This window comes from Bradyrhizobium sp. USDA 4449 (assembly GCF_054056275.1).
In genome coordinates, this window is the sequence record NZ_JBSRYD010000001.1 from 4,044,700 (window position 1) to 4,155,303 (window position 110,604).

107 protein-coding genes and 1 tRNA gene (1 of these 108 only partly in view) are annotated in these 110,604 nt (G+C 63.6%); 55 read left to right on the forward strand and 53 right to left on the reverse strand.

Annotation, left to right across the window (positions count from 1 at the left end; translation table 11 throughout):
* The 4 genes from ACVIIW_RS18790 to ACVIIW_RS18805 form a co-directional block, all read right to left on the reverse strand.
* Positions 1-115 carry the 5' end (the start) of a small ribosomal subunit Rsm22 family protein gene (locus ACVIIW_RS18790; protein WP_456702076.1) on the reverse strand. Its footprint begins 863 nt before the window's first position, so 115 of the gene's 978 nt are visible here — the first part of the coding sequence; it begins with the start codon at positions 113-115; the stop codon falls past the left edge of the window.
* 58 nt (positions 116-173) lie between these two features.
* Positions 174-3,638: a chromosome segregation protein SMC gene (gene smc / locus ACVIIW_RS18795; RefSeq protein WP_456702077.1), complete on the reverse strand. Its 3,465-nt coding sequence runs from the start codon at positions 3,636-3,638 to the stop codon at positions 174-176.
* Positions 3,639-3,854: 216 nt separating this feature from the next.
* Entirely contained in the window at positions 3,855-4,511 is a 657-nt protein-coding gene (locus ACVIIW_RS18800) for a DsbA family protein (RefSeq protein ID WP_456702078.1), read from the reverse strand.
* 126 nt (positions 4,512-4,637) lie between these two features.
* Positions 4,638-5,147 carry a DUF721 domain-containing protein gene (locus tag ACVIIW_RS18805; RefSeq protein ID WP_456702079.1) on the reverse strand — a complete coding sequence of 170 codons (510 nt, stop codon included), beginning with the start codon at positions 5,145-5,147 and terminating at the stop codon, positions 4,638-4,640.
* Between the two features lie 201 nt (positions 5,148-5,348).
* On the opposite strand from ACVIIW_RS18805, the gene mutY reads away from it, so the two are divergent.
* Together mutY and ACVIIW_RS18815 are read left to right on the forward strand one after the other, a co-directional pair.
* Positions 5,349-6,461 carry an A/G-specific adenine glycosylase gene (mutY, locus tag ACVIIW_RS18810; RefSeq protein WP_456705194.1) on the forward strand — a complete coding sequence of 371 codons (1,113 nt, stop codon included), beginning with the start codon at positions 5,349-5,351 and terminating at the stop codon, positions 6,459-6,461.
* A 52-nt stretch (positions 6,462-6,513) separates the two neighbouring features.
* The gene (locus ACVIIW_RS18815) at positions 6,514-6,933 is read left to right on the forward strand and encodes a PaaI family thioesterase (RefSeq protein ID WP_456702080.1); all 420 of its coding nucleotides are present in this window, start codon (positions 6,514-6,516) and stop codon (positions 6,931-6,933) included.
* A 209-nt stretch (positions 6,934-7,142) separates the two neighbouring features.
* Here ACVIIW_RS18815 and ACVIIW_RS18820 read toward each other — a convergent pair whose 3' ends face one another.
* Positions 7,143-8,420 (reverse strand): flavin-dependent oxidoreductase, encoded by a 1,278-nt coding sequence (locus ACVIIW_RS18820; RefSeq protein WP_456702081.1) that lies wholly within the window; start codon positions 8,418-8,420, stop codon positions 7,143-7,145.
* Between the two features lie 126 nt (positions 8,421-8,546).
* Between ACVIIW_RS18820 and ACVIIW_RS18825 the strand changes: the two genes are divergently transcribed.
* Positions 8,547-9,167: a glutathione S-transferase family protein gene (locus ACVIIW_RS18825; RefSeq protein ID WP_456702082.1), complete on the forward strand. Its 621-nt coding sequence runs from the start codon at positions 8,547-8,549 to the stop codon at positions 9,165-9,167.
* 30 nt (positions 9,168-9,197) lie between these two features.
* Here the strand turns inward: ACVIIW_RS18825 and ACVIIW_RS18830 are convergent, their stop codons facing one another.
* The gene (locus tag ACVIIW_RS18830) at positions 9,198-10,112 is read right to left on the reverse strand and encodes a LysR family transcriptional regulator (RefSeq protein WP_456702083.1); all 915 of its coding nucleotides are present in this window, start codon (positions 10,110-10,112) and stop codon (positions 9,198-9,200) included.
* Between the two features lie 90 nt (positions 10,113-10,202).
* On the opposite strand from ACVIIW_RS18830, the gene ACVIIW_RS18835 reads away from it, so the two are divergent.
* Both ACVIIW_RS18835 and ACVIIW_RS18840 read left to right on the forward strand, forming a co-directional pair.
* On the forward strand, positions 10,203-10,652 hold the full coding sequence (locus ACVIIW_RS18835) for a nuclear transport factor 2 family protein (protein ID WP_456702084.1): 450 nt from the start codon (positions 10,203-10,205) through the stop codon (positions 10,650-10,652).
* Between the two features lie 80 nt (positions 10,653-10,732).
* Positions 10,733-12,742, forward strand: a complete 2,010-nt coding sequence (locus ACVIIW_RS18840) for a HAMP domain-containing methyl-accepting chemotaxis protein (protein WP_456702085.1) — start codon at positions 10,733-10,735, stop codon at positions 12,740-12,742.
* 62 nt (positions 12,743-12,804) lie between these two features.
* Here the strand turns inward: ACVIIW_RS18840 and ACVIIW_RS18845 are convergent, their stop codons facing one another.
* Together ACVIIW_RS18845 and ACVIIW_RS18850 are read right to left on the reverse strand one after the other, a co-directional pair.
* The gene (locus tag ACVIIW_RS18845) at positions 12,805-13,485 is read right to left on the reverse strand and encodes a glutathione S-transferase family protein (RefSeq protein WP_456702086.1); all 681 of its coding nucleotides are present in this window, start codon (positions 13,483-13,485) and stop codon (positions 12,805-12,807) included.
* 147 nt (positions 13,486-13,632) lie between these two features.
* Entirely contained in the window at positions 13,633-14,763 is a 1,131-nt protein-coding gene (locus tag ACVIIW_RS18850) for a DNA methyltransferase (protein ID WP_456702087.1), read from the reverse strand.
* A 415-nt stretch (positions 14,764-15,178) separates the two neighbouring features.
* On the opposite strand from ACVIIW_RS18850, the gene ypfJ reads away from it, so the two are divergent.
* Both ypfJ and moaB read left to right on the forward strand, forming a co-directional pair.
* Positions 15,179-16,120 carry a KPN_02809 family neutral zinc metallopeptidase gene (gene ypfJ / locus ACVIIW_RS18855; protein WP_456702088.1) on the forward strand — a complete coding sequence of 314 codons (942 nt, stop codon included), beginning with the start codon at positions 15,179-15,181 and terminating at the stop codon, positions 16,118-16,120.
* Positions 16,121-16,219: 99 nt separating this feature from the next.
* Positions 16,220-16,783, forward strand: a complete 564-nt coding sequence (moaB, locus tag ACVIIW_RS18860) for a molybdenum cofactor biosynthesis protein B (protein ID WP_456702089.1) — start codon at positions 16,220-16,222, stop codon at positions 16,781-16,783.
* 207 nt (positions 16,784-16,990) lie between these two features.
* Here the strand turns inward: moaB and ACVIIW_RS18865 are convergent, their stop codons facing one another.
* Complete coding sequence (locus ACVIIW_RS18865) at positions 16,991-17,920, reverse strand: bifunctional helix-turn-helix transcriptional regulator/GNAT family N-acetyltransferase (RefSeq protein WP_456702090.1); 930 nt, start codon at positions 17,918-17,920, stop codon at positions 16,991-16,993.
* Between the two features lie 61 nt (positions 17,921-17,981).
* On the reverse strand, positions 17,982-18,557 hold the full coding sequence (locus tag ACVIIW_RS18870; protein ID WP_456702091.1) for a glycosyl transferase: 576 nt from the start codon (positions 18,555-18,557) through the stop codon (positions 17,982-17,984).
* Between the two features lie 270 nt (positions 18,558-18,827).
* Here ACVIIW_RS18870 and ACVIIW_RS18875 point away from each other — a divergent pair, with 270 nt between their 5' ends.
* Entirely contained in the window at positions 18,828-19,667 is an 840-nt protein-coding gene (locus ACVIIW_RS18875) for an RMD1 family protein (protein WP_456702092.1), read from the forward strand.
* Positions 19,668-19,861: 194 nt separating this feature from the next.
* On the opposite strand, the gene ACVIIW_RS18880 is transcribed toward ACVIIW_RS18875, so the two are convergent.
* Both ACVIIW_RS18880 and ACVIIW_RS18885 read right to left on the reverse strand, forming a co-directional pair.
* Entirely contained in the window at positions 19,862-21,067 is a 1,206-nt protein-coding gene (locus ACVIIW_RS18880; RefSeq protein WP_456702093.1) for an acetate/propionate family kinase, read from the reverse strand.
* 5 nt (positions 21,068-21,072) lie between these two features.
* On the reverse strand, positions 21,073-23,487 hold the full coding sequence (locus ACVIIW_RS18885; protein ID WP_456702094.1) for a phosphoketolase family protein: 2,415 nt from the start codon (positions 23,485-23,487) through the stop codon (positions 21,073-21,075).
* Between the two features lie 210 nt (positions 23,488-23,697).
* Here ACVIIW_RS18885 and ACVIIW_RS18890 point away from each other — a divergent pair, with 210 nt between their 5' ends.
* From ACVIIW_RS18890 to ACVIIW_RS18905, 4 genes are all read left to right on the forward strand, one after another.
* Complete coding sequence (locus ACVIIW_RS18890) at positions 23,698-24,861, forward strand: PA0069 family radical SAM protein (RefSeq protein ID WP_456702095.1); 1,164 nt, start codon at positions 23,698-23,700, stop codon at positions 24,859-24,861.
* A 21-nt stretch (positions 24,862-24,882) separates the two neighbouring features.
* Entirely contained in the window at positions 24,883-25,338 is a 456-nt protein-coding gene (locus tag ACVIIW_RS18895) for a VOC family protein (RefSeq protein ID WP_456702096.1), read from the forward strand.
* A 77-nt stretch (positions 25,339-25,415) separates the two neighbouring features.
* Complete coding sequence (locus ACVIIW_RS18900) at positions 25,416-26,210, forward strand: ribonuclease HII (protein WP_456702097.1); 795 nt, start codon at positions 25,416-25,418, stop codon at positions 26,208-26,210.
* 99 nt (positions 26,211-26,309) lie between these two features.
* Positions 26,310-27,818, forward strand: a complete 1,509-nt coding sequence (locus ACVIIW_RS18905) for a glycosyltransferase family 39 protein (protein ID WP_456702098.1) — start codon at positions 26,310-26,312, stop codon at positions 27,816-27,818.
* A 13-nt stretch (positions 27,819-27,831) separates the two neighbouring features.
* Here ACVIIW_RS18905 and ACVIIW_RS18910 read toward each other — a convergent pair whose 3' ends face one another.
* On the reverse strand, positions 27,832-28,635 hold the full coding sequence (locus ACVIIW_RS18910) for a uracil-DNA glycosylase (RefSeq protein ID WP_456702099.1): 804 nt from the start codon (positions 28,633-28,635) through the stop codon (positions 27,832-27,834).
* Between the two features lie 136 nt (positions 28,636-28,771).
* On the opposite strand from ACVIIW_RS18910, the gene ACVIIW_RS18915 reads away from it, so the two are divergent.
* The 3 genes from ACVIIW_RS18915 (at position 28,772) to ACVIIW_RS18925 (ending at position 33,480) form a co-directional block, all read left to right on the forward strand.
* Positions 28,772-30,433: an electron transfer flavoprotein-ubiquinone oxidoreductase gene (locus tag ACVIIW_RS18915; protein WP_456702100.1), complete on the forward strand. Its 1,662-nt coding sequence runs from the start codon at positions 28,772-28,774 to the stop codon at positions 30,431-30,433.
* Positions 30,434-30,760: 327 nt separating this feature from the next.
* Positions 30,761-32,557, forward strand: a complete 1,797-nt coding sequence (locus ACVIIW_RS18920; protein ID WP_456702101.1) for a tetratricopeptide repeat protein — start codon at positions 30,761-30,763, stop codon at positions 32,555-32,557.
* A gap of 38 nt (positions 32,558-32,595) precedes the next feature.
* The gene (locus ACVIIW_RS18925; RefSeq protein WP_456702102.1) at positions 32,596-33,480 is read left to right on the forward strand and encodes a 4-(cytidine 5'-diphospho)-2-C-methyl-D-erythritol kinase; all 885 of its coding nucleotides are present in this window, start codon (positions 32,596-32,598) and stop codon (positions 33,478-33,480) included.
* Here ACVIIW_RS18925 and ACVIIW_RS18930 read toward each other — a convergent pair.
* The 5 genes from ACVIIW_RS18930 to ACVIIW_RS18950 all read right to left on the reverse strand — a co-directional run bounded on the left by ACVIIW_RS18930 (position 33,477) and on the right by ACVIIW_RS18950 (position 38,170).
* A complete protein-coding gene (locus ACVIIW_RS18930) occupies positions 33,477-34,349 on the reverse strand; it encodes an alpha/beta fold hydrolase (RefSeq protein WP_456702103.1) in 873 nt (290 codons plus the stop codon). The two genes, ACVIIW_RS18925 and ACVIIW_RS18930, sit on opposite strands and share 4 nt — an antisense overlap.
* Positions 34,342-34,974, reverse strand: coding sequence for a LysE family translocator (locus ACVIIW_RS18935; protein WP_456702104.1), 633 nt, complete (start codon positions 34,972-34,974; stop codon positions 34,342-34,344). Before ACVIIW_RS18935 ends, ACVIIW_RS18930 begins: the two co-directional genes overlap by 8 nt.
* Positions 34,975-35,017: 43 nt before the next feature.
* Positions 35,018-36,280 carry a beta-ketoacyl-ACP synthase II gene (gene fabF, locus ACVIIW_RS18940; RefSeq protein WP_456702105.1) on the reverse strand — a complete coding sequence of 421 codons (1,263 nt, stop codon included), beginning with the start codon at positions 36,278-36,280 and terminating at the stop codon, positions 35,018-35,020.
* A 1-nt stretch (position 36,281) separates the two neighbouring features.
* The gene (locus tag ACVIIW_RS18945) at positions 36,282-36,797 is read right to left on the reverse strand and encodes a winged helix-turn-helix transcriptional regulator (protein WP_456702106.1); all 516 of its coding nucleotides are present in this window, start codon (positions 36,795-36,797) and stop codon (positions 36,282-36,284) included.
* 365 nt (positions 36,798-37,162) lie between these two features.
* The gene (locus ACVIIW_RS18950; protein WP_456702107.1) at positions 37,163-38,170 is read right to left on the reverse strand and encodes a polyprenyl synthetase family protein; all 1,008 of its coding nucleotides are present in this window, start codon (positions 38,168-38,170) and stop codon (positions 37,163-37,165) included.
* 131 nt (positions 38,171-38,301) lie between these two features.
* Between ACVIIW_RS18950 and ACVIIW_RS18955 the strand changes: the two genes are divergently transcribed.
* From ACVIIW_RS18955 to glyS, 6 genes are all read left to right on the forward strand, one after another.
* Entirely contained in the window at positions 38,302-38,529 is a 228-nt protein-coding gene (locus ACVIIW_RS18955; RefSeq protein ID WP_092227450.1) for a putative signal transducing protein, read from the forward strand.
* Positions 38,522-39,289, forward strand: coding sequence for a tRNA1(Val) (adenine(37)-N6)-methyltransferase (locus ACVIIW_RS18960; RefSeq protein WP_456702108.1), 768 nt, complete (start codon positions 38,522-38,524; stop codon positions 39,287-39,289). Before ACVIIW_RS18955 ends, ACVIIW_RS18960 begins: the two co-directional genes overlap by 8 nt.
* A gap of 216 nt (positions 39,290-39,505) precedes the next feature.
* Positions 39,506-40,414 carry a S49 family peptidase gene (locus ACVIIW_RS18965; RefSeq protein WP_456702109.1) on the forward strand — a complete coding sequence of 303 codons (909 nt, stop codon included), beginning with the start codon at positions 39,506-39,508 and terminating at the stop codon, positions 40,412-40,414.
* 105 nt (positions 40,415-40,519) lie between these two features.
* Entirely contained in the window at positions 40,520-40,711 is a 192-nt protein-coding gene (locus tag ACVIIW_RS18970; RefSeq protein WP_456702110.1) for a hypothetical protein, read from the forward strand.
* A 222-nt stretch (positions 40,712-40,933) separates the two neighbouring features.
* Positions 40,934-41,869, forward strand: coding sequence for a glycine--tRNA ligase subunit alpha (locus ACVIIW_RS18975; RefSeq protein ID WP_456702111.1), 936 nt, complete (start codon positions 40,934-40,936; stop codon positions 41,867-41,869).
* The gene (gene glyS, locus ACVIIW_RS18980) at positions 41,869-43,977 is read left to right on the forward strand and encodes a glycine--tRNA ligase subunit beta (RefSeq protein WP_456702112.1); all 2,109 of its coding nucleotides are present in this window, start codon (positions 41,869-41,871) and stop codon (positions 43,975-43,977) included. The genes ACVIIW_RS18975 and glyS overlap by 1 nt, the downstream gene beginning before the upstream one ends.
* Before the next feature lie 121 nt (positions 43,978-44,098).
* On the opposite strand, the gene ACVIIW_RS18985 is transcribed toward glyS, so the two are convergent.
* Positions 44,099-44,452: a DUF1236 domain-containing protein gene (locus tag ACVIIW_RS18985; protein ID WP_092227456.1), complete on the reverse strand. Its 354-nt coding sequence runs from the start codon at positions 44,450-44,452 to the stop codon at positions 44,099-44,101.
* A 235-nt stretch (positions 44,453-44,687) separates the two neighbouring features.
* Here ACVIIW_RS18985 and ACVIIW_RS18990 point away from each other — a divergent pair, with 235 nt between their 5' ends.
* The 3 genes from ACVIIW_RS18990 to ACVIIW_RS19000 all read left to right on the forward strand — a co-directional run bounded on the left by ACVIIW_RS18990 (position 44,688) and on the right by ACVIIW_RS19000 (position 49,777).
* Positions 44,688-44,843: a DUF3096 domain-containing protein gene (locus ACVIIW_RS18990; protein WP_456702113.1), complete on the forward strand. Its 156-nt coding sequence runs from the start codon at positions 44,688-44,690 to the stop codon at positions 44,841-44,843.
* Positions 44,844-44,939: 96 nt separating this feature from the next.
* The gene (gene ppdK / locus ACVIIW_RS18995) at positions 44,940-47,864 is read left to right on the forward strand and encodes a pyruvate, phosphate dikinase (protein WP_456702114.1); all 2,925 of its coding nucleotides are present in this window, start codon (positions 44,940-44,942) and stop codon (positions 47,862-47,864) included.
* Between the two features lie 455 nt (positions 47,865-48,319).
* A complete protein-coding gene (locus ACVIIW_RS19000) occupies positions 48,320-49,777 on the forward strand; it encodes a cell wall hydrolase (protein WP_456702115.1) in 1,458 nt (485 codons plus the stop codon).
* A 7-nt stretch (positions 49,778-49,784) separates the two neighbouring features.
* Here the strand turns inward: ACVIIW_RS19000 and nadC are convergent, their stop codons facing one another.
* Genes nadC through nadA form a run of 3 tightly spaced genes read right to left on the reverse strand, consistent with a single transcriptional unit; the run spans position 49,785 to position 53,394 of the window.
* Complete coding sequence (gene nadC / locus ACVIIW_RS19005) at positions 49,785-50,663, reverse strand: carboxylating nicotinate-nucleotide diphosphorylase (protein ID WP_456702116.1); 879 nt, start codon at positions 50,661-50,663, stop codon at positions 49,785-49,787.
* 11 nt (positions 50,664-50,674) lie between these two features.
* A complete protein-coding gene (locus ACVIIW_RS19010) occupies positions 50,675-52,282 on the reverse strand; it encodes an L-aspartate oxidase (protein WP_456702117.1) in 1,608 nt (535 codons plus the stop codon).
* 8 nt (positions 52,283-52,290) lie between these two features.
* Positions 52,291-53,394, reverse strand: coding sequence for a quinolinate synthase NadA (nadA, locus tag ACVIIW_RS19015; protein ID WP_456702118.1), 1,104 nt, complete (start codon positions 53,392-53,394; stop codon positions 52,291-52,293).
* Between the two features lie 334 nt (positions 53,395-53,728).
* Here nadA and ACVIIW_RS19020 point away from each other — a divergent pair, with 334 nt between their 5' ends.
* The 6 genes from ACVIIW_RS19020 (at position 53,729) to ACVIIW_RS19045 (ending at position 61,062) form a co-directional block, all read left to right on the forward strand.
* Positions 53,729-54,979, forward strand: coding sequence for an MFS transporter (locus ACVIIW_RS19020; RefSeq protein ID WP_456702119.1), 1,251 nt, complete (start codon positions 53,729-53,731; stop codon positions 54,977-54,979).
* Positions 54,980-55,020: 41 nt separating this feature from the next.
* The gene (acuI, locus tag ACVIIW_RS19025; RefSeq protein WP_456702120.1) at positions 55,021-56,007 is read left to right on the forward strand and encodes an acrylyl-CoA reductase (NADPH); all 987 of its coding nucleotides are present in this window, start codon (positions 55,021-55,023) and stop codon (positions 56,005-56,007) included.
* A 112-nt stretch (positions 56,008-56,119) separates the two neighbouring features.
* The gene (locus ACVIIW_RS19030; protein ID WP_456702121.1) at positions 56,120-56,734 is read left to right on the forward strand and encodes a hypothetical protein; all 615 of its coding nucleotides are present in this window, start codon (positions 56,120-56,122) and stop codon (positions 56,732-56,734) included.
* 166 nt (positions 56,735-56,900) lie between these two features.
* Positions 56,901-57,155, forward strand: coding sequence for a DUF6894 family protein (locus ACVIIW_RS19035; protein ID WP_456705195.1), 255 nt, complete (start codon positions 56,901-56,903; stop codon positions 57,153-57,155).
* Between the two features lie 206 nt (positions 57,156-57,361).
* On the forward strand, positions 57,362-59,095 hold the full coding sequence (locus ACVIIW_RS19040) for a methyl-accepting chemotaxis protein (RefSeq protein WP_456702122.1): 1,734 nt from the start codon (positions 57,362-57,364) through the stop codon (positions 59,093-59,095).
* Between the two features lie 278 nt (positions 59,096-59,373).
* Complete coding sequence (locus tag ACVIIW_RS19045; protein ID WP_456702123.1) at positions 59,374-61,062, forward strand: methyl-accepting chemotaxis protein; 1,689 nt, start codon at positions 59,374-59,376, stop codon at positions 61,060-61,062.
* On the opposite strand, the gene ACVIIW_RS19050 is transcribed toward ACVIIW_RS19045, so the two are convergent.
* The 6 genes from ACVIIW_RS19050 to ygfZ form a co-directional block, all read right to left on the reverse strand.
* Positions 61,063-63,753 carry a DUF2339 domain-containing protein gene (locus tag ACVIIW_RS19050; protein WP_456702124.1) on the reverse strand — a complete coding sequence of 897 codons (2,691 nt, stop codon included), beginning with the start codon at positions 63,751-63,753 and terminating at the stop codon, positions 61,063-61,065. It lies immediately after the preceding gene.
* A gap of 46 nt (positions 63,754-63,799) precedes the next feature.
* On the reverse strand, positions 63,800-64,762 hold the full coding sequence (locus tag ACVIIW_RS19055) for an NUDIX hydrolase (RefSeq protein WP_456702125.1): 963 nt from the start codon (positions 64,760-64,762) through the stop codon (positions 63,800-63,802).
* 19 nt (positions 64,763-64,781) lie between these two features.
* Positions 64,782-65,288 carry a tyrosine phosphatase family protein gene (locus tag ACVIIW_RS19060; protein ID WP_456702126.1) on the reverse strand — a complete coding sequence of 169 codons (507 nt, stop codon included), beginning with the start codon at positions 65,286-65,288 and terminating at the stop codon, positions 64,782-64,784.
* Between the two features lie 80 nt (positions 65,289-65,368).
* Positions 65,369-65,983, reverse strand: coding sequence for a YfbR-like 5'-deoxynucleotidase (locus ACVIIW_RS19065; protein WP_456702127.1), 615 nt, complete (start codon positions 65,981-65,983; stop codon positions 65,369-65,371).
* Positions 65,980-66,606: a DNA-3-methyladenine glycosylase I gene (locus ACVIIW_RS19070; protein WP_456702128.1), complete on the reverse strand. Its 627-nt coding sequence runs from the start codon at positions 66,604-66,606 to the stop codon at positions 65,980-65,982. Before ACVIIW_RS19070 ends, ACVIIW_RS19065 begins: the two co-directional genes overlap by 4 nt.
* Complete coding sequence (ygfZ, locus tag ACVIIW_RS19075; protein WP_456702129.1) at positions 66,603-67,484, reverse strand: CAF17-like 4Fe-4S cluster assembly/insertion protein YgfZ; 882 nt, start codon at positions 67,482-67,484, stop codon at positions 66,603-66,605. Before ygfZ ends, ACVIIW_RS19070 begins: the two co-directional genes overlap by 4 nt.
* A gap of 101 nt (positions 67,485-67,585) precedes the next feature.
* Here ygfZ and ACVIIW_RS19080 point away from each other — a divergent pair, with 101 nt between their 5' ends.
* The 5 genes from ACVIIW_RS19080 to ACVIIW_RS19100 all read left to right on the forward strand — a co-directional run bounded on the left by ACVIIW_RS19080 (position 67,586) and on the right by ACVIIW_RS19100 (position 71,666).
* On the forward strand, positions 67,586-68,920 hold the full coding sequence (locus tag ACVIIW_RS19080; protein ID WP_456702130.1) for a dihydroorotase: 1,335 nt from the start codon (positions 67,586-67,588) through the stop codon (positions 68,918-68,920).
* A gap of 153 nt (positions 68,921-69,073) precedes the next feature.
* Complete coding sequence (locus ACVIIW_RS19085) at positions 69,074-69,949, forward strand: sulfurtransferase (RefSeq protein ID WP_456702131.1); 876 nt, start codon at positions 69,074-69,076, stop codon at positions 69,947-69,949.
* 73 nt (positions 69,950-70,022) lie between these two features.
* Entirely contained in the window at positions 70,023-70,712 is a 690-nt protein-coding gene (locus tag ACVIIW_RS19090) for an RNA polymerase sigma factor (RefSeq protein ID WP_456702132.1), read from the forward strand.
* 89 nt (positions 70,713-70,801) lie between these two features.
* A complete protein-coding gene (locus ACVIIW_RS19095) occupies positions 70,802-71,335 on the forward strand; it encodes a DUF4142 domain-containing protein (protein WP_456702133.1) in 534 nt (177 codons plus the stop codon).
* 10 nt (positions 71,336-71,345) lie between these two features.
* Positions 71,346-71,666 carry a cupredoxin domain-containing protein gene (locus tag ACVIIW_RS19100; protein ID WP_456702134.1) on the forward strand — a complete coding sequence of 107 codons (321 nt, stop codon included), beginning with the start codon at positions 71,346-71,348 and terminating at the stop codon, positions 71,664-71,666.
* 41 nt (positions 71,667-71,707) lie between these two features.
* Here the strand turns inward: ACVIIW_RS19100 and ACVIIW_RS19105 are convergent, their stop codons facing one another.
* The 4 genes from ACVIIW_RS19105 to ACVIIW_RS19120 all read right to left on the reverse strand — a co-directional run bounded on the left by ACVIIW_RS19105 (position 71,708) and on the right by ACVIIW_RS19120 (position 73,546).
* Positions 71,708-71,974, reverse strand: coding sequence for a hypothetical protein (locus tag ACVIIW_RS19105; RefSeq protein ID WP_092227477.1), 267 nt, complete (start codon positions 71,972-71,974; stop codon positions 71,708-71,710).
* Positions 71,975-72,112: 138 nt separating this feature from the next.
* Positions 72,113-72,490, reverse strand: a complete 378-nt coding sequence (locus tag ACVIIW_RS19110; RefSeq protein WP_456702135.1) for a TIGR02301 family protein — start codon at positions 72,488-72,490, stop codon at positions 72,113-72,115.
* A 103-nt stretch (positions 72,491-72,593) separates the two neighbouring features.
* Entirely contained in the window at positions 72,594-73,028 is a 435-nt protein-coding gene (locus ACVIIW_RS19115) for an NUDIX hydrolase (protein WP_456702136.1), read from the reverse strand.
* Between the two features lie 17 nt (positions 73,029-73,045).
* On the reverse strand, positions 73,046-73,546 hold the full coding sequence (locus tag ACVIIW_RS19120; RefSeq protein WP_456702137.1) for a hypothetical protein: 501 nt from the start codon (positions 73,544-73,546) through the stop codon (positions 73,046-73,048).
* Positions 73,547-73,609: 63 nt separating this feature from the next.
* Between ACVIIW_RS19120 and ACVIIW_RS19125 the strand changes: the two genes are divergently transcribed.
* A complete protein-coding gene (locus ACVIIW_RS19125; RefSeq protein ID WP_456702138.1) occupies positions 73,610-74,368 on the forward strand; it encodes an SOS response-associated peptidase in 759 nt (252 codons plus the stop codon).
* Between the two features lie 60 nt (positions 74,369-74,428).
* Here the strand turns inward: ACVIIW_RS19125 and ACVIIW_RS19130 are convergent, their stop codons facing one another.
* Entirely contained in the window at positions 74,429-74,734 is a 306-nt protein-coding gene (locus ACVIIW_RS19130) for a tautomerase family protein (protein ID WP_456702139.1), read from the reverse strand.
* A 55-nt stretch (positions 74,735-74,789) separates the two neighbouring features.
* Here ACVIIW_RS19130 and ACVIIW_RS19135 point away from each other — a divergent pair, with 55 nt between their 5' ends.
* Complete coding sequence (locus ACVIIW_RS19135) at positions 74,790-75,167, forward strand: hypothetical protein (protein ID WP_456702140.1); 378 nt, start codon at positions 74,790-74,792, stop codon at positions 75,165-75,167.
* 3 nt (positions 75,168-75,170) lie between these two features.
* On the opposite strand, the gene ACVIIW_RS19140 is transcribed toward ACVIIW_RS19135, so the two are convergent.
* From ACVIIW_RS19140 to ACVIIW_RS19165, 6 genes are all read right to left on the reverse strand, one after another.
* Positions 75,171-76,364 (reverse strand): CaiB/BaiF CoA transferase family protein, encoded by a 1,194-nt coding sequence (locus ACVIIW_RS19140; RefSeq protein ID WP_456702141.1) that lies wholly within the window; start codon positions 76,362-76,364, stop codon positions 75,171-75,173.
* Positions 76,365-76,399: 35 nt separating this feature from the next.
* Positions 76,400-77,329, reverse strand: coding sequence for a glycine reductase (locus ACVIIW_RS19145; protein ID WP_456702142.1), 930 nt, complete (start codon positions 77,327-77,329; stop codon positions 76,400-76,402).
* A 102-nt stretch (positions 77,330-77,431) separates the two neighbouring features.
* On the reverse strand, positions 77,432-78,013 hold the full coding sequence (locus ACVIIW_RS19150) for an NUDIX domain-containing protein (protein ID WP_456702143.1): 582 nt from the start codon (positions 78,011-78,013) through the stop codon (positions 77,432-77,434).
* Between the two features lie 9 nt (positions 78,014-78,022).
* Entirely contained in the window at positions 78,023-78,460 is a 438-nt protein-coding gene (locus tag ACVIIW_RS19155) for a GNAT family acetyltransferase (protein WP_456702144.1), read from the reverse strand.
* Positions 78,461-78,462: 2 nt separating this feature from the next.
* A complete protein-coding gene (locus ACVIIW_RS19160; RefSeq protein ID WP_456702145.1) occupies positions 78,463-79,890 on the reverse strand; it encodes an FAD-binding oxidoreductase in 1,428 nt (475 codons plus the stop codon).
* A 17-nt stretch (positions 79,891-79,907) separates the two neighbouring features.
* Positions 79,908-80,897 carry an L-threonylcarbamoyladenylate synthase gene (locus ACVIIW_RS19165; protein WP_456702146.1) on the reverse strand — a complete coding sequence of 330 codons (990 nt, stop codon included), beginning with the start codon at positions 80,895-80,897 and terminating at the stop codon, positions 79,908-79,910.
* A 68-nt stretch (positions 80,898-80,965) separates the two neighbouring features.
* On the opposite strand from ACVIIW_RS19165, the gene ACVIIW_RS19170 reads away from it, so the two are divergent.
* Positions 80,966-81,042 (forward strand) — tRNA-Pro (locus ACVIIW_RS19170).
* 63 nt (positions 81,043-81,105) lie between these two features.
* Here the strand turns inward: ACVIIW_RS19170 and ACVIIW_RS19175 are convergent.
* Both ACVIIW_RS19175 and ACVIIW_RS19180 read right to left on the reverse strand, forming a co-directional pair.
* Positions 81,106-82,314, reverse strand: coding sequence for a site-specific integrase (locus tag ACVIIW_RS19175; protein ID WP_456702147.1), 1,209 nt, complete (start codon positions 82,312-82,314; stop codon positions 81,106-81,108).
* Positions 82,315-82,603: 289 nt separating this feature from the next.
* Complete coding sequence (locus ACVIIW_RS19180; RefSeq protein WP_456702148.1) at positions 82,604-83,053, reverse strand: hypothetical protein; 450 nt, start codon at positions 83,051-83,053, stop codon at positions 82,604-82,606.
* Between the two features lie 265 nt (positions 83,054-83,318).
* Between ACVIIW_RS19180 and ACVIIW_RS19185 the strand changes: the two genes are divergently transcribed.
* From ACVIIW_RS19185 to ACVIIW_RS19210, 6 genes are all read left to right on the forward strand, one after another.
* Positions 83,319-83,942 (forward strand): helix-turn-helix domain-containing protein, encoded by a 624-nt coding sequence (locus tag ACVIIW_RS19185; RefSeq protein ID WP_456702149.1) that lies wholly within the window; start codon positions 83,319-83,321, stop codon positions 83,940-83,942.
* 116 nt (positions 83,943-84,058) lie between these two features.
* Positions 84,059-85,024: a hypothetical protein gene (locus ACVIIW_RS19190; RefSeq protein ID WP_456702150.1), complete on the forward strand. Its 966-nt coding sequence runs from the start codon at positions 84,059-84,061 to the stop codon at positions 85,022-85,024.
* Between the two features lie 123 nt (positions 85,025-85,147).
* The gene (locus ACVIIW_RS19195; RefSeq protein ID WP_456702151.1) at positions 85,148-85,816 is read left to right on the forward strand and encodes a hypothetical protein; all 669 of its coding nucleotides are present in this window, start codon (positions 85,148-85,150) and stop codon (positions 85,814-85,816) included.
* Between the two features lie 594 nt (positions 85,817-86,410).
* A complete protein-coding gene (locus ACVIIW_RS19200) occupies positions 86,411-86,779 on the forward strand; it encodes a hypothetical protein (protein ID WP_456702152.1) in 369 nt (122 codons plus the stop codon).
* A gap of 1 nt (position 86,780) precedes the next feature.
* Positions 86,781-87,053, forward strand: a complete 273-nt coding sequence (locus ACVIIW_RS19205; RefSeq protein ID WP_456702153.1) for a hypothetical protein — start codon at positions 86,781-86,783, stop codon at positions 87,051-87,053.
* A gap of 84 nt (positions 87,054-87,137) precedes the next feature.
* On the forward strand, positions 87,138-87,389 hold the full coding sequence (locus tag ACVIIW_RS19210) for a hypothetical protein (protein ID WP_456702154.1): 252 nt from the start codon (positions 87,138-87,140) through the stop codon (positions 87,387-87,389).
* A 23-nt stretch (positions 87,390-87,412) separates the two neighbouring features.
* On the opposite strand, the gene ACVIIW_RS19215 is transcribed toward ACVIIW_RS19210, so the two are convergent.
* The gene (locus tag ACVIIW_RS19215) at positions 87,413-88,105 is read right to left on the reverse strand and encodes a recombinase family protein (protein WP_456702155.1); all 693 of its coding nucleotides are present in this window, start codon (positions 88,103-88,105) and stop codon (positions 87,413-87,415) included.
* A gap of 648 nt (positions 88,106-88,753) precedes the next feature.
* Between ACVIIW_RS19215 and ACVIIW_RS19220 the strand changes: the two genes are divergently transcribed.
* Entirely contained in the window at positions 88,754-92,152 is a 3,399-nt protein-coding gene (locus ACVIIW_RS19220) for a phage tail tape measure protein (protein ID WP_456702156.1), read from the forward strand.
* A 351-nt stretch (positions 92,153-92,503) separates the two neighbouring features.
* Entirely contained in the window at positions 92,504-92,905 is a 402-nt protein-coding gene (locus ACVIIW_RS19225; RefSeq protein ID WP_456702157.1) for a hypothetical protein, read from the forward strand.
* 85 nt (positions 92,906-92,990) lie between these two features.
* Here ACVIIW_RS19225 and ACVIIW_RS19230 read toward each other — a convergent pair whose 3' ends face one another.
* Together ACVIIW_RS19230 and ACVIIW_RS19235 are read right to left on the reverse strand one after the other, a co-directional pair.
* The gene (locus ACVIIW_RS19230) at positions 92,991-93,371 is read right to left on the reverse strand and encodes a response regulator (protein WP_456702158.1); all 381 of its coding nucleotides are present in this window, start codon (positions 93,369-93,371) and stop codon (positions 92,991-92,993) included.
* Positions 93,372-93,376: 5 nt separating this feature from the next.
* Positions 93,377-93,766, reverse strand: a complete 390-nt coding sequence (locus tag ACVIIW_RS19235) for a response regulator (RefSeq protein WP_456702159.1) — start codon at positions 93,764-93,766, stop codon at positions 93,377-93,379.
* Positions 93,767-94,626: 860 nt separating this feature from the next.
* Here ACVIIW_RS19235 and ACVIIW_RS19240 point away from each other — a divergent pair.
* The 3 genes from ACVIIW_RS19240 (at position 94,627) to ACVIIW_RS19250 (ending at position 95,663) form a co-directional block, all read left to right on the forward strand.
* Complete coding sequence (locus ACVIIW_RS19240; RefSeq protein WP_456702160.1) at positions 94,627-94,803, forward strand: hypothetical protein; 177 nt, start codon at positions 94,627-94,629, stop codon at positions 94,801-94,803.
* 231 nt (positions 94,804-95,034) lie between these two features.
* Positions 95,035-95,238, forward strand: coding sequence for a hypothetical protein (locus ACVIIW_RS19245; protein WP_456702161.1), 204 nt, complete (start codon positions 95,035-95,037; stop codon positions 95,236-95,238).
* Positions 95,239-95,258: 20 nt separating this feature from the next.
* The gene (locus ACVIIW_RS19250; RefSeq protein ID WP_456702162.1) at positions 95,259-95,663 is read left to right on the forward strand and encodes a hypothetical protein; all 405 of its coding nucleotides are present in this window, start codon (positions 95,259-95,261) and stop codon (positions 95,661-95,663) included.
* Between the two features lie 422 nt (positions 95,664-96,085).
* Here the strand turns inward: ACVIIW_RS19250 and ACVIIW_RS19255 are convergent, their stop codons facing one another.
* From ACVIIW_RS19255 to ACVIIW_RS19270, 4 genes are all read right to left on the reverse strand, one after another.
* Entirely contained in the window at positions 96,086-96,748 is a 663-nt protein-coding gene (locus tag ACVIIW_RS19255; RefSeq protein WP_456702163.1) for a protein-L-isoaspartate(D-aspartate) O-methyltransferase, read from the reverse strand.
* A gap of 284 nt (positions 96,749-97,032) precedes the next feature.
* A complete protein-coding gene (locus ACVIIW_RS19260; RefSeq protein WP_456702164.1) occupies positions 97,033-97,776 on the reverse strand; it encodes an outer membrane protein in 744 nt (247 codons plus the stop codon).
* Between the two features lie 769 nt (positions 97,777-98,545).
* A complete protein-coding gene (locus ACVIIW_RS19265; protein WP_456702165.1) occupies positions 98,546-98,755 on the reverse strand; it encodes a hypothetical protein in 210 nt (69 codons plus the stop codon).
* A gap of 1,094 nt (positions 98,756-99,849) precedes the next feature.
* A complete protein-coding gene (locus ACVIIW_RS19270) occupies positions 99,850-100,077 on the reverse strand; it encodes a hypothetical protein (RefSeq protein WP_200293485.1) in 228 nt (75 codons plus the stop codon).
* A gap of 746 nt (positions 100,078-100,823) precedes the next feature.
* On the opposite strand from ACVIIW_RS19270, the gene ACVIIW_RS19275 reads away from it, so the two are divergent.
* From ACVIIW_RS19275 to ACVIIW_RS19290, 4 genes are all read left to right on the forward strand, one after another.
* Complete coding sequence (locus tag ACVIIW_RS19275; RefSeq protein ID WP_456702166.1) at positions 100,824-101,804, forward strand: DUF1236 domain-containing protein; 981 nt, start codon at positions 100,824-100,826, stop codon at positions 101,802-101,804.
* The gene (locus ACVIIW_RS19280; protein ID WP_456702167.1) at positions 101,707-101,934 is read left to right on the forward strand and encodes a DUF1236 domain-containing protein; all 228 of its coding nucleotides are present in this window, start codon (positions 101,707-101,709) and stop codon (positions 101,932-101,934) included. Before ACVIIW_RS19275 ends, ACVIIW_RS19280 begins: the two co-directional genes overlap by 98 nt.
* A 21-nt stretch (positions 101,935-101,955) precedes the next feature.
* Positions 101,956-102,273, forward strand: a complete 318-nt coding sequence (locus ACVIIW_RS19285) for a hypothetical protein (protein WP_456702168.1) — start codon at positions 101,956-101,958, stop codon at positions 102,271-102,273.
* Between the two features lie 64 nt (positions 102,274-102,337).
* Positions 102,338-102,508 (forward strand): hypothetical protein, encoded by a 171-nt coding sequence (locus tag ACVIIW_RS19290; protein WP_456702169.1) that lies wholly within the window; start codon positions 102,338-102,340, stop codon positions 102,506-102,508.
* A 408-nt stretch (positions 102,509-102,916) separates the two neighbouring features.
* Here the strand turns inward: ACVIIW_RS19290 and ACVIIW_RS19295 are convergent, their stop codons facing one another.
* The 4 genes from ACVIIW_RS19295 to ACVIIW_RS19310 all read right to left on the reverse strand — a co-directional run bounded on the left by ACVIIW_RS19295 (position 102,917) and on the right by ACVIIW_RS19310 (position 108,165).
* Positions 102,917-103,339 (reverse strand): lipocalin-like domain-containing protein, encoded by a 423-nt coding sequence (locus ACVIIW_RS19295; RefSeq protein WP_456702170.1) that lies wholly within the window; start codon positions 103,337-103,339, stop codon positions 102,917-102,919.
* Positions 103,340-103,650: 311 nt separating this feature from the next.
* Positions 103,651-106,215 (reverse strand): ATP-binding protein, encoded by a 2,565-nt coding sequence (locus ACVIIW_RS19300; RefSeq protein WP_456702171.1) that lies wholly within the window; start codon positions 106,213-106,215, stop codon positions 103,651-103,653.
* Positions 106,212-107,687 carry an ATPase domain-containing protein gene (locus tag ACVIIW_RS19305; RefSeq protein WP_456702172.1) on the reverse strand — a complete coding sequence of 492 codons (1,476 nt, stop codon included), beginning with the start codon at positions 107,685-107,687 and terminating at the stop codon, positions 106,212-106,214. Before ACVIIW_RS19305 ends, ACVIIW_RS19300 begins: the two co-directional genes overlap by 4 nt.
* Positions 107,688-107,985: 298 nt before the next feature.
* A complete protein-coding gene (locus tag ACVIIW_RS19310) occupies positions 107,986-108,165 on the reverse strand; it encodes a hypothetical protein (RefSeq protein WP_456702173.1) in 180 nt (59 codons plus the stop codon).
* A 297-nt stretch (positions 108,166-108,462) separates the two neighbouring features.
* Here ACVIIW_RS19310 and ACVIIW_RS19315 point away from each other — a divergent pair, with 297 nt between their 5' ends.
* Together ACVIIW_RS19315 and ACVIIW_RS19320 are read left to right on the forward strand one after the other, a co-directional pair.
* Positions 108,463-108,825 (forward strand): hypothetical protein, encoded by a 363-nt coding sequence (locus ACVIIW_RS19315; RefSeq protein ID WP_456702174.1) that lies wholly within the window; start codon positions 108,463-108,465, stop codon positions 108,823-108,825.
* A gap of 597 nt (positions 108,826-109,422) precedes the next feature.
* On the forward strand, positions 109,423-110,154 hold the full coding sequence (locus ACVIIW_RS19320) for a Crp/Fnr family transcriptional regulator (RefSeq protein ID WP_456702175.1): 732 nt from the start codon (positions 109,423-109,425) through the stop codon (positions 110,152-110,154).
* 11 nt (positions 110,155-110,165) lie between these two features.
* Here ACVIIW_RS19320 and ACVIIW_RS19325 read toward each other — a convergent pair whose 3' ends face one another.
* Positions 110,166-110,399, reverse strand: a complete 234-nt coding sequence (locus ACVIIW_RS19325; RefSeq protein WP_456702176.1) for a DUF6894 family protein — start codon at positions 110,397-110,399, stop codon at positions 110,166-110,168.
* Between the last annotated feature and the right edge of the window lie 205 nt (positions 110,400-110,604).

Here is a 110,604-nt window from a genome sequence, read left to right on the forward strand (position 1 = left end):
CGCGATAGGTGGTCGAGATTTTCTGCGAGCGCTGCGCAGCGTCGTTGCGCGAAAAACCCTGCAGCCTGGCCTCGAGCGCGGCCTTGAGTTCGGTGGGGAGGGTGGGTGCGATCATGTTGGCCTACCGTCATCCGGGTGCTCGCGTCGCGAGGATCGGAATGACGGCAGAGATATCACGCCACGTTCTGGTCGAGAATGTCCACGGCCTCGGACAGGCTCACCGAGACGAGCTGGGAGACGCCGCGCTCGGCCATGGTGACACCGAACAGCCGGTTCATCCGCGCCATCGTGATCGGGTTGTGCGTGATGATGACGAAGCGCGTGTCGGTCGAGCTGGTCATCTCGTGCAGCAGGTTGCAGTACCGTTCGACGTTATGATCGTCGAGCGGCGCGTCGACTTCGTCCAGCACGCAGATCGGCGAGGGGTTGGTCAAGAACACCGCGAAGATCAGCGCCATCGCCGTCAGGGCCTGCTCACCGCCCGAAAGCAGCGACAGCGTCTGCGGCTTCTTGCCCGGCGGCTTGGCGATGATTTCGAGACCGGCTTCGAGCGGATCGTCGCTCTCGATCAGATGCAGCGCGGCCTCGCCGCCGCCGAACAGCTCGACGAACAGGCGCTTGAAGTGGTTGTTGACGACCTCGAACGAGGTCAGCAGCCGCTCGCGCGCCTCCTTGTTGAGGCTCTGGATGCCCTGGCGCAGCCGCTTGATGGCCTCGACGAGGTCATCACGCTCGGTGACCAGGCCGGTGTGCTGGGTCTCGACCTCCCGCAGCTCTTCCTCGGCGCGCAAATTGACGGCGCCCAGGCGCTCGCGGTCGCGGCGCATCTTTTCGAGGTCCTCCTCGATGTCATGCAGCGGCGGCAGCTCGGCGCCGGGCTCGATCTCGGCAAGGCCGGCGACGGCCTGCGGCTCGACTTCGAGCATGTCGCGGATCTCGCGCTCGATGTCCTCGAGCCGGCGCCGCGCGCTTTCCATGCGCTCCTCGGCCCGCGCCGTGGCCTCGCGGGAGCTGGAGAGCGCTTCGAGCGTCAGCTTGGCGACGCGATCGGTCTCGGCCATCGCGGTCTCCGCAGTGGCGAGCGCGTCGGCGGCCATGCGGCGGTCGTTCTCGGCGTATTCGATCTCGGTGATCAGCGCGCTGCGCTTTTCAGCAAAGACAGCGGGCGCGTTTTCGAGTTCGCTGCGCTCGATCGTGAGCTCGGCGATACGCGCCTGGATGGTGTCGATGTGGGAGGCCGCGCTTTCCTTGCGGTTCTGCCACTCGGTGCGCTCCGCGAGGATCGCCTGGACACGGCGGTCGGCCAGCTCGGCCTCGCGCGCCAGGGCCTGCGCTTCGGCGCGGACCTGGGCTGCGATGCGGCGCTGGCCTTCGATGTCGCTGCGGACGGCGGCGAGACGGGTTTCGGTGTCCTCGCTCGAGGGCAGCTCGCTGATGCCGGCCTCGGCGTATTCATAGGCGGCCTCGGCTTCGGCCCGGTCGGCGGCGAGCCGGCTGTGCGCTTCCGACAGCGTCGCCTTGCGCGCGGCATGACGGCTGATCTCGCGCTCCGCGTTGGCATGGCGCTCGCGCGCGACGTTCAGCTCGCGCTGCGCGGCGCGCCAGGCTTCGCGGGAAGCGCCTTCGGTGCTGGCGGCCATCTGCAATTCGGACTCGGCATTTTCAAGCGCCTGACGCTTGATCTGCGCGTCGATGCGGGCCTGCTCCAGCTCGTTCTCGATGTCGACGAGGCGGGCGCGTTCGGCAAGGCGCCGTGCGGCCCCGGTCGGGGCGTGGGCGGCGGCGACAAAGCCGTCCCAGCGCCAGACGTCGCCCTCGGGCGAGACCAGCCGCTGGCCGGTCTTGAGCTGCGAAACCAGCTCGGCACCACGCTCGCGCGGCACGACGCCGATCTGCGCCAGGCGGCGTGTCAGCTCGGCGGGCGCCTGTACGTGGTTTGCGAGCGGGGTGACGCCTTCGGGCAGCTCCGGATCGCCCTCGGTGACGCCGGCGTTGGTCCAGCGCATCGGCGCCGAGGGATCGACCGGCGCGTCGAGATCATCGCCGAGGGCTGCGCCGATCGCCTTTTCAAAACCCTTGTCGACGGTGATGCCGTCGATGATCGGCGGCCACAGATTCTTGGTCTCGCCGTTGACGATCTTGGAGATCGTGCGCGCTTCGGTATCGAGCCGCTGCACGCGCTTGTCGGCTTCGACCAGCGGCGAGCGCGAGGATTCCAGCGCCTGCCGCGCGGCGACATGTGCGGCCTCGCTCGCCTGGGCCGCGGCTTCGGATGCCGCAAGGGTCTGCTCGGCGGTCTCGACCATGGCGGTCAGCTCGTCGAGGTCACCAAAGCCGCCGGTGTCGGCGGCCAGCTTCTGCTCTTCCGCTGCGACATTCGCGATCTCCTGGTCGAGACGGGAGAGCTTGTCGCGGTGGGTGCGGACGTTGGCCTCTAACTGGTTGCGCTTGGCGGTGAGGTCGGCGAGCGCGGTGGTGAGCTCGGCGAATTGCTGTTCGGTTTCGCTCAGCACCGCCTCGGCTTCGCCGACGCGCTCGTCGACGCCGGAGCGCTTCTCGACGCGCGACTTGATCTCTTCCTTCAGCTCGGCGTCTTCGGTGTCGAGCCGCTGCAGCGCGACGTCGGCGTCCATGGTTTGTTGCTGAGCACGGGAGATGTCGCCTTCGAACTGGGCGAGGCGGCGCTCGAGCTCGGCGACGCGCTCCTTGGCGCGCTCTTCCTCGCGGTCGAGCAGCTCGCGGGCATTGGTCAGGCGCTGAAGGCCTGCGGCGGCGCGCGCTTCGGCATCGCGCAGCGCCGGCATTTCGGCGGCGCGGATCGCCTGGATGCGGGCGGCTTCGGCCTGGTGCTGGGTGCGCTCAGCCATCTCGCGCACGGCGAGATCATGGGTGCGGCCTGACTCGTTGACGTCGGCATGCGCGCCGATCCAGCGCAGATGGAACAGCGTGGCCTCGGCCTTGCGGACCTTGGCCGCGACCTCGCGATAGCGCACGGCCTGGCGGGCCTGCTTCTTCAGGCCTTCCATTTGCCCCGAGAGCTGGCCGATCACGTCCTCGACGCGGGTGAGGTTGGTCTCGGCCGCCTTCAGCCGCAGCTCGGCCTCGTGGCGGCGGGCGTGCAGGCCGGCGACGCCGGCAGCGTCTTCCAGCACGCGGCGGCGCTGCTCGGGCTTGGCCTGGATGATCTCGCCGATCTTGCCCTGGTGGACCAGGGCCGGTGAACGTGCGCCGGTCGCGGCATCCGCGAACAGGATCTGCACGTCGCGGGCGCGCACGTCGCGGCCGTTGATGCGGTACACCGAACCGGCTTCGCGCTCGATGCGGCGGGAGATTTCGAGAATCTGGCTGTCGTTCATCGCCGCCGGCGCGCTGCGATCGGCATTGTCGATCGTCATCGTCACTTCGGCGTGGTTGCGCGCCGGACGGTTGCCGGAGCCGGCGAAGATCACCGCGTCCATGTCGGCGGCGCGCAAGCTCTTGTACGAGGTTTCACCCATCGCCCAGCGCAGCGCTTCGACCAGATTCGACTTGCCGCAACCGTTGGGGCCGACCACGCCGGTGAGGCCCGGCTCGATGACGAAGTCCGTGGGCTCAACGAAAGACTTGAAGCCGTGAAGGCGCAGGCGGGTGATTTTCATAAGCACGCATCTCTGTTGGCAGGCGCGAATCCCCCTGCCTGGACAATACCATGAAAGGCAATGTCGCTGTCTGGGCGAGTCGCGCGGGGCGCCTCATGCGGCGGACAATGGCCGCGGTGTGCCGCGAGGGCAACCGGCGAAAGCCGCTTTTCCCAAGGGATTTATGCCGGGGAAGATACGGCTTTCGAGATGCGAATCAGGATCTTGACGAGCGAATCAGCTCTTCAGCAGCGGGTTGATCTTCTTCGCGAACTCCTCGAACGAGGCCTCGCCTTTGATCTTCTCGCCGTTGATGAAGAAGGTCGGCGTCGAATCGACCTTCAACACGTCGCTGGCATATTTCTGGTCGGCGGCGATCTTGTCGAGCAGCGACTGGTCCTTCAGGCAGGCTTCGACCTGCTGCTGGGTGAGGCCGGCCTGCTTGCCGATCCGCGTCAACGTCTCCGTGGTGTTCTTCACCACCCAGTCGCTCTGCTGGCGGAACAGCATGTCGGTCACCGCAAAGTACTTGGCCGCGTCGTCCTTGGCGATGCAGCGCGACAGCATCGAGCCGGCGGCGGCTTTGATGTCGAGCGGGAACTCGCGGAAGACGTAACGGATCTTGCCGGTGTCGATGTACTCCGACTTGATCTTGGGGAACACCTGCTCATTGAAGGCCGCGCAGTGCGGGCAGGTCATCGAGGCGTATTCGGTGACGGTGACGGCGGCGTCCTTCGGACCCAGCGCCATGTCGGGGAGCGACACCGGCTTGGCAACGTCGGCCGCGGACTGCGCCATTGCTTCCGAGATGAACCGCAGCGGCGACAGCCCGGCGAGCGCGGCAAGACCGGTCAGCGACAGCATCGTGGTGAAGGCGCGGCGGGTGAGGATCAAGGTCGGCTCCCGAATTGGCTGGTCTTGCCCGAAGTTCCCATCCGGGCGGCCTGTCGCTAGCTCGAAACGTGGTTTGAGGCAATGGCGAGCGGCAAGGACGGGTCCAGATTAGCCAGGGAATGAGGCTCAATTTCGCTTGATGGCGGCTCCGAGCCGCGCCAGCGCCGTCTTCAGTTCTTCATCTTCGATGTCTCCCAGGCTTTCCGCCACCTTGGCGACGGCCTTGGGGTCCGGCGGCCCGGGCCGCACCGGGCGCGGCGGACGCGACAGCGGGGCCTGGCGGAAGGCGAGCTTGCCGACGGCGCTCCAGCCGAAGAAACGGTTGACCCGCTCCAGGATCACGTCGGCGGAATGCTGGATCTCCAGCGCCATCGGGCCCTCGACCCGCAGCACCAGCGTCGCCGGCTCCTGCGGCTGGCCCTCGACCGGCCGGGGCCATTGCATCTTCAGCGGCTCGGCATGGGCGGCGATCTCCGGTCCAGCAATCTGCTCCCACCGCGTCACCAGCTCGCGCGCGGCAAACCCCTGCTTGGCGTAGGCCTCGGCAAAGACGTCATTGAGCAGGATGCCGAGCGGCTTGGCGCTGACGGGGCCGGGTTTGAAGATGGGGCCGAATTTGGAGCCGAATTTGGACATGGGCCTTTATAGCACTTTAGCGGTTTGGCCGCATGCGCTTCGCTGTCATGGCCGGGCTTTGTGCCGCCTGCGCGGCCGAAGCCGCTTCGGCGAGGCGGAGGCCCGGCCATCCACGTTCTTCCTGCGAAGAAAGACGTGGATGCCCGCGACAAGCGCGCGCGTGACGTGGAGAGATCGGTATCAGGTCACTACAGTAACAGCATGAGCCCGAAATCCGCCCTCAAGGCAAAGTCGGAACCAGTTCTGTCGGGAGTTTCGGCCCGCCCCGCACTGCTGCTCGCCTGGTACGACCGTCATCGCCGCAAGCTCCCCTGGCGCGCGGCGCCCGGGGAAACGTCCGATCCCTATCGCGTCTGGCTCTCCGAAATCATGCTCCAGCAGACCACGGTGAAGGCGGTCGGCCCTTACTTCGAAAAATTCGTCGCGCGCTGGCCTGAGGTGACGGCGTTGGGAAACGCCTCGCTGGACGAGGTGCTGCGGATGTGGGCCGGGCTCGGCTATTATTCGCGCGCGCGCAATCTTTATGCCTGTGCGGTGGCGGTGACGCGCGAGCACGGCGGTGTCTTTCCCGATACGGAGGAGGGGCTGCGTGCGCTACCGGGCATCGGTCCTTACACCGCGGCAGCGATTGCGGCGATCGCGTTCGATCGCCACACCATGCCTGTCGACGGTAATATCGAGCGGGTGGTGTCGCGCCTGTTTGCGGTCGAGGAAGAGCTGCCGCAGGCGAAGCCACTGATCCGGCAACTGGCGGCAACGCTGCTGGCGAACTCCCGCGCCGGCGACAGTGCGCAGGCGCTGATGGATCTGGGCGCCTCGATCTGCACGCCGAGGAAGCCGGCCTGCGCGTTGTGTCCGTTCACTGCTGATTGTACGGCGCGCGCGCTGGGAACGCAGGAGACGTTTCCACGCAAGGCGCCGAAGAAGGGCGGGACGTTGCGGCGTGGCGCTGCCTTCGTGGTCACACGCGGCGACGAACTGCTGGTCCGCTCGAGGCCTGAAAAGGGCTTGCTCGGTGGCATGACGGAAGTGCCCGGCTCGGAATGGCGCGTCGAACAAGATGACGTGGCGGCAAAACAGCAGGCGCCTCAACTGAAGGGATTGTCGCGCTGGCAGCGCAAGGTCGGCGTGGTTGCCCACGTCTTCACGCATTTCCCGCTCGAGCTCGTGGTCTACACCGCGAAGGCCGAAGCGCGTACCCGCGCGCCCGAGGGCATGCGCTGGGTGCCGATCGCGACGTTGGCAGACGAGGCGCTGCCCAACGTCATGCGCAAGGTGATTGCGCACGCGCTGTCGTCGGGTCGATCGTCCTGACAACACGCTGGCAGCAGCGCTGCGCTATCAGCGCGCGAAACGGAAGCTGCCAATGGTCAAGACTGCGCTCGACAATTTCAAGAGGCCGCCTTGCGCCGAGCTGCTCGGATGGCGCCTGCTCGATGCCCGTCCCGAGGACGGCTGGATCAGGCTCGGCTTCGAGGGCAAGCCTGAGTTCTGCAACCCCGCCGGCTTCATCCAGGGCGGCATGCTTTCCGCCATGCTCGATGACACGATGGGCCCGGCCGTGCTGGTGATGAGCGAGGGCCGGCTCTACACCACGACCATCAGCATGACCGTGAACTTTCTCGGCCCTGCAAGGCCCGGACCGATCATCGGTGAGGCCAAGGTGACGCAGCTGGGCAAGACGATTGCGTTCGTCGAGGCCAGGCTGATGGCGGAGGACGGCACGGTGCTGGCGACGGCGAGCGCGAGCGAGCGGTTGCTGGAGGCGGCGCGGGTGGTGAAGTGACTGAGAGCTAGTCACGCGCTCCACTTCCTTCTCCCCTCCTGGGAGAAGGCGGTGCGAAGCGCCGGATGAGGGTTGCTTCAGCAAGCTCAAATGCAAGCGCGTCATTGGAGGCAACCGCTCACCCAAGTGAGCCTGCGTCCACCAGCGTCGCTGCCCTCTCCCACAAGGGCGAGGGCGCATCAACTCGCATCTCGCTCCGTGCAGAAAACTCACACCCCCACGCGCGCGTCCTTGCTCACGATCGGCGGTTTCGCATTCAGCGCTTCGACCTGGAAGCCCGCGACGCGCTTGTAGTTGGCGGCGATGTCTTCCAGCTCCTTTTGCGACAGCACGTCGGTGACGTTTTCAAAGCCGTCGGGCGCGCGTTCCTCGACGAGCTGCATCACCTGCTCCGGGCCGTTCCTGCGGTTGAGCAGCACGAGATCAGTGGTTGCCGGCCGTCGCTCGGCCTCATAGGCTTGCAGCGCCGCCTGTGTCGGGCCGTGCGCCAGGATCTCGCGGGTGATGGTGCGGGCATCGAGGATCGCCTGCGAGGCGCCGTTCGAGCCGATCGGGTACATTGGATGCGCGGCATCGCCCATCAGCGTGACCTTGCCGAAGGTCCATTGCGACACCGGATCGCGATCAACCAGCGGATATTCATAGGCGTGCGGGCAGTTCCTGATCAGGCCGGGCACGTCGAGCCAGTCGAACTGCCAGCTCTCGAACCAGGGCAGGAACTCGTCCAGCCGCGCGGTGCGGTTATAGTCCTCGCGCCGCCACTGGTAGGTCGGCGGCATGTGGCGCTCGGCGACCCAGTTGATCAGATGATTGCCTGATGCGTCCGTTTCCTTGGAAATCGGGTAGCAGACGAATTTCAGGATCTCATGGCCGGCCATGATCATGGTGCGGCCGGTGAGGAAGGCCTTTGACGGCGTCACGCCGCGCCAGAGGATGCGGCCGTTCCAGATCGGCGGTCCCTCGTCGGGATAGAGTTTTTCTCGCGCGGCGGAATGGATGCCGTCGGCGGCGACCATGATCGCGCCGTCGCAGGTGCCGGCAGGTTTGCCGGTTGCCCGGTCGACGAAGTCGGCGCGCACGCCATTGGCCGTCTCGGTCCAGCCGGCCAGATGATGGCTGGTGAGGATATTGTCGCGGCCGAGCCGCTCGACCGCGGTATCGAGCAGCAGCTGTTGCAGCGTGCCGCGATGGATCGAGAATTGCGGCCATTTGTAGCCGGCTTCCAGCCCGCGCGGCTCGCTCCAGATCGGCTTGCCGTGCTTGGAGAAATAAGCGAGCTCGCGGGTGCGCACGCCGCTGGCATCGAGCTTGTCCATCAGGCCGAGCTCGATCAGCTCGCGCACCGCATGCGGCAGCACGTTGATGCCGACGCCGAGCGGCTTCAGCGCGGCCACGCTCTCGAACACTTTCACGGGAACGCCGATTCCATGCAGGCTGAGCGCAAGCGTCAGCCCGCCGATGCCGCCGCCGGCGATGAGTACCGTCATGACAAACCCCTCCGATAGCAGGCGTCTTGGCACAGGCGGGCGGCGGTGGGCAACTGCGAAGAGCAGCCGTGCTATGGACCTGATGGTCCACAGCCGTTAACTTCCGGCTTTCCCATGAGGTTCGACATGCTCAAGCTCTACTACGCCACCGGCACCTGTGCGCTCGCCACCTACATCACCCTGGAAGAAGTCGGCGCGGACTACACGGCTGAACGGCTGAGCTTCAAGGACAACCAGCAGAACAGCCCTGAATATCTCGCCATCAATCCGAAGGGCCGCGTGCCGGCCCTTGTGACGGACCGCGGCGTCCTCACCGAGACGCCGGCGATGCTGGCCTACATCGCGCAAATCTTCCCCAAGGCGAAACTCGCGCCGCTCGACGATCCCTTTGAGTTTGCGCAGGCGCAGTCGTTCAACTCCTACCTCTGCTCGACCGTTCATATCAACCATGCCCACAAGTTACGCGGCGCGCGCTGGGCGACGCAGGAAAGCTCGTTCGCCGATATGAAGGCGATGGTGCCGAAGACCATGGGCGCCTGCTTCTCCCTGATCGAGCAGAGGATGTTCAGGGGGCCCTGGGTGATGGGCGATCAGTTCACCGTCTGCGACCCCTATCTCTACACGCTCTCGACCTGGCTCGAGGGCGACGGCGTCGACATCAACGCCACGCCGAAGATCGCGGATCACTTCAAGCGCATGTCGGACCGGCGCGCCGTGCGCAAGGTGATGGACGCGCAGAAGGCGTGAGAGCGCAGGTCTCGTAGGGTGGAATCCACCCTACGCGCCCTTCTTGTCCAGCTCCCGTCCCGTCTCGAGCATCAGCCGCCGCAACCAGATCGAGCCGGGATCCATCTGCGCCCGCGTCGGGTGGAACATGAACTGCTCGTCGATGCCGGGATCGAGCGGCGGCGTCACGGTGACCAGCCCGAGCTGCTTCGCCAGCGCCGTGATCAGCCGGCGCGGCACGAAGGCGACGAGGTCGGTGCGCGCGGCGACGTGCAGCGCTTCGAGATAGCTCGGCACCACCAGCGAGACATGCCGCTCGATGCCTTTGCTGCGCAGCCAGGTATCGATCAGATCCTCAGCATTGCCGCGGATGACCACGCCGACATGGCGCGCAGCGAGGAACGTCTCGCGGCGCTTCAGCTTTGGCGCAAGCCGATGGCCGCGCCGCACCGCCAATGCGTCGCTGTCGGTGTAGAGCAGCTGGCGGTGAAAGCCCTTGAAGGCGTTGCCGATCGAGATCACGAGGTCGATAGTGCGGGCGAACTCGGCGTGGAAGATCGCCGGTCCCCGCCACGGCACGACGTCGATGCGGACGTTGGGCGCAAGGCGCGTGACCTTCTCCATCAACGGCGGCATCAATAGTTCCACCGCGAGGTCAGGCATCATCAGACGGAAGGGCCGTTCGCTGCGCGCGGCGTCGAACTCGTCAGGCACGAACAGCCCGCGCACCTGGTCGAGCGCCTGCGCCAGCGGCGCGCGCAGCGCTTGCGCCCGCGGCGTCAGCTCCATCCGCGCGCCGGTACGCACCAGCAGCGGATCGCCGAAGATGTCGCGCAGGCGCTGCAGCGCATGGCTCGTTGCCGGCTGCGACAGCGAGATGCGCATGGCGGCACGGCTGACATTGGCCTCGCGCAGCAGCGCGTCGAGCGCGGTCAACAGATTGAGGTCGAGCGAATTCAAATTCATGAGGTGAATAGATATCATATCTACTATCGATTTGCAGAATTCTCGTCGCGCAGTGATGTTCTCCGGGTTGCCACTTCAGGAGATGCCGCCATGAGCGCGAACGCCAACAAGAAACTGATGCAGGATATTTTCGCCGCCGCCGCCGACCCCGATCCGTCGGCGCGCGATCGCGCGCTGTTCACCGCAAGCCTCGCCGACGACGCCAAATGGATCGTCACCGGTCAGTATTCCTGGTCGCGAACCTTCGCGGGCAAGGACGCGATCCTCAACGATCTGCACGGCTATGTCCGCTCCCGCCTGCGCGACCGCACGCGCACGATCGCCGAGCGCTTCATCGCCGATGGCGACATCGTCGTGGTCGAGGCCAAGGGCGACAACGTCACGCCCGAGGGCGTCCGCTACGACAACGACTATTGCCTCGTGTTCCGCCTTGTGGACGGCAAGATCAAGGAGATCCGCGAATACTGCGACTCGGTCCTGACCGAGACGGCGCTGGGCCGGTTCCCGCAAGCCCGGCCCGATCAGGAAGGATACCATTAACAAGTGTACTTCATGGTGCTGCCGCGGAGCGCGAGTCGCCGTGGGGGCGTTCGGCTGCTCGACTTCTTGGGGGCGGCATCATGCCGGGCATTCGTTTGAGGATCAGGGGACGTCTTTACGCCGGGTTTACGGCTCTTGCCGCGGTGGGGCTGGTCATGGCCCTGGTTGCGGTCTGGAACCTTCGGGCCGTCCAGGACCAGGTCGCGAGAATGTCGGCTTTCTCGGACCATGCAGCGCGCGTTCGGGAGATATCGATCCATCTCCAGGCGCTGCAGCGGGCCAATCTGCGCTATATCTACGATGCCAACGAGCCCGCCTTCAAGGAGGCCGCAGAACACGAGGCGGAGACGGTCGCGTTGCTGAAAGCGCAATCGGCGGAGTCGTTCTCGGAGGAGCGGCGCAAGATCTACGATGGTTTGATCGGCGATATCACCAAGCTGCAGTCGCTGCGCGAGCGCATGGGCGCCGCGGTCAAGGAGACGACGAAAGGCAAGGCCGCCCTGCTGCCAGGTGGCGAGGAACTCAACGCCAACGCCGGCAAGCTGGTCATCGCGGCCCATGGAACCCACGATACTGAGATCACGGGGCCCGTTGGCGACCTCGAATCCAAGATATTGCAAGCTCGTCTCGCGAGCTGGCGCTTCCTCGCCATGCGCGATTCCAAGGCAACCTCGACCTTCAGAGCCAATACCGAGAGGGCGCAGCAACGGATCACGGCGCTCCAGGAGGCCGGTCTGCCCGAGCAGGTCAAGTCCGCGCTCGCCCCGGTGAAGACCTCGCTGACCGCCTACCAGGCGGCGTTCGAGGCGACGTCCGCCGCGATCCTTGTGGCCGACGAGACTTTCCGCAACAACATCGCGCCCCTGATCGCTGCAAGTATCGACAAGCTCAAGGTGGCGGATTCCGAACTCACGGCCGAGTCCCAGAACACGCGGACGATCGCCGCCGGCGTGATCGCCCGCACGACATGGATTCAGGAGGCGGCAGGCGGTCTCGCCGTTCTGTTCGGCGCGATCGTCGCCTTCCTGATCGCCCGCAGCATCGTCGGGCCCCTGACCGCGATGACGCGCGCGATGGGGCGTCTCGCCGGCGGCGATCTCGCGGTCGAGATTCCCGGGCGCGGCAACAGGGACGAGATCGGCGACATGGCCAAGGCGATCGACGTGTTCAAGACCAACATGAGCGACACCGAGCGGCTGCGGCATGAGCAGACCGAGGCCGAGGCGCGGCAGGCCGAGGATCGCAAGAAAGACATGGTCCGGCTCGCCGACCAGTTCGAGCAGGCGGTCGGAGAGATCGTCGACACCGTGTCGTCGGCCTCGAGCGAGCTCGAAGTCTCCGCCGGGACGCTGACCGCGACCGCGACCCGCGCCCAGGATCTCTCGACGGACGTCGCCTCCGCCTCGCAGGAAGCCACCGCCAACGTCCACGCCGTTGCCTCCGCCACCGAAGAGCTGTCCTCCTCCGTGAGCGAGATCGCGCGTCAGGTCCAGGAATCGGCGCGCATCGCCAGCGAGGCCGTGGGGCAGGCGACCAAGACCAATGCCCGCGTCGGCGAGCTCTCCAAGGCGGCCGCCCGCATCGGCGACGTTGTGGAGCTGATCAGCACCATCGCCGGCCAGACCAATCTCTTGGCGCTCAACGCCACCATCGAGGCGGCGCGCGCCGGCGAAGCCGGCCGCGGCTTTGCCGTGGTCGCTTCCGAAGTGAAGGCGCTGGCCGAGCAGACCGCAAAGGCCACCGGCGAGATCGCCCAGCAGGTCTCCGGCATTCAGGCCGCCACGGAGGAGTCCGTCGGTTCGATCCGCGAGATCAGCGGCACCATCGAGCGTCTCTCGGAAATCTCATCGGCCGTCGCCGCCGCTGTGGAAGAGCAGGGCGCGGCCACGCAGGAGATCTCCCGCAACGTCCAGCAGGCGGCCCATGGCACCCAGCGTGTCGCGACCAATATCGGTGACGTCCAGCGCGGCGCGACCGAGACCGGCTCGGCCTCCTCGCAAGTGCTCACGGCGGCGCGCTCGCTGTCTACGGACAGCAACCGGCTGAAGGTCGAGGTCGCAAAATTCCTGAACTCGGTCCGCGTCGCCTGAAGCTCAATCAACAACGAAAAGGCCAGCGCGTGCGCGTGGCCTTTCATCGTGACGCGATGTGATCAGGCCAGTTTCGCCGTCATGTGCTTGAACATGTTGGCGCGCGCCTCGTCGTCCATCTCGGCCTTGAAGGCGAACTTGTCCTTCAGCGCGAGCGCGCGGCCGGCGGCCGGCCGCGCCGAGATCCCGTCGATCAGCCGCTTCACGTTCGGGTAGCGCGCAAAGGCGTCGTCGCCGAGCTTGAACGGCACCATCCGTGCCCAGCCCCACAGCGCCATGTCGACGATGGAGTAGGCGTCACCGACCATGTAGCTGCGCGCATTGAGGTGACCGTCGAGTATTTTGTAATGGCGATCGGTCTCGTACTGGTAGCGGTTATGGGCGTAGTCGTGGTTCTGGTCCTTTGGCGCAAAATGCTTGAAGTGCACCGCCTGGCCCGAATACGGCCCGACGCCCGTGGCCACGAACATCAGCCAGGACAGCAGCTCGGCGCGGTTGGCGGGCAGGAACTTGCCGGTCTTCTCGGCGAGATAGAGCAGGATCGCGTTGGAATCGAACACGATCGTGCCGTTGTCGTCGATCGCCGGCACCTTGGCGTTCGGATTGATCTTCAGATAATCAGGCGTGAACTGCTCGCCCTTGCGGGTGTCGATCTTCACCGGCTCGTACGCCAGCCCGGCCTCCTCGAGGAAGAGCGCGACCTTGGTCGGGTTCGGCGATCCGTTGAAATAGAATTTGAGCATCTGGCGTCTCCCCAGTTCTGGTGGTCACGGGCGGCCCTCTCATGCCCGAACCTTGTCAAGGGACGCAACCGGCGAGATTGCCGTACGGTCTCTGCGCGCGGCGCAGACCAGCTCGCGTCCTGGCAGGTGCCGTAGGGGGGAGCGTCGCTATTCCGCCGCCATGCCGGCGCGGATCTCGGCGCGGAGCTCGTCGATCAGCTTGAGCCCCTTCGTGGTCTCGACGTGCCAGAAGGTCCAGCCGTTGCAGGCCTGCGCGCCTTGCGCCACCGCGCCCATGCGGTGGATCGAGCCGACCTTGTCGCCGAACATGATGGCGCCGTCGGCACGAACCAGTGCGCCGAGCTTCTTCTTGGCGTCGAACAGTTTCGTGCCGGGCATGATCATGCCGCGCTCGATCAGCTCGGAGAACGCCACGCGAGGCGCTTCGCGCGCGGTCATGAACGGGGCGAGGCTTTCTTCCGGTAGCGGCTCGACCGCGGCGATGCGCGCTTCGGCGGCCTTCGCATAGGTCTTGTCGCGCTCGAAGCCGATATAGGAGCGGCCGAGGCGCTTGGCGACGGCGCCGGTGGTGCCGGTGCCGTTGAAGGGATCGATCACGAGGTCGCCGGGCCTGGACGATGACAGCAGTACGCGTGCGAGCAGGCCTTCCGGCTTTTGCGTCGGATGCACTTTCTTGCCGTCGGCGCCCTTGAGGCGCTCCTCACCGGTGCAGAGCGGGATCAGCCAGTCGGAACGTGCCTGCACGTCCTCGTTGGCGGCTTTCAGCGCCTCGTAGTTGAAGGTGTAGCCCTTGGCCTTCTCGTCGCGCGCGGCCCAGATCATGGTTTCGTGCGCGTTGGTGAAACGGCGGCCGCGGAAATTCGGCATCGGGTTCGACTTGCGCCAGACGATGTCGTTCAGGAGCCAGAAGCCGAGGTCCTGCATGATCGCGCCGACGCGGAAGATGTTGTGATAGGAGCCGATCACCCAGATCGTCGCCGACGGCTTCATCGCGCGGCGCGCGGCCAGCAGCCAGGCGCGCGTGAAATCGTCATAGGCGGAGAAGGAATCGAACTTGTCCCAGTCGTCGTTGACGGCGTCGACGTGGGACTCGTCGGGCCGCTTGAGGTCGCCCTTGAGCTGGAGATTGTAGGGCGGATCGGCGAACACGAGATCGACCGAGCCGGCCTGGAGCTTCGACATCTCGGCGACGCAATCACCGATGACGATGCTGTGCGACGGAGACTCAAAATTTGTGCGGGGCGCCTTTGCAGACGCCCCGCGACGCGACACTACCATGATTCAAGAACTCTGACTCAGGCGACGCTGTCGGCGACGCGGGACCAAACAACCGACTGACCGTTACAATGAAGCCGCAAAGTAAAAATCGGCTTAACTCGCTGCTTTCGCGAGCAGGCCCCGCATCGCGTGTTGCACGCGAGAAGCTGAACGCATTTGCCGTATTTCATAGTGTGTTTCGTATTTCTTCGCGTTGCGGGCGTGGTTGAATCTGCCGATCGCTCCAAAATTCTCTCGGAAAAAAATGCTTGGCCCTCGGAAAAAATTGCTGGCGTCGCAGGCCGCCGCACTAGGCAATAATTGCCGAGCGGGATATTGATTAACACAATGGAAATTTTAGCTATGTGACGCGTTGAGGTTTTTGCGTTTCCGCGTGCCCACGCCGTATCATTGCCGATCTTAAGGGAAGCCCGCCATGCGCTACGATGATTTCCGCCGCAGCGACGACATCGAGGATCGTCGCGACGATGGTGGCGGAGGAATTGGCGGCGGTGGCGGCGGGTTTGGCCTGCCGATGGGCGGCGGCGGTCTCGGCATCGGCACCATCATCGTGCTCGGCCTGGTCGGCTATGCCTTCGGCATCGATCCGCGCATCCTGATTGGCGGCGCCGAGATCCTCACCGGCGGCGGCCAGGCGCCGAGCTACCAGAGCGACCGTCCGTCGAGCCAGGCCAAGCGCGGCGCGCCGACCGACGAGATGGGCAGCATGATCTCGGGCATCCTCGGCGAGATCGACGATCGCTGGAGCGAGATCTTCCAGGCCAGCGGGCAGTCCTACACCGGTCCGAAGGTCGTGCTGTTCCGCAACGTCACCAATGGCGGCCGCTGCGGCCGGGCCGAGTCGGCGATGGGGCCGTTCTACTGCCCGCCTGATCGTACCATCTTCCTCGACACCTCGTTCTTCCGCGAGGTCGAGACGCGCTTCCACGGCTGCTCCGGCAAGTCGGCGTGCAATTTCACCACCGCCTACATCATCGCGCATGAGGCCGGCCATCACATCCAGAACCTGCTCGGCATCATTCCGAAAGTGACGCGGCTGCAGCAGCAGGCCGGCAGCAAGGCCGAGTCGAATGCGCTGCAGGTGAAGGTCGAGCTCCAGGCCGATTGTCTGTCCGGCGTCTGGGTCAATCGCGAGGCGAAGAAGCGCCCGAACTTCCTCGAGGCCGGCGACATCGATGCCGCCCTGACCACAGCGAGCGCGATCGGCGACGATACGCTGCAACGCCAGGCCACGGGACGCGTGGTGCCTGACTCCTTCACCCACGGCTCGGCCGCGCAGCGCAAGCAGTGGTTCATGACCGGCTATCAGCAGGGCACGCTGCAGGCCTGTAACACGTTCGGCGGCGGCGGGCCGTAGCCGGTCTCGTGCCCCGGACGCAGTGGCGTCATCCCGGGACGAACGCAAGTGCGTTCGTCCCGGGATGACGGCGCTGGCTGGGAAAGAAGGTATGTTGCAATGGCCTCGATCGACGAATCCAAGCAGTTCATCCCGCTCAACATCGCGGTGCTCACCGTCTCCGACACGCGTGCGCTTGCGGATGACAAATCCGGCCAGACGCTCGCCGATCGGCTCACCACGGCCGGCCATCATCTTGCTGCGCGCGAGATCGTCACCGACGATGTCGAGGCGATCCGCGCCGTCATCCGCCGCTGGATCGCGGATGCCGGCGTCGACGTCGTCATCACCACCGGCGGCACCGGCTTCACCGGGCGCGACGTCACGCCCGAGGCAGTCGAGCCGCTGTTCGAGAAGCGCATGGACGGTTTCTCCATCGCCTTCCACATGCTGAGCCACGCCAAGATCGGCACCTCGACGATCCAGAGCCGCGCCACCGCCGGCGTGACGGCTGCGACCTACATCTTCTGCCTGCCTGGCTCGCCGGGCGCTTGCCGTGACGGTTGGGACGGCATCCTCGCGGCACAACTCGACTACCGCACGCGCCCCTGCAATTTCGTCGAGATCATGCCGCGGCTGGACGAGCATCTGCGAAGGCCGAAAGCGCAGGGTGCGACGGTGTAGGCGCGCTGGCGGCGAGCATCATTCGCAACCAAGCGCTGGGCATCGTAGGGTGGGGTAGCCCTGCGGCTCGCGAAGCGCAGACCGCCGGGGCGTAACCCGCCACTTCCGTCACCGCCGAAACCAAAGAGGCGGGTTACGCATCGCGACCGCGCTTCGCGCCGTCGTGACGCTAACCCACCCTACCAGAGTGCGCCGGGCATCGCGCAGCTACAGATCCATTTCCCACGTCTCGCCCATCAGATCGTGCCCAAAACTGTGATGCGGCTTGGACGCGACCAGCTCGAAGCCGGCGCTCTTGTAGATGCTGCGTGCCGCCACCAGAATGCTCTGCGTCCAAAGCGTCATCCTTTTGTAGCCGCGCTCGCGCGCGCCTTGGATGCATTGCTCGACCAGCGCGCGGCCGACGCCGAGGCCGCGTGCATTCTTCTCCACCTGCAACAGCCGGAGCTTGGCGATCTCCTCGGTCGCCTTCACCAGGAAGATCGAGCCGACCGGCTCGCCGCCGACTTCCGCGATCCAGCAGTGCTCGCGCGCGGCGTCGTATTTCTTGATGAACTCTGCGCAGATCTCGGCGACCAGTGCCTCGTAGCTGATGTCCCAACCGTAGTCAGCAGCATAGGCGGCGCCCTGCTTGGAGATGACCCAGCCCATGTCACCGACGCGATGGCTGCGCAGCACGACGGAAGCGGGTTGGCTTCGACGTTGCTCCAAAACCGTCTCGATGGTCGCCATGGCCTGCGTGAGCCGCGTTGCATCGCCGGCCGGAAGCCGGGCCAGCATCGCGGCGACCTCGTTTTGCGAGCTCAGGTTCAGCTCGGCGAAGGCCTGGCGGCCCTTGGCGGTGAGGCTGAGCTGGTATTGCCTGCGATCCACAGGGAGGGGCCGTCGCGTGATGAGCCCCTTTTCCTCGAAGTTTTGGACGATGCGGCTGAGATAGCCGGGATCGAGACCGAGCTCGTTGCCGATCTCCTTCGCCGAAACGTCGTCGCGATGCGCCAGCTCGTAGATGACGCGAGCCTCGCTGAGAGAAAACGGGCTCCTTCCAAGATGCTGGTCGAGCACACCGAGCTTGCGGGTATAGAAGCGGTTGAAGGCGCGAATTGCCGCGATCTGGTCGTCGATACCGTCAATTGCCATGAGACACCTCGATACTTGCCATTGTCAAACAACTATTTGACTTTGGCAAGTATTGATGCGCTCATCCCACCATGACGATCCGGCTGCGCAGCAGCGTCCGGGAGGAACGGCCGAGCCGTCTGAGCAGCTTGGCCTCGGAACGATGGGCCTGCGGCGGATAGCCCCCGATCCGGTCGTAATGATCACGCGCAATCAAAAGCCCCTGGTCGCCGAGCGGGCCGATCAGCTTGCGCGCCACGGCGCGCAGAAAGTCGCCGAAGTCGGTATCCGCGTAAGGCGAGCGGGCGTAGCGGAACACGGCCGCACGATCCCGGCCGCTGGCCGCGACCGCCTGGATGAACTGGGTGGTCTCCTCGATCCAGCCGGTTTCCAGCACGGCCCCGGCGGGAAGGAACATCAACCAGGGCGAGCGGGCCTGGAGCGCGCCGGCGGCAAGCGCTGCGCCTTGCGAAGATCCCTCGCAGCCGATGAACCGGCAGCCCGCGACGTCGGCGACGCGCTCGATGACGCCATTGCCGGTGCCGTCGACCAGCAGAACTTCCTTGACGATGCCGGTCGCCGCGCCGGGTACCAGCGCGGCGAGAGTTGCGACCGCCGTCTGTTCGACGCCTTCGGTCGGTATGATGACGCTCAGCATGATTGAGGCTTCAATGTCCGCACTTCGGGAGAAGCGTAACTTGTTATGATCTTGTCATAAACACGCGGCGTTGCCGAGCGCAACTTTCCGCGGGCAGTTCGGCGTGCGATGGTGAACGGCCGCTCGTCTATCGCAGCTGAATGTGTCGCGCGTGGGGTGGCGATGTTGCCGAATGTTTCGGCAAATCCAGTGTTCGTGACCTTCAAACTGCGCCTTTCTCGGCCGATATCATCAGGGTGAGGACGCCACTGCGCTGAGCAAGATGTGTCTATGAACGCCGATCAACTTCCCGTTGGCACCACGCCAACATCGCCGAAGCCGGACGTCGCGCCGACCTTGCGGATCCGCGCCGTGATGCTGGGCGAACGCATCAACGCGTCGAACCTCGAACTCGGCACGCTGGTGTCCTCGACGCCCGCCGCCTTTCGCGTCCATGCCGGCCTTGTGGTGATCTTCCGCTATGGCGTCGTGGTGCTGATCGGCCTGCTTCCCTCCGAGGAGAAGGTTCTGCTCGACGGCCTAAAGTCCCGTATCACCGGCGAGTTCAGCCCTATCGAGGAGGAAACCGCGCAGGCGCAGCTCTGCAAGGACGAAAACGCCGAGGCGATCCAGCCGGGCGGGCCGATCTGCCTCGCCAAGTTTTCCGACGAACGGCTGCTGCTGATCGCCGACGCGCTCGCCAAGAGCACCTCGCTGGCGCGCGACGAGCGGCGTGTCGCTGCCGTCTTCGATGTCATCGAGCCCTTCGCGCGGGAACTCGCCGAGAAGGGGCGGACCTCGCGGCGGCGGAAGGGCATTCTGCAACTGATCGGCAATGCGCTGCTGGTCCAGCAGCGGGTCGCCGGCCGCGTCGCTGTTGCCGAGAAGCCCGATGCGCTCTGGGAGAAGCCGCAACTCGACCGCCTCTACGCGCGGCTCGAAGACGAATACGAGTTGAAGGAGCGTCTCGACACGCTCGAGCGCAAGATCACCGTCATCGCGGAGACGGCCGATGCGCTGACCGATATCATCGACACCCAGCGCTCGCTGCGGCTCGAGATTGCAGTGGTCGTGCTGATCGTGATCGAGGTGGCGATCGGGTGTTTCCAGATTTTTGAAGGGATTCACTGAGCGAGGCGAGTTTGGTGGCGCTGCAAGCCGAGGACGCGGTTCACCTCTTCCGCAGGGAGAGGTCGGATCGCATCGTAAGATGCGATCCGGGTGAGGGGTTACGGAGTCGCTGAATTGCGCGTCCCATCACCCGCATTGCTGCGCTACCCGCTCTCCCCGCCGGGCAGAGCCGAACTCTGCGGCTGCCCATCGTATCATCTCACGAATGTGCTTGCAGCGTCCGTCGACCGCAGCACTGCAACGCAATGCCGCGCGATTGCCAGCTCTTCGTTGGTCGGGATCACGAACACGTCGACCGCGCTGTATTCGTCGCTGATGCGTTCGCGCCCCTGATCATTCGCCGCATCATCGATGCGCAGCCCGAGCCACCCAAGCCGTTCGCCGATCGCGCTGCGGATCTCCTTCGCGTGCTCGCCGATGCCGCCGGTGAAGACGAGACCGTCCAGTCCGCCGAGCGTGTTCGCCATCACCGCGATCTCCTGCGCCGCACGGAAGGTGAAGAGATCGACGGCTTCTCGTGCTCCGGACTCGCTGCTTGCGAGCAGCGTGCGCATGTCCGCGGAGAGACCGGAGACGCCGAGCAGGCCTGACTCGTGGTAGAGCAGGTGCTGCAAATCCTCGGCTGACATCCTTTCGTGCTGCAGCAGATAGAGCAGCACGCCGGGATCGATCGTGCCGCAGCGGGTGCCCATCACCAGGCCGTCGAGCGGCGTCAATCCCATCGTGGTGTCGAGGCTGCAGCCATCGCGAAGTGCGCAGAGACTCGCGCCATTGCCGAGATGGGCAATCACGATGCGCTCGGCGGCAAGCTCCGGCGCGATGTCCGCGAGCCTGCCCGCGACATATTCGAAGGAGAGCCCATGAAAGCCGTAGCGTCGCAGCCCGCGCGCCTCATGGCGCTTCGGAATCGCGAAGCGGCTCGCGGGCGGCGTCAGGCCGTGATGGAAGGCGGTGTCGAAGCAGGCGATCTGCATCAGGGAGGGGCGGATCGCCCTGATGGCGCGGACCGGTGCAAGGCAACGCGGCTGATGTAGCGGCGCAAGCGGCGTGAGCGCGTCCAGCCGGGCATAGACCTGGTCGGTCAGCGTCACAGGACCCGAATAGTCCGGACCACCATGGACGATGCGGTGACCTAAGGCCCGCAAGGAAGCTTCGCCGAAACGGTCCTCGATGAAGGCGAGCACATCAGCGAACAGACGGCCGCCGTCATCATCCGATGCCGTGCGTTGCTTCTCGAACAGCGTCTCGCCCGTTGGGCTCTTCGCCACCAGTCGCGGCCTGGTTTCATGCTCATCGAGCAGGCCCTTGCAAAGCAGTGAGGGCTCGCATCGCACGATCTCGAACAGGCCGAACTTGATGCTCGACGAGCCTGCGTTGAGGACGAGGACCAGATCGGACATGGCGCTCAATCGCCGGCTTCGGCCGGTGTGGTGCCGCCGGAACTGTTCTGCCAGATCCATTCCTGAATCTCCGGCATGTCCTCGCCGTGCATGCGCACGTAGCGCGAATGCTCGATCAGTTTGTCGCGAAATTGCTGCTTCACATGCGCGGCCTTGGTGGCCAGATCAGGCACGCGCTCGATCGCCTCGATCGCGAGGTGGTAACGGTCGAGTCCGTTGAGCACGACCATGTCGAACGGCGTCGTCGTGGTGCCTTCCTCGGCGAAGCCGCGCACATGCATGCCGGCATGGTTGGTGCGGCTGTAGGTGAGACGGTGGATGAGGTAGGGATAGCCGTGATAGGCGAAGATGACCGGCTTGTCCTTCGTGAACAGGCTGTCGAAGTCGCGATCGCTCAGGCCATGCGGATGCTGCTCGTTCGGTTGCAGCGTCATGAGGTCGACGACGTTGACGACGCGGATCCTGAGATCCGGCAGCGCCTTGCGCAGCAGCTCGACCGCCGCGAGCGTCTCCAGCGTGGGGACATCGCCGGCGCAGGCCATCACCACGTCGGGCTCGCCCTTGGCGTCCTCGGTGCCGGCCCAGGTCCAGATGCCGATGCCGGCATCGCAATGCGTTGCGGCCCCCTGCATCGAGAGCCATTGCGGCGCCGGCTGCTTGCCGGCGACGATGACGTTGATGCGGTCATAGGTGCGCAGGCAATGATCGGCGATCCACAGCAGCGTGTTGGCGTCAGGCGGGAGGTAGATGCGGACGATGTCGGCTTTCTTGTTGGCGACGAGGTCGACAAAGCCAGGGTCCTGGTGGCTGAAGCCGTTATGGTCCTGGCGCCAGACATGGGAGGTCAGGAGATAATTCAGCGAGGCGATCGGCCGCCGCCAGGGCAGGTGACGCGTCACCTTCAGCCATTTGGCGTGCTGATTGAACATGGAATCCACGATGTGGATGAAGGCCTCGTAGCAGGACAAGAAGCCGTGCCGGCCGGTGAGGAGATAGCCCTCGAGCCAGCCTTGGCAGAGATGCTCGCTCAACACCTCCATGACGCGGCCGTCTTGCGCGAGATGGACGTCGTAAGGCACGGTCGGCTCCATCCAGACGCGTTCGGTCGCGTCGAACACGGCATCGAGCCGGTTTGAGGCGGTCTCGTCCGGGCCCATGATGCGGAAGTTGCGCTCGTCCGCGTTGAGACGAACGACGTCGCGCAAAAATTTGCCGAGTTCGCGCGTCGCTTCCGCCGTGACTCCGCCGGGCTCCGGCACCTCGACTGCAAACTCTCGGAAGTTCGGCAGCTTCAGCTCCTTCTTGAGGAGCCCGCCATTGGCGTGCGGATTGGCGCCCATGCGCCTGTTGCCTTCGGGTGCGAGCGCCTGAAGCTCGGCAACGAGCGCGCCGCTCTCGTCGAACAGCTTTTCCGGCTCGTAGCTGCGCATCCAGTCGTCGAGAATCTTCAGATGCGCTGGATTTTCGCGGCAGTTCGCCACGGGCACCTGATGGGCGCGCCAGAAGCCTTCGACTTTCTTGCCGTCGACCTCCTTCGGGCCGGTCCAGCCCTTCGGGCTCCGCAGCACGATCATCGGCCAGCGCGGCAGCTCGATCGTGTTGCGGCCGTCTCGGGCGTGCTGCTGGATCGAGCGGATGCTGGCGAGCGCAAGGTCGAGCGCATCTGCCATGGCGCGGTGCATCAGCTTGGGATCGTGGCCCTCGACGAGCAGCGGTTCATGGCCGAGCCCACGGAAGAGTTCACGGATCTCGCTGTCGGGCATCCGGCCGAGCACGGTCGGATTGGCGATCTTGTAGCCATTGAGGTGGAGGATCGGCAGGACCGCGCCGTCATGCGCTGGATTGAGGAACTTGTTCGAATGCCAGGACGCGGCGAGCGGGCCGGTCTCGGCCTCGCCGTCGCCGACGACGCAGGCCACGATCAGATCAGGATTGTCGAACGCCGCGCCATACGCGTGCACCAGCGCATAGCCGAGTTCGCCGCCTTCGTGGATCGAGCCTGGCGTTTCCGGTGCCGCGTGGCTCGGAATGCCGCCGGGGAAGGAGAACTGCCTGAAAAGCTTCCGCAATCCGTCCGCATCGCGCCCGATATCAGGATAGATCTCGCTGTAGCTGCCTTCGAGATACGTGTTGGCGACCATTCCCGGGCCGCCATGGCCGGGACCGCAGACATAGATCATGTCGACGTCCAGCGCGCGGATGACGCGGTTGAGATGGGCGTAGATGAAGTTCAGCCCCGGCGTCGTGCCCCAATGGCCGAGCAGGCGCGGCTTGATGTGCTCGGGCCGGAGCGGCTCGCGCAGCAGCGGATTGTCCAGAAGGTAGATTTGCCCGACAGAGAGATAGTTCGCCGCGCGCCAGTAGCGATCAAGGAGATCGAGGTCACTGCTTGCAGCAGCCTGTTGTCGTCGAGATGTCATGATCCTGCCCGCCTTCACCAGGGATCGTCACCAACCGGGTTCCGGCGAGATCGATCCTTCTCCTGCATCAAACCGGACCGAGGTCACGCGGTGTTGCGTGAGGTCAACGGCGTGCGCCCGAACTTTGGGCAGCGCTACTGTGCATGGGGTTGTTTTCGCGTCTTGGATTCTTGTTCTTGATTTGTTCCTTTTTCGTGCTATCTTGATGGCATGAGTCCAGCATCTTCTTCTGCTCTCAAGCACCCGCCGGTCACGGCGCCCTCCGAGCCGGCGGGTGCGCCTTCCGATTTCCCCGAGCTCGGCGTCGCCATCGATCGCGTGCGCAGGCGCGGGCGGGGCGCGCAGTCCAACGCCAGCGGCCGCTACGAGGCCGAGGCCCGCGTCGCCTTCGACGATGGCTGGCAGAGCCTGGAAGAGTTGCCGCCGTTCAAGACCACGGTCGCGGTGGACACCTCGCGCAAGGTGATCACCCGCAACGATTCTCCCGACATCGGCTTCGACCGTTCGATCAATCCCTACCGTGGTTGCGAGCACGGCTGCGTCTATTGCTTCGCGCGGCCGACGCATGCCTATCTCGGCCTGTCGGCGGGGCTCGACTTCGAGTCAAAGCTGTTTGCCAAGCCGGAGGCGCCAGTTCTGCTCGAGAAGGAACTCGCGGCCTCAGGCTACGAGCCGCGGATGATCGCGATCGGCACCAACACCGATCCGTATCAGCCGATCGAGCGCGAGCGCAAAATCATGCGCGGGATTCTCGAAGTGCTGGAGCGCACCGGCCATCCCGTCGGCATCGTCACCAAATCTGCGCTGGTCACACGCGACATCGACATTCTCGCCCGCATGGCCAAGCGCAACCTGGCCAAGGTCGCAATCTCGGTGACCTCGCTCGATCCGAAGTTGGCGCGCACCATGGAGCCAAGGGCCTCGACGCCGCCGAAGCGGCTAGAGGCGCTGAAGCAGCTTTCGGAGGCCGGCATTCCCACCACCGTGATGGTCGCGCCCGTGATCCCCGCGCTGAACGATTCCGAGATCGAGCGCATTCTCGATGCCGCCACGCATGCCGGCGTCAAGGAAGCCTCCTACGTGCTGCTGCGGCTGCCGCTCGAGGTGCGCGATCTCTTCCGCGAATGGCTGATGGCGAATTATCCGGACCGCTATCGCCACGTCTTCACGTTGATCCGCGACATGCGCGGCGGCCGCGACTACGATTCGAAATGGGGCGAGCGCATGAAGGGGACCGGCCCGATGGCCTGGACCATCGGCCGCCGCTTCGAGATCGCCTGCGACCGGCTCGGGCTCAACAAGCGCCGCTCGAAGCTGACCACGGATCATTTTGCGCGGCCGAAGTTGAACGGCGAGCAGCTCAGCCTGTTCTGAGCGGGACGAGCGAGGTGTGTGATGAGCAAGGAACTGCCGGCACCCGTGCCGCGACTGACGGTGATCACGCTTGGTGTGCGTGACATCCGCGCCAGCATCGCCTTCTACGCCGCACTCGGTTTTTCGCGCCGGCTGAAGGTAACAGGCGAGGCCGTGGCGTTCTTCGACACCGGCGGCCCGGTGCTCGGCCTGTTTCCGTGGGCCCAGCTCGCCGATGACGCCAGACTGCCGGACCAGCCGAGGCCGACGACGTTCCGCGGCATCACGCTCGCCTGGAACTGCGCCTCGCGCGAGGAGGTCGATGCCGTGCTGGCGTTTGCGCTTCGGACGGGCGCGGTCTTGCTGAAGGCTGCGCACGAGACCGATTATGGCGGCTATTCCGGGTATTTTGCCGATCCCGATGGCCATCCCTGGGAGGTCGTCGTGGCGCCCGGCATCGAGGTCGGCGACGACAGGCGCGTGCATCTGACCGAGTAGGGCGGTTCATCTGAATAACGGGAATTGTCTGGGGTTCCCGGTTGCGCGGGCGGGCCGGCTTGCGCACGATCCCGGCCATGATTCGGGACAAGTCCAGTAAGACGCCGGCCAAAGATGCGCCGCAGAACGCGGTTGCCCAAAAGGCGGCCAAGGCGCTGCCTGCCAAAGCCAGCTTCCGCCGCGAGCGCGCGCTGATCAAGCGCGGCGTCTGGCCGATCGCGGGCTGCGACGAGGCCGGCCGCGGGCCGCTCGCCGGTCCCGTGGTGGCGGCCGCCGTGATTCTCGATCCCGACCGCATCCCGCGTGGCATCGACGATTCCAAGCGATTGACTGTGGAAGAGCGCGAAAAGCTGTTCGACAAGATCTGCGCCACCGCGCAAGTCTCGGTCGCCGTGGCTTCGCCCGCGCGCATCGACCGCGACAACATCCTGCGTGCCTCGCTCTGGGCGCTGAAGCGCGCGGTGGTTGCTCTACCAGAGGCGCCGAAGCACGTCTTCGTCGATGGCCGCGACCGGCTCGACACGCCCTGCGACTGCGAAGCCGTGATCGGCGGCGACGGCATCGTACTTTCGATTGCGGCCGCTTCCATCGTCGCCAAGGTGACGCGTGACCGGTTAATGTGCGCGCTGGCGCAGGATTGCCCCGGCTATGGCTTCGAGCAGCACAAGGGCTACGGGGTCCCCGAACATCTCGACGCGCTGAACCGCCTCGGACCGACCGTTCACCACCGCAGCTTCTTCGCCCCGGTCGCCGCCGCACGCGCCAAGCACATGCCCTGGACAGTCTTGCCCGAGCGGGAACTGTTCGATGTCACCGCGATCGAGGTGCAGGTCCAGACGACAGTTGAAATCGATGCGACCGCGGGCCTCTAGACCAGACGGTCGTTGCCACGACGCGTGTCGCCCTTTATCAAAACAGGTGTGAGCGAATAGGGCCGGCTGGACGGGTTGGCTGCATCTTGCGGGCGTTGCATGCGGTTTACCTCCCTGGTCATCGAGCTCATTCGCGCCCGGCCGCGGCTGATCGTCTGGATTGCCGTGCTGCTTCAAGCCGCGATGTGGTTGCTGGTGGCGCTGCTGTTCTATCGCAGCCCGCCGGGCAGCCTCGCGACCCTGCTGGCCTTCGGCAGGGAATACCAGGTCGGCACCGATCTGGGGCCGCCGCTGTCAATCTGGCTCGCCGACATCGCCTACCGGGCCGCCGGGGGCCATATGTTCGGCGTCTACGTCCTGGCCGAGATCTGCGAGATCGCCACCTTCATCGCGCTCTACCACCTGGCACGCGCCGTCGTCGGCGGCCAGCAGGCGGTGCTCGTCGTTCTTCTGACCATGACGCTGCTGGTCTTTTCCTCGTCGGCGCTCGACTTCGGACCTTTGGTGCTGGCCCGGCCGTTGTGGGCGCTGTTGCTGCTGCATTCCTGGCAGATCATCGGCCAGCGCCGCGGCAATGCCTGGTTCGCCTGGTCGATCGAGGCCGGCCTGCTGCTCCTGACCACGCCGGCCGCGGTCTTCCTGCTCGGGTTGCTCGTCGTATTCGCACTCGCGACCGCCGGCGGTCGCCGGACCTTGCGCGCGCTCGATCCGCTGTTTGCGGTCATCGTCGTCGCCGTGCTGGCGCTACCCTATGCGGTCTGGCTGATGCGCGCCGAGACCCTTGTGCTGCCAGCCTTGCCGCAAGTGGCCGACATCGGCGCCCGTGCGAACCATGCCGCCTGGCTGCTTGGCGGCCTCGTGCTCGGCGCCATCGCAGTCCCGGTGCTGACCTTCCTCAACACCCCCCTGTTCGCCGGCAAGTGCGAGGACGCGCCGATCATCTACCGGCCGCCGGTCGAGCCGCTGGCCCGCCACTTCGTCTATTTCTTTGCGCTGGCGCCGGCGCTCGGCGGCGTCCTGCTCGCCGGCCTGTTCGGGCTCGATGCCGTCGTCGGCGGCGCCGGTATCGTGTTGATCATGTCGGGTCTCGCGACGGTCGTGGTATCGGGCGATCTCATCGCGATGCGCCGCGCTCGTATGCTGCGCACGGTGTGGGCGGCGGCCGTCGTGGCACCCGCTGTCGGCGTCGTACTGGCCGTGCTGTTGCTGCCCTGGAGCGGCACTGGCGAGATCGCGACCTCGATGCCGGCCCGTGCGATCTCCGACTTCTTCGACGACAGCTTTGCCCGCCGGACCAACCATCGCCTGCGCGCGGTGGCCGGCGACACGCAGCTTGCAAGCCTGATCGCGCTGCATTCCGGCCGGCCGCATCTCTTCATCGATGCTGATCCCGCGCGTACGCCGTGGATGTCACAGGCAAAGTTCAACGAGAGTGGCGGCGTCGTGGTCTGGCGCGCGTCCGACACCGCCGGCACCCCGCCGCCCGACATCCTCGCGCGCTTCCCCGGCATCGTGCCCGAAGTGCCGCGGGCTTTCGAATGGCTTGTCACCGGACGCCAGCAATTGCTGCGCATCGGCTGGGCCATTGTGCGGCCGAAGGCGACGTGAGTACGAGCGCTTGCTAGCCCGCCAGCGCCTTGGCGATTGCCCGCAGATCCTGCCAGGCGAGGCGCTTGTAGGACGGCGAGCGCAGCAGATAGGCCGGATGAAACGTCGGCAGCGCCCGGATGGTGCGTGTGCCCGTGTCGTACTCGAACCAGCGCCCGCGCGTACGCATGATGCCTTCGCGCGTCGACAGCAGCGTCTGCGTCGAGGGATTGCCGAGCGTCACCAGCACGTCGGGATTCACCAGCTCGATATGACGCCGGATGAAGGGCAGGCAGATTTGCGTCTCCTGCGGGGTCGGCGTGCGGTTGCCGGGCGGCCGCCAGGGGATGACATTGGTGATGTAGGCCGTGCTGCGGTTGAGGCCGATGGCGCCGATCATCAAATCGAGCAGTTTGCCGCTGCGCCCGACGAAGGGCAGTCCCTCGATGTCCTCGTCCCGGCCCGGTGCCTCGCCGACGAACATGATGCGCGCTTGCGGATTGCCGTCGGCGAACACCAGCCGCGTCGCCGTGTGTTTGAGCGCGCAGCCCTCGAACCCCTGCATCAGTTCGCGCAGCGCCTCGAGAGTCGGCGCGCCGCGGGCAGCCTCGCGCGCAGCGGAGATCGCGACGTCGGGCGCCGGTGCGGCCTCGCCGCGCATCACCACAGGCGCGGCGACAGCTCGCGGAGGCTCGGCCGGCGCAGCGCGAGGAGCGGGCGGCGGGGCATCTAATTCCGCCAGGCGGTCGATCGGCTGCTCTGCGAGCGCGCAGTCGACACCGGCCTCCAGGTAGAAGGCAAGAAGCTCTCGGACGGTGGGTGCGGGCTCGGGGATCATTGGGAAAGTCAGACTATTAGTTCATCTTAGGACGCCTTGCATCCCAGCGGAACGCATTTCCGTGGTTGTCCTACCCGGAAAAATCGGAAACAAGGGAGCGCAAATGACAAGGAACCGTCTCAAGGGCTGAGATCAGATGAGCACCGAAGAACTTCCCCCGCGCGAATCCATGGAATTCGACGTCGTCATCGTCGGCGCCGGTCCCTCGGGTCTGGCGGCCGCGATCCGGCTGAAGCAGATCAATGCCGATCTCAACGTCGTCGTCGTGGAGAAGGGCTCCGAGGTCGGTGCGCACATTCTTTCCGGCGCGGTGATCGACCCGGCCGGGCTCGACAAGCTGATCCCGGACTGGCGCGACGATGCGGATTGCCCGCTGAAGACGCAGGTCAAGGACGACCGCTTCTATTGGATGACGGGTGGCGGTGCGATCAAGCTGCCGAATTTCATGATGCCGCCGCTCATGAACAACCATCATTGCTATATCGGCTCGCTCGGCAATGTCTGCCGCTGGCTGGCGCGCAAGGCCGAGGCGCTCGGTGTCGAGATCTATCCGGGCTTTGCCGCAGCCGAAGTGCTCTATGACGAAAAGGGCGCGGTGAAGGGCATCGCCACCGGCGACATGGGCATCGGCCGCGACGGCAAGCCAAAGGACTCGTTCACCCGCGGCATGGAGCTGCTCGGCAAGTACACGCTGTTTGCCGAAGGCGCGCGCGGCAGCCTGAGCAAGCAACTGATCGCCAAGTTCGCGCTCGATGCGAAGAGCGAGCCGCCCAAGTTCGGCATTGGCCTCAAGGAGGTCTGGCAGATCGATCCCGGCAAGCATCAGAAGGGCTTGATCCAGCATTCGTTCGGCTGGCCGCTCGACCTGAAGACCGGCGGCGGTTCGTTCCTCTATCACTACGACGACAATTTGGTCGCCGTCGGCTTCGTCGTGCATCTGAACTACGACGATCCGTATCTGTCGCCGTTCGACGAGTTCCAGCGCTTCAAGACGCACCCGTCGATCCGCGGTACCTTCGAAGGCGCCAAGCGCCTCGCTTACGGCGCGCGTGCCATCACCGAAGGCGGTTATCAGTCGGTGCCGAAGCTGACCTTCCCCGGCGGCGCGCTGGTTGGCTGCGCGGCCGGCTTCGTCAACGTGCCGCGCATCAAAGGCGTGCACAATGCGATGGGCACCGGCATGTTGGCTGCCGAGCATGTCGCAGCCGCGCTCGCGGCTGATCGCGCCAACGACGAGATCATCGATTACGAGAACGCCTGGCGTTCCTCGTCGGTCGGCAGGGACCTGTTCCTGGTCCGCAACGTCAAGCCGCTCTGGTCGAAGTTCGGCACCGTGCTCGGCGTTGCGCTCGGCGGTTTCGACATGTGGTTCAACACGCTGTTCGGCACCTCGCTGTTCGGCACCCAGTCGCACGTGAAGCCCGATCGCGCCACGCTCGATCCGGCCAAACAGCATGCGCCGAAGAACTACCCGAAGCCGGATGGCAAGATCTCCTTCGACAAGCTCTCCTCGGTGTTCCTCTCCAACACCAATCACGAGGAGGACCAGCCGGTCCATCTGAAGGTGACGGACATGAACCTGCAGAAGACCTCCGAGCATGATGTGTTCGCCGGTCCGTCGAATCGCTATTGCCCGGCCGGAGTCTACGAATGGGTCGAGGACGGCGGGAGCCCGCGCTACCAGATCAACGCGCAGAACTGCGTCCATTGCAAAACCTGCGACGTGAAGGACCCCAACGGCAACATCACCTGGGTCCCTCCGGAGGGCGGCGGCGGACCGAACTACGAGGCGATGTAAGGACGCGCCCAGCGGCCAAACAGGTCCGGAGGGCGATGTAGCGCACGTTCGCGTGAGAACGGGGGCGTCACGGGGGCCCCCGGCCACGATAAGGCCATAGTGGCGGCGTCTTGGGGCTCTCTCGAGGTCACTTCAACGGTGACTTGAAAGGTGACTTGGCCGATTTGGGGCGTGCGGAGGGGATCGCCCGGTCCGAATCCTTGCGGTGAAGCGCCAAAAGCGGCATTGTCCGGACCCGACGGTTCCGGGTCCCGTGTCGCCGGCCGCGTGCGCGCGAGACGGCCTTTCGCTTCAAACCCAGGCACTACCAACTCAAGGCGAGCCCTGATGTTTTCAAATCGCTTCAACCGCTGGACTGCTGCTGCCATCGCCCTTGCGGGTTCCGCGATGTTGGCGGTCCCAGGCGCGGTGCTGGCGCAGACGCCGGATCATCCGGCCGACACGGCGGCACAGTTTCCGACCCGAAACGATCTGAAGTCGCTCACCACGGCCGGCAGCTATCTCGCCGCTCGCCACGCCAGCGTCGAGCGCGACGCGGCCTCCGCCGCCGCCTTCTACCGCTCGGCACTGCGGTCCGATCCCAAGAACAACGAGCTGCTCGATCGCGCCTTCATCTCGTCGGTCGACGATGGCGACATCGAGGAAGCGGTCAAGCTCGCCGAGCGCATCCTCACCGTCGACAAGACCAATCGCGTCGCGCGCCTCGTGGTCGGCGTGCATGATTTGAAGCTGAAGAAATATCCGAGCGCGCAGAGCAACATCAACCAGTCGATTCGCGGGCCGATCACCGATCTCGTCGCGACCCTGCTGTCCGGCTGGGCCGCCTATGGCGCGGGCGATGCCAAGGGCGCAGTTGCGTCCATCGACAAGCTGACTGGTCCGGAATGGTATCCGCTGTTCAAGGACCTGCACGCGGGCATGATCCTCGAGAATGCCGGCAAGGAGAAAGAGGCAGGCGTCCGCTTCGAGCGCGCCTACAAGCTCGACGATTCCATGCTGCGCGTCAGTGAAGCTTATGCGCGCTGGCTCTCGCGCAACAAGGACGCGGCTTCCGCGACAGCTGTCTATGAGGCTTTCGACAAGAAGCTCGCCCGTCATCCGCTGATCGTTGAAGGTCTGCGCGAGACCAAGGCCGGCAAGAAGCTGCCGCCGCTGGTCGATTCCGCGCAGGCCGGTGCGGCCGAGGCGCTCTACGGCATCGGCGCCACGCTGACCCGCCGCGGCGGCGAAGATCTGGCGCTGGTCTATCTCCAGCTCGCGCTCTACCTCCAGCCGACGCATCCGCTGGCCCTGCTCTCGCTCGCCGACCTCTACGAATCGGTGAAGCGGCCGCAGATGGCGATCAAGATCTATGAGCGCGTGCCGTCGAGCTCGCCCTTGAAGCGCAATGCGCAGATCCAGCTCGCCATCGACCTGGATTCCGCTGACCGAACCGACGAGGCGATCAAGATCCTCAAGGGTGTGATATCAGAGGATTCCAAGGACCTCGAAGCCATCATGGCGCTTGGCAATCTCGAACGCGGCCGCAAGAAGTTCGCCGACTGCGGGGCGACCTATTCGCAAGGCATCGACGTGCTGCCCGCCGGCAACGACAAGGCCAACAGCGTCTGGTATTACTATCGCGGTATTTGCGAGGAGCGCTCCAAGGAATGGAGTAAGGCGGAAGCCGACATGAAGAAGGCGCTCGAGCTGCAACCCGACCAGCCGCATGTCCTGAATTATCTCGGCTATTCCTGGATCGACCAGGGGGTGAATCTCGATGAAGGCATGAAGATGATCAAGCGTGCCGTCGAGCAGCGTCCAGACGACGGCTACATCGTCGACTCTCTCGGCTGGGCCTATTACCGCATCGGCAACTACGAAGAGGCGGTGAAGAACCTCGAGCGCGCCATCGACCTGAAGCCCGAGGATCCCACCATCAACGACCATCTCGGCGATGCCTATTGGCGCGTCGGCCGCACGCTCGAGGCCAAATTCCAGTGGGCACATGCCCGCGATCTCAAGCCGGAGCCGGAGGAGCTGCCGAAGATCGAGGCCAAGATCGCCAATGGCATGACCGAGGAGACCTCGAACTCTTCGGCCGCGCAGGCGGACAAGAAGAAAGACGACGGCAAGGGCGGTTGATCGAAGTCACTGGACGGGTAACTGGGGGCGTATCGCCGATGCCGGCGTTGGTTGAAGAAGGGCGCGCGAAGGTCAATCTGAGCCTTCGCGTAGTCGGCCGTCGCGCCGACGGCTATCATGATCTCGAAAGCGTGGTTGCGTTTGCCGATTGTGCCGACCGGCTCACGCTGGATCCGGGCGGTGAGCTCCGGCTTGCGACCACGGGACCGCTCGCGGCAGCCTGCGGCGAGACAGCTGACAATCTCGTGCTCAAGGCCGCCAAGCTGCTGGCCGATGCTGTGCCGAATTTGAAGCTCGGCGCTTTCGCGCTCGACAAGGTGTTGCCGGTTGCAGCCGGCATCGGTGGCGGTTCGGCCGACGCTGCAGCGGCGCTGCGCCTGCTGGCGCGCCTCAACGATCTGCCGCTCGATGATCCCAGGCTCCAGAAGGTCGCGCTTGCGACCGGCGCCGACGTGCCGGTGTGTCTGCTGTCGCGGGCCTGCGACATGACCGGCGTCGGCGAGCAATTGCTGCCGCTGGCGCTGCCGAGCATGCCGTGCGTGATGGTCAATCCGCGCGTGCCGGTCGCGACCAAGGACGTGTTCAAGGAGTTGGGCCTGCGCAACGGCGAATTGCTGGTCGGCGCGACCGATGTGCTTGAAGCTCCGGCGTGGCCGGAGGCGGGCGGATCGATCACCGATTGGGTCGATGTTCTCGAAACCGTCGCCAATGATCTCGAAGCCCCTGCGCTGCGGATCGAACCTGTGATCGGGACGGTGCTGGAAAGTTTGCGCGACTCCGCTGGCGTCAAGCTCGCGCGCATGTCCGGCTCCGGCGCGACGTGCTTTGCGATTTATGGCGTGCTCGGTGATGCACAGGCCGCCGCCGAGAGGATTCGGCGCGACCACCTCGGCTGGTGGGTGCATGCGGGGACGCTGAGCTAGGCGCCGCTTTCCTCCGAAAGCCCGAGAAACCGCCTGATCTCGCCCAGCACCTCATCCGGCTTGTCATGCTGCAGCCAGTGTCCGGCACCGGCGATGGTTGCGATGCGGGCGTGCTGGAAATACTGCTCCAGGCCCTTTGCTCCGGCGAGAAAGCTTTCGCCGGCATTGAGCAGCAGCGTCGGGCAGGCGATGCGCGACCACAGCGCGACATGGTCGTCCGGCCAGAGCCGGTGCGGTGCGGAGACGCGCTGGTAGGGGTCGAACTTCCAGCTATAGGTGCCGTCGTCATTCTGCCGCGCGCCGTGCGTTGCGAGGTGAAGCGCGAGCTCGCGGCCGAGGCGCTTGTTGTGCAAGACCATCTGCGCCGCCGCGTCCGCGAGGGTCGCATAGCGGCGCGGTGTGCGGTCGTGCACCCTGTCGAGCTGGCCGACCCATCTGCCGATGCGTTCATGCGCCGGCGGCTTGGGTGAATCCGGCAGCATCGTCACACCGTCGAGCACGACGAGCTTGGAGACCAGTTCGGGGAATGCCCCAGAGAAGATCAGGCTCACCATGCCGCCCATCGAGTGGCCGATGAGCGTCACCTGGGGGGCCGCGATGCTGCGGACGAGCTGGGCGAGATCGTAAACATACTCAGTCAGCGCGTAGCTGCCGCCTTTGGTCCAGTCGGAATCGCCGTGGCCGCGCAGGTCAGGTGCGATCACATGAAAATTCGGCTGCAGCGAGCGGGCAATGGCGTCCCAACTCCGGCAATGATCCCGGCCGCCATGGATCAGGATCAGCGGCGGTGCCTCCACGTTGGCCCAATCGGCATAATGCAGGCGGAGGCCGTGGGATTCGTAGAAGCGGCTTTGCGGGGTGTCAGCCATTCGCCGGTCTCCGCGCCACCGCAAGACACAGGCCAAGGCCTGCAATGAAGACGCCGGAGCCTTGGGTGAGACGACGCATCAGAAGCGGCCGTCCGATCAATCGCGTGCGGGTCGCCGATGCCATGAGCACCAGGATGACATCGGCGAGCGTGTTCAGCGTCACCGAGATGGCGCCGAGCATGATGAATTGCAGCGTGGGACTCGCTCCCGCGGGATCCAGGAATTGCGGAATGAAGGCCAGAAAGAACGCCGCGGTTTTCGGGTTCAGCGCCTCGACGAGCATGCCGTCGCGGAAGGCCCTGGTGTCGCCGACGGGCTCGCTCTCGAGCGGCAGCATTCGGCCGGCGCCGCGAAAGGTCTTGATGCCGAGCCAGACCAGATAGAGCGCGCCGACGAATTTGAGGGCGGTAAACAGCTCGGCGCTGGCCAGGATGATCGCGGAGATGCCGAGGCTGCCGGCGACGACATGAACCAGCCCGCCGAGCGCGGTCCCCGCTGTCGAGGCAAAGCCGCTCGTGCGGCCTTCCGACAAGGTTCGTGCCGTGACGTAGAAGATGCCGGGCCCGGGAGTGGCGGCAATGACGAGGGCGGCGCCCAGGAATAGCCAAAAGTTCGTATCGCTCATCCTGCTGTCGTAGCAATGGCCAGCGTGATTGCAAGCCTGCCCGCTAGCCTATGCGGCGGAAGATCGCGCTGGCGTTCACCCCGCCGAAGCCGAACCCGTTCGAGATCGCATGCTGCATCGGCGTCGGTCGCGCGCTGCCGGCCACGATGTCGATGCCGTCGGCGCCAGGATCCGGGTCCTCGAAATTGAGCGTCGGCGGCGCGATCTGGTCGCGCAAGGCCAGCACGGTGAAGATCGCTTCGAGCCCACCGGCCGCGCCGAGCAGATGGCCGGTAGCCGATTTGGTCGCGCTGACGGCGATGCTGCGGTTGCGGCCGAACAGCGCACCGATGGCGCCGAGTTCGCTCTCATCGCCGGCCGGCGTCGAGGTCGCATGCGCGTTGAGGTGCTGCAAATCGGAAGGTGCGAGCTGCGCCTGGCGCAGTGCGATCTCCATGGCGCGGCGGGCGCCGTGGCCATCAGGTGGGCCCGACGTCATGTGATAGGCGTCCGCGGTGGTGCCATATCCGACGATCTCCGCGATCGGCGTGGCGCCGCGGGCAACCGCATGTTCCAGCTCCTCGATCACCAGAATGCCGGCGCCTTCGCCCATGACAAAGCCGTCGCGATCGCGATCGAACGGGCGCGAGGCGCGCGCGGGAGTGTCGTTGAACGCGCTCGACAGCGCACGTGCCGCCGCGAAGCCGCCGAGACTAACGATATCGATGCAGGCTTCTGCGCCGCCGCAGATCGCGACATCGGCCTCACCCGCGCGGATGATGCGCGCGGCATCGCCGATTGCCTGCACGCCGGCGGCACACGCCGTAACAGGCGTCCCCAGCGCGCCCCTGTAGCCGTATCTGATCGAGACATGGCCGGCCGCGAGGTTGGCGAGGAACGAGGGAATCGTGAACGGCGACAGCCGGCGCGGGCCGCGCTGCCCGGTGATGCGCACGGCCTCCGCCATGGCCGGAAACCCGCCGACGCCGGAGCCGATGATCGTCGCGGTCCGTTCCAGCGATGTCGTATCCTGCGGCGCCCATTGAGCTTGCGCGACGGCTTCTGCGGTGGCGAGCAATGCGAACAGGATGAAGCGGTCCATCTTGCGCTGATCTTTCGGCGTGGCGGCTTGCGCTGCGTCGAAGCCGCCGTCAGCATCCTCTGCCTTGTCGGGCACGAGTCCGGCAATGCGCGCCGGCAGCGCCTCCGACCATTGGGGCAGGGGACGCAGTCCGCTCTGTCCGGCAAGCAGCCGGCGCCAGGATGTCTCCACACCACAGCCGAGCGGCGACACCGCGCCCATTCCCGTGACGACGATACGACGCATGTCAGTCTCCAGCCGGCGCGACCGCCGGGTTCATGGCTTTGAGCGAGGTGAGCCGACGCCGCATCAGGCGGCTCGCGCCAGGCCCTGCGATCACCACCGCATTGGCGAGCGTGATCGGTTGCCTGTCGGCGGCGTCGACCACGATCGGATCGAGCGGCCGACGATCGTCCCGGTTCGCCAGCAGGATGGATTCGCCCTTCGGCGCGAGGTGCTTGTTGCCCCAGGCGAGCAGCGTGGCGATGACGGGGAAGAAATCCCGCGCCTTGTCCGTCAGCACATATTCGTAGCGTGGCGGCCGCTCGTGATAGCGGCGGCGGACGAACATGCCTGTTTTGGTGAGATGGGCCAGGCGCCGTGACAGGATGTTCGGCGCGATCGAGAGATTGCGCTCGAACTCGTCGAACCGCGTCGAACCCTGAAACGCATCCCGCAGGATCAGGATACTCCACCACTCGCCAACCGTCTCCACGGCACGGCCGACCGGGCATTCCAGGATCGAGGGGGACTTAGGTTGCATCAGGGAAAGGTAGGGGAGTGGCTTGCAAAAAGCAAGTTACTGCAGGGCAGCGGACGGGTGTGGGTTGAAAGGGCCGCGACTATGAGGCTGTTGCTCCGGCGAGAGCCGCTGCTCCGATCAGAGCGGCGGCTGCGGTTTCAGATGCACGCTCGTGAGCGATTGTGCGCGACATACGCCGCCATTGCGAGCGCAGGAAGCAATCCAGAGTCTTTCGGGCCCTTACATCAAGCGCGGGTCGGCCTTCGGCCGGTGCTAACTCGCAATGACGGTGCTGATGCCGTCGCGCCTATCTCAACGGCGTCCTCCCGGCGAACGCCGAGACGACACGGAGTGTCTCGCCGGCAGTCGCGCCTAAGCGCGAAAGCCTAATGCGATCGTGCCAGGCAGAACGCCACCACCTGCTCCAGCGCGCTCTTCATCGGCGAGGACGGGAACAGCGCCAGCGCATCGACCGCCATGGCGCCGTAGTGCTGCGCGCGGCTGAGCGTGTCCTCGAGAGCGCGGTGCTTGTTCATCAGGCCGATGGCGTGGTCGAGATCGCTGTCGCCGATTTCGCCGCGCTCCAGCGCCTTGATCCAGAACGCGCGTTCGGTGTCATTGCCACGTCGGAAGGCGAGCACGACGGGAAGGGTGATCTTGCCCTCGCGGAAATCGTCGCCGGTGTTCTTGCCGAGTTTTGCGCTCTTGCCGCCGTAATCGAGCACGTCGTCGACGAGCTGGAAGGCGATGCCGAGATTCATGCCGACGGAGCGGCAGGCCGTCTGCTCCGCCTTCGGGCGGTTGGCAATCACGGGGCCGACTTCGCAGGCCGCGGCGAACAGCTCGGCGGTCTTGCCGCGGATCACGGCGAGATATTCGTCCTCGGTGGTTGCAGTGTTCTTGGCGGCGGCGAGCTGCATCACCTCGCCCTCGGCGATGGTGGCGGCGGCTGCGGAGAGGATGTCGAGCGCGCGCAGCGAGCCGACCTCGACCATCATGCGGAAGGCTTGTCCGAGCAGGAAGTCGCCGACCAGTACGCTGGCCTCGTTGCCCCAGAGCATGCGTGCCGAGAGCTTGCCGCGGCGCATTTCGCTCTCGTCGACGACGTCGTCGTGGAGCAGCGTGGCAGTGTGCATGAACTCGACCGAGGCAGCGAGCTTGATGTGACCGTCGCCGGTGTAGCCGGCGAGGTTGGCCATGGCGAGTGTCAGCATCGGCCGCAGCCGCTTGCCGCCCGAGGAGATCAGATGGTTGGCGACCTCCGGGATCATGGTCACATCTGACCCGGTCCGCGACAGGATCGTGGCGTTGACGCGCTCCATGTCACCGGCGACAAGGGTAACCAGCTCTTCGATCGACGCGCCGGGGGTTTCGAAAGGTACGATGACGGCCACGCCGGTCTCCAATATTTGCCCCGGAGGGGCTATTCTGATGGAAAGACAATAGAAACTGGACGGGGATGCGGCAAGGGCCTGTGGAACCATTGACTTCTGCCGCTCAACCCCTTTCAGCCCAGGAGGCTCGTTTGCGTGAACTGGTTCGGACCAATGATATCGTGCTGGTGTCGGCGATCGGTGCGCTGCTCGACGGCGCCAACATCCACCATCTGGTGCTGGACCAGAACATGAGCATCATCGAGGGCTCGCTCGGCGTCCTGCCGCGGCGAATCCTGGTCCACGAGGACGACGCCAGCGAAGCCCGGCAACTCCTGACCGAGGCCGGGCTCAGCCACGAACTGCGCGGCGATGATTGACGTCGTCACAGATCTCACCGAGGACGCCTTTCTCGGCGGACAGCTGCGCCTCAAGCAGAAGCGATCCGGCCACCGCGCAGGGCACGATGCGATCCTGCTTGCGGCCGCGACGGCAGCCCGTGAGGGGGATCGGGTGGTCGATTTCGGGGCAGGCGTCGGCACCGCCGGCCTGGCGCTGGCCCGCCGCGTGGCCGGCCTCAATCTTTGCCTGGTGGAGATCGATGCGGAATTGGCAGAGCTCGCACGCGCCAATGCAGCCGCGAATGCGATTACCGCTGACGTGATCGTGCTCGACGTCACTGATGACGCGCAGCCGTTTGCGGCACATGGGCTCGTGCCTGATAGTGCCGATTGCGTGTTGATGAACCCGCCCTTCAACGATGCCATCAGGCATCGCGGTTCGCCGCATCAGGCGCGTCACACCGCGCATGTCGCAACCGAGGAGACGTTGCATGCCTGGGTGCATTCAGCGCGGCGCGTCCTCCGGTCGAACGGTGCGCTGACGCTGATCTGGCGAGCGGATGGAATCGCAGACGTTTTGGCAGCGCTGTCACGCGGTTTTGGCAGCCTGTCGATTCTGCCGGTTCATGGCGAAGCGGCACGGCCTGCGATCCGCGTGCTGGTGCGTGCCGTCAAGGGCGGCCGCGCGCCGACGCGATTGCTGCCGGGCCTCATGCTCAATAACGAGTCACACGTGCCCAAAAAAGAGGTGAGGGATATTCTCGAGGGAAAAGCGGTCTTGCCGCTGGCGGAGCCGTGACGGCTTACTGGGGAAGCGATTCCGACTGCTGTTCCTGCGGGGACGTATAGCGAATCGCGGTGAGGAGCGCGGCGATCAGCATCAACAGCAGATAGATCTTCATGTCGTTTCCTCCGCTGCCTCATTGCAGCTTCCCGCCGCGGATTCTGCAAAACACGTTCCAGGCACTTTCAATGACAGTCGCGTGATAAGAATTGGTTAATCAGGAGTAACGGCATGGCCGAACAATTGAACGATCGCGAGAATTCCGGCCTGGCCGACAAGCTCTTGCAATACCTGCCGGCGCGCTTCCGACCGGGTACGGCGGTGGTGCCGGTGGTGCGGCTGTCAGGCGTCATCGGCGCGGTGACGCCGCTGCGTCCGGGCATGACACTCGCGGGCGTCGCGCGGGTGCTGGAGCGGGCGTTTTCGTATCGGAACGCCAAGGCGGTGGCGCTGGTGATCAATTCGCCCGGCGGCTCGCCGGTGCAGTCGCGCCAGATCTATCTGCGCATCAAGCAACTCGCGGCGGAGAAGAAGCTGCCCGTGCTCGTGTTCGTCGAGGATGTCGCGGCCTCGGGCGGCTACATGATCGCCTGCGCCGGCGACGAGATTTTCTGCGATCCGTCATCGATTCTCGGCTCGATCGGCGTGGTCGGCGGCAGTTTTGGTTTCCAGGAGGCAATCAAGCGGCTCGGCATCGAGCGGCGCCTCTACACGGCCGGCGCGCACAAGGCGATGCTCGATCCGTTCCTGCCCGAAAATCCTGATGACGTGGCCAAGCTGAAGGCGCTTCAGCGCGAGATCCATCAGATCTTCATCGCGCTGGTGAAGGAGAGCCGCGGTAGCAGGCTCAAGGGCGCCGACGACACCCTGTTCACCGGCGAGTACTGGGCCGGTGAGACGTCGATCGCGCTGGGACTTGCCGACGGCCTCGGCGATCTCCGCTCAACTCTTCGTGCCCGCTACGGCGACAAGGTTCTCACCCCCGTGATCGCGCAGCCGACCGGGCTGTTGTCCGGCCTGTTGGGACGGAAATCGCCAGGCGCAGGGCAGCTTTCGGCCATGGAATCAATGGCCAGCCTGCCGGACGAGCTGATCTCGGCGGTCGAGACGCGGGCGATTTGGGCGAAATTCGGGTTCTAGGCGAATCCCCTGCCGCGCCATTTGGTCCGTCTTGAGCCAATTGCGGCGCAGCCCGGACTGCGCGAGAATGTGCGTGGGGGTTGAGCAGTAGACAAGGATCGACCGATGCCGCCGTTCGTTGCATTCGCGGGCGTCCTGGGTGGGCTTGCCGTGGTCCGCTGGGCATACAAGACCGCACTCCGGATCAACCAGGAGCTGGAGGAGATGCGCCTGTCGCGCGTCGCCGAGGCCGCCCATACGGGGGCCGTCCAGACGCTGAAGCGTGACCCGGTGACCGGAGCGTATAGGCCGGGATAGTCTCCGCACGGAAGGTGCGCTGCCTCTCGCGCTTGCGGAGGAGGCCGGGTCGGGTCTTTCCACACGCGAGAAACCCAAGAGGAGAAAGCCCTCACCCGCGCTTTCGGCGCGACCTCTCCCGCAGGCGGGAGAGGTAAGAAAGGCCCCTTTGCCTTGATTCCCATCCCCGCCGTCGATACGGTCCCGCGCGATTCAAACCCCCCGCGAGAGCCTGATCTGACGATGGACGCCTCATTGCCCGCCCACATGCGCCCGGAACGCTCGTTCCAGGGCTTCATCCTCGCGCTCCAGCGGTTCTGGGCCGAGCAGGGCTGCGTGATCCTGCAGCCCTACGACATGGAGATGGGCGCGGGGACCTTCCATCCGGCCACCACGCTTCGCGCGCTCGGGCCGAAGCCCTGGAACGCCGCCTATGTGCAGCCCTCGCGCCGGCCCAAGGACGGCCGCTACGGCGAGAATCCGAACCGGATGCAGCACTACTACCAGTTCCAGGTGATCATGAAGCCGTCGCCGCCGAACCTTCAGGAGCTTTACCTGAAGTCGCTGGCCGCGATCGGCATCGACTCCGCCGTTCACGACATCCGCTTCGTCGAGGACGATTGGGAGAGCCCGACGCTCGGCGCCTGGGGTTTGGGCTGGGAGTGCTGGTGCGATGGCATGGAAGTCAGCCAGTTCACCTACTTCCAGCAGGTCGCCGGCGTGGAATGCGCGCCTGTTGCGGGCGAACTCACCTACGGGCTCGAGCGTCTCGCGATGTATGTGCAGGGCGTCGATCGCGTCTACGATCTCAACTTCAACGGCCGCGAGGGCGACCAGAAGGTCACCTATGGCGACGTCTTCCTGCAGGCCGAGCGGGAATATTCGAAGCACAATTTTGATGTCGCCGACACCGCGATGCTGTTCGAGCAGTTCAAGATGGCGGAAGCGGCCTGTCGGAAGTACCTCGACGCCGGCTGGAAGGACGACAAGCGCGAGGCGCATCTCATGGCGCTGCCGGCCTATGACCAGTGCATCAAGGCGAGCCACGTCTTCAACCTGCTCGACGCCCGCGGCGTGATCTCTGTAACCGAACGGCAAAGCTACATTCTTCGCGTGCGCGAGCTGGCAAAAGCCTGCGGCGAGGCCTGGATCCATACTGAAGCGGGCGGAGCGGCCTGATGCCCGATCTTTTGCTTGAACTGTTTTCGGAAGAAATCCCCGCGCGCATGCAGGCCAAGGCGGCCGACGATCTGCGCCGCCTCGTGACCGAGAAGCTCGTCGCCGAAGGCCTCGTCTATGAGGGCGCGAAAGCGTTCGCGACGCCGCGCCGGCTCGCACTCACCGTGCACGGCATCCCCGCGCGCCAGCCCGACCTGAAGACCGAACGCCGCGGACCGAAAGTCGGCGCGCCCGATGCGGCCGTGCAGGGCTTCCTCAAGGCGACCGGCCTGAAATCGCTGGAAGAAGCCAAGATCCAGCGCGACCCCAAGGGTGACTTCTACATCGGATTGATCGAGAAGCCCGGCCGCGACGCCATCGACGTGCTCGCGGAAATCCTGCCCGTCATCATCAGAACCTTCCCCTGGCCGAAATCGATGCGCTGGGGCGCGCGCTCTGGAAAACCGGGTTCGTTGAGCTGGGTACGTCCGCTGCACGCGATCATCGCGACCTTCGGGCCCGAGACGGAAGAGCCCGATGTCGTGAAGTTCGAGGTCGACGGCATCGAGACCGGGCAGACGACGTATGGCCATCGCTTCATGGCTCCATCGGCGATTTCTGTGCGCCGCTTCGAAGACTACGAAGCGAAGCTGAAGGCGGCAAAGGTCATTCTCGATCCGCAGGCGCGCAAGGACATCATCTTCGCCGACGCCAAGGAATTGACGTTTGCGCAAGGCTTCGAGCTGGTCGAGGATCAGGTGCTGCTCGACGAGGTCTCAGGGCTCGTCGAATGGCCCGTCGTCATGATGGGATCGTTCGAAGAAGAATACCTCGCGATACCCGACGAGGTGATCCGCGCCACCATCCGCAATAACCAGAAGTGTTTTGTCGTTAGGGATCCCAAGACCGGGAAGCTGACCAACAAGTTCGTCCTTACAGCAAATATCGAGGCAGCAGACGGCGGCAAGGTCATCGTATCGGGCAATGAGCGCGTGATCCGTCCTCGCCTGTCGGATGCGAAGTTCTTCTACGAGACCGACCTGAAGACGAGGCTCGAGGATCGCCTGCCGAAGTTCGAGCAGATCGTGTTTCACGAGAAGCTCGGAACTCAGGCCGCGCGCATCAAGCGCATCGAGCGCCTCGCCGCCGAGATCGCGCCGCTGGTCGGCGCCGATGTCGCCAAGGCGACGCGCGCCGCGCATCTGGCGAAGGCGGATTTGCTGACCGAGGTTGTCGGTGAATTCCCTGAGGTGCAGGGCTTGATGGGCAAGTATTACGCGCTGGCCCAGGGCGAGGATGCATCCGTCGCCGCCGCCTGCGAGGAGCATTACAAGCCGCAGGGGCCGGCCGATCGCGTGCCGACCGATCCGGTCAGTGTCGCGGTTGCGCTCGCGGACAAGATCGATACGCTCGTCGGCTTCTGGGCGATCGACGAGAAGCCGACGGGCAGCAAGGACCCGTATGCGCTGCGTCGCGCGGCGCTCGGTGTGATTAGAATCGCGATCGAGAATGAGCTCGACCTGCATCCAAGGGGGCTTCTCGACTCGCATATCCGTGCCATCCGCCCTGACATCTCTGATACCGAGAAGGGAATTATCGGCGACACATTCCAGCTATTCTTCGAAGATCGATTGACGGTTCAATTGAGAGAACAAGGCGCGCGGCATGATCTCGTCGCAGCCGTGCTTGAGCTTGGTGGAAACGAGGCCGGGCTGCTTTCAATCGTTCGCCGCGTCGCGGCGCTCGGAAAGTTCCTCGATACTTACGACGGCAAGAACCTGCTCGCCGGCACCAAGCGCGCCAGCAACATCCTTTCGATCGAGGAGAAGAAAGACAAGCGTACCTTCGACGGTGCGCCGGATGCGGCGCTCTATAGCCTTGCAGAAGAAAAGGCTCTGGCGAAGGCGATCGACGAGGTGAAGGGGGAAGCTGGTGCCGCCGTTGCCAGGGAGGACTTTTCCGCCGCGATGAGCGCGATGGCCAAGCTGCGTCCGCCGGTCGATGCGTTTTTCGACAAGGTGCGTGTCAACGACGACAATGCCAAGGTGCGTGAGAACCGGCTGAAGCTGCTCAACGAGATCCGCAGCGCCACGCGTGCGGTCGCGGACTTCTCGAAGATCCAGGATTGAGGCGGGATAAAAATGCCCCGCCCGGCGGGGGGAAGACCGGGCGGGGCCTGATGTCCGATTTTCACTGCTGCGCCAGAATGATTGACGTGGCGCGCCGGACATCGAGTTGAACTGATTCTCCTTAGTCCATCACCTCGACGATGCGCCGCGAGCGCGGTTCGACCAGCACGGTCGAGCCGTTCACGACGGTGTAGCGGTAGGTCGTCGCACCGAAACGTTGCGGCACGTCATAATAAGTGATGCCGGTTTCGGGTAAGGTGGCGCCGACGACCACGCGATCCGGAATATGGAAGGCCGGCACACGTTGCTCGACGACGTAGTCGCGGAAAGCCGGGCGCTGCTCGACCGCAATCGTCGGGCCGCTATCGACCACGACGGGCGCGCGTCCCACTGTGATCCCGGTTTGCGCCTGCGCTGCGACCGGCGAGCCGATCGCGGCCGCGAGCGCTGCAAGGGCAAGAATCCTGTTTCGCATGGGCAACTCCTTCGACGTGCTTGCGACATGGTTTTACCGGACGCGCCAATGGCGCGACCGGTTGCCAATGCTGCGCCGCGCGCGATGTTCCGAAAAAGCCCTGCCGCATCGGCGGCAATTTCGGGCAGTTTTCGCGAACTGGGGAACTCGCCGAGGTGCCAGCGCGTCTCTACCCGCGGAACCCGGTCCGCTATGATCCGCCCGCGATTCGCCTCAACGTTCGGAAAGACAATTCATGCACATCACTGTCGCCCACATCTCGCCGATCCTGTCCCTGCTCGCGGGTGTGCTCATCCTGATCATGCCGCGCCTGCTGAACCTGATCGTGGCGATCTTTCTCATCGTCAATGGTGCGATCGGGCTCGGTTTGTTGAGGTGGCTCCATCTCTAGGCCTTCATTTTCCGGAACTCTTCGACTTGCGCGGGCCCGCCCAAAATGGTGTAAGGCCCGCAATTTCCCGTCCCTCTCGCAGGTTGTGTGCAAGCCATGGCCAAAGCCGCCTCGAAGCCGAATAAATCTCCAGCGAAATCAAAGGGCTCCGCCAAGACCAAAGCCGCGCCCGCGGCCCGCAAGGCGCTTGCCAAGAGCGCCGTGAAGAACGTCCCGAAGCCGGCGGCCAAGGCGTCTGCGAAGCCCGCCGCGAAGGCTGCGACCAAGTCGGCTGCGCCCAAGGTCGCCAAGAGCGCTCCGGCCAAGAGCGCCTCGACCAAGGCGGCACCAGCCAAGGTTCCTGCAAACAAGTGGGTCTTCACTTTCGGCGACGGCAAGGCCGAGGGCCGCACGGAGATGCGCGACCTGCTCGGCGGCAAGGGGGCCAACCTCGCCGAGATGGCTAATCTCGGCCTGCCGGTGCCCCCCGGCTTCACGATCCCGACCTCGGTCTGCACCTATTTCTACGCCCACGACAAATCCTATCCGAAGGAACTGCGGTCGCAGGTCGAGAGCGCGCTCGACTACGTCGGCAAGTTGACCGGCAAGGTGTTCGGCGACACCAAGAACCCGCTGCTCGTCTCCGTGCGCTCCGGCGCGCGCGCCTCGATGCCGGGCATGATGGACACCGTGCTCAATCTCGGCCTGAACGACGAAACCGTGGAAGCACTGTCGGAACTCTCCGGCGACCGCCGTTTCGCCTATGACAGCTATCGCCGCTTCATCACCATGTATTCCGACGTGGTGCTCGGTTTCGAGCATCATCATTTCGAGGAAATCCTCGACACCTTCAAGGACAGCCAGGGCTACACGCTCGACACCGACCTCACCGCCGACGACTGGGTCGATCTGGTCGGCAAATACAAGGACGCGGTCGCCCGCGAGACCGGCAAGGACTTCCCGCAGGATCCGCATGACCAGCTCTGGGGCGCGGTCGGCGCGGTGTTCTCATCCTGGATGAACGCGCGCGCGGTGACCTACCGCAAGCTGCACGACATTCCGGAATCATGGGGCACCGCGGTCAACGTGCAGGCCATGGTGTTCGGCAACATGGGCGAGACCTCGGCAACCGGTGTCGCCTTCACCCGCAACCCCTCGACCGGCGAGAGCAAGCTCTACGGTGAATTCCTGATCAATGCGCAAGGCGAGGACGTGGTGGCGGGCATCCGCACGCCTCAGGACATCACCGAAGAGGCGCGCAAGGAATCGGGCTCCGACAAGGCGTCGATGGAGGCGGCGATGCCTGAGGCCTTCAAGGAGCTGACGCGGATCTACACGCTCCTCGAGAAGCACTACCGTGACATGCAGGACATGGAGTTCACGGTCGAGCAGGGCAAGCTGTGGATGCTGCAGACCCGTAGCGGCAAGCGGACCGCGAAGGCCGCGCTGCGCATCGCGGTCGAGCTTGCGAACGAAGGCCTGATCAGCAAGAACGAAGCGGTGACGCGCATCGATCCCGCCTCGCTCGACCAGCTCCTGCATCCGACCATCGATCCCGAAGCCAATCGCGACGTGATCGCGACCGGCTTGCCGGCGTCGCCGGGTGCGGCCTCCGGCGAGATCGTGTTCTCGTCCGATGAAGCGGCCAAGCTTCAGGGCGACGGACGCAAGGTCATTCTGGTTCGCATCGAGACCAGCCCCGAAGATATCCACGGCATGCACGCCGCCGAAGGCATCCTGACCACCCGCGGCGGCATGACCTCGCACGCGGCGGTCGTCGCGCGCGGCATGGGCAAGCCCTGCGTCTCAGGCTGCGGCACCATTCGCGTCGATTACGGCCGCGGCACCATGAGCATCGGCTCGCGCACCTTCAAGGCCGGCGACGTCATCACCATCGACGGTTCGCTCGGTCAGGTGCTGGCCGGCCGCATGCCGATGATCGAGCCGGAACTGTCAGGCGAGTTCGGCACGCTGATGAACTGGGCCGACCAGGTCCGCAAGATCGGCGTCCGCGTCAACGGCGACACGCCGGATGACGCCCGCACCGCGATCAAGTTCGGCGCGGAAGGCATCGGCCTCTGTCGCACCGAGCACATGTTCTTCGAGGAGACGCGCATTCGCACGGTGCGCGAGATGATCCTCTCCGAGGACGAGCAGTCGCGCCGTGCCGCGCTTGCCAAGTTGCTGCCGATGCAGCGCGCCGACTTCGTCGAGCTGTTCGAGATCATGAAGGGCCTGCCCGTCACGATCCGCCTGCTGGACCCGCCGCTGCATGAGTTCCTGCCGCATACCCATGCCGAGGTCGAGGAAGTGGCGCGCGCCATGAACACCGATCCGCGGCGTCTGGCGGACCGCGCGCGCGAGCTGTCGGAGTTCAATCCGATGCTCGGCTTCCGCGGTTGCCGTATCGCGATCGCCTATCCTGAAATCGCCGAGATGCAGGCACGCGCGATCTTCGAAGCCGCGGTCGAGGCCGAGAAGCGCACCGGCAAGGCGGTCGGCCTCGAGGTGATGGTGCCGCTGATCGCGACCAAGGCCGAGCTCGATCTGGTCAAGGCCCGCATCGATGCCACCGCGAAGTCGGTGATGCGCGAGACCAACACCAAGATCGCCTATCAGGTCGGCACCATGATCGAGCTGCCGCGCGCCTGCCTGCTCGCGGAACAGATCGCCGAGAGCGCCGAGTTCTTCTCGTTCGGCACCAACGACCTGACGCAGACGACCTACGGCATCAGCCGCGACGACGCCGCGAGCTTCCTCGGTCCCTATGTGACCAAGGGCATCCTCTCGATCGATCCCTTCATCTCGCTCGACCAGGAAGGCGTCGGCGAGCTCGTCAAGATCGGCGTCGCGCGCGGCCGCAAGGCGCGCCCGAAGCTCAAGATGGGCATTTGCGGCGAGCACGGCGGCGACCCGGCCTCCGTCGCCTTCTGCCACAATGTCGGCCTCGACTACGTGTCGTGCTCACCGTACCGCGTGCCGATAGCGCGCCTCGCCGCCGCGCAGGCCGCGCTCGGCAAGGCGATTGCGAGCCAGGCGTAAGCTGTCGCGATAGACGGGATGCGAAGGAGGCGGGGCTTGCCCCGCCTCTTTGTTTTACGCGACGCCCGATCCGCGTCGTTGCGAGGAGCTCGCGACAGAATTGCGCAGCAATTTTGCGCAGATGCGACGAAGCAAGCGGGATTCTGGAATGCTTCGTTTCGCTCGGACGGAGAGGGAACCGTACGCGTCGCGCAATGATAAGTGCGCGCAAGACCTGATCAGCAAGAGTTCCTTCACCATTCGCGTTGACCGGATGTTTACCGCTTCAGATGACGCGGCGTTTACCAACGCGCAGCACCGCCGGCCGAAAACACCCGACATTGCTTGAGTGTGCCTGCCGCGCAACGCCGATTAACGCCCCGGCAACCTAAATTAGATACTTACAATAAAGATCGAACTGCACGGATGTACTGGGTTCGATCGGAAACGGGCGTAAGCGTAGCGTGAGCGTAACGATGCTGGTGTTGCGTAACCATCCGAAGGGCGCGCGGTTCGCGTCCTTCGGAATCGGTCTCTTCATCTTCGCCTTGATGCCGCGAGAGACCGGCTATCAGGACATAGGCTCCCTGCTGGCGCGTCAGCCCGGCGTTGCCGAGCGCTGGCAGAAGCAGGTGTTCTCCGCGGCCTCGTCGATTCAGCTTGCGACTTACAGCTTCTCGCGTCCGATCGGCACGTCCATTCCGCAGAGCGCGATGGTTCGCCTCGCGAGCCTCGATGGCCGCGACGTCACCGGCACGATCTCTCGCGGCAATCCCGCGCTCCAGGCCCCGACGCGCTATCAGGCCTCCGATTTCCCCAAGGTCGAACGGGCGCTGAAGGGCGACCGTCTCGCCACCGTGACGCCTGCGCCTCCGCCCGAGAGGCCCGCGCCCTCCGCGACGCCGGCGCAGCAGGATCCCGCCACGTCTAACAGCTCTGTCTTCGGTGCCAAGACGGCCCAGCGACCGGTCGAGCAGCCACAGGCAATGTCGCCGGAGTCTGCGGTGGCACTCGATCCCGAGCTTCAGGAGGCGCTGCGCGCGCCGCCTTTGACGCAATATGCCAATCCGAAGGCCGACGAGAGTGCGCTGTCCTTCGCGGCACAGCCGCTCAACGCGCTGAAGCCGGCGACGGTCGCCCCGCCGCGCGATCCCTTCAGTGTGAAGACGTCGAACCTGTTCTTCGGCAGCTCCTCGCTCGGCGGCGCCGTCGAGAGCATCGAGAGCTGGCAGCCCGGTGCCGAGCCGCTGATCGTGATGCCCGACCCCGACATGAAGCTGGCCTCGCCGTCGCCGCCGACCGACGACGTCGGAAACGCGACCGAGAGCGGCGAGAGCGTCGCGCCGAAAGGCGAGGTCAACGCCGACAACCAGCGCTCCAAATCGCCGGCCGAACGGCTGGCACTGGACGGCAAGTCACGGGCGAAGTCTGAAAAGTGTCTCGCTGAAGCCGTCTATTTCGAATCCCGCGGCGAGGCCGTGCGCGGCCAGATCGCGGTCGCGCAAGTGGTGATGAACCGCGTCTTCTCCGGCAAATATCCTGATACGGTGTGCGGCGTGGTCTATCAGAACAAATACCGTCATTTCGCCTGCCAGTTCACGTTCGCCTGCGACAACAATCCCGACGTGATCCGCGAGCCCGAGATGTGGGATCGTGCGAAGAAGATCTCCAAGGCGATGCTCGATGGCCAGATCTGGTTGCCGGAGGTCGGCAAGTCGACGCACTACCATGCCTATTGGGTGCGTCCGTCCTGGGTGGCCGAGATGAAGAAGATGTACAAGACAGGCGTGCACACCTTCTATCGTCCGCGCGCCTGGGGTAACGGCGAGGAGGAGCCGAGCTGGGGCACGCCGGCGCAGACCGCCGCACTCTCGGCAGAGCTCGCGCAGGAAGCCAAGAGCTCCGCCGAGATGGGCGTGACCGAGCGGCGCTGACGGCGCCTCAGGTCTCGATATCCAGCGCGCAGTCGAAGTTGGGCACGGAATGCGTCAGCGCGCCTGAGGAGGCGTAGTCGACGCCGGTTGCCGCAATCGCGGCAATCGACTCCAGCGTAACGCCGCCGGACGCTTCGAGCGTGAGGCGGCCTTCCGTGATCCGGACGGCCTCGCGCAGCGTCGCGAGGTCCATGTTGTCGAGCAGCACCGCCTCCGCAAGGCCGGTCGCAAGCACCTCGCGCAGCTGCGCGAGCGTGTCGACCTCGATCTCGATCTTGACGAGGTGACCCGCATGAGCGCGGGCGCGCTCCAGCACGGGCCGGATGCCGCCGGCGACCGCGATGTGATTGTCCTTGATCAGGATCGCATCATCGAGGCCGAAACGGTGGTTGAAGCCGCCGCCGCACCGCACCGCGTATTTCTCCAGCGCCCGCAATCCCGTCGTGGTCTTTCGCGTGCAGCAGATGCGCATCCTGGTGCCCTGGGTACGCGCGACGTAGTCGTCGGTGAGCGTGGCGATGCCCGAGAGGCGGCCGACGAAGTTCAGCGCGGTGCGTTCCGCGGTGAGGATGGCGCGAGCGGGGCCCGAGATCGTCAGCACCTGCTGGCCGCGGACGACCCGCGCGGCATCGCGGACATGGGCGCGTATTTCGATATCCGGCGAGAGCTTTTGCAGCGTCGCCAGCGCCAGCGGCAACCCGGCGATGATCCCGGATTGGCGCGCGACGAGGACCGCTTGCGCCTTTGTTGCTTCCGGGATCGTCGCGAGTGAAGTGATGTCACCGGCGCGGCCGAGATCTTCGTCGAGCGCGCGATGCACGGCGTCATCGATGGCGAGGGGGGAGAGGAAGGCGTCGGGATAGAGCAGGGAGGTCGGGGTGATCATGGAAAACTCCGTCAGGCGATCATGGATTGCGCGAGGTGCGTGGTTGTATGTTCGGTGAGGCCGTCCACGATCGCGCGCACCGCAGCGAGCGTGGTCATGGTTCGCTGCGCCAGCGCGGGTATCTCCGCGGCATGGTCCGAGCGGAAATGCGCGCCGCGGCTCTCGCGGCGGCTCCAAGCTGCGGCCGCGACGAGCAGGGCCGCCGTCGCCATGTTGCGGACGGCGATGCTCGCAGCCGCGCGTTCGAGGGTGGCGAAACTCCGCACAGCTTCCGCAAGCCCGTCACCATCGCGGATCACGCCGACATTCGCGCTCATCATGTTGCGCAGGCGTTTCACAGCGGCTGCATCCGGGGCACCGCCGCGCGGTGTCACCGGCGCCTCCGGCAGGCGGCTCGGCGAGGGGATCGTGTGGCCGGCGATGTCGTCGGCGATACGTGCGGCATAGACCACCGCTTCCAGCAGCGAATTGGACGCAAGCCGGTTGGCGCCATGCGCACCGGTTGAGGCGACTTCGCCGCCGACCCACAGCCCGGCGATCGAGCTGCGGCCGTGTGCGTCCACCGCGATTCCGCCCATGTGATAGTGCACGGCCGGCGCGATCGGAATGGCCTCGATCGCGGGATCGATGCCCGCGGCGATGCAGCTTGCATGCACGGTCGGGAACTTTTCTGCGAAGTGCGCGCCCAAGGCCTGCCGTGCATCGAGGAAGGCGCCGCGCCCGGCCGCGATCTCGGCGAACACGCCGCGGGCCACGATGTCGCGCGGGGCGAGTTCGGCGAGCGGATGCTGCGCCGCCATGAAGCGCTCGCCATTGCCATTGATCAGCGTGGCGCCTTCGCCGCGCAGCGCCTCGGTCGCAAGTGGTGCTGGATCACGGCCAACCATGATGGCGGTCGGGTGAAACTGCACGAATTCGGTATCGGCGATCACGGCGCCTGCGCGCGCCGCAATCGCAAGACCCGATCCGTTGGCCTGCGCTGGATTGGTGGTGACGGCGTAGAGATGGCCGATGCCGCCGGTTGCAAGCACGATGGCGCGCGAGGCGATCATCATGGGCATTGCTGCACAGTTACCAGCCTCGCGCAATTGAACGCCGGTGACCGCGCCGTCCTCGGTGAGCAGCGCTTCGGCGACAAAACCTTCGATCAGGCGGATCGACGGGGTGCGGCGCGCCGCCTCGCTCAGCGCCGCGATGATCGCCGCGCCGGCGCCGTCGCCGCGGACGTGAACGATCCGCCGCGCGGAATGCGCCGCTTCCCGGCCCACGGCCAGCCGTCCCTCGAGATCGCGGTCGAACGGCACGCCGTAAGCGAGCAGATCGTGAATCCGGGAGCCCGCCTCGCGGGCGATCCCGAGCGCGATCGCTTCGTCGACGATACCTCCGCCGACCGCAATGGTATCCGCGGCATGCGCTTCGGGACTGTCGCCTTCGGCCACGGCAGCCGCGATGCCGCCTTGCGCCCATGCGGAGGACGCCCCCTGTCCGAGCGGCGCCGCCGCGATCAGCGTCACCGGCCGCGGCGCCAGCTTCAGCGCGCAGAACAATCCTGCGAGCCCACCGCCGACGATGACGACGTCATCGGTGGAGCGGGTGAGGTTGTGGATGTTGTCGATCATGTCACGCCTCAATTGTTCAAATTGATCATCCGTTCGACCGATCGCCGCGCGCGCGCCGCGAGCGACGGATCGATCGTGACTTCCTCGCCGAGCGTCAGCAGGCTCTCGAGAATGTTGGCGAGGGTGATGCGCTTCATGTGCGGGCAGAGATTGCAGGGCCGCAGCATCTCGACGTCGGGCAACTCGGCGCGGACATTGTCGGCCATCGAGCACTCCGTGATCATCACCAGGCGTCGCGGCCGCCGCTCGCGCACCCAGCTGATCATGTGCGCGGTCGAGCCGGTGAAGTCGGCTTCCGCCAGCACGTCAGGCGGGCATTCGGGATGCGCGATGATCTGCACGGAGGGATCGGCCTCGCGAAACGCGCGCAGCTCGTCGCCGGTAAAGCGCTCGTGCACCTCGCAGGCGCCCTTCCAGGCGATGATTTTGACATCGGTCTTCGAGGCGACATAGGTCGCAAGATAACGGTCGGGCAGGAAGATCACGCTGGGTGCGTCCAGGCTCTCCACCACTTGCACCGCGTTGGACGAGGTGCAGCAGATGTCGACTTCGGCTTTCACCTCCGCCGACGTGTTGACATAGGCAACCACGGGCACGCCGGGAAATCTTTCACGCAGCAGGCGCACGTCCGCGCCGGTGATGCTGGCGGCGAGCGAGCAGCCGGCGCGAGAATCCGGGATCAGCACGGTCTTGTCGGGATTGAGCAGCTTTGACGTCTCCGCCATGAAGTGCACGCCGCACTGGACGATGACATCCGCCCTCACCTTGGTGGCCTCGATGGCGAGCTGGAGCGAATCGCCACCGATGTCGGCGACGCCATGAAAGATCTCCGGTGCCTGGTAGTTGTGGGCGAGGATCACCGCGTTGCGCGCGCGCTTCAGCTGATTGATCGCGTGAATCGCCGGCGCCATCAGTGGCCACTCGATCGGCGGGATGACATGCTTGAGGCGCTCGTAAATCGGCGCGGTCGCGCGCTCGACATCGTCGGTCCAGTCCAGCGACGGCCGCGGCAGCGCAGAACAAGTTTGCGCCGGCGCTGGTGGGGTGGAGGTGGCCCGGCCCTGCGGCCGATTGGCAAAGTCGTCGGGACCGTAAATTCCAGCGATCGGCATCGAAGCCTCCCATGTAAATACATATGCTCAGTATGAGCATATGTTGAGCCTGAGAAATCCGGCCGAGAGGCCGGGCAGATTTCAGCAGGACTAAATATGCTCAATGTGAGTAAATCGGAGATAACACGCCGCAGGGAGGACCGCTAGGGGCTCTCGCACACATTCCCGTCAAGTCGCGCTGCGCGCGTCAACGGACGCGATAAAACGCATTGCTCCCGCAGCGGCCCCTCCTGGGATGCAATCATTTTCCATTTTGGATTTTCATGCATCTGCATTAAATGCCTGACTGTGGCCGCTGATCAGCGGACTGGCCGAGCGAGGGATGAGTAGCACCATGTCGATCCAAACGGGCGAACTCACTCCCTCACGTTCCTCCAACTGGCGCACGCCGGCCGTCGTCATCCTCTGTGGCTGTGCGATCGGCATGCTGGGCTTCGGGCCGCGCTCGGCGCTGGGCTTCTTTGTGCAGCCGATGAGCCATGAATTCGCCTGGGGCCGCGACGTGTTCGGCCTCGCGATCGCCGTGCAGAACCTGTTGTGGGGATTGGGCCAACCCCTGGCCGGCGCGATTGCCGATCGCTTCGGCCTGTACCGCGTGATGTGCGTCGGTGCGCTGCTCTATGCCGGGGGTCTGTTGCTGATGCGCTATTCCTCGACGCCGCTGTCGCTCAACATCGGTGCGGGCGTGATGATCGGCTTCGGTCTCGCGGGCTGCTCGTTCAACCTGGTGCTGTCGGCGTTCACCAAGCTGCTTCCGGCCGAGAAGCGCGGTCTTGCGCTCGGGGCCGGCACGGCCGCGGGCTCGCTCGGCCAGTTCCTGTACGCGCCGATCGGCGTTGCCCTGATCGACAATTTCGGCTGGCAGCAAACTCTCGCGGTGTTCGGCTTCATGATGCTGTTGATCATCCCGCTGGCGCTGGCGATCTCGACCCCGCCCGTCGCAAGCATGGCCAATGCGGCGCCTGCGGATGAGCAGACCATCGCCGGGGCACTCACGGAGGCGTTCGGCCATCGTTCCTACGTGCTGCTGGTGCTCGGCTTCTTCACCTGCGGCTTCCAACTCGCCTTCATCACCGTGCATCTGCCGGCGTTCCTCGTCGACCGCGGCGTCTCGGCGCAAACCGGCGGCTGGGTGATCGCGGCGATCGGCCTGTTCAACATCATGGGCTCTCTGAGCGTCGGCTATCTCCAGAACAGCTTGCCGAAGCGCTACATTCTCTCGACGATCTACTTCATTCGTGCGCTCGCGACGCTCGCATTCATCTCGTTCCCGATCACGCCGTTCTCGGCGATCGCGTTCGGCGCGGTGTCCGGGCTGACCTGGCTCTCGACGGTGCCGCCGACCTCGGCGCTGGTGGCGCTGATGTTCGGCACGCGCTGGCTTGCGACGCTCTACGGCTTCGCCTTCGTCAGCCATCAGGTCGGCGGCTTCCTCGGCGTCTGGTTAGGGGGCATCGTGTTCGAGCGATACGGTTCCTATACGCCGATCTGGTGGCTCTCGATCCTGTTCGGGGTGCTCTCGGCGCTGATCAATCTTCCGATCGTCGAAAAGCCGGTCGCGCGGGCGGTTGCGCAGCCTGCCTGATCGGTTAAACATCCCCGTCAAACAAGTCAGGGAGTTCAGCCGTGGCCAATTTCAAGGCGATCCGGATCGACAAGGCCGACAAGGGCACCACCGCGCAGCTGACGCAGTTCGACGAAGCCGAGCTGATGGATGGCGACGTCACCGTCCGCGTGGAATGGTCGACGCTGAACTACAAGGACGGCCTTGCGCTGACAGGCAAGGCGCCGGTGGTGCGCCGCTTCCCGATGATCGCCGGCATCGATTTCGCCGGCACCGTCGAAGCCTCCTCCCATTCGCAATGGAAGGCGGGCGACAAGGTCGTCTGCACCGGCTGGGGCATGGGTGAAACCCATCTCGGCGCCTATGCCGAGAAGGCGCGGGTGAAGGGCGACTGGCTGGTCGCACTGCCGCAGGGCCTGTCGGCACGGGATGCGATGGCGATCGGCACCGCCGGCTTCACCGCGATGCTCTCAGTGCTGGCGCTGGAGAAGCACGGCGTTTCGCCAAAAAGCGGTCCGGTCGTCGTGACGGGCGCGGCCGGCGGCGTCGGCTCGGTGGCGACCGCCGTGCTGTCGAAGCTCGGCTACCATGTCATCGCTTCGACCGGCCGCGCCTCGGAGGCCGATTACCTGAAGAGCCTAGGTGCCGCCGAAGTCATCAACCGCAATGAACTGTCGGGGCCGGCAAAGCCACTGGGCAAGGAGCGCTGGGCGGCCGGTATCGATAGCGTCGGCTCGACCACGCTGGCGAATTTGCTGTCGATGACAAGCTATGGTGGCGCCATTGCCGCCTGCGGTCTGGCGGCGGGCATGGACCTGCCGTCTTCGGTCGCGCCCTTCATTTTGCGTGGGGTGTGCCTTCTCGGCATCGATTCCGTCATGTGCCCGCTTCCGCCGCGAAAAGCCGCCTGGCAGCGCCTCGCCTCCGATCTGGATCGTTCAAAACTGTCTGAAATAACTACAGAAATTGCGCTGGACCAGGTTCCCGAGTGGGGCGCAAAAATCCTCGCCGGCGAGGTCCGCGGTCGCATCGTGGTAAAAATTGTCTAACGGCGTTCAGACTTTACCAACCAAGCTGCTTCAATGTCGCCATGGTTGGTATGGTAAGCAGCGGGTAAAGAGATAAGGCATCGCCCGCTGCGGGGTTGGTTCGGAGTTGAGCATGCTTGCGCGTATTGTGTTGGGGGCTGTTACGGCAGTCGTGACGTTTGCGCCGGCCATCGCCTTGGCCGGGAATATGAACGCGGATGAGGCACGCCGCTTCGTCGCTGGCAAGGTGTTCGCCTTCACCTGTTTCGACGGCACCCGCGGTGCAGGGCGTATCCTCGACGATCTCGGCGCCGCCGGCGCGGTGCAGTTCTCGGGCTCGGGCCCGGTCCGCCACCTCCGCCTGCCGGGCAACACCCTCCAGATCCGTGGCCAGAACGTCTGCGCCTCGATCAAGGGAATCCCATTCGAGCCTTGTTTCAACCTGGAGAAGACCGATGACCGCAGCTTCCGCGGCTCGGTCTCGGGCATGGGTTTCGCCTATTGCGACTTCCACCATCAGGGCGGCAACCAGATGCTGATGGCGCGCGCGGTTGCGCGGCCGCGCTCGCTCCGTGCGCGGGAGCAGACCGGTTCGGTCAACGCACCGAGCACCGAGGTCGCCGCGCGCGTCGAAACACCGCGGGTCGAGAGCAGCCGGATCGAGCCGGTGAAGTCGGAAGTGAAGCCCGAACCCAAATCCGAGTCCAAGAACGAAGGCCCGCTCGAGCTGCGACGCTCGACCGAGTGATATCCCGCGCAAAACCGCGCGCGCAATTTACCCGTCTTTGTCGAATGCATCGCACGCCAAGCCGCTGCGCCGTAATCATACGGCCTGCGGTTTTCATGCCTTGGTAGCGACTGAGGCCGCAGCCTTGCGCAACGGCCGGAAAGCGGCCCTACGCAAGGCTTCAATGATGTCGCTGTACTTCTTCCGCATCAGCACCGGCCGCTATTCAGGCGCCGCGGATCAGCCGTACGAGTTCGAGGATCGCGCCGCGGCCTGGACCGAGATGACCGAGGTGTGCGCCAATCTGCTCGGCGGCATCGCGCGCAACCTGAAGCCGAATGCGAAGTGGAGCATGGAGCTGCTCGACGAGAACAAGAAACCGGTCTTTCGCATCAGCCTGGACGGCGAGGCCGTTTGCTGCGCCGACACGATCGCTGACTGACGTTAACGAATGCGGCATCTGCAAATCCGCGAAGGGCGATTCTCTGCACGTGAAAGCTGTGCAGCTTCCATTGCTTGAGCATCATTTCCGTAGTTCTACCCACGCGGCGAGGATCCCCGCTTAACGTTAATGAGCAAACCTGTCGGTTAGCATCCCGCGGCGCTTACGCGCTTCGCCACGGCAATTCGTACCCGGGGAATCCGTCAATGATCTTCATTCAGAACCTGCGAATTGGCACCAAGCTCGCCGTGACCTCGGCGCTGACCATCGGTCTCGTCGGGCTGATGATCTTCCTCCAGATGAGCGGAGATGCCGAGGTCCAGAAGCTCGGAGCGTCAGCATCGCAGCAGCAGACGATTGCGATCAACGCCACGGATGCCAAGGCCTCGGTGCGGGGGATGCAGATCGGTATTCGCGACATCCTGACATCATCCTCGCCGGCCGCAATGCAGAATGCCGTAACCTATTTCAACGACCGGCAGAACTCAGCGCTGCAGTTCGCGGCAGCAATGGCCAAGCTCTCGCGCTCGCCGGAGAATCGCAAGCGGATGGATCGCCTCACGGTGCTGATCGGCGAATTCGGCAAGGGTGAGCAACAGATCGAAGCGCTCCGCAAGCAGGCGCTTGCGCTCGACACCAGGACGGATGGCGAGGCGGCCGCCAAGCTGGCCGCCGAAATTGACCAACTCCGCATGGGAACGCTGGCGCCGATCAACGAAGAGATATCCGTCCTTGCCGACCAGATCGCCAACTTCGCCAAGCAGAAAAGCGCCGATGCGCGCGCGGACGCGGAAGCGGAGGCCACGTCCGTTGCGCGGACGTCGTTCATCACCGGCCTGCTGGTCGCGCTGCTCCTCATCGGGTCGTGCGTCTTCTCCGTCTTCAGCATCGCGCGGCCGATGCGCGCCCTGACGGTTGCGATGGAGAAGCTCGCCGGCGGCGACTTCTCGGTGGCACTGCCTGGGCTCGGCCGCAAGGACGAGCTCGGCGAGGTCGCCGGCGCCGTCGAGAAATTCAAGGTCGTGTCCGAGCGCAAGGCGCGCGAGGAAGCGGAAGCCAAGATGCGGCAGGATCAGATCGCGGCCGAACAGCGCAAGGTGGAAATGCGAAAGCTCGCCGACGGTTTCGAAGCCGCCGTCGGCGAGATCGTCGGCACGGTGTCGTCGGCTTCGACCGAGCTCGAAGCCTCTGCCACGACGCTGACGTCGACCGCCGAGCGCGCGCAGCGGCTCACCACCGTGGTCGCCGCGGCTTCGGAGGAAGCCTCGACCAATGTGCAATCGGTGGCCTCTGCAACAGAGGAGCTGTCGTCCTCGATTACCGAGATCAGCCGCCAGGTACAGGAATCCGCACGCGTGGCGAGCGAGGCGGTCGGCCAGGCGCGCAACACCACCGAGCGCGTCAGCGAATTGTCCAAGGCGGCAACGCGGATCGGCGACGTGGTCGAACTGATCAACACCATCGCTGGCCAGACCAATTTGCTGGCGCTCAACGCCACGATCGAGGCGGCGCGTGCCGGCGAAGCCGGCCGGGGCTTTGCTGTCGTCGCCTCCGAGGTCAAGGCGCTGGCCGAGCAGACCGCCAAAGCGACCGGCGAGATCGGCCAACAGATCTCAGGCATTCAGACCGCGACCCAGGAATCGGTCGGGGCCATCAAGGACATCAGCGACACCATCGAAAAGCTGTCCGAGATTGCCTCGACCATCGCAGCGGCCGTGGAAGAGCAGGGCGCGGCGACGCAGGAAATTTCTCGCAACGTGCAGCAGGCTGCGCAAGGCACGCATCAGGTCTCGTCCAACATCGGCGACGTGCAGCGCGGTGCGAGCGAAACCGGATCGGCGTCCTCGCAGGTGCTGTCGGCCGCGCAGATGCTTTCCGGCGACAGCAACCGACTGAAGCTGGAAGTGAGCAAGTTCCTCGAGACGGTGCGCGCGGCCTGAGGGTCGCCGGCCGTTCTGTTCGAGCCGCATCCGCCGGCGCGACGGTGCGCCATCAGGCGGATATTTGTCGCGCTGCAGCACATGCTTGTGGAGCGGACAAGATCGGCGGCGGCGAATTCAGTGGTTTCACTAGGTCGCTGTTAACGGGTGTTTGCGACAATGGGCGCAATCTTTTCGGATAACAACCAGCCGGCATTGTTGGAATGACTTCCGCCCCCGTCGTTCGTGACGGTCGCGCCGGGGAAGGTTCGTGCGTTGGCTATCATCGGGATTTTGTGATGTCGAAGTTGTCGATCGTCTTCAAGCTTCTGACCGTGTTGTCGGTCCTCGTGCTCTCGCTCGCCGGTGTCGGCGTGGTGGCGATCGGCGCGATGCAGAACATCAATTCCCATACCGTCGAGATCGCAGAGAGCTGGCTGCCGAGCGTGCGTGCGCTGGGCTCGATCCGCGCCGATGTCAACGAACTGCGCGTCGCGCTCCGTCTGCATCTGATGCAGGATACGGCCGAGGGCAAGCAAGCTGCCGAGAAACGCCTCGCCTCGCTGCGCGAACGCATCGAGCAAACCCGTAAGACCTACGAGCCGCTGATCACGTCCGCCGAGGAGCGCTCGATCTACGGGCAATGGACCGCGGCGTGGGGCGAGTATCTCAACGGCGTGCAAGAGGTGATGGCGCTGTCGCGCAAGAGCCCGGGCAAGTTCCCGACGGAAGCCAACGAGCTGTTGCAGACCAAGGTCGCCAAGATGGCGCAGGCCGCCGATCCGTTGTTGACGAAGGACATCGAGCTGAACAACCACGGCGCCGAGATCGAGACCAAGCAGGCGGCTGACGGCTACGCCTCGATCTTCCGCGTGCTGGTCGGCATCATCGTGCTCTCGGTCGTGATCGCGATCGCTGCGGCCCATTATCTCGTTCGCGACGTGTCACGCGGCATCGCCTCGATCATTCGCCCGATGCAGTCGCTCGGTGAAGGCGATCTTTCGGCGGAGGTGCCGCATCGCGGCGAGAAGACCGAGATCGGGTCGATGGCCGACGCGCTTCAGATCTTCAAGGAGGCGCTGATCGCCAAGAGGGCTGCTGACGAAGCGGCCGCGCGCGATGCCGAAGCCAAGATCGAGCGCGGCCGCCGCGTCGACGCCATCACCCGCAAGTTCGAAGCGATGATCGGTGAGGTTGTCGGGACCGTGTCGTCGGCCTCGACCGAGCTCGAGGCATCCGCCTTGACGCTGACCAACACGGCGCAGCGCGGACAGGAGCTTGCGACCGTCGTCGCCGCCGCGTCCGAGGAGGCCTCCACCAACGTTCAGGCCGTGGCGTCGGCTTCGGAGGAGTTGTCGTCCTCGATCACCGAGATCAGCCGCCGCGTGCAGGATTCGGCGCGGATGGCCGCGGAAGCCGTCGAGCAGGCGACACGGACCAACGAGCGCGTCAACGAGCTGTCGCAGGCGGCCGCCCGCATCGGCGACGTCGTCGAGCTCATCCACACCATCGCGGGCCAGACCAATTTGCTGGCGCTGAACGCGACCATCGAGGCCGCGCGTGCCGGCGAAGCCGGCCGCGGCTTCGCGGTCGTCGCCTCCGAGGTCAAGGCGCTGGCCGAGCAGACCGCGAAGGCGACCGGAGAAATCGGAGCGCAGGTCGCGGGCATCCAGACCGCGACGCAGGAATCGGTCAATGCCATCCAGGAGATCAGCGGCACGATCGAGCGGCTGTCGGAGGTGTCCGCAGCCATCGCCGCGGCCGTCGAGGAGCAGGGCGCGGCCACGCAGGAAATCTCGCGTAACGTGCAGCAGGCTTCGGACGGCACGCAAGAGGTTTCGTCGAACATCACCGATGTGCAACGCGGAGCGATCGAGACCGGCGAGGCCTCGAGCGAGGTGCTATCGGCCGCGAAATCGCTCGCGACCGACAGCACCCGCTTCAGGGTCGAAGTCGCGCAGTTCCTGGATTCGGTCCGCGCGGCATGATCAACCGCTCGTCTGTGGCACCGGCGGTGGCGTGACCTGCCGCCGAAACAGGATGCGCTGGTAGAGCCAGCCGATTGCGACCAGCACGATGCCGAGGCCCATGAACGACAGCGCGCGGTAGACGCCTGTCAGCGTCGACATGTCGATCACGAAGGCCTTCAGGATCGTCAGCGCGATGACGACTGCCGACGCCAGCCGGGCGCGTTCGGAATTGACCGCTATGCCGATACCGAGCAGCACCACGCCGAAGGCGAGCCAGCCGATCGAATAGGTGTATTGCTCGGCCCCGGTCGTCTCACCGCTGTCGAGGAACGGACCGTGATAGAAGCGGCGGATCTCGAGCGTCAGGTACGACAGTGCAAACACCAGCGCCGTGCCTGCGATCACGTTCGCGTAGATCTTGCCGCGTTCGCCGGCCACGGCATAGGCGAGCAGCAGCATCAGCACCGACGGCAGTGCGTAGCCGAGCAGCAGCAGGTTGAAAACGGCGCCGCCGACATCGATGTGCCAGATCAGCGGGTTCTGCAGGAACAGCAGGCCGAACACGCTGATGAATCCGGCAATCGCCGTGAGCACGACCGCGCCCACATTGTGCACGATCGAGTGGTTGCGCAGCCGCAAGCGTTCCAGCCCGATCGCCATCGCCAGCGCCATCAAGACCTGCAGGGCAGCCTCTAACAGCGACGGCGCGGCGATCATGTCGCCGCCGGTGGCGAGATGGCGCACCTCCACGAAGGCGAGCAGGGCCGTGAACAGGATGGCCGCGGCCTCCACCATGCGCAGTGGTGCGTCATCACCCCTGCGGCGCAGGATGAGGCTTGCGCCCCAGAACGAGGCTGCCGGCAGGCCATAACCCCACAACAGCCAGTTGAAGATGGGCGTGGTGCCGACGGCATCGCCGACGATGCGCGGATCATAGCCGACGCGTGCGGTGACGATGCCGGCGAACATCGCGGCAAGCCAGCGCAGGAATGGAATCGGCCGCCGCATCGCAATCCAGGCGGTGCCGAGCGACATCAGCGCCAGCGCGATGGTGAGCCAGCCTTTTTCGAGCGCGAAGGTCAGCGCCAGCGCCAGCGCGCCGAGCGTGCCGGTTGCAAACAACGCCGTGGAGATCGCCAGGCCCGGCCGGGTCTCGCGGCGGGTGAGCGCTTCTGTCGCCGCGCCAAAGCCGGCTGCGAGCAACACCGCGAGCATCGCGAACGGGATCGAGCGGTCGAGATGAGCGATGCGGGCATAGAGCGCGACCAGGAGCGCGATCGGCGTGGCGACGCCTGCCGCCGACCACACCACGGGAATGATCGCCGAATTCGAGCGTCCTTGTGCGAAAAAGCCCGCGAGACCGAAGCCGGCGGCGAAGATCGCGGCCATCACCAGATGCTGCGTCACCGCGCTGTCGATTGCGGTCGGCGCCACGCCGGCCATGGGGCCGCCCGGCAGCACCAGCATATCAGGGTTGGCGCGCACCGCCCATTCGGCGAACACGATGAAGACGGTCGCAGCCGCCGCGCCCAGCGCGCCGGCGGCGGCCTCCGCGCGCCAGGCGACGGCCAGCGTCGCCGCGATCAGCAGTGTAAAGGCGATCAGCGAGAGATCGGCATGCGCGCTCGACAGCACGATCAGCATTGCGCCGAACAGATAGGCCCCGAGCGCGCTCGACGAGACCGGCTCGATCTGTCCGTCCTCGATATCAGGACCGAACATGAAGCCGCAGACGACGAGCAATGCGGCGAGCACGAACCCTGACATCACGTGGAACGCGTGCGGCGCGAGGTGCCGGTCGCCGGTATCAAGGCCAGGGAAGATCCAGAGTACGGCGAAGACGATCGTCGTGACCGCGAGCCAGCGCCACAGCCTGATGCGGGCGAGACCAAAGCTCGCGGCGGTGACGATGGCAAGATAGATATGGAGCGCCCAATAGTCCGGCTTGCCGCTCGAGACGAGCACCGGCGTCGCGAAGGCACCGACCACGCCGAGGCCCGCCAGCGCCGGCCCGTGCAGCAGCGCGGCCGCAAGCGTGCCCATCGCAACGAGGCCGAGCAGCACGAAGGCGGTGGCGGGCACGAGAAACCCGTAGAGCGCATACGCGGCGTAGACGGTCGCAAATGCCACCGCTGTTCCGGCGGCGGTGAGGATCGCGGGGATATCAGCGATCGGCAGTGCCTGGATGTTGGAGATGCTCTCCCTGCGCCGCGTCCATCCGCCCGCACCGAGCAGCGCGAGCGCGAACAAACCGCCGAGGAATACGCGGACGCCGGGGCCGACAAGGCCGGCCTCGATCGAATAGCGCACCATGAAGAAACCGCCGAGCGCGAGTGCAAGCCCGCCGATCCACACCACCCAGCGCGTGCCGAGCCGTTCTTCGAAGCCGGGGGCCGGCGTCGGCAGCGACGGCGGCGCCTCGGTTGAGGGGCTCGCCTCGATCGGGGGCGGCGCGGCCTCTTCGGTGACGGGTGGCGGTGCGGCCTCGGCTTCCGGCGCAAGCGGCGGCGGCTCTGCTGCAGGCGTGCTCGCTTGCTCCTGCACAGGCAGCGGTGGCGGCGGCTGGACCTGCCGCAGCGCCAGCAGTGCGGCCTCCAGCGAGCCGAGCCGCCGGCGCAGCTCGGTCGCCTGATTCGACGCTTTCAGCGCGATCAGGAACGCGGCGATCGCAATCATCACTGCAAAGACGTCGAACGGGGCGTCGAACATGGGGCCTCCTGGCGATCGGCGGGCAGGGGCCGACCGCAAACTTGATCTAGCGCCGGGAGCGTAGGCGCAAGCCCGGCGCGGGCCGCTCCTGGAGCACCTCACGGCGGAAGCGATAGAGCGCCGCCGGTCTCCCGCCCGTCTGTGTCGACATCACGCCGGTCGGTTCGACAAGGGCTTCGGTTTCGACCAGACGGCGGAAATTCTGCTTGTGCAGGTGGCGGCCGGAGATCGCCTCCACCGTGTACTGCAACTCAGTGAGTGTGAACTCAGCGGGCAAAAGTTCAAACACCACAGGGCGATACTTCAGTTTCGCACGCAGCCGCGCGATCCCCGTGGCGAGAATCCGGCGATGGTCGAACCGCATCGAGGTGCCGAGCGCGGGCAGTGTCTTGCGCGCCCTTGCTGCCGGGCGGCCGTCGCGTCTGGCCTCCTCGACCAGCCCGGCCTCGTATAGCAGCTCATAGCGATCGAGCACGCGTTCCTCGTCCCAGGCCGCGCCGTCGAGCCCGAAATAGAATCGGACGCGATCCCTGCGCGGCAATGCGCGCGTGGTCTCCGGCGTCTCTTCCTCGGCCCAGGCAGTCAGCGCCGGGATGATGTCACGGCCGATGATCGCGGGCGGCGCCTCGCGCCAGTCTTCCCAGGGGAAGAAGCGATACCAGGGCTCGAAGCTCGCCGTGGTCGCAGCTGTCTCGGCAGTGCGCGTCAGCGCGAGATAGCCGATCGACACCATATGCGCACCGGTGTCGCCGGTCTCCGCATGGCGGCCGCGATCGCCAAACGTATAGAGCTGCTCGACATAGCCGAGCCGCAGGCCCGCCTGTTCCTCGACCCAGGCGCGCAGCCCGATCTCGAAGGTGCGATGGCTCGGCGCATCGAACGGACCGAACGGCAGGCCAGCGAGCCCGTCGCCGCCACGGGAGGTCAGCACCAGCGGCTCATGATCCTCGATCGCGACGATCGCGGCAGTCAGGCCAATCTCGATCGGCGTGAGGAGCTTGTCGCTCATGCGGCGGTGATTGCTGGTGTCATTCGAGCTCGATGGCAAAGGGGCGGCCTTCGACCATCATCTCGCCCGGGCCCATTTCGTCGAGCGCGCGCAACATGCGGCCGTTGCGCCCCAGTGCGCGGTCGGCGAGGCTGACGATGCGCCGGTTCGGCGAGGCGATCGGAGACGCCGCGCGGATCTTCTTCGCGATCTCGATCTCGTCACGTTCAGGGTTGAGCGCGCAGACGGCTGTGAATGCGCTCGCGGTGGAGCGGCTGATGCCGGCATAGCAATGCACCACCAGCGGCGCACTGCGGTCCCACCCGCGCACGAAATTCAGCACCTGGCCGATATGTGCTTCCGACGGCGCGACAAAGCCGTCCATCTCCTCGGTGATGTCGTCCATCGAGACCTTGAGATGATTGGCCGGCAGCACCGATACCGGCCGTGCCACCTGCTCGACATTGGCCATTACGGTCAGCACATGGCTGGCCCCGGTGCGGCGGACGGTTTCGGGAAGAGCGGCGAGCGAGCAGACGTGGATCATGGCAAACCTTTTTGCCGCTGATTATAACCCCGGCCGCAGGGCGGGCAAAGGCGCATCGCGCCGTACCCACCGTCTCGCACCTACGCAAACACGGCGCCGAACCGCTCCAGAAACTGCTTCTCGGCCCGGGCCGCGGTCCAGGGCGTCAGATAGTCGCGCCTGATGCTTTCGGACAGGCCGGGATCCCTGCCGAACAGACGCTTCGCCTCGCTCTCGCTGAAACCGGCAAGCTCGGTCGCCTCCAGATAAGCCGCGCCGCGGTCGGCGGCCTTGATCGCCACCGTGATCTCCTCGGGCAGTTCCGGCGGCAACCCGAAGCGGATGTGGATGGCGCCGAGCAGGCGTTTCTCCACCGCCTTGTAGTGACCGTCGAGCACGGCCTTGAACGGCGAGATCATGTCGCCGATCACATACTCAGGCGCATCGTGCAGCAGTGCTGCCAGCCGCATGCGCGCGTCGACGCGCGGCATCTCGTGCCGCAGCACGGTTTCCACCAGCAGCGTGTGCTGCGCGACCGAGAAGATATGAGCCCCGGTGGTCTGCCCGTTCCAGCGCGCGACGCGCGCCAGCCCATGCGCGATGTCGCCGATCTCGACATCGAGCGGAGAGGGATCGAGCAGATCGAGCCGCCGGCCCGACAGCATGCGCTGCCAGGCGCGGGACGCCGCACCGCGCGAGGTCTTCCTGGCCGTCATTTGGACTTGAGGCGCGGCTTGCGCTGCAGCTTGCTGCACGTCGAATGGCAGTGGCAGTCGACGAGATGATCGTTGACCATGCCGGTTGCCTGCATGAAGGCATAGACGATGGTCGGGCCGACGAACTTGAAGCCGCGCGAGGACAGTTCCTTGGAGATCTGCACCGACAGCGGCGTCGAGGCCGGCACGCTCGCGGTGGTCTTGAAAGTGTTGACCTTGGGCCGTCCGCCCATGAAGTCCCACAGCAGTTTCGAGAAGCCCGGCCCCTTCTCCATGATATCGAGATAGGATTTTGCACTGAGGATCGTGCCTTCGATCTTGGCGCGATTGCGCACGATGCCGACGTCGTTCATCAGCGCGTGCACCTTCTTGTCGGTGTAGCGCGCGATCTTCTCTGGCTGGAAATCGTCGAAGGCTTTGCGGAAATTGTCGCGCTTGCGCAGGATGGTGATCCAGGACAGGCCGGCCTGAAAGCCGTCGAGGATCAGCTTTTCATAGAGCGCGCGGTCGTCGTACTCCGGCACACCCCATTCGGTGTCGTGATAGTCGACGTAGAGCGGATCTTCGCCCGGCCAGGGGCAGCGGGTCTTCCCGTCGGGATGCAGGCGGGGAGCGCGGCTCATGCGATGGGCTGCTTTGCGGGAATACGGACGATGTCAGGTTCGGCCAGCTTCAACGCGAGGCCGCCGGCGGTGAGCGGCTGTTCGGCATCGAGTGCGTCCGCAACGCGGTCGATGCGCACCAGCGCAATGCCCTTGCCTTTCGCCGACGAGCCCATCGTGCCGACGGACTTGTCGCCGGCCATGACGCTGACGCCGGCTTCGGGCGAGGAGTCCTCGAGCAGCACCTTCACGCTGCGGGTGCGCGCAGTGCCGCGATGCTGCATGCGCGAGACGACCTCCTGGCCGACATAGCAGCCCTTGTCGAAATCGACGCCGGCGAGGCGATCCATGTTGGTTTCGTGCGGGAACGCATCGCCGTACATGAAATCCAGCCCGCCGCGCGGCACGCCGAGCGCGATCCGGTGCGCCTCGTAGTCAGCGGCGTCGACCAGCTCGGCGCCGATCAAATCGGACAGTTTCTGCTTGAGATCCTCAGGGATCAGGATGCGCGTGCCGAGCTCGGCATTGCGCGGGTCAGTGAAGGCAAGATCCGGCTGCGCAGCGGGGTGGCCGTCCCAGGCCGCGAGCACGCCGAGATCGTCGGAGAGGTTGTCCACCGTGACCTTGGCGCGCAGCTTGTAGAATTTCAGCTTGGTGGCCAGGCCCTCGGCCAGGGCCTTCGGGCAGTCGATCAGGAACCCGCCGCCATGGCCGGCCGGCGCTTCCGTGATCAGGAAATCCACGATGATCTTGCCCTGCGGCGTCAGCAGCGCGCCGAATCGCCCCAGGCCCGGCTTGAGCCTGTCGACATCGGTGGTGATGAGGCCGTTGAGGAAGTTGCGCGCGTCCTCGCCCGCGACCTTGATCACGCCCCGGTCGGGAAGAAACGCTGATTTCATGCGAAAATCTCTTGCGACATGGTGCTTCGGAACGTAAGCCCGCAAGGCATAAACGACAAGACCTCGAGCCCTGCGCTTGGGGATGAGAGGGGCCTCCAGCCATGACCCAGCGCTTCGATGTGATCCTCAAAGGCGGCACCGTCGTCAACCAGGACGGCGAGAATGTTCGCGATATCGGCATCACAGGCGGTCGCATCGCCGAGCTGGGCCCGCTGTCGCAAGGCTCCGCCGCCGAGGTGATCGACTGCAAGGGCCTCCACATCCTGCCCGGCGTGATGGACACGCAGGTGCATTTCCGCGAGCCCGGGCTGGAGCAGAAGGAAGACCTCGAGACCGGTTCGCGCAGCGCGGTCATGGGCGGCGTCACCGCCGTGTTCGAGATGCCGAACACCTCGCCATTGACCGTGACGGAAGCCACCTTCACCGACAAGGTGAAGCGCGCCCATCACCGCATGCATTGCGATTTCGCGTTCTTCATCGGCGGCACCCGCGAGAACGTGCAGGATCTGCCGGTGCTGGAACGTGCGCCAGGCTGCGCTGGCGTAAAAGTGTTCATCGGTTCCTCGACCGGCGCGCTGCTGGTGGAGGACGACGAAAGCCTGCGCCGCATCTTCCAGGTGATCCGCCGCCGAGCCGCCTTCCACGCCGAGGACGAGTATCGTCTCAACGACCGCAAGTCGCTGCGCATCGAGGGCGATCCGCGCTCGCATCCGGTCTGGCGCGACGAGACCGCGGCACTGATGGCGACTCAGCGCCTGGTCAAGCTCGCGCACGAGACGGGAAAGCGCATCCACGTGCTGCACATCTCGACCAAGGAAGAGATCGAGTTTCTGCGCGACCACAAGGACGTCGCGTCCTGCGAGGCGACCCCGCATCATCTCACGCTGGTCGCGCCTGAATGTTACGAGCGCCTCGGCACGTTGGCGCAGATGAACCCGCCGGTGCGCGGTGCCGATCATCGCGCCGGCATCTGGCGCGGCATCGAGCAGGGCATCATCGATGTGCTCGGCTCCGACCACGCCCCGCATACGCTCGAAGAGAAGCAGAAGACCTATCCGGCGTCGCCCTCCGGCATGACCGGCGTGCAGACGCTGGTGCCGCTGATGCTCGATCACGTCAATGCCGGCCGCTTGTCGCTGGCAAGGTTCGTCGATCTCACCAGCGCCGGCCCCGCGCGTCTCTACAACATGGCCTGCAAGGGCCGCATCGCCGCCGGCTACGATGCCGACTTCACGGTGGTGGACCTCAAGCGCAGCGAGACCATCACAAACAAATGGGTGGCGTCGAGGGCCGGCTGGACGCCGTACGACGGCGTTCGGGTGACGGGTTGGCCCGTCGGCACGTTCGTGCGTGGCAAGCGCGTGATGTGGCAGGGCGAACTGGTCACGCCCTCGCAGGGCGAGGCAGTGCGGTTTCTGGAGACGTTGAAGCAGTAGCGGTTTCTGTCAGAGGGGCCGGCATACCATCCCCCGTCATTGCGAGCGCAGCGAAGCAATCCAGAATGGTTGGCGGCAGTCTGGATTGCTTCGCTGCGCTCGCAATGACGAGGGGAGAGAGCTACACTCCCTCGTGAACGGGAGTGCAGTCCGATGTCGCAGCCATCATCTCTCATCTCCACCGAGCAACTCGCCGCGATCATCGGCCATCCCGACCTCCGCCTCTACGATTGCACGACCTACAACGAACCTGTCCCGCCGGGCAGCGACGTGCCGTATCGCGCCGTCCCCGGCGACAAGACCTTTGCCGCCGGCCACATCCCGGGCGCCGATTTCCTCGATTTGCAAGGCGAATTCTCCGACACCTCCGCACAGCAGTTTTTCATGATGCCTGACGTGGCCCAGCTTGAAACCGCCTTCGGCCGCCATGGGCTCGACGCCACGAAGACCATCGTGCTCTACAGCATCGGCACCATGATGTGGGCAACGCGATTCTGGTGGATGCTGCGCTCGCTTGGCGTCGATGCGCAGGTACTCGACGGTGGCTTCGACAAATGGAAGGACGAGGGGCGGGCGGTCGAGACTGGTGCTCCGAAGGGCTATCCAGCCACGGTTTTCAAAGCCGCGCCGCGCGCTGGCTTCTTCGTCGACAAGGCCTTTGTGAAGGCGCGGATCGGCGACCCCTCGACCGTTACCGTCAATGCCCTCGGACCGCAATTTCACGGAGGTCTCGAGCCGAGCCGTTACGGCCGGCCGGGTCGCGTCCCCGGCAGCGTCAACGTACCAGCTGCAACGCTCACCAATGCCGACAAGACGCTGACGACGCTTGCGGACGCCGAAGCCAAATTCACTGCGGTGGGCGTCACGCGCGATAAGAACGTGATCCTCTATTGCGGCGGCGGCATTTCCGCGACGATCGACCTGCTGATGCTGACAAAGCTCGGCTACGACAAGCTGATGCTGTACGATGCCTCGATGGGCGAATGGGCGAGGGACGCGGCGCTGCCGATCGAGACGGATGAGAGGTGAGAAAAAAGCGGGAACCTTCGTCGCCACCCTGCATCGAATGTCTGGAACCAAGCTGAACGAGCAGGTGACCGCCATGCAACGGACCGCAGCCGGCCAGACAGCCGGCATCAGGGCATCGGAAGCCGAGCTGATCGACCGGGCGCGGGGCCGGGACGAGGCCGCGCTCCGCGAGATCATGCAGGCCAACAACCGCAGGCTCTACCGCCTTGCACGCGGCATTCTGCGCAGCGACAGCGAGGCCGAGGATGTGGTGCAGGAAACCTATGTCCGCGCCTTCACCCATCTCGACGGCTTTAAGGGCGAGTCCGCGCTGTCGACCTGGCTGTCGCGCATCGCGATCAACGAAGCGCTGGGCCGGGTGCGAAGTGCAAAACCCGATGTCGAGCTCGGCGCGGTGGGCGAAGAGGCGCTCGAGGCGCAAATCATCAAATTTCCCGTCTCTCCTCCAGGCGATCCGGAAAGGACCATGGCCCAGCGTGAAATCCAGCGCGTCGTCGAGCGCGCCATCGACGAGTTGCCTGACGTTTTCCGGATGGTTTTCGTCGCACGGGTCATGGAAGGGATGACCACCGAGGAGACCGCCGATCTGCTCGCCGTCAAGCCCGAGACCGTGAAGACGCGCCTGCACCGCGCGCGTACCATGCTGCGCGAGACCGTCGAGAAGGAGATCGGACCGGTGATGATGGACGCCTTCCCGTTTGCGGGCCGGCGTTGCGAGCGCCTGACCCTGTCAGTGCTGAAGCGCCTCGGAATCCGCGGCTAAATCATTCGGGAACGTCTGCGCGAAAATTCCATCCAATTCCTGTGGAGCAACGCCGGCAAAACCGTCCGGCAGCACAGGAGTGTCAAATCATGTTCGTTCGTTGGAGCGCGGCGCTCGCCGCAGCCATTCTGTTGTCCAGCCCCGTGCCGCTGCAAGGCGCGCGCGCTGCCGACAAGCTCACCGATCCGCAGATCGCCCATGTCGCCTACACCGCCGGGGTGATCGACATCAACGCGGCCAAGCAGGCGCAGAAGAAGGCCAAGAACAAGGATGTCAAGGCATTTGCGGATGACATGCTGCGCGACCACGAGGCGGTCAACAAGCAGGCGCTCGCGCTGGTCAAGAAGCTCAACGTCACACCTGAGGACAACGATACCAGCAAGGCGCTGTCGAAGCAGGCGAGCGACAAGTTGGCCGAGCTCGACAAGCTGAACGGCGCTGCCTTCGACAAGGCCTATGTCGCCAACGAGGTCGCCTACCACAAGACGGTCAATACCGCGCTGGAAACCCAGCTTATCCCGTCCGCCAGCAATGCCGAGCTGAAGAACCTGTTGCAGACCGGCCTGAAGATCTTCCAGGGCCATGAGCAACATGCCGAGCACGTCGCGGCCGAGCTGAAATAGGGAGCGTGCGATGAAGCCGGGACGCCTCGCTGCGATCGCGCTCGCGGTCGCTTTCCTGCCGATGTCAGGCCCGGCGCAAGCCGCGACCATCGAGATCACGATGGAAAATCTCGTGATCTCACCGGCCGAGGTGTCGGCGAGGATCGGCGACACCATTACCTGGATCAACAAGGATGTCTTGGCCCACACCGCGACTGCGACGAACGGCGATTTCGACGTCGCTCTGCCGCCAAAGAAGTCGGCGACGCTTCTCGTGAAGAAGGCGGGAACGGTCGATTATTACTGCCGCTATCACCCCAACATGAAAGCGATGCTCAAGATCGAGCCGTGATGAATGGACCCGCCGGCGCGGCGGGGCATCTTCAAAGCGGTTTACTGCCTTGCGAGGCAGACCGAGAATTCGCCGTTGCGAATGCGCGCGGGAAAACCCTCGACGAATTTCGCCACCGCGTCCTCGCCATAGGTGCCGACGAGCTCGGCGAGTGCCGCAAACAGACTCGCCTGCGCCAGGCAGTCACCGTCGACGCCGTCATGGCGTGCTTCGGCCCAGGCCTCGTTGAGATAACTCAATGCTGCCTGTTTCTGCTCATGATCGGGCAGCGGCGCACGGGCGGGGGCGTAGGAAATCGGCTGGCTCATGAAACTCGATCAGGCTGGGCGCGATCCACGGCGATGCGCTGTGCAAGAGGTGTAGCACGCGCATTAACGTCCGCTAGGCCACATCTTTAAGAACGGTTAACGGCTGTGAATAAAGTCGGTGACAGAGTTCCCGCAAACTCAGTTCGCGTAGCGGGCCGTGAGATCGCGCGAGATCTTCGAACCCTCCTCGATGGAACGGCGGATCGCGACCGTCGCGGCCGGCGTGCAGCTGCGATAGGTCTGTTGAAAGCCGTTGTAGCCGCGATTGAAGCCCGCGATCATGCGGGTGCGGCGCTCGCCGGAGGGGGTTTCGGCATCGATCAGCGCCTGCATCTCGCTGCGCCATTTGTTGCCCTCGTTGGTGCCGCAGATGCCGCGCAGATAGTGCAGGCCGCCGAGGATCTCGGCCAGCCGCTGCAAATCGCCGTCGAACGGTGCCGCCACGTCCTGGGCCCGGGTGGGCGCAGAGGCGCAGGCGAGGATCAGGGCAAGGATGGCCAGAAATCGCATCGACATCGGCGGGCTGTATGCCCCGTCGCGGCCGGGGAAGCAAGGCGAGCCGCGCTGGCGGTGCGCTGCCTCTCGGGCTTGCGGAGAGGTGTCGAAGCTCGTGGCTCGCTCAGAGGCCGATCAGCCTCGCAGCCGCCTGGATGATCTCCTCCAGGCCCCCGGTCATCTTGAGGTCGCCGAGGCTGCCCAGCGCATCCGGAGCGATCCACCTGAAATCGTCGAGCTCGTCGTTCAGGGCCGGTTCCCGGGCCACCCAGCGGGCGGCAAAGGACATGATCAGGTAGTGACCGGCGCCCGGAGCGGCCGGCAAAACCTCGCGCCAGCCCGCCAGGCTGATGATCTCGATCTCGAGCCCGGTCTCCTCGTCGACCTCGCGGCTCAGGGCCTGGTGCAGCGATTCGCCGAATTCGACGCGGCCGCCCGGCAGCGAATAGAACCCTTTGGCGGGCGAACGGGCCCGCCGGGTCAGCAGCACCTTGCCCTCGCGGAAAATCGCCGCGCTGACCGCGATCTGGGGATGGGTGGGCTGGGCGACCGGGGGCATCTTTTCAGCAACCCTGGCTAATTCGCCATGATGGTGTCGACGTCGGCTTCCGCGCCGCCATTGATGATGCCGCCGCAGGCCGCGATCAGCGGCTTGACCCAGAGGGTGGCCTGCTCCGCCAGCCGAACGCGGGTCGTGTCCTTCTCCACGTCGCGCATGGCGGAACCGACCGCAATCAGGATCGAGGTCATGGTGTCGGTGAGGTGGTCGAACTGGGCGCGCACGTTCGGATCGGCCTTCTCATAGGCTTCGATGGCCAGGTCCCGCGCCTTGAAGTTCGAGGCCGTGAAATGCTCGGCATAGGACAGCGGCGACCAGGTCAGAAAATCCTCAGCGCATTCCGGCATATCCGGGATCATCTCCAGGAGCATGACGGCTTCATTGAAATGGTTGAGATAGTCGGTGGCAAGCCCGGTCCGCGGGTTGATGTTGGCCACGCGTAGTCGTTCGGCCCAGGCTTGCGCCTCGGAGGCCGTCTCTGCAGGCGTCCGCGCGGATTGCGAGGCCATTGAGCTCATCCGCCGCAGTGTTAACGTTCGGGGTTAAAAGGACCTGAACGGACCCTATATAGACGCCCTGAGATGTGTGGACGCTTCGTCATAACTTCGGCCCCCGCGGCTTTACGGCAACTGTTCGGGTACATCGAGCAGCCGAATTTCCCGCCCCGGTACAATGTCGCTCCGACGCAACCGATTCCGGTCGTGTTGCTCGAGAACGGCGCGCGCCATTTCCGCCTGATGCGCTGGGGCCTGTTGCCGAGCTGGGTCAAGGACCCCAAAGGCTTCACGCTGCTGATCAACGCCCGTTCCGAGACGGTGCTGGAGAAGCCTGCGTTCAAGAAGGCCATACGCAGGCGCCGTGGGCTGATCCCGGCCGATGGTTATTACGAATGGAAGTCTCTCGACGGCCGCAAGCAGCCGTTCTTCATCCATCGCGCGGACGGTGCGCCGCTCGGCTTCGCTGCGGTGTTCGAGACCTGGATCGGCCCGAACGGCGAGGAGCTCGACACGGTGGCGATCGTCACGGCGGCGGCAGGCGAGGATCTCGCCGCGTTGCATGACCGCGTGCCCGTGACGATCAGCCCGCGCGATTTCGAGCGCTGGCTCGACAGCCGGAGCGACGAGATCGGTCCGGTCCTGCCGCTGATGGCGTCACCACGTATCGGCGAATTCGCCTGGCACCCGGTCTCCTCCCGCGTCAATCGCGTCGCCAATGACGATGAGCAGCTGCTCTTGCCGATCAGCGCCGAGGAGATGGAAGCCGAGACGTCGAAACCGAAAAAGCCCGCGCGCAAGGCGGCAGGCGCGTTGCCGGAAGACGGGCAGGGGTCTTTGTTTTAGGCAGGCTGCCGGTGGGCAAAGACGCAACGCGCCATGCCCACCTTCTGTTCGATCAATGATTCAAGCCGCCGCGACGGCCGATCCGAGCGCGGCGTTGCTGTACGCCTCGCCGCCAATGCCCCAGCCGCCGTCGACGGCGTAGCTGACATTGGCGAAGATGTGCTCGCGCTTGATGCGACCCCCGGCGACCCTCTCGATGATATCAGTTCCCTCGGAAATCCAGGCGTCCTTGAGCTCCTGCGTCGGCAGCACGAATGACGGCACCTTGAGTTCGAACACCGCGATGTCAGCGGGCTTGCCGCCGGAATAGGTGCGGCTCTTCGGCAGCACGGTCACTTCGCCGCTTGCGAAGGGGGCAGGGCTCACGTCGGGAGCATTTTACGCTCATTTCGAGTCGAAGGCGGATGCGTTCCGGCTCGCCGTGGCGGACGGGCTCGCGTTCCTGCGCGGCGGCATCGCCCAGTTTCAGGCCCAACACGGCAGCGGCTGGCGCGATCCGTTCATCGATTTCTATCTGGGTGCGCGGATGGAGGTCGGCCTGGACGAGGCCTGCGCGCTCCCAAGCTTTTCCTCCGACGTTGCGCGCTCGGACCCGGCAACGCGCGCCGTTTACCAGGGCGAGCTGGAGCGTCTCGTGGACCTCGTCGCGCAGGGCTTTCGCGGTGCCCATGCGCGTGAGCGGGCGCTGGCGCTGCTGGCGATCCTGACAGGCGCGGCCGATATGGCGCGTGCGGTGAAGGACGATGCCATCAGGCGCGAGATCCTTGCCGCGGCGAAGATCGCGGCGAAGGCGATCTAGTTCTCAGACGACCTCACGCTTCCGCAGATCGGCGATGCCAGCTGCATCAAACCCGAGCTCACCCAGCACCGCATCCGTATCCGCGCCAAGCTCCGGCGCCATCCGGTCGAGCTTGCCGCCGCCATGGGCGAGCTTGAACCCGCTGCCGGCAAAGCGCAGGCGGCCATAGGGTGTGTCGAGCTCCTGGATCGCGCCGCGCGCCTTGATCTGCGGATGATCGATGATCTCCTCGATCTTCCAGATGCTGGCGCAGGGCGCGCCGGCGTCCTCGAGAATTTTCTCCCACTCGCGTGCCGGCTTTGCCGCAAGGGCTTCCTCGATGATGGCGCGTAGCGCGGGCTCGTTCTCGTTGCGGGAAAACCAGTCGGCGAAGCGTGGATCGGCGAGCGTATCCTCGCGGCCCAGCGTGGACATCAGCACGCGGTACTGCTTCTCATTGTTGACGGCGAGCAGGATGTGACCGTCGCCGCATTTGAACAGGTTTGCGGTGGTCCGGCGGCTGACCGCCTGATTTCCCGAGAGTTGCTGCCGATGGCCGGCGACCGACCAGTCCGCGATTTGCCCCGAGAGAAATGCCATGGTTGCCTCCAGCATGGAGACGTCGATGAGCTGGCCCTTGCCGGTGCGGTCGCGCTGATAGAGCGCGCTCGACACCCCGAACGCGGCCGTCGCGCCCGAGAGCACGTCGCACACCGCAAAACCCGCGCGCGTCGGCCCCGTTTCGGGGTGACCGGTGATCGCCATGATGCCCGATAGCGCCTGCATCTTGCCGTCATAGCCCGGCCGCAATCGATCCGGGCCGGTCTGGCCAAAGCCCGAGACCGCGCAATAGATCAGTTTTGGATTGATCGCCGACAGCGCCTGATAGCCGATGCCGAGCTTGTCCATCACGCCCGGGCGGAAGTTTTCCATGACGACGTCGACCTGGGCAGCAAGCTTCGTCACGATCGCAATCGCGTCAGGTTTCTGCAGATCGAGCGTGAGGCTGCGCTTGTTGCCGTTGATGGCCTGGAACGCCGGCGCCAGCCCGCGCTCGGCCCATTCGCGTGAGAGCGGCGTCCGGCGCATGTCCTCGCCCTCGCGCCGCTCCACCTTGATGACATCGGCGCCCAGCAACGCGAGCTGATAGCTCGCATAGGGGCCGGCCAGAACTTGGGTGAAGTCCAGGATCTTCACGCCCTCGAACGGTCGCGTCACGTCTCTCTCCCGTTGTTTGTTGTTATTGGAGGACGTCAGGCGGCGCGGTTGCCGCGCGCGATCTCCTTCTGTTTGTCGAACTCGGCGCGACGGCGCGCCAGCTCCTCCGGCGAGAGCTGCGCGACATTGTTGTAGTCGAGCTTCCAGGAGGCATCCTCGCTCCAGCGCAGCGGCGACTGCATGGTCGTCTGCGGGCCGCTCGCGGTCTCCAACAGAGTGAGCGCCAGCTCCAGCGTCTGCGCCTGCGAGGGCACGTCATGCGGCTTGCCGGCAGAATTGCCGAGGGGGAAATCCGAGAACAGAAAGCGCGGGACGGCGGCGTGCTCGATGATGTCCTTGGCGCAGCCCATGATCACGGTCGGAATGCCATTGGCCTCCAGATGCCGCGCCACCAGCGCCGTGGTCTGATGGCAGACCGGGCAGTTCGGCACCAGCACGGCGACGTCGACCTGGTCGGCAAGGCAGCGCGCCAAAATCTCCGGCGCATCGGTGTCGAGCGTGACGCGATGGCTGCGGTTGGTCGGCGCGCCGAAGAAGCGCGGCGCAACTTCGCCGATGCGACCCGCGGCGCCTGCGTTCAAGAGTTGCGGCAGCGGAAACCAGGTGCCGTTGTCGGTGGCCGTGGTGTGCTTGCGGTCGTAGCCGATATGCGAGATGCGCAGATCGTGCTGCCGCGACGTGTCGCCGTCATAGACCTGATAAAATTTCGCGCTGCCATTATACGCCGCGCCCGGTCCCTGGTCGCCCTTGGCGGGATCGTAGGGCGCCGCCGTGGTGATGATGGTGACGCGCGATTGCGCCAGCTTCTTCTTCAGCGGCTGGAACGGCGCTTCGGTGTAATGCGCCCAGCGATACGGCGTGGTGTAACCGATCGCGCTGTAATAATCCCGCGTGCGCTGCATATAGGGCACGGGGGAATCATGGTCGGGCGCAAAGCCGAATTCGTCGTCGCGCGGAGCGGACATGGGCGCGTCTCCAGGTTCTTGTTGAGGCCAGACTAGAGATAGTCGGTGGTTTGCTCAACAGGCGCCACGGGCGCGCAGGCCAGAATTGTCGTCCCGGTGGGGCTATCTGAAAATATGCAGCGCCGCGTATTGCAGCAGCATGATCGCCTTGGCGTCGATGATCCGGCCGTCGGCGATCATCGCGAGCGCCTCGTCGATACCGAGCTCCAGCACCTCGATATCCTCGCCCTCATGCGCGAGGCCGCCGCCGGCGCTGACGCGCATCGAGGGCTCGTATTCGGCGACGAAGAAATGCAGCTTCTCGGTGATGGCGCCGGGGCTCATGAACGCCTCGAACACCTTGTGGACGTCGTGCAGACGATAACCGGTTTCCTCCTCGGCCTCGGCGCGGATGCGCACCTCGGGCGCGGCGTCGTCCAGCACGCCGGCGGCTGCCTCGATCAGCAGATCGTCGTAGCCCCGGAGGAACGCGGGCAGGCGGAACTGGCGCACCAGGATCACGGTGCGGCCCGCGCGATTATAGGGCAGCACGGCGGCCGCATTGTCGCGCTCATAGGTCTCGCGGTGCTGCGTCTGCCATTCGCCATTGGCGCGGCGGTAGTCGAATGTCGTGGTCCTCAGCGGGGTCCAGCCGTCCGAGAGCACGCGGACGTCCTTGATGCGGACGCGGTCGGAAATGGTCATGACTTGATCTCAGTTGCTTGCAGTGGTCTCGCGGCCGTCGAGCCACTTCTGGAACATCACCGACGTCGATTCCTCGAAGCCGAGCGACTGGTAGAACGCATTGGCCTGCGCATTCTCGCGGCGCACGAGGAGCTGCAGCTTTGCGATGCCGGCTTGGCGCAGCCAGTCTTCGGCCGCCGCCATGACGGCGCGGCCATAACCGCGCTTGCGCCCATCAGGATCGACGGCGACGTAGTAGGCCCAGCCGCGATGTCCGTCATGGCCGACCATGACGGACGCGACGATCGCACCGGCGTCGCGGCCGATCAGCACGGTGGAGTTCTCGCGCCGCCGCGCCAGCGCGATGTCGGCATGCGGGTCGTTCCACGGCCGGGTCAGGCCGCAACGCTGCCACAGCGCAACGACGTTCTCGACATCGGCATCATTGATGGCGTCAATCGCAAGCATGCTCACAGCACCTTCCCCGGATTCATGATGCCGTGCGGATCGAGCATCGCCTTGATCGAGCGCATCAGCTCGATCGCGGTCTTGTCCTTGACCTCGGGCAGCTCGTCGCGTTTGAGTACGCCGATGCCGTGCTCGGCCGAGATCGAGCCGCCCTTGCGCAGCACGATCGCGAACACGACGGCGTTCACCTCGTGCCAGCGCGCCAGATAATCCGCGGTGTCGGCGCCGATGGGCTGGCTGACATTGTAGTGCAGATTGCCGTCGCCGAGATGGCCGAACGGCACCGGCCGCGCGCCCGGGATCAGCTTGACCACGGCGGCGTTCGCCTCCGCGATGAATTCGGGCACGGCGGCTACGGGAACGGAGATGTCGTGCTTGATCGAGCCGCCCTCCGGCTTCTGTGCCGCCGACATCTCTTCACGCAGCTTCCAGAAGGCGTTGCGCTGGGTCAGGTTGGCCGCGATCACGGCGTCGTCCACGATCTCGTCTTCCATCGCACGGGTGAGGATCGTCTCCAGCGGCGTGCGCGCGTCGTCGCCGGGCGATGACAATTCCATCAGCACGTACCACGGATGCTTCTCAGCGAGGGGATCGCGCACGTCGATGCCGTGGCGAACGGAGAAGTCCACCGCCATCTCCGACAGCAGCTCGAAGCTCGTCAGTGCGTTCGCAGCCTCGCCTTGCGCGATGCTCAGCAGTTTCAGCGCCGCCGCTGGCGACTTCAGCCCGACATAGGCGGTCTCGACCGCCCGCGGCTTCGGAAACAGCTTCAATGTTGCCGCAGTGATGATGCCGAGCGTGCCTTCCGCGCCGATGAACAGATTGTGCAGATTGTAGCCGGTGTTGTCCTTCTTCAGCTTCGACAGCACGTTGAGCACGCGGCCGTCGGCGAGCACCACTTCCAGCCCCAGCGCCATCTCGCGCGCGACGCCATAGGCGAGCGCGGCGGTGCCGCCGGCATTGGTCGAGAGATTGCCGCCGATGGTGCAGCTGCCTTCCGCGCCGAGCGACAGCGGAAACAGCCGGTCGGCGTCGGATGCCTTCGCTTGCGCGATCTGCAGCACCACGCCGGCTTCGACCGTCATGGTGTTGGAGGCGGTGTCGACCTCGCGGATCTTGTCCAGGCGGCGCAGCGACACCACCACCTCGCCATTGTGCGGCGTCTGCCCGCCGACGAGCCCGGTGTTGCCACCCTGCGGCACCAGCGCGATTTTGTGCTGCGAGGCGAGCTTGCAGATCGCGGACACTTCCGCCGTCGAGCCGGGGCGCAGCACCAGGGGGGAGCGGCCGTGGAACAGATTGCGCTCCTCGCTGACGTAAGCCTCGATGTCGGCGGCGTCGGTGATCGCGTGGCGATCGCCAACGATCTCGCGGAATTGGTCGATCAGTTCGGGCGCAAGCGGCGGAATGGCGGATTGATTGATGTTCATCGTCTCGTCTCTGCTTCTTATCTCGCCACCGCGGCCCGGCGCAGCCGGTCATTGATCGCTTCACCCAGGCCTTCTTCGGGGATCGTCATCACCGCGATCGCTCGCGGTGCTTTCGCATCAAGCGCTCGAAGATAGCCGAACAGATTGGCCGCGGCCTCATCGAGGTCAGCCGTGGGGGACAAATTCATGACAGCGGCGGTCGCCTCCTGGCCAGGCAGGCGATCAGGCCCGAACGCCAGCAGCGCTTCATCGGCGGCAACGTCCCGCGCATCGAGCCGCACATGGGCGCGCGGCGCGTAATGCGAGGCCATCATGCCCGGCGCCAGCGGCTGGTTGTCGTCGCTCTCGGTCTCTATGGGCGCTCGCGCCAAGGGCGTGCCCAGCACGGCCTCGACCCGCTCCCGCGACAGCCCCCCGGGCCGCAGCAGCATCGGCGCCTCGAAGCATCCGACGATGGTCGATTCCACGCCCACCGTAACGGGCCCGCCGTCGATGATCAGGTCGATCCGCCCGCCAAGGTCGCTCGCGACATGCGCGGCCAGCGTCGGCGAGACGTGGCCGGAGATATTGGCGGAGGGCGCTACCACCGCGCCGCCAAAGGCGCGAAGGATCGCTTCCGCCACGGGGTGGGCGGGCATGCGGATCGCGACCGTGTCCAGGCCCGCCGTGGCGAGATCGGAGACCGGACAATCGTCGGCCTTCGGCACCACCAGCGTCAACGGCCCCGGCCAGAACGCTTGCGCAAGCTGCAACGCGCGCGCGTCGAACCGCCCGATCCGCCGTGCCGCGGCGAGATCTGCGACGTGGGCGATCAGCGGATTGAAGGCTGGCCGGCCCTTGGCGGCATAGAGATGGGCGATCGCGGTCGCGTTCGCCGCGTCGGCGCCGAGCCCGTAAACGGTCTCGGTCGGAAACGCGACCAGCCCGCCGGCAGCCAAAGTCCGGGCGGCGGCTTCCGCGCCGGCTTGGCCGGCCGGCAAAATCGACGTTTCAAGACCGGTTTTCACAGGGACAAAATTCCTCATAACGGCCGCTTGCGGTGCGCCAAACCCGACGCTATAAGCCGGCCTCTTGTCGGAGTGTGGCTCAGCCCGGTAGAGCACTGCGTTCGGGACGCAGGGGTCGCAGGTTCGAATCCTGCCACTCCGACCAAGACTTTCAGATACTTAGTGTTTTGCACTTTTTTCAAGCCCAAGAAATAGCCCAAGATTGATATCAGACCACGGCTTTTTTCATGGGCCGCTTGGCCGTGATACCCCGTACCGCGTCCGCAAGATGGTCCGGGTGGTGATGGCCATATACCCGTTCAAGCACCTCGACCGTCATGCCCAGATAGCCGGCCGCTGTCCATAAAGGGACCCCCTGGTGCATCAGCCACGTCGCCGCCGTGTGGCGGAGCGTGTGAGGGGTTACATTTTCGACGGTAGTGTCGATTTTGGCGAGCTTGACGACCGTCCCGAAGGCCTTTTTGACGGAGAGAACGGGCTTACCGTTGTATTCGACAAAGTGCTCCTTAGCGATGCCCAGTCGGTCCCAGCGGCGCATATGTGCAAGGAGGCGAGGCGGGATCGACACGGGAGGCTGGCGCTTGTTCGTCGTCTTCTTGCCGATTGCCTTGCGGTAGTACATTCCCCGCTCCAGATCGACGTACGATTTGCCGATGGAACGCAATTTGGACGCGGATGCAATCGCACCTGCTCGGGTTCCGGTGTAGCAGCCAATCAGAATGAAGCGGGCGACATGCCGAAGCGGTCGGCGGTCGGTGACGATTTTCTTGCCCTTGTCCGGTCCGACGTGGATCGTCTGGACCTCTCGATAGCGCCAGGCGCTCCAGATCATTCGGGCTGCCTCGCTCCGCGTGAGCCATCGTTCACGAGCTTCGCCTTTGTCTGGCAGCCAGACGTTGACCTTCCCGTAGTGGAGGTTTTCAGCGCCGTGATGATTGATGGCCGCTCTCAGCATCTCCAGATCACGGCGCGCGCCACCGGCGCCGCCGCCTTCCTTCTGGCGGTGCTTGACGTAGCCCTTGGACTCCCGGGTGTTGATGTCTGTCAGGACCTTGCTGCCCCAATATTTATTGAGGCGGCCGATCGCTTGCACTAAGTGGCGCTCCTGAGCAGTTAGCTCGCTTTCCGCTTTCTCCGGATCGATATGATCATCGAGGTAGATCGAAAGTACGTCAGCAATCGGAATGTCGTCGATCTCGCGCGCCTTCCTCTCAGGCCTCACCTGTTTGATCAAATAGTCCGAGAGGAATTTTACTGCTTCCGCTGGAGCCTTTGATTGATCCGGAGTTGCAGCAACTCCTGTGGAGATTTCCTTCCTTCCGTCGAGCACGACCCAGACGGGTTGTCGAACGATTGCCCCGTTCTTTCGGCGCGCAGCGCGCTTATAGAGACGCGGTCCTTTACTGGTACGCGACATAGTTTCCTCATTTCTTCGATATCGTTGAGGGTGACGTAAGTCTTATTTGCGATGGTCTCGTAGGCGAGCCGGCCGCGAGCGATCTCGCGGCGCAATCCAGCAACCTTCATTGACCCATCAGGAAACGCGAGCTGGGCTGCTGTCTCCAATCTCAGTGGCGTAGCCGGTCCGATGATGCCGACCGCGGAGGCGATTCCCTCCGCTTGAACGAGCGCTTTTGTCATCCGGTCGCCAAGTGGTTAGGTGTGGTGGACATGGACCGTATATCCATGTCCACCCGGATCATGGTTTAGGTATCAGCTTGAACGAGGCGCGCAGCGGACCAAAGCTCATACCTGATCGCCAGCGGTCCGCGCTCCAACTCCTGCATCGAAGGGCGGATCGTCCTCACGAGGCCGGCAGAGGCCAGGCGCTCGATCGCGCGGTTTGCTTTGCGCACTTTCAGCTTGGTCGCGGTCATGATGTCAGCCAAGGACATTGCGGATTCACCCTCGGAGAGCGCCTGGAAGCACATGGCCGATGCAACCTGGAACTCATTGAGATCCATGCACCCATCGTCCCAAACTTCGCCGAGAACTTTTCCGATGGCGTAGCTTGCCCCGGTCAAGTTCGGCCGAGCGTTTTGCGTGGGCAGTGCACTGGCTGATTGGTCCACGAGATCCTCCGATTGATTGGCGGGTGGCTGATTTGACAAAGGCTGCTCTCCTTTCGAGTTCGGGCGAGGCGTCTCGCCCTTCATTTGCTTTAATATCTTATTTCTGCAAATAATGCAAGCGTTGCTGCTCTTCGACGGGTGACGTGTCGTCCGCGGTTCGAAGCGAGAAATGGCACTAGAGCTTCAGGTTCGCGGTCCTGGGCCTGGCCGCAAGCCCTTCTTGCGCTTGCACTCGTTTGCTTTTTGTGATAAGAATGCAAATGAATTATTGGAGGTTCAGCTGGTGGCTCGTGGCCGTCGAAAATCAAGTCGGTCGAAGGAGGCCGTTATCACGTGGATCCGGCTGCTCATGCGGAAGAAGGATTGGAGCGGCACGGACCTGGCTCGCAACGCAGGCATTTCGCCCTCAACCATCCTGAGGGCCCTGAACCAGCCAAATTATGAATACGTCTTCTCGCAGAGAACGCTGGAGAAGATCGCTCGTGGGGCAGGGGAGCCGTTACCCGTGCACCTGAGGGATCACGTAACCGACGTCGATCAGATTGGTGGAGACCATTCGAAATGGGGATGGCAATCGTCGTCGCATCCTTACCGTCTCATCGATGTGCGGAGCGTATCTGCTCTGCCAGCCAGCTCTCATTCCAGGGTGAAGGTATCAAAGGCCGAAGTCGTGCCGGCACCGTTTCATTTGAAGGACGACGACACGGCGTTTGCTTTTCGAAATCCGGATGAGTCGTTGGGTCTGTGGTTCAGACCTCGCGCACTCATGTTCGCGACGAGGGCTCGTGATCCTAGCGGCGGGGATCTCGTGATGCTGACGGGAAAAGACGGTCGGACGAGAGTTCGACTGCTGCTGGGAATTACTGAAAACGGCCTCAGCCTATCGAGATCCATGCCAGCCAATGAGGATGAGAAAATGGCGTTCGATGAGATCGGGGACATTGCGGTGATTGTGGAGGTCGTGATCGACTAAGCAATCGCGGCTCGACCGGCAGCCACAGGCCGTGTCATTCGACAAACGAGTAAAGCCGCGACGTTGGCGCGTCACGGCTCCCGAATATCTGATGATCAACCTGCTAAGATTTAAGATTGAACAAGAACAGCATAATGCAAAACCGCCGAAAAAACAAGCACGCAAACGACAACACGCCTGCCTTCACCTCGCCGGATGGCATCCTAGTCAGGATCAACCGCGGCGGAAACAAGATGCAGTTCATCCGCGATCTGTGCCGCAACGAGAAGATCTCCCACGTCCAATTTCGGATGCTGGTGCCCTTGGTCGATATGTCGAATGAAGGCACGCATGAAGACTCGAAACTTTGGGGAAAGGCCTGGATGAATGTCGAGACACTGGCAACAGAGTCTGGATGCTCAGAGCGGGCGGTGCAGGACAACATGCCCTTACTTGAGGCCTTGGGGATCGTGAAGGTGAAGCGCGACCTGACCGATGATGGCCGGCCGAAGGGTGGTCGGTCGAACTTCAATGAATACTGGCTGCCAGGTTGGAATAGGTTCGGCGCTGCGAATGAAAATCAAGCAGAGGATGCCGACGATGCTCCGTTGGAAAAAAAAGAAAGAGTGCGCGCGGCTCCAGAAAAGGGTGCATGCGGCTCCGAAAAGGGTGCGTCCGGCTCCGAAAAGGGTGCGCAGCGTGCACCCGACTCTACCCATTCACCCCACTCAAAGACCCCACCCAAAGACCCGCCCGCCTCTGACGAGCGAGCCCACCAGGCTGCTGGTTCGCAGGCTGGTGGTGAGGGAAGCATGTCGCCGGAAGATGTTCGGTATGTGGAAGCCGCTGAGAAGATATGGCTCATGTTCCAACGGGCACCGGCCAAGGAACACGACGAGTTTGTGAAGTATTTCGTTGAGGACTGCAGAGCCGGAGTCATCACCAAGTCCGAGCAGGTGAGACACGGCCTTAAATGTTACATGCGGGACACCCCGCCGGACCGCCATGTATATCCCGTCCGGTTCATGAGGGAACGGTACTGGCAAACGTATCGTCTTCCGCCTGCAGGTGGAGGGCGGCACACGAAGCGGGTCGCAATCTAGTTAGACCCAGAGGTTCGGGGGCAGCAGCATTCGTTGCTGCTGCCGGCCCATCCAGTTCTCAGTCCAACATGCCGCTGCTGCACCGTAAAGGCGCGCCGCCCGATACTAAGGAATTCCGCGACCATGAACACCACCGCAGCCACGACCACCACCCACGCCAGCTCGACCTTCCGCCAACCCTCCGATCGCGCGGACGCGCTTAGGTGGCTCGACCACGGAGCCGAACTCGCCCGAGGTCTCAAGGCCGACAGAGCGCGTCACCGGGACGTGATTTGGCAGCTCCTCATCGAGTCCATCGAGACCATCGACAAGACGCCAGACCGGGAACGGCGATGGCTGACCTCCGGCAACCGATCGAATTGGACCCACTCAATCGGCCTGTCGCACAACGAAGTTGCGGCCCTTGAACGCAACCGCATCCTGTCCTCGATGAAGCCGTTCGACGACAGCGCGATGCCGCGGTGTCTTCCCCAGCGCGATGAGGAACGCGCCATGGGAGTCCTCGCGTGGATGCGATGGCTCAACACGGCGAAGTCCGCAGACAAACTCAGGCGGGCCGCCGTTGCCCTCGCTCGGACCGGCGATAGCGAGGTCGCGCACGGGATCTATTGTCCGAACCGCAAGCCAAGCGCCCAGAACATGTTCGAGATCAAGACCAGGACCGCTAGCCTTGTCCTGACCGGGCTCCGGGATGAGCTCGGCATCGTGCCGGGGGACGGCATCAGTTTCCGCCACCAGCAGGAGGGTCGCTTCCCAACCGTCGGGGCCGCCGTACAGGCGCTTATCTCATAGGGGAGCGGCCCGAGTGGTCCTGATCATCTAACCCGCCTCAGCGGCCGCGGCAGAGCGTCTTAGAGGCGATACCATTCAGTCACACTAGGAACTTTCCGTGCAATGATGACTGTCATATGGAATGATGATCAACATTCTTTAAGTGACTTGCTCGGCAGCCGCCAAGAAGTCACGCATCCAATTAAAAGAAGCAATTAAAAATGACGAAGTCTCGCCTACACAACCATAAATCTACTTGATTTTTCTCAGAAATGTGCTAGTAAATAGCTTACAATGCCCCTCGTTAGCTGAAAATGACAGGGCAGGAATCGCAAGGGGCCGCACTGGCCCCTCTTTCTTTTCCACCACCACCGTCCACCCGCCCGCTGCCTTCACTGGCACGCGGGCTTTTCCGTTTTGGAGACCATACGTGAAACAACAGTTCGAAGCCCATGAGCTTCTGACGAGTCCGATGCAGCACGTTTCGATGTTGCTGCCGAAGGTCCTGATCGAGCATATCGACCGAGCCGCACAGGCAGACGATCCGAGCGCACCGAACCGAAGCTCATGGTGCCGGCGCGCCCTAATCGCCGCTCTTCGTCGTGAGGCTGCGTGATGAGCAATGAAATTGAGGACGCGATTGTCGCGGCTGCACGAGCAGTCGGCTTTGCAATCAACTCCGCGACGATGACCACCGTTGCGATCGACTTGGCCGGATCGAAAATTGAACATGGCCTGATTATGGTCCCAGGCAAGGGCGGGTTGAAGGTCGGGGACTACCTCAAAGATCTGTACGCCAGGGCGCCAAGTGGCTTCAGCAAGGTGCAGCAGCCTGACAAGCCGGACTCTGAACGCACGATCGGAGAAATGCGCCGCAGGCGGCCACTGGACGCCGCCTGGCATGCGCGTCGTGCCAGGGCCACCGGCATCACCAAGGCCATGATGGACGAGGTCGCAGCTCTCCGCGAAGGGAAAGGGAACTGACATGAGCCGACGACTACGAAGTGCCACCGCCACCAGGTCTGCCATCGAGGCATTGGACCCCCACGCCCGGCAGCAACGCGCTCAGCATCTCGTCGCCCGCGAGCGGGGCCAGCGATTGGCGGCCGCTGAGGCTGAGGTGGCCGCAGCCATCGAGGCACATGAACGCGCCGTCGCCAGTGTGCCGGCTGCCGAAGCAGCTCTGGAAGCCGCCAAAGCACGGCTTGCTGAGGTTGAAGCGGAGATCAGCACAGCAACACTGGCAGCCTGCGGCTAGGTTACTAGATTGAACGGGCGAGTAGCGGCCTCACTCCCGGGGGCTCGCCCGTTCGTGGAGGCGCGGTAGATGATGGATGCTCGGATGGCCCTGCTTGCGGTGCTCGCGGCTCTCTCTACCGCGTCTCCCACCCTCGCCGAGTCAGCCTATCCAACACCGACGCACGATGGCCGGGAGCGTATCCAGCGCACCGGCACCTGCCCGACAGGATTTGTAGGCAAGGGCGCGTTCTGTGAGGCGCTGCACCAGGACACGCCACACGCCTTCCCGGTGATGGGCAAGACCTGTCCATCTGGAACCTTCCGCAGCGGGGATGCGTGCAAGGCGTTTCGTTGAGTCAGGACAGCTTGGCCGCCCTCTCACGCAAGCCGCGCCAAGACGCGCTGCACCTGCACTGCCTGCCACTTTCCGTTGCCGAGCGCGGTAGGAATGCCGGCCTGGTTCAAGCCATCTGCAATCGCCCGTAGGGATGTTGCGCCGTCTGCCTGTAGCTTGCGGATCGTCGGGCCGATATCAGCTGCATGTTTCGTGGTTCGCTCCAACAAGGCTTTCCGAGATGCTTCCTGCATCTTCGCGCCAGGGACAACGCCACGGTTGCCACCAAGCTGCTTACCGCGCCGCTTGGCCGCTGCCAGTGCCGCCTTGGTGCGGGCTGAGATCATGCCGGCTTCCAGCTCCGCCACCGCCACCATCTGCTGAAGAAGGAAGCGACCGGTAGCGCCTTCGATCACGGGCAGATCCGCGAACCGAACGTCAACGCCAGCCTCAAGCAGGCGGGACAGGAAGGCCACAGAGCGTGTAAGGCGATCAACCTTCGAGACCACCAGCGCAGCCCGATGCAGTCGCGCTGCGGCCAGTGCCTGCTCCAGCGCGGGCCGGTCAGATCGCTTACCTGACTCTACCTCGGTGAACTCGGCAACGATCGTCCAGTCGCCATCGTTGAGATACGCCGCGACCGCCGCGCGTTGAGCCTCAATGCCTAGACCAGACCTGCCCTGCTTGCCTGTGGAAACCCGGTAGTAGGTGACGAACTTCCCATTATGTTTCGCCATGGCCAGCCTGTTACAAATACTTCATCGTCCGTTGACGTATATGTAACGGGCAGGCGACGGCTTGATCAACTGAAAACTTCAATCGAGCGACGGTCGGAAGAGCGAAGCCAAGCCCTGCGCCCGTGAGGCTCCAAGTCGTCTGGCGTCCCTTGATGAAGGCCCCAGCCAAGGGGCCAGCCCCTCGCGCTCAGTTCAGGCGGCTGAGCTTCGCAAGGATCGTCCGCAAGTTCGCTGCGTACTCTTCGATCATCCGCAACGTCTCTTCCGCGGGCGAAGGATGCGGCGTCGGCGGAGCTTTGGTCTGGAGTGGCTGAGATTGGCGCTGCATGCCTCAGCGTCAACGATGAGCGCACGGCCACGTTGACAAATCGGAAGGACAGAGCACCGCCACCGCCTGCACCATCGGCGTCAGCATCATCCCTGTTGCACCGGCAGCGAAGGTTTCCCAGCGGTCGCAAGGGCCGGGTGAAGTCGCGAGTTTTTTATGCGGCATAGCCCCTGGGTCGGCCAACCACCTCCGACTTCGAATTACCAAAAGGCCGATTTTCTCAGCCCACCCCCGAAATAATCGGGCATCACCAATCCAAGCGCCGCACCAGCGCATTTTCGAAAAGGCGATTTACTCGCCTCAACCAAGAGACCCCCTTAATGTCCGAAAATCTCGACATCCGCGCTAGACTAATCGCCCTCAACGAAATGTCTCCGGCCCTTCTTAAGATCATTGCAGATATCAAAAAGCTGGAGTCCACTGCAAAGAGTTTCAACGCCTCGTTCAGCAGCGTCGGCCGCACCGGCATGCAATCATTCGACGGGCTCAGCCGCGCGACGAAAGCGGCAGCAGACCAGTTGCGGGGAATGGCCAACCTTAGCCGGTCGGCCGCCCGCACCTACTCGACGGACTGGGCCAGGGCGAATGCCCAGCGCTTGGCCGAAAGTCGGCGAACCTACGCCGAGCTGGGGAGGCTCGAGTCCAGTTATCTGCGTCAGATTGAGCGCCGGGCTGCTGTAAAGCGACGTCCTGGCTCCAGTAGGTCATACGGTGGCGGCCGCGTGCCTGCGCCGAGCATCCGCACCATTGTAGCCGGTGCGGCTATCACGGGCGCCGGTTTAGCGAGCGCCCTCCGGAAGCGTATGGAGGTCCAAGCCTCCGAGGTGCGCGCCCAAATGTTCGGCGACCTGGGCAAGGGCGAGGTCGCGAAGCTTCGCCGGGACTTCGCGGACAAGGCCGGCATCAAGTATGGCGTCGGCAGCACCAAGGTCATCGACACGGCGGTGGAAGGGCTGAAGGCCGGAGTCGCCAAAGAGTACGCCGGCCAGTTCGCTGAGTTGGCTCTCAAGGCGCAGGCCGGCCTCGACGTCAACCCGGAGGCAGTCGGCAAGTTGCTCGGTCGTCTCTCGACTCAGATGCCGTGGGACACCGGCCGGTTCAGCAAAATCCTGGATGCGGTCGCGGTCGCGAACAACGCCACCGCTGCCGATGGAAACGAGATCATCGAGGCGATGCGCCGCAGTCTGTCTGCGCTCGCGACAACCAAGATGACGCCGGAGCAATTGGCAGCCATAGACTCCACCGGCATTTCGCTCGGTGTCCAACCGTTCAAGATGGGCACTTTCGTCTCGTTCCTGACCAGCCAGATTGCCGGCGCGGATTTCGCCCGTGGTCAGCAAGCCAGCGACCTCAACTCTGCCGCGAACGCGCTGGGTTTTGGAGGGCGTGGTGCTATGGCCAAGGCCATGCGCGAACGGCCAATCGAGGCCATTCAGCAAATCCTTGATGGCCTCGCCCGGCTTCCGGAGAAGCTGAGGACGAAGGTCGCGAAGCAGATCGGTGGTCGCGAATGGATGGATGAACTACTTACAGTTGTATTAGGTCGAGACAAGCTGCGGGACGTATTGAAGGACATCGAGAGCAAGCCGGGCTTCCTCGACAAGACCGCGTTGCAGAAGATACGTTCGATGCAAGGCAGGTGGTCGTCGATCGTCGCCGCGCTGGGCCTAGTCTGGGAGAAGGTTGGTGCTGGTCTTGAGACCTGGTTTGATCAGATCAGCGACTCCATCATCAGCCTCGCCGACTCGTTCAACTTCGACACGATCCGCGAACATTTTGCAGCACTAGTTGATGGCGCTCGCGAGGGCTTCGGGCTCGAGAATTGGGGCGAAGTCGTCAAATCCATGGCCGACAACTTGGATGCCGGTACCGTCGCGAAGTGGCGGGAGTTCGGCAAGGGCTTCGCGGAAGGCATTCGCGAATTTGCCAGCGGGCTTAAGGGCGCCTTCTCAGCGCTGGGATTCCTCACTGGGAAAAATCCGGCAGATGCCAGGGAGATGGGTCAACTTGTCGCGCAACTGACCGGACTGACCGTGGCTCTTGCGGCGCTGTCGCCCGTGCTGAACGTTCTAGCTGCTGTCACCATCGGTCTCACAGGGCTAGGCAATGCTCTCGCATTCATCGCCGGCCTACCTGCTGTCGTCGCCCTTTTGAGCGCGTTCGCTGTACGCCATCAGAATGATGGCGTTCCTGATGCCAATGTGAAACAACCTCGGGAGACGACCAGCCAGTGGCGAGAGCGTCAGCGCGCCCATAGAAAAAACCTCTACCACAAGAGCAGCTATTACGGCGCGACAGACTTCTCGGGCATGCGTCGCACCAGCGACCTGTCCGACGATCTGACCAAGTTCACGGGCAGGGTCGAACGCGCGGCGTTCATGAATAGCGGCACGATGGGTGGCTTGCAATATGCTTCCATCAGTGGAGCAAGCGGCGGCTATGGCCCCGTCGGTCTCGGCGGACGCTCCTACATCGGCGGCGTTCCCCGCCTTCTGAAGAGCACGCCCGGTCAGGCGCTGCCCTCGTTTAACTCGGGCAGCATCATCCGGCGAGACAAGATTCCGTCGTTTGGCGGGATAGGTGGTGGTAGTGCCCCGCGGGGCGGCTTGGGGTTCAGCGGCTCAAGCATGAGCGTAGCGAAGAAGGCTGCGATCGACCAGCTGCGCAGGGAGGGTGTCCCGGAGGCGAACTTGAACCACGCAGCTTCGTTGCTGGTCGGCCAGGCGATGGCGGAGAGCAATCTCAACCCCAACCTGGTCCAGGATCGTGGCACGGGTTACGGCATTTACGGCGCCAGATTGAGCCGTCGTAATAAGATGCTCAACTGGTTGAATGCCAACGGCTATGCCAAAAACAGCCTTGAAGGTCAGATGCGGTACATGGCTCACGAGGCCATGACCGAAAGAGCCTATGCTCCGTCTCGCAACGCTCTCATGGGCGCAAGCGAAGACAACATGCGCCAGGCTACCACAACGCTGACGAATAACTTTGAGTCTCCGAAGATCGACAACTCGCCCACGAGGTATCGAAACAGCCTAGACGCGCTGCGATATAAGTTAGACGGAGCGGGTGGAGGTGTGGGACCTGGCAAGCTCGTCAAAGGTGTTGATGCACGGTTGCAGGAGATCGTGAACGCTGCGGCAACGCACCTGCCGGAAGGGTACAAGGTCGAGATGTCCTCGGGTTTCCGAGGCGCAAGACAAGCCAACCACAACGGCAATGCAGCCGACTACAGGATCATCGGACCCGACGGGAAAGCAATCTCGAACCGAGGCGAAGACCCGACTGGCATGTACGCGTTGCTGGCTCGCCATTCTTACGGCGAGATGCTCGCTCGCTATCCGAACCTGAAGGGCAAGTTCGCTTGGGGTGGCGCCTTCGGCACACAGCTCGGCGGCGGCGGTCAACGCGACTTGATGCACTTTGACCTCAATGGAGAGCGTGGTCGTTACAATCAGTGGCAACTCCGTAACATGGGGGCCGTCCCTGGTACGAACTACGGTGCAGATGTCCCCTCCAGAGTGATCCAGAACGTACCAACGCCTCCACCGCCGAATGCGCCCGGACCTGGCGCCGGTGGTTATGGGGGAGGTGGACCTGTTCAGATCCACATCAACGGCAGCAGCCACGATCCAGAAGCGCTCGCCACATTGGTGCAGCGCCGAATTGACGAGGTCATTAACTGGCGCACGCACGACACTGCAAGCGAATACACATGAATATAGGGGCGCGACACTGCGAATTGGGTCGCGTCCCCGTATCTTTCCCGAGAGCGGACGCGATTGAGTGCAGGGCAGGGGAAACGTCGCCGGACAGATTGAACTGTCGGCCTCTCCATTACCAATGGAGTGTGTGCTAATAAAATAAACAATAGTCTCAGACAGGTATGGCGCGTGCCCATACATTGGCGGTGTTTGTACCGCCGCGATCGTGCGACGCTGGCAAAGCGCAGCTTGAAGTCGTAGATTTCCAGCATGTCGATGACGGAGACGACTGCAGAACTAGCGCCCCCGGACCCGGAAGATCACCTCGTGATCTTGGTCCAGGGGATCAGTACACGCGCGAGGTGGATGGGCGAGATTAAGCCGGCTCTCGAAAGCGCTGGCTTTGCAGTCGCGCCCACGAGCTATGGAAAGTACGGATTGCATCGGTTTCTCTCGCCTTTCGTCGGTTCTAGGAAGAAAGCGATCGAGAGAGTGGCGGACGACATCAAGACGGCACGTCGTGCTTATAAGCTTGCCACTGGCGCCGAACCTACGAAAATGTCTCTAATCTCTCATAGCTTCGGTACCTATGTCGCCGGCAGAATAATGCTGGACTATCCTGAATACGACTGGGAACGAGTAATCTTCTGCGGGAGTGTGGTACGCGATGATTTTCCTTTTAATCGTGTGATCCTAGCCACGTACTGGCGGCTCCGGGCTTCGCATGTTCAGCACAGGGATACCATCCGCAGAGAGCTGGGAATGTGAGGCGCCATCCTTGATTTATCTCCATAGCTCACGCTCGCTGGCAGCAACACGCTTGAAAGCTAGTGACTACCAAGCCTCGCGAGCTCTAACGCCCCTTACGTGTAGCGAGCAGTTGGCGGATGTGGTCGAGCACAGGTCGATAATCCAGCCTTTTCGACCGCTGTGGGCCCTCCTCACAAAGGTCACCAGCCAGCGCGAGAACCTTGCCGACCGTCGCGCCCAGCATCGTCTTCACAGTCGGGTGTTTGGTCTTTATCCACGCAGATAGGGCAAACCCAGCACCGCTGGGGCCGCCAGCGTCAATCAAGGCCACATCGACAGAGTGTTTCCCGGCTTCGAAGCATTCACGCGCCTCATCGTGGTCACTTGTTTCCACCACGCGATAGCCGCACTCGCGAAGATATTCTGCCAGCGGATGGCGCACGAGCACGTCCTGCTCGACGAGCAATACAGTTGCTGCTTGCATGCGTACTACAGCGCCGGGCCGAGCATCTCCGCGATTTGCATTGCGATCTGCTTGGGATCGTAGGGCTTGCGGATGAACCTACCTACGCGGCTCGCTGCGCTCTCCAATTCGATGCTTCCAGAGGCAACGAGGATAAGGAGCATCGGTTGCAAATCGCGCACCCTCCCAGCCAACTCAAGGCCATCAAGGGTTCCCGGCATTCGGATGTCGGTTATTAGCGCGTCAATCCGCTCACCCGATGAAATGTAATCCATCGCATCATCTGCGGTGCTCGCTTCAACAACCTCAAGCCCCTCGCCTCGAAGATGCTCAGCTACGTAAGACCGGATGAGCCATTCGTCCTCCACGAGCAAGACCCTGACCCGGTCGCTCTTTGGCTGCTCTCGTGGGATCATCGTTGCTTCCTCGGACGCTCGTCACCAAACCAAGAGACGTGAGCGACGTTCCTCAATCAGTCACACCTAATGCATTAAGCGCTTGGGTGGCTCAACTCGGATCAGCCTGACGCCATCGGCCGCTCTGACCGTGACCACCTTCTGTAACCGAGTAGCTATTTTTTGCGCGACGCGCACAGCCTCTCCCTCGCCGTCGAGGTCCAGAACCATCAGGGAATATTCAGGAGCCGGGGTTTCGGTCATGCCTCGGAATTGCACGCCCGGTCGAGCCGAGCCATTGCCTATGTTAACCGCGAACCGTTGTTCCCCGGTTCAGTCCGCAAGCTCCCGACAGTCGCGGTGGGAACGAAATTAATGCAGGTTAATTATTTCGACGTTCAGACTAGGCCGGGAGACCGCCATGGAGCGAAAGCTGGATCAGCTCAAGGAGCAGGCGTTAGTCGTAGTTCTTTTGAGCACCGCAACATTGGTGGTTTGTCTTAGCTTCGTCGTGATTGCCCCTATCCGGTGACCATGAAGTTGGCCTAGTTCCAAACCTAACAATTGTTGAGGAAACCGGGTCGTCTGCCCGTTATGGTTCGATCACCACCGCACGGCCATCGGCAAACATCGGTGATGAGAACGCTCGATTGCGCTCCCGCCCATTTCAATAAGGGAGCGCGCATGCAAAAGCGGCGACGTTTCAAACAACAATTCACACTGCAAGATCGGTTACTTGCTTGGTCTAAGGAAGTCTTGGAGCAAGCAAAGAAGCTCCCCCCTGGAGCCGAGCGAGATGCCCTCATGAAGAAGGCACGGCAAGCCGACGTGGCGTCTCACCTGGACGATTGGGCGAAGTCGCCCGGGCTACAGCCCCCCAAATGAAAGATTATCAAACTCAACTTGAGAAGCTGCGGAGAGACGCAGCAGATTTCGCGCAAACTCGCGACCTTGCGACTGAGCCAAGCAAACGCGAATTGTTTGCGCGCATCGCTGCCCATCTGTCGGTACTTGCTGACCAAGTTGAGCACGCCATGCATGAGCAAAAGACTGGGTAGGGATGCCTCAGCTGCCGAATGTTTCATTCAAGAGGCGGGTTTGGTCATGCCCCCATCCGACAATTCCGCTGCCGCCCAAAGTCGGTCGCTATAGGGGCAAAGCAGACGTTGCATTAGTCGCCTTACGCCGCCGGGTCTATGTGTACACGGCCTGATCCAGGTGATTTGACACTATTGAATCCGCTTCGCAGCGCTTGCGCTACGACTCCACTTTCAGCTAGGGGCTTTCCCATGTTCAATGCCGCCACCACCGCGCTGTTGCGCGCCGTGCACGCCGAGGTCTGCGAGGATGTTTCTCGTACGGAGATCGGCATTCGTACCCATGCCGTGGCCAAAATCCTCAAGGCCGCACGCAGGGGCGACAGTTCAACAGACAAGCTCAGACAGGTGGGACACCAGGCAATCGCCGAAGCCGTATCATCATTGTCGCCCTAGAGTTTGCTTTGGGGCGCGGGGTGAACTTTCAGGTGACAGTTCTCAAGATCCTGGTCAGCTACCCCGATGGTTTTGCGCTCATGGAAGACCTCAAGCGGGACATGGCGATCCTGGCCACTAGTGGCCGCGACTGGAGCGAGCGCACCAAGCGGCTTGCATCGCGGCTGCCTGGGCTGGACATCTTCTCGCAAGGTCTGGTCGAGAGGCAGAAAGGAGGCTGGCGCATCACCGAGAGAGGGCGCTCTGCCCTTGAGTTGATGGAGGCGCGGCCGAAAGATCCGGATCTTTCCGCCAAATGCCTCGTGCGGCCTCCAGCTCTCGCAGCGCCCCCGCTGCTGCCACTGGAAGAGCGCGCTTGGCGCCGCCGGCAACGGCGTCACCGCCGCCGTGTCGCCCGCGAACGACTGCAGGCGAAAGGGACTTAGACCCGCTGACCGGTTGGTACGATCCTCTTTGACGGCCATCAATCCGGCGCAACTGGTTGCCAAGCTCGCGCAGCTACTCAATCTCACTTCTGCGCCCAGTAAGGGCCGGAGGACCTTCAGCGCGGTCGCCTCAAGCGAGAGTGGACTTCGCTAATCAATCGCGCCGGCGTCGTCGGACGGCGCCTCTCCATCAAGGCCCGCCTGCTCTTGAGGGAGGACGAAGCCAAGCCCCCTCCATGCGCAGATATCACGCCGTCCGCCGCATCGGCGGCCAACTGGGCGCAGCGGGCCGCTTCGACGCGAAAGGTGTGGGAATCCATCGATGTCTATCGTTCGACGTGGGATCCATACGGAACGAACGTGATCACCGCGCTAAAGTTGCTCGGCGGCTCCGAGGACTGGCCCAAGGCCCAGAGGGATGATTACCCCGAGACCAGCGGCACGAAGCGCACCTGCTCGACCTCCTCTTCACTGAAGGAATCGTCGTCCAGCCTGGTCAGCTTGCAAAGCCGCTGCCATTTGTCCGTATCGCCGAGTGGCATGATGAGCCGTCCGGCCGGCTTGAGTTGCTGCTTCAGAGTCGAAGGGGCATGGAGGGCAGCAGCCGACACCAGGATCACGTCGAACTGACCTCCCTCCGGCCAGCCTTGCGTTCCGTCGCCATGACGAAGATCCACGTTGCGGCAGCCGAGATGGCTCAAGCGAGAGCGGGCTTTTTCGACCAGACCTTCATGGCGCTCGATCGCGCATACTTGGGCGCCGAGCTTGGCAGCAAGAGCTGTCAGATAACCCGACCCGGCACCAACCTCCAGAACGCGGTCGAACTCTTCGATTCCCGCAGACTCAAGCATTCGGGCGACAATGTAGGGTTGGGAGATGGTCTGCCCGCTCGGGATTCGCACGGGCGCATCATCGTACGCGGCATCGGCGAGGCGCCATTCCACAAACAGCTCGCGTGGGACCTGCCGCATGGCCCACAAAACCCGGCTATCCCTGACCCCGCGTCCCGCAATCTGGACATCGACCATTTCATCGCGCAGGAAGCGAGATCTCTTGGATCGTGGGCTTTCCTTTCGTTTCGGCATGGGCTGCATCCTCCATTGAGGAGGAAACGGCGAAGAACGCGCTTTTGCTCCCGACAAGTCAGGCGGCGCGGGCAAGCCAGAGCGGTCCCAAAAGCTTATCGGGGAGAACACGAACCGGCGTGAACTATGGCGAGTTTCCGCAGCGGAAGCTGCAGCTAAACTCGTCTTCTTCGTCACGGCATCGATCAAAGTAAAATAAGCGGCACAGGTTGGTCTTTGCAACCTCGGAGAAAAAAAGCCCCGCTTCCGCGGGGCTCTAGTTGACTGGAACGTGAGGTCGTCGATCAATAGCGCGCGACGACCGGCCCGCCGAAGCGGTAGTTCAAGCGGCCAAGGATCATATCGGTGTCGCCGCCCGTCGTGAAACCAGTCAGGGCAACGCCGCCGGGCGTGGTGAACGTCGCGCCGTGGCGGTTCTCGAAGATATGGTCGTACTCCACGCCGAGCGACCAGTTCTGCGCCAGCGAGAACTCGATGCCTGCTCCGACGGTGCCGCCGAGACGAGTGCCGTAACCGGTTTGGGCGGTCACAGCGCCCGCTGTGAGGAACTGATAATTACGATCGGTGATCGCAGCACCGCCCTTCACGTAGAGCAACACATTGTTCCAAGCATAGCCGAGCTGGCCGGTGAACAGGCCGAACGCATCCATCTTCGAGCGAACGGTGTCGCCAGGCGGCGGCAATACGAGGGAAGCGGTGCTGCCAGAGACATCGGCCCAGTTGCCTTGAGCCTCGAGACCGAACACCCAGCCGCCCGTCTGCCAGCGGTACCCAATCTGGCCGCCGACCGTAGGACCGTTGGCATTGTAGCTGCCGAAGAGCGTCGAGGTCGCGTCAAACACGCGACGGTCACGGCTCTCTGCCCAACCGCCGTTGATGCCGATGTAGAAACCGCTCCAGTCGTATACCGTTGCGACCACCGGCGGTGGCGCCTTGGTGTATGGGCGCGCAGCCAAGTCCGCGGCTGAAGCAGACGCCGCTCCCAAAATCAAAGCGCCGAACGCGGCCGAAGCCAACAACTTGTTCATTTCAATAGTCCCCATCACGTCTTGAGTAGTCCCCACCCTGAGAGCACCGTAGCTGGCGTGCGCCGCGCCGGCTGTAGCCGCAAGAACACACTGCAAGACGCATTTCGGATTAACATATGTTAGCTGGTGGAACCATCTAAGTTGATGCTTCGACTTAGCTCTGCTGAACCAGTGTGATTCCTTCTGGCAGCAGACTGGTTGGCTTGGATGGAAGATTGAATGCCTTGCGATCACGCCTAAGAGCGCAGCCAACTCCCGGAGCGTGGTTGGCCTTGCCGATGTCTCACGCGATAGGACGCTTCTCTTCCGGAGACCTGTCAGCTTCGGGCCAAGGAGGCAATTACGACGAGAACTCTTCCGAGCTCCGTTCTCGGAAAGTTGCGGCGGGAGGCATCCGCAGGAACATCAACATTACAGGGGTGTTACACAGAGAAATGAGGAACGAGTTACCTGACAGCATTCTCCGATATGCCAACATGATCTCGTCGGCTCAACATTTCCAGAACGAAGCGGCGGCCTGCCGCGCAGAAGCGGCGCGTAGTTCTAATCAAGCCGATCGGGATAGTTGGTTGAGGCTTGCGAAAGAATGGACCGAACTCGCCCTCGCCGCCGAACGCGGCCAAATTTTTCGACGGTGATAACTGACGTCCAAGTGCAGCGATCTTGCGAGCCACGCTGTAATAGTGTGGCGGAGTTCGTCGCACCGGAGTTGGCTGCTTTATCCAATCCGAGAGCTGCACATCGCTCGTCTATTGTGCGCTGGCGAAGCTCACCTTTGATACAGTCGCGCTTCAACCGCACTCTGCATTCTTTGTCTGATCGTGCATTCCCGAATTTGGACATCGGTCACGTTTTCCGCCTCGCATATTCTGCGAATGGGGATTGCAGTCGAATTTTCGGTCTTCCATGCGCCCGAGGTGATGAAGCCGAGAATTAGAAGCACGAACAGGCCGGCGCAAAAAATTGGGAAATAGCTCATCCTCACCTCCTGTCCCATGGCCCTTCCCATTGCTCAACAACGCTCGTGTCTCTGCCAGTTTTTTCCCGGTCTGAAAATTTTAGCTCCGGCCCTGCAAAGTTGGGTGAGGTACAGCCGCGAGCATTAAATCTGCTTGCGCTCACAGGGCGCGACGGAGCCATTGAGCGAGTGCTTGAGCCATCCCGAGGAGGTGGGACTGGGTCATAGCTCTGGCGGTTTTCGCGGCGCAGCGACTCACGAGGCAATCCGGGACATGTTCGGCAAAGCCAATATGCCTAATCTAGAGCGAGCGCTCTATGTCTGCGAGATGAGTTTGAGCCGGGCGTAGGCACGTTCACGCTAGAGGACCGACCGACCACCGCGGTCGCACATCAAGCTATCTAGGTAAGTTCCTCGCCGCGCGGGAATCGGCGTGTTGCGACTCTAGCATGCAAGGTTTCATCACAGAGAGTCCGATCTCGGCGTCTCGGCGAGTCGGGTAGCTGATCCTATCGTCGACGCGGTTAGAGTTAGCTAGGCCGGACCTCGCTTCGCTCACGCGGCACTTATGGGTAAGCGGGTCTTGAACGACCACGTACTCCCCGTCGATCTCGGCAGCCGACGCTTCGTTTACCGTCAGGCTCGAATAGGCGCAAACGATCGCAAGGAGCTGACGAACCACGACGACCTCCTGTGCTTGGCTTGCACCAACAACGGGAAAGCACGGCGTTGGTTTCGGAGCCCGGCGATATCGGCGACGGCGCGACCTTGGTCCAGGGTACCGTCTATGCCGCAGGGTAGCTGGCGAATGAGTCGACGATCGGCCGGCCCTTGCTCTCCGAACGCAGCACAGGGCCGATCACTGCTATAGCCTAGGGTGGGCAGCTCTTTGCATCATGTCCGACAGGACGCGAATTGTGCGCGAGACCCCAGCTTTCTTTGTTTGGAGCTGGGGTCTCGCTGTGGTGCATGAGAGAAGTGTCGGCTCGACGTTCGATTTCGGCCCTGAGGCGATGGCCCCATCGCGAGAAGGCTCGCGGGTTCGCGGGCCTTTGGACTACGACATACTGATGACCGATATGCGGCGCGACATTTCGAGTCGGCCGGACGCGGCTTTACTGCTCGGTGCAGACCTTTGTGGTCTTCACAGCGGACTCGGCTTCCGTCTTGGTCTTGTAGACGCCATCGCCGACGACCGTCGTGGTCGTGGTTGTCGGCTTGCTATCGACGACGGTGCACTTCTTAGTGGTCGCGTCGCGAACGATGTAAAACTCGGCGGCGCTGGCGGCCTGCGTACCGAGGGCGAAAGCGGCCAGGGCGCCGCACACGATCAGCTTCTTCATGGTGTCTTCCTCAAACGGTTCGTAAGTAGTCACTGCCAACGAGGGGGCTTGACGAAAGTTCCACTTCTTCCCGATGGTGGATGTCCTCGGCCAGATGGAACGTCGAGCTTTCAGGTAGTGCGCTTTCCACCGTCGATTACCTGAAGTTGGGACCCGGCCAGCTTATCGGGCGGCACGATGACCGGGGTGAAATCCGTGTCCCGTCTGTGGGCGCGCTTGCAGTTGGGGCAGACGAAGAGATGGGCGATCATCGTGGTGGGATTGTCACGAACGAGTTCGGATCGAAACCACCTCATGGCTATGCGACAATTGGGACAGCTCGGATTGTCCAAGTGCGCCAACGAATCCTTTAGTCGTTTCATTGCCGCGGCTCGCCCTTTTTGCAGGGAAAATAGCAGCTCGGATGGCCCCGGAATGTATCAAAGGATACACAAGCGCCTGCGATGTCTAAAATCTCGAAAGGGACAACGCGACGGGTTGTTGCCGTTCTCTTCGCTGGAGTCGACAGTCAGTACGGCTGTGGCGGAAAGGGATGTCACGCCAAGGTAGGGCTGGCACCGCTCTCTCTCCCCAGGCTGAGACCCAAACTCGACCTGTTGGTTAACGCGCGCTTGTCGTTCCGCGAAGCAGCATCTCCGACTCGCCGCAGAAATTCCCCTTGTTGTTATCAGCGTTGCCGAGATTTCCCGACTCGGAACCGGAGGCCGCGTAGAGGGTTGATCGACGTCCACATTTGCGAGGTTTCAATGAACAAGCGTTTATTCTTGGCCACGACTGCTGCGGTCGCCATCGCGACTTCGGCGTTCGCGCAGTCTTCTCCGAGCACGTCGAGCTCCAGTCCGTCCGCGATCCAGCGTCAACAGGATTCCACATCGACTATGCCGCCATCGACATCGACCACGTCACCCGGCACGTCGTCGGGTTCCGCGCAGACCAATCCTTCGACGAATTCCGCCCAGACGCAGTCTTCGCCCTCGAATGGTCCGACCGCGGCGGGGCAGTCGACAAATTCCGGCAGCGGCACCGACACGACGCAGGCACCTTCTTCGAACAATTCGACCAACCAGGCTCAGACCAATCCCTCCAACCAGAGCACGACGCCCTCGAACCAGGCGCAGACCAACTCGCCGTCGAGCACGAACAATCAGACGCAGAGCGCCAATCCGCCCGCCTCGGGCACCAATCAGGCACAATCGCCGACCGGCAGCGGATCGACCAACACTGCGCAGCAGCCGAACAATCAGCAGACCACCGCCGATCGTTCGTCGAACATCAACGTGAATGCTTCGGTGAATATCAACGACCAGCAGCGAACCCGCATTAGTGCGTCGATCTCTCACCTGAACGTACAGCCGCTGACCAACGTGAACTTCTCGCTGTCGGTGGGCACCGTCGTACCGCGGGACGTCCGCCTGCAGCCGCTGCCGGCCGAGGTCGTCGAGATCGTGCCCCAATATCGCGGCTACAACTTCGTTCTGGTGAAGGACGAGATCGTGATCGTGGAGCCGTCCACCTACAAGATCGTGACGGTCCTGCCGTACTCCAGCCGCGCGACCGCATCGGCCGCGGCGCGCACCGAGCAGCGCAAGGTAACGTTTAGCGACCGCGATCGCGAGGTCGTCCGCAAGCATGTCAAGGCGCGCCCGGTCGAACGCGAGACTCGCACGACCGGCAGCACCGTCCGGACCGAGATCCGGACCGGCGAGCGCGTGCCGGAGGGGTGTTGAGGTAGAGGCCTTCCCCGAAGAGGTCTATCGGGATTCTCCGAGCCTTCGTGAGTACCGCTACATCAACCGTGACAGCCGCACCTACATCGTCGAACCCCACGAACGTCGCGTCATCGAAGAAATCGACTGATCTCGCACAAAGGAGAACATCATGAAGACCATCCTTCTAGGAGCCCTTGGGGCCACCCTGTTGGCGGCCTCTGCGAATGCCGCCCCACTCGCGCCAGCTGCCATCGCGCCGACCGAGGTTAGTGGCGCCGAGCAGGTCCGTCTCGTCTGCGACGAGTACGGCCGCTGCTACCGGACCCGTGGCCCCCGCTACGTCCAGCGCTACTACGACGGGGACGATGGCTACGTGGTCCGCCGAAGCTACGGCTACTATGGTGGTCCCGGCTACTATGATCGCGGCTATGGCTACTACGGTGGTGGCCCGAGCATCGGTTTTAGCTTCGGCACCCGAAGCTGGTGAATTTGAGAAGGGGCCGCCCTTCGAGCGGCCCCTTTGACGTCATGCTCGCTTTCGCGGAGAACGGATGTCTGCTGTTGCGAAGCTCCTGAATCAGAAGGAGCAGCTGCTCGCGCGCCTCGACAACGATCCAGGTCCGAACGAGCGCGCCGAAATACAGGCGCTTCTCGCCAAGATCGAGACCGCGTTGAAGCTGCTTGGCGCTCAGGATTCCGCGGCTGCCCAAGTTGACGAATAAGCGCTCAGCAACCGATTTCTCAAAGTACGTCCTGTCGAGGATGAAGGCTCCAGCTCTGGGGCTATGAGCTGGAGCCAGTCGGGGTCGCCCCTTGGGGCAGGGCACAGGGAAACCTTGGAAAGGGCGCTCTCGTTCCTAGTCACTGAGAGGTTTAGTCGGCCTCCGAGGAGGAGCGCAGCGGAGGCTTTCGATTTAATCGGTGAGGCCGCCAGAGAGGGCTGAGGTGGCCTCTTGATTTCAACGAGCTCTTTGACCACCCGCACGACCTCTTCGGGATGGAAGGCTTCGTCACAATGTGACTGCCGCGGACCGGGCGTGGCGTACAGGTGAGAAGCCGGTGGTGTAGATGACCGGAAAATTCGGATACTGCTCCCGGTATGTTCTGCTATCTGTCAACTATCGACCTTCCTACTGTACTCGCTCCCAAACTAGTTCAGTCGTTCTGATTTGCCCTCCGACGGAAATCGGCGGCGTCGTCAGCGTGATTTTGTTGTTTCCAAGGGTAACATGGCGCACGAGGTTCGTATCTACCCAGTTCTGCACCGAGGCAATTTCGACGTGATGAATAATCCTGTCACCGGACAGGGAATACCGACCAGCATAGGAAAACGAGGTCGCGAATGCTTCAGCGCGCTCATCGACAGAAGCTGAAATCCGATCACCACTGGCAAGAGGCTTGCGGCCGCTATGGCTGATTATCGCCATAACCCTCCCATCGCCTGTGTATGTAATTAGACCCGACGGGGCTGGTCCGTATGGGGCGTCGTTTCTTTCAGTTCCACTCGAGGCTGATGCAGCAATTAACCGCCAAGTCCCCACAATCTGATCCATTGATAGTACTCTGTCTGGGCATGAGAATTGCCTCGGTCTCCGGAAATCGGATGACGAAACGGTAATCGTGAAAGTTTAGCACCTTGGCGACGAACGCCGCGAGTGTGAAAACCCACAAAGCGGCTCGGTGTCAATTTGGACTCATTTGGTAGAGTTTGAGGACTGGTGATGCTCGCTCCTGTCCGTAAGCGCCGTACCAAAAGCGGGCCAGGAGCGTCGCGGTTGGCTGGACGGCCGTGTTTCAACCTCCCGAATGAGGGCTTAGGTAATGCGCTGCGAGCTCGCTGGCCATGAATAACCGCTACGCCCGGTCAACGGAGACCGTCTGGAGGCTGTAGGCGGGATTGGTGATCATCATGTAGCAACACTCGCCGCAGCACTCGCGACAACTCGTCGGCCGCATAAGGTTTTTGAATAAGTTCAAAACCGTGGCGACCCTCTTCAGCGAGGACTTCGCTATAGCCAGACGTTAACACGACAGGAACTCCGGGGTAGCGGCGCCGAATTTCGCGACCGAGATCGACTCCGTTCATGCCTGGCATAATGACGTCGGAGAACACCACATCGAAACGGTTCACCTCTTCCAGAAGCTTCAGCGCCTCGTCAGCATTGGCGGCAAGGGTTGTCTCGTAACCAAGGTCCTCGAGGATTTGGGTCGAGAATCGTCCCACCTCGACGTTGTCCTCCACTACGAGAACTCGGCGACCGTGGCCCAGCTCCGATAGCGGATTACCTCGTGTCTCCTCCATCCTGGCGGCTTCTTCATCTGAGGCGCTTTCACGCTGGGTCTTGGGTAAGTAGAGAGTAAAAGTGGTGCCCCGTCCCACCTCACTCTTGACCGTCACGTCGCCGCCCGATTGTTTGGCAAAGCCGTAGACTTGACTAAGGCCCAGACCAGTGCCCTTGCCAACCTCTTTCGTGGTGAAGAAGGGCTCAAAAACATGTGTAAGTTTATCGTCCGCAATTCCTGAACCTGTGTCGGTGAGCGATATTGCGATGCACGAGGTGCCGTCTGCTTGCGGCGGGAGGGACGGCATGCCAGAAAATTCCTCAATGCGGATGAGCAGCATGCCCTCGCCATTCATTGCGTCACGCGCGTTCACAGCCATGTTGACCAGCGCTGTCTCGAACTGACTGGCGTCCGCTTCGACTATGCAATTCTCGCATTCAATGTCCGTCTCGATTCGGATGCGCGATCCCACGATAGTCTGCAGCATATCTGTGATGGCCCTTACGCGATCGGCCGCATCGAACACCTCAGGCTTGAGCGCTTGACGCCGCGCGAACGCGAGGAGCTGGCCCGTCAGCTTGGAGGCGCGATCAACTGTGTTCGAGATGGCATCAACGTACCGACGTCGACGCTCCTCATCGAGACCGGGGCGGCGCAGCAGGTCGGTCGAGCTCTTGATGATAGTGAGCAAATTGTTGAAGTCATGGGCCACTCCTCCAGTTAACTGGCCCACTGCCTCCATCTTCTGCGCTTGGCGCAGGGCCTCCTCGGCCCGCATCAACTCGGCCGTACGCTCCGTGACACGCTGCTCCAAGGAAACCGCGAGATCCCGAATATCGCGTTCCACACGCCTTCGTTCGACGGCCGTGCGAGTGCGCTCGGCGACTTCGCGGATCAGGTCGAGTTCTCCTTGCGCCCACTCCCGAGCCGTGGCGTGATTGAGGTAGAGTAAAGCGACGAACCCACCCTGTTCCGTGACGGGCATGTTCACCACGGACTGAGCGCTGATCGCTTTCAGAGCGCTGGCAGTCGCAGCCGTACGGGGATCCTTTTCGGCGTCCGCGAATACGACGGTCTCCCCTCGCTTCAAATCCTCGATGTACGAGCCGTAATCGCGAAAGTGCAGCACGCCGGCCAGGCTTCTAATGCCGGGGGCGTTCCAATCCCGCTCGATAGTGATCGTCTCAGCCTCTTTGTCGATTGTGCCATATCCCGCCCGGCTTACCCCTAGCGTGCGCCCAAGGATCTCCGCTGCTGCGTATGAAAGTTCGGCTGTATCTTCGATGTCGCGAATGCGATCAGATAGCTCCAGAAGAGCGATGCGGCGCGCTTCGGCAAATCGGCGATGGGTCTCGTCCCGCGCGATCTTAATGAAACCCCGCTCATGACCTTGGTCATTCCGCGGCAGAGGGCGCATCGAGCCTCTCAGGAATACGCGGGCCCCATCGGCACGCTGATGCCAGCGCTCGTCAAGCGCAACACCCTTGTTGCGAGCGTTGGAAGCTTCTGCCTCGGGCCGCCCTGTCGCGCGGTCTTCGGGCGTGAAGATGGCGTCTGCAGAGTGACCGGTCATTTCGGCGGCCGTCCAGCCGAAGATTGCCTCGGCCCCTACAGACCAACTTGTGACGCGCCGATCGGGGTCGGTGGTGATGATGGCGTAATCGGTGGCGCTCTCGATCACGAGCCGAAGTCCCTCTTCGCTCGCCCTCAGCGCTTCGAGCCTAGCACGAGCTTCGTATTGCCGCTGGCGGCTTCGCAAGGCCGAGCGTGCTAGGCTGACGAGCGTCGTTGGATGAAAAGGTCGCTCAAGGAAGGTGACGTTTCCGAGTACCACGAGAAAACGCTGAGCGGCCGGATTGCGCTCCAGTCCGCCTCCTCCGGTCGTGAGCAGGATGAAGGGCAGATCAGACCATTCTTCCTGATTGATGAGCCAGTCACTGAGCGGCCTAAGATCGGCCCCGGTTAGCGCCTCCTCAGTGACTACAATGAAGGCAGCGCCCGTACTAAGCTCCTTGATAAGAATGGGAAGGGACGGACAGGGCTCGGCAGTGAGACCTGCTTCACGCAGGATCTCCGAGGCAAGGATGGAGTCGCGACCTCTCGGCGCAAGTACCAAGGCGCGCTCTGAGAGCGTGCTGCGATTCACTTGCCCTCCGCATTGAGCAGCTTCGGTCTATCCTCCAGCAGGGTCGGTACCCCGCGCAATACCCCCTGGAAGTTTGTGAGCGGCTCGCCGAGCGCGATACCATTACCGCCGATGCGAAACTCTCGAATCGTATCCTCGTGTGAACTGGTGCGCTTTTTGACAATCGAAATCGCCCGGCGAACTCGCCCAAGCGCCTCGAAGTAGCGCAACAGGACCACAGTATCGGCGAGGTAGGTAACATCGACGGGCGATTGCATATCGCCTACAAGCCCATGCTGTGCGACAATTAAAAACGTCGTAGCACCCTGACGGTTCAGATACTGCAAAAGCTCGTGCATATGAAGCACTAGTGCTTGTTCACCAGGCATTGCGGCCTGGTAACCGTTCAGACTATCGAGGACCACCGTCTGAGCGCCGTGGATCTCGACGCATCGACGCACCCGGGCGGAGAACTCGCCAGGTCCCAACTCGGCAGCATCGACCTGCTCAATTACAAGCTGCTTGGAATCGACCATGGCCTGTAAATCGATGTTTAAACCCTTGGCGCGTTCGAACAATAAGCCAAGCTCCTCGTCAAAGACGAACATAGCTGCACGCTCGCCGCGTTTTGCAGCGGCTCGAATAAAGGTAAGCGCGAGAAGCGACTTGCCCGTTCCGGCAGGGCCAAGAATGAGGACACTCGAACCACGCTCGACTCCACCACCAAGTAGAGAGTCGAGTTCTTCAGATTCGGTCTTCAGAACGTCTCGAGAGTATTTACCTCTGTGCTCGGCGGATACTAGGCGCGGAAATACCTGTAGACCACCGGTCGAAATTGTGAGGTCGTGGAAACCGCCGCGATAGCGTCGCCCACGATACTTGATCACTCGCAACCGACGTCGTTCAGCACCATACTCGGGCGCGATTTCTTCCAGACGAACAACGCCATGCGCAACCGAGTGAACCGTCTTGTCATTCAACTCCGCAGTAAGGTCGTCGAGCAACAAAACTGTAGCGCCCACGGTGGCAAAATAATGCTTTAAGCTGAGAATCTGTCGCCGATAGCGGAGCGAACTTTGGGCGAGTAGCCGGATCTCCGAGAGGCTATCCAGCACTACTCGCTGAGGATTCGTTTTTTCGAATGCCTCAAAAATACGCTTCGTTGTCTCGCCGAGCTCTATGTCAGAAGAATAGAGAAGACTCTGCTGCTGGTTCTCATCAAGGAGATTTTCCGGCGGGATCAGCTCGAAGATTTCAATGCCCGCTAACGGCCAGCCGTGAGAGGCGGCGCTGGCGCGCAATTCGCTTTCGGTCTCGGAGAGCGTGATATACAGGCAGCGCTCGCCCGCTTTAGCTCCTGCGACCAAAAACTGAGTTGCGAGCGTCGTTTTGCCGGTGCCAGGGGCACCCTCGAGGAGAAAGACGCGCCCACGTTCAAGCCCTCCGCCGAGTACATCGTTCAGCCCATCGATGCCCGTCCCTGCTTGGTCCATGATTCGTGTCGACCCCCGGTCCGCTACTTTCTGCATTCCCCAGCGGTACCATACGCTTGGGGCGCATCAAAATTACTCACCGTCGGCCATCCTTTCCAGGAAGCCCTAACTCAACCAAAATCGGTGAGTTCCCATGGAGCGGGCAGACTGCGCCCGGCGGCAGTCGTCGCGTAGGGGTGGGTTTGTTTTGCTGGGTGCAGAGCGTTGGCGAAAGGGGGGGTATGCACCCTTGTGTGTAAAAGTGAACTTTAGTTTATACTACACCTTTTCCGATGGGCCGATGAACGAACTTCGCGCGTCAAAGGGACCCCAACTGCGCGGCAATAGCTTTCTCAAGCTCCGCCGCTAGTACCCTGTGATGCTCAGCTAGTCTTCCAAACAATTCTCGTTTCTTGGGATCGGTAGCCAGGTTGCGAATGATTTCGCATTCAGCGATCTGCACTCGGAGTTTTTCCAAGTGCTCTTTCATGTCCATCATCGATGTCCCCGTACGTGAAGCGTTGTTCTCGCCGGAGAACCACAGTGGAAACTAGAAGGAATTCGGACACTGCGCAATTCAACTTAGGCCACTGACGTTACGACTTCAATTCAGTGCGCCCCAACCGACTGGAAAAACAGAAATCCCTCGGATCGTCTCGCAGGAACAAACGTCATCATATCGGCTTTTGAGTCTCGCTGGTTCGCCGAACGAGCTGGCGGAGCGGCCCCGGACTCCCAGTCCCCAAAAACCCCCAAGCCTGGGTCGTCTCTTCGCAAATAGTACCGGAGCAAGCGTATGCGTGCCTCGCCCTCGATCGTGCCGCTGGATCGTCTGGACCGCGATATCTATCTGGTGCTTGAGGATTTCGGGGCGCGCGCCGGCTGCGCATGGCGCGAAACCGACGAGCAGGACACCGACCGCGAAACAGTGCTGCGGGACATGATCTCCGGCCAGTATGCCTATCCCCTTAGGATCGTCGCGTTCAATGCCGTCGAGTGCTGGTCTCGCGACGCGACCGAGGAAATAGCCGACGCGCTGGCGGAGCGCGCTGCCGTAGAACGGCTGAACCTCTCATCTGAATTGCAGGCTTTCGTTCGGGTCAACAGCTCGCGCCCCTCTGAGCTGCAACTGGCGCTGCCGCTGCGGGAATCGGCATGACGACCTTAAAGCCATGCGGTGTCGCGATGCGCAATCTGAGGACAAATTTCTGCGCTCGATGCGACAACATCCGCTGGGTCTGTGAGGCTCATTCAGACCGCCCCAGATTCGGCCACCGCGCATGCCCTTGCGGTGCTCACGGTGAGCCATGCCCCGTGTGTAACCGGATTGAGGTGGGCTACCCCGACGACGTCCAAGCCATGCCCAACGGCTATGTCGTGGATATTAACCGGCAGAGCTAAGAGCCTTCGTCTCGAACGGCGGCAACGTTAGCTAAGGCACCCGACGGTTTCATTTTCGGAACCGCGAATGTCTCGCGTCGCCGATTGGGTAGAGTTAAAAATACGTTACCGAGGCTGGGTAAATATTTAACTTAGAGCTTTAGTCCCGGCTATTTTGATCACGCCCTGACCGCACAGTCTCTGCTGCGGCTTTTATGCTTGGAGCTGCGGAGACTAGAGCGTCTTTGCCGAGAAGGATTCCAATTTCGGATCAAATAAATCGCGTGCAACGCTGTCTTGTGTGCACTTTTGCACCGTAAGTTCCGGACTCGGAACGTAAAGCAGGCGCTCACTAGCTGATTAGTGGGTGTAGGCGATGCATTTTGAGGAAGGACAGAAGGGCGGCACGCCGGCAAACGATCTGCTGCGTTCACTTGACCCTGAGGACCTCAATCACATTCGATCGTACTTCGAGGAAATCGTCGGGAGACCGGGGCAAGCCCTCTATCATCCAGGCGACCCAGTCGAAAATGTCTATTTCCCTTGTGGTCCCACCTTGGTTTCCTTTGCCGTCGCCGCTGATAATGATCGAGAGATCGAAGTACTCCTGATCGGACGTGAGGGCGCCGCGGGTGGCGCGGTTAGTCGCGGCCTTTTGCCAGCGTACTCTCGCATCACAGTCAAACTGGCCGGTCCATTGGTCAGGCTCCCTGCTCGCAAGTTGCTTGATGCGCAGCAAGAATCTCATGGGCTGCGCCAACTGCTCACAAAATATGCCGACTGCTTTGTAGCGCAATCATTTCAATCAACAGCCTGCAACGCGGCGCATTCTATCGAGCAGCGCGCCGCAAAATGGCTGATCGATCTCGTCGAACATACCGGAGAACTTTTCGTCCCGCTCACTCATGAGCAGTTTGCAGGAATACTTGGAGTGGGTCGAAGCTATGCGAGCCGCGTCCTTCAGGATTTCAAAGCTGCCGACGTTCTCGAGACCGCTCGCGGCAGCATTACAGTCCGCAACCTCGAAGCGCTTCATCGCAGATCCTGCTCGTGCAACAGGTGGGTCAAGAAGCATTTTGCTGAAGTGTTCGAAAGAGCCCAAAGGTGACGCCGGCCTTGCTACTTGCGGCAGCGTTCTGTTGTCATCCTGAGGATAAATACAGGTGTGTCATCGCTCGATACGCAAAGTATCCACTGATCACCTGGTCGCAACCCGTTCTCAACATCGCGCACCAGCCGGAGCGCAGCATCCCAGGCTGCTTCATCGCTCTTCAGGAACTCGCCGGCCTTATCGGTGTGAGGGCGGCTTCCCTCAAAATGAAAGTAGTACCTCTGCATTGGCCGGCAATGCATTACCGCGGGAGATGTTCCGCTAGGAACCGGTGCCCCTCTCGCCTCGGTTGCGACCTATATGGGTGCTTAACTCGACATCGTCGGAGCCACCTTCGGAACAGCTAGGCTGACCTTGAGGTGTTCCTCAGGTGTACGAGGGCGCGACGGCCAACGTAGGTCAGCTCGCCTAGAGAAGTCTTTCCTGCGCGCCCAGCTCGGATCAACT

What these genes read in the sequence shown, in the direction of transcription:
- ygfZ (WP_456702129.1), bottom strand. Translation starts at nt 67,484, where the DNA reads ATGAAATCAGCGTTTCTTCCCGACCGGGGCGTGATCAAGGTCGCGGGC.
- ACVIIW_RS19240 (WP_456702160.1), top strand. Translation starts at nt 94,627, where the DNA reads ATGAAAGATTATCAAACTCAACTTGAGAAGCTGCGGAGAGACGCAGCA.
- ACVIIW_RS19320 (WP_456702175.1), top strand. Translation starts at nt 109,423, where the DNA reads ATGCATTTTGAGGAAGGACAGAAGGGCGGCACGCCGGCAAACGATCTG.
- ACVIIW_RS19040 (WP_456702122.1), top strand. Translation starts at nt 57,362, where the DNA reads ATGATCTTCATTCAGAACCTGCGAATTGGCACCAAGCTCGCCGTGACC.
- ACVIIW_RS19185 (WP_456702149.1), top strand. Translation starts at nt 83,319, where the DNA reads ATGCGGAAGAAGGATTGGAGCGGCACGGACCTGGCTCGCAACGCAGGC.
- ACVIIW_RS19295 (WP_456702170.1), bottom strand. Translation starts at nt 103,339, where the DNA reads ATGGATCAGATTGTGGGGACTTGGCGGTTAATTGCTGCATCAGCCTCG.
- ACVIIW_RS18910 (WP_456702099.1), bottom strand. Translation starts at nt 28,635, where the DNA reads ATGATCCCCGAGCCCGCACCCACCGTCCGAGAGCTTCTTGCCTTCTAC.
- ACVIIW_RS19210 (WP_456702154.1), top strand. Translation starts at nt 87,138, where the DNA reads ATGGCCCTGCTTGCGGTGCTCGCGGCTCTCTCTACCGCGTCTCCCACC.
- ACVIIW_RS18870 (WP_456702091.1), bottom strand. Translation starts at nt 18,557, where the DNA reads ATGCTGAGCGTCATCATACCGACCGAAGGCGTCGAACAGACGGCGGTC.
- ACVIIW_RS19020 (WP_456702119.1), top strand. Translation starts at nt 53,729, where the DNA reads ATGTCGATCCAAACGGGCGAACTCACTCCCTCACGTTCCTCCAACTGG.
- ACVIIW_RS18885 (WP_456702094.1), bottom strand. Translation starts at nt 23,487, where the DNA reads ATGACATCTCGACGACAACAGGCTGCTGCAAGCAGTGACCTCGATCTC.
- ACVIIW_RS18985 (WP_092227456.1), bottom strand. Translation starts at nt 44,452, where the DNA reads ATGCGAAACAGGATTCTTGCCCTTGCAGCGCTCGCGGCCGCGATCGGC.
- ACVIIW_RS19150 (WP_456702143.1), bottom strand. Translation starts at nt 78,013, where the DNA reads ATGACCATTTCCGACCGCGTCCGCATCAAGGACGTCCGCGTGCTCTCG.
- ACVIIW_RS19285 (WP_456702168.1), top strand. Translation starts at nt 101,956, where the DNA reads ATGAAGACCATCCTTCTAGGAGCCCTTGGGGCCACCCTGTTGGCGGCC.
- ACVIIW_RS19180 (WP_456702148.1), bottom strand. Translation starts at nt 83,053, where the DNA reads ATGAAGGGCGAGACGCCTCGCCCGAACTCGAAAGGAGAGCAGCCTTTG.
- ypfJ (WP_456702088.1), top strand. Translation starts at nt 15,179, where the DNA reads ATGCGCTACGATGATTTCCGCCGCAGCGACGACATCGAGGATCGTCGC.
- ppdK (WP_456702114.1), top strand. Translation starts at nt 44,940, where the DNA reads ATGGCCAAAGCCGCCTCGAAGCCGAATAAATCTCCAGCGAAATCAAAG.
- ACVIIW_RS18805 (WP_456702079.1), bottom strand. Translation starts at nt 5,147, where the DNA reads ATGTCCAAATTCGGCTCCAAATTCGGCCCCATCTTCAAACCCGGCCCC.
- ACVIIW_RS19220 (WP_456702156.1), top strand. Translation starts at nt 88,754, where the DNA reads ATGTCCGAAAATCTCGACATCCGCGCTAGACTAATCGCCCTCAACGAA.
- ACVIIW_RS18845 (WP_456702086.1), bottom strand. Translation starts at nt 13,485, where the DNA reads ATGCTCAAATTCTATTTCAACGGATCGCCGAACCCGACCAAGGTCGCG.
- ACVIIW_RS19000 (WP_456702115.1), top strand. Translation starts at nt 48,320, where the DNA reads ATGCTGGTGTTGCGTAACCATCCGAAGGGCGCGCGGTTCGCGTCCTTC.
- ACVIIW_RS18935 (WP_456702104.1), bottom strand. Translation starts at nt 34,974, where the DNA reads ATGAGCGATACGAACTTTTGGCTATTCCTGGGCGCCGCCCTCGTCATT.
- glyS (WP_456702112.1), top strand. Translation starts at nt 41,869, where the DNA reads ATGCCCGATCTTTTGCTTGAACTGTTTTCGGAAGAAATCCCCGCGCGC.
- ACVIIW_RS19080 (WP_456702130.1), top strand. Translation starts at nt 67,586, where the DNA reads ATGACCCAGCGCTTCGATGTGATCCTCAAAGGCGGCACCGTCGTCAAC.
- ACVIIW_RS18900 (WP_456702097.1), top strand. Translation starts at nt 25,416, where the DNA reads ATGATTCGGGACAAGTCCAGTAAGACGCCGGCCAAAGATGCGCCGCAG.
- ACVIIW_RS18915 (WP_456702100.1), top strand. Translation starts at nt 28,772, where the DNA reads ATGAGCACCGAAGAACTTCCCCCGCGCGAATCCATGGAATTCGACGTC.
- ACVIIW_RS19245 (WP_456702161.1), top strand. Translation starts at nt 95,035, where the DNA reads ATGTTCAATGCCGCCACCACCGCGCTGTTGCGCGCCGTGCACGCCGAG.
- ACVIIW_RS18970 (WP_456702110.1), top strand. Translation starts at nt 40,520, where the DNA reads ATGCCGCCGTTCGTTGCATTCGCGGGCGTCCTGGGTGGGCTTGCCGTG.
- ACVIIW_RS18945 (WP_456702106.1), bottom strand. Translation starts at nt 36,797, where the DNA reads ATGCAACCTAAGTCCCCCTCGATCCTGGAATGCCCGGTCGGCCGTGCC.
- ACVIIW_RS18815 (WP_456702080.1), top strand. Translation starts at nt 6,514, where the DNA reads ATGGTCAAGACTGCGCTCGACAATTTCAAGAGGCCGCCTTGCGCCGAG.
- mutY (WP_456705194.1), top strand. Translation starts at nt 5,349, where the DNA reads ATGAGCCCGAAATCCGCCCTCAAGGCAAAGTCGGAACCAGTTCTGTCG.
- ACVIIW_RS19035 (WP_456705195.1), top strand. Translation starts at nt 56,901, where the DNA reads ATGTCGCTGTACTTCTTCCGCATCAGCACCGGCCGCTATTCAGGCGCC.
- ACVIIW_RS19260 (WP_456702164.1), bottom strand. Translation starts at nt 97,776, where the DNA reads ATGAACAAGTTGTTGGCTTCGGCCGCGTTCGGCGCTTTGATTTTGGGA.
- ACVIIW_RS19070 (WP_456702128.1), bottom strand. Translation starts at nt 66,606, where the DNA reads ATGAGCCGCGCTCCCCGCCTGCATCCCGACGGGAAGACCCGCTGCCCC.
- ACVIIW_RS19065 (WP_456702127.1), bottom strand. Translation starts at nt 65,983, where the DNA reads ATGACGGCCAGGAAGACCTCGCGCGGTGCGGCGTCCCGCGCCTGGCAG.
- ACVIIW_RS19060 (WP_456702126.1), bottom strand. Translation starts at nt 65,288, where the DNA reads ATGATCCACGTCTGCTCGCTCGCCGCTCTTCCCGAAACCGTCCGCCGC.
- ACVIIW_RS19085 (WP_456702131.1), top strand. Translation starts at nt 69,074, where the DNA reads ATGTCGCAGCCATCATCTCTCATCTCCACCGAGCAACTCGCCGCGATC.
- ACVIIW_RS19155 (WP_456702144.1), bottom strand. Translation starts at nt 78,460, where the DNA reads ATGCTTGCGATTGACGCCATCAATGATGCCGATGTCGAGAACGTCGTT.
- ACVIIW_RS19175 (WP_456702147.1), bottom strand. Translation starts at nt 82,314, where the DNA reads ATGTCGCGTACCAGTAAAGGACCGCGTCTCTATAAGCGCGCTGCGCGC.
- ACVIIW_RS18990 (WP_456702113.1), top strand. Translation starts at nt 44,688, where the DNA reads ATGCACATCACTGTCGCCCACATCTCGCCGATCCTGTCCCTGCTCGCG.
- ACVIIW_RS19265 (WP_456702165.1), bottom strand. Translation starts at nt 98,755, where the DNA reads ATGAGCTATTTCCCAATTTTTTGCGCCGGCCTGTTCGTGCTTCTAATT.
- ACVIIW_RS19215 (WP_456702155.1), bottom strand. Translation starts at nt 88,105, where the DNA reads ATGGCGAAACATAATGGGAAGTTCGTCACCTACTACCGGGTTTCCACA.
- ACVIIW_RS19010 (WP_456702117.1), bottom strand. Translation starts at nt 52,282, where the DNA reads ATGATCGACAACATCCACAACCTCACCCGCTCCACCGATGACGTCGTC.
- ACVIIW_RS19315 (WP_456702174.1), top strand. Translation starts at nt 108,463, where the DNA reads ATGCGTGCCTCGCCCTCGATCGTGCCGCTGGATCGTCTGGACCGCGAT.
- ACVIIW_RS18920 (WP_456702101.1), top strand. Translation starts at nt 30,761, where the DNA reads ATGTTTTCAAATCGCTTCAACCGCTGGACTGCTGCTGCCATCGCCCTT.
- ACVIIW_RS19205 (WP_456702153.1), top strand. Translation starts at nt 86,781, where the DNA reads ATGAGCCGACGACTACGAAGTGCCACCGCCACCAGGTCTGCCATCGAG.
- ACVIIW_RS19090 (WP_456702132.1), top strand. Translation starts at nt 70,023, where the DNA reads ATGCAACGGACCGCAGCCGGCCAGACAGCCGGCATCAGGGCATCGGAA.
- ACVIIW_RS18905 (WP_456702098.1), top strand. Translation starts at nt 26,310, where the DNA reads ATGCGGTTTACCTCCCTGGTCATCGAGCTCATTCGCGCCCGGCCGCGG.
- ACVIIW_RS19225 (WP_456702157.1), top strand. Translation starts at nt 92,504, where the DNA reads ATGGGCGAGATTAAGCCGGCTCTCGAAAGCGCTGGCTTTGCAGTCGCG.
- ACVIIW_RS18865 (WP_456702090.1), bottom strand. Translation starts at nt 17,920, where the DNA reads ATGGCAATTGACGGTATCGACGACCAGATCGCGGCAATTCGCGCCTTC.
- ACVIIW_RS18975 (WP_456702111.1), top strand. Translation starts at nt 40,934, where the DNA reads ATGGACGCCTCATTGCCCGCCCACATGCGCCCGGAACGCTCGTTCCAG.
- ACVIIW_RS18895 (WP_456702096.1), top strand. Translation starts at nt 24,883, where the DNA reads ATGAGCAAGGAACTGCCGGCACCCGTGCCGCGACTGACGGTGATCACG.
- ACVIIW_RS19200 (WP_456702152.1), top strand. Translation starts at nt 86,411, where the DNA reads ATGAGCAATGAAATTGAGGACGCGATTGTCGCGGCTGCACGAGCAGTC.
- moaB (WP_456702089.1), top strand. Translation starts at nt 16,220, where the DNA reads ATGGCCTCGATCGACGAATCCAAGCAGTTCATCCCGCTCAACATCGCG.
- ACVIIW_RS19195 (WP_456702151.1), top strand. Translation starts at nt 85,148, where the DNA reads ATGAACACCACCGCAGCCACGACCACCACCCACGCCAGCTCGACCTTC.
- ACVIIW_RS19235 (WP_456702159.1), bottom strand. Translation starts at nt 93,766, where the DNA reads ATGATCCCACGAGAGCAGCCAAAGAGCGACCGGGTCAGGGTCTTGCTC.
- ACVIIW_RS19030 (WP_456702121.1), top strand. Translation starts at nt 56,120, where the DNA reads ATGCTTGCGCGTATTGTGTTGGGGGCTGTTACGGCAGTCGTGACGTTT.
- ACVIIW_RS18880 (WP_456702093.1), bottom strand. Translation starts at nt 21,067, where the DNA reads ATGTCCGATCTGGTCCTCGTCCTCAACGCAGGCTCGTCGAGCATCAAG.
- ACVIIW_RS19290 (WP_456702169.1), top strand. Translation starts at nt 102,338, where the DNA reads ATGTCTGCTGTTGCGAAGCTCCTGAATCAGAAGGAGCAGCTGCTCGCG.
- nadC (WP_456702116.1), bottom strand. Translation starts at nt 50,663, where the DNA reads ATGATCACCCCGACCTCCCTGCTCTATCCCGACGCCTTCCTCTCCCCC.
- ACVIIW_RS19095 (WP_456702133.1), top strand. Translation starts at nt 70,802, where the DNA reads ATGTTCGTTCGTTGGAGCGCGGCGCTCGCCGCAGCCATTCTGTTGTCC.
- ACVIIW_RS19230 (WP_456702158.1), bottom strand. Translation starts at nt 93,371, where the DNA reads ATGCAAGCAGCAACTGTATTGCTCGTCGAGCAGGACGTGCTCGTGCGC.
- ACVIIW_RS19280 (WP_456702167.1), top strand. Translation starts at nt 101,707, where the DNA reads ATGTCAAGGCGCGCCCGGTCGAACGCGAGACTCGCACGACCGGCAGCA.
- ACVIIW_RS18965 (WP_456702109.1), top strand. Translation starts at nt 39,506, where the DNA reads ATGGCCGAACAATTGAACGATCGCGAGAATTCCGGCCTGGCCGACAAG.
- ACVIIW_RS19100 (WP_456702134.1), top strand. Translation starts at nt 71,346, where the DNA reads ATGAAGCCGGGACGCCTCGCTGCGATCGCGCTCGCGGTCGCTTTCCTG.
- nadA (WP_456702118.1), bottom strand. Translation starts at nt 53,394, where the DNA reads ATGCCGATCGCTGGAATTTACGGTCCCGACGACTTTGCCAATCGGCCG.
- ACVIIW_RS19325 (WP_456702176.1), bottom strand. Translation starts at nt 110,399, where the DNA reads ATGCATTGCCGGCCAATGCAGAGGTACTACTTTCATTTTGAGGGAAGC.
- ACVIIW_RS19255 (WP_456702163.1), bottom strand. Translation starts at nt 96,748, where the DNA reads ATGCCGAAACGAAAGGAAAGCCCACGATCCAAGAGATCTCGCTTCCTG.
- ACVIIW_RS18820 (WP_456702081.1), bottom strand. Translation starts at nt 8,420, where the DNA reads ATGACGGTACTCATCGCCGGCGGCGGCATCGGCGGGCTGACGCTTGCG.
- ACVIIW_RS19305 (WP_456702172.1), bottom strand. Translation starts at nt 107,687, where the DNA reads ATGGACCAAGCAGGGACGGGCATCGATGGGCTGAACGATGTACTCGGC.
- ACVIIW_RS19115 (WP_456702136.1), bottom strand. Translation starts at nt 73,028, where the DNA reads ATGCCCCCGGTCGCCCAGCCCACCCATCCCCAGATCGCGGTCAGCGCG.
- ACVIIW_RS18890 (WP_456702095.1), top strand. Translation starts at nt 23,698, where the DNA reads ATGAGTCCAGCATCTTCTTCTGCTCTCAAGCACCCGCCGGTCACGGCG.
- ACVIIW_RS19055 (WP_456702125.1), bottom strand. Translation starts at nt 64,762, where the DNA reads ATGAGCGACAAGCTCCTCACGCCGATCGAGATTGGCCTGACTGCCGCG.
- ACVIIW_RS19275 (WP_456702166.1), top strand. Translation starts at nt 100,824, where the DNA reads ATGAACAAGCGTTTATTCTTGGCCACGACTGCTGCGGTCGCCATCGCG.
- ACVIIW_RS19270 (WP_200293485.1), bottom strand. Translation starts at nt 100,077, where the DNA reads ATGAAGAAGCTGATCGTGTGCGGCGCCCTGGCCGCTTTCGCCCTCGGT.
- ACVIIW_RS19110 (WP_456702135.1), bottom strand. Translation starts at nt 72,490, where the DNA reads ATGTCGATGCGATTTCTGGCCATCCTTGCCCTGATCCTCGCCTGCGCC.
- ACVIIW_RS19050 (WP_456702124.1), bottom strand. Translation starts at nt 63,753, where the DNA reads ATGTTCGACGCCCCGTTCGACGTCTTTGCAGTGATGATTGCGATCGCC.
- ACVIIW_RS18850 (WP_456702087.1), bottom strand. Translation starts at nt 14,763, where the DNA reads ATGGTAGTGTCGCGTCGCGGGGCGTCTGCAAAGGCGCCCCGCACAAAT.
- ACVIIW_RS18825 (WP_456702082.1), top strand. Translation starts at nt 8,547, where the DNA reads ATGCTCAAGCTCTACTACGCCACCGGCACCTGTGCGCTCGCCACCTAC.
- ACVIIW_RS18930 (WP_456702103.1), bottom strand. Translation starts at nt 34,349, where the DNA reads ATGGCTGACACCCCGCAAAGCCGCTTCTACGAATCCCACGGCCTCCGC.
- ACVIIW_RS18835 (WP_456702084.1), top strand. Translation starts at nt 10,203, where the DNA reads ATGAGCGCGAACGCCAACAAGAAACTGATGCAGGATATTTTCGCCGCC.
- ACVIIW_RS18830 (WP_456702083.1), bottom strand. Translation starts at nt 10,112, where the DNA reads ATGAATTTGAATTCGCTCGACCTCAATCTGTTGACCGCGCTCGACGCG.
- fabF (WP_456702105.1), bottom strand. Translation starts at nt 36,280, where the DNA reads ATGCGTCGTATCGTCGTCACGGGAATGGGCGCGGTGTCGCCGCTCGGC.
- ACVIIW_RS18840 (WP_456702085.1), top strand. Translation starts at nt 10,733, where the DNA reads ATGCCGGGCATTCGTTTGAGGATCAGGGGACGTCTTTACGCCGGGTTT.
- ACVIIW_RS19045 (WP_456702123.1), top strand. Translation starts at nt 59,374, where the DNA reads ATGTCGAAGTTGTCGATCGTCTTCAAGCTTCTGACCGTGTTGTCGGTC.
- ACVIIW_RS18960 (WP_456702108.1), top strand. Translation starts at nt 38,522, where the DNA reads ATGATTGACGTCGTCACAGATCTCACCGAGGACGCCTTTCTCGGCGGA.
- smc (WP_456702077.1), bottom strand. Translation starts at nt 3,638, where the DNA reads ATGAAAATCACCCGCCTGCGCCTTCACGGCTTCAAGTCTTTCGTTGAG.
- ACVIIW_RS19120 (WP_456702137.1), bottom strand. Translation starts at nt 73,546, where the DNA reads ATGAGCTCAATGGCCTCGCAATCCGCGCGGACGCCTGCAGAGACGGCC.
- ACVIIW_RS19310 (WP_456702173.1), bottom strand. Translation starts at nt 108,165, where the DNA reads ATGATGGACATGAAAGAGCACTTGGAAAAACTCCGAGTGCAGATCGCT.
- ACVIIW_RS19160 (WP_456702145.1), bottom strand. Translation starts at nt 79,890, where the DNA reads ATGAACATCAATCAATCCGCCATTCCGCCGCTTGCGCCCGAACTGATC.
- ACVIIW_RS18925 (WP_456702102.1), top strand. Translation starts at nt 32,596, where the DNA reads ATGCCGGCGTTGGTTGAAGAAGGGCGCGCGAAGGTCAATCTGAGCCTT.
- ACVIIW_RS19105 (WP_092227477.1), bottom strand. Translation starts at nt 71,974, where the DNA reads ATGAGCCAGCCGATTTCCTACGCCCCCGCCCGTGCGCCGCTGCCCGAT.
- ACVIIW_RS19145 (WP_456702142.1), bottom strand. Translation starts at nt 77,329, where the DNA reads ATGTCCGCTCCGCGCGACGACGAATTCGGCTTTGCGCCCGACCATGAT.
- ACVIIW_RS18875 (WP_456702092.1), top strand. Translation starts at nt 18,828, where the DNA reads ATGAACGCCGATCAACTTCCCGTTGGCACCACGCCAACATCGCCGAAG.
- ACVIIW_RS19125 (WP_456702138.1), top strand. Translation starts at nt 73,610, where the DNA reads ATGTGTGGACGCTTCGTCATAACTTCGGCCCCCGCGGCTTTACGGCAA.